The sequence below is a fragment of the Gordonia amarae NBRC 15530 genome (assembly GCF_000241345.1).
In the GTDB taxonomy this organism is placed as follows: Bacteria; Actinomycetota; Actinomycetes; order Mycobacteriales; family Mycobacteriaceae; genus Gordonia; species Gordonia amarae.
This window is the reverse complement of sequence record NZ_BAED01000061.1, coordinates 111,399-204,605: the sequence shown is the minus strand read 5'-3', so window position 1 is coordinate 204,605 and position 93,207 is coordinate 111,399. Positions and strand designations below refer to the sequence as shown.

Annotated in this window: 81 protein-coding genes (1 of these 81 cut by a window edge); 51 read left to right on the top strand and 30 right to left on the bottom strand. The window is 67.1% G+C overall.

Annotated elements, in window-relative coordinates; translation table 11 throughout:
- Positions 1 to 204: 204 nt before the first annotated feature.
- Positions 205 to 2,274 carry an MDR family MFS transporter gene (locus tag GOAMR_RS18230; RefSeq protein ID WP_170319182.1) on the bottom strand — a complete coding sequence of 690 codons (2,070 nt, stop codon included), beginning with the start codon at positions 2,272 to 2,274 and terminating at the stop codon, positions 205 to 207.
- Positions 2,275 to 2,465: 191 nt separating this feature from the next.
- On the opposite strand from GOAMR_RS18230, the gene GOAMR_RS18225 reads away from it, so the two are divergent.
- The 18 genes from GOAMR_RS18225 to GOAMR_RS18140 all read left to right on the top strand — a co-directional run bounded on the left by GOAMR_RS18225 (position 2,466) and on the right by GOAMR_RS18140 (position 26,792).
- Positions 2,466 to 4,040 (top strand): carboxyl transferase domain-containing protein, encoded by a 1,575-nt coding sequence (locus GOAMR_RS18225; protein WP_005191327.1) that lies wholly within the window; start codon positions 2,466 to 2,468, stop codon positions 4,038 to 4,040.
- Between the two features lie 8 nt (positions 4,041 to 4,048).
- Positions 4,049 to 6,151, top strand: a complete 2,103-nt coding sequence (locus GOAMR_RS18220) for an acetyl/propionyl/methylcrotonyl-CoA carboxylase subunit alpha (RefSeq protein ID WP_005191325.1) — start codon at positions 4,049 to 4,051, stop codon at positions 6,149 to 6,151.
- Between the two features lie 116 nt (positions 6,152 to 6,267).
- Entirely contained in the window at positions 6,268 to 7,413 is a 1,146-nt protein-coding gene (locus GOAMR_RS18215; RefSeq protein ID WP_005191323.1) for an acyl-CoA dehydrogenase family protein, read from the top strand.
- A gap of 75 nt (positions 7,414 to 7,488) precedes the next feature.
- Complete coding sequence (locus GOAMR_RS18210; protein ID WP_005191322.1) at positions 7,489 to 7,980, top strand: MaoC family dehydratase; 492 nt, start codon at positions 7,489 to 7,491, stop codon at positions 7,978 to 7,980.
- On the top strand, positions 7,973 to 8,815 hold the full coding sequence (locus GOAMR_RS18205) for an HpcH/HpaI aldolase/citrate lyase family protein (RefSeq protein ID WP_005191319.1): 843 nt from the start codon (positions 7,973 to 7,975) through the stop codon (positions 8,813 to 8,815). The genes GOAMR_RS18210 and GOAMR_RS18205 overlap by 8 nt, the downstream gene beginning before the upstream one ends.
- A 92-nt stretch (positions 8,816 to 8,907) precedes the next feature.
- A complete protein-coding gene (locus tag GOAMR_RS18200) occupies positions 8,908 to 10,854 on the top strand; it encodes an acetoacetate--CoA ligase (RefSeq protein ID WP_005191316.1) in 1,947 nt (648 codons plus the stop codon).
- 198 nt (positions 10,855 to 11,052) lie between these two features.
- The gene (locus GOAMR_RS18195) at positions 11,053 to 12,039 is read left to right on the top strand and encodes a DUF5336 domain-containing protein (RefSeq protein ID WP_005191313.1); all 987 of its coding nucleotides are present in this window, start codon (positions 11,053 to 11,055) and stop codon (positions 12,037 to 12,039) included.
- 157 nt (positions 12,040 to 12,196) lie between these two features.
- The gene (locus GOAMR_RS18190) at positions 12,197 to 13,744 is read left to right on the top strand and encodes a cell division protein PerM (protein ID WP_005191310.1); all 1,548 of its coding nucleotides are present in this window, start codon (positions 12,197 to 12,199) and stop codon (positions 13,742 to 13,744) included.
- Positions 13,745 to 13,858: 114 nt separating this feature from the next.
- Complete coding sequence (purN, locus tag GOAMR_RS18185; RefSeq protein WP_040515780.1) at positions 13,859 to 14,470, top strand: phosphoribosylglycinamide formyltransferase; 612 nt, start codon at positions 13,859 to 13,861, stop codon at positions 14,468 to 14,470.
- Positions 14,467 to 16,044 carry a bifunctional phosphoribosylaminoimidazolecarboxamide formyltransferase/IMP cyclohydrolase gene (gene purH, locus GOAMR_RS18180; RefSeq protein ID WP_005191304.1) on the top strand — a complete coding sequence of 526 codons (1,578 nt, stop codon included), beginning with the start codon at positions 14,467 to 14,469 and terminating at the stop codon, positions 16,042 to 16,044. The genes purN and purH overlap by 4 nt, the downstream gene beginning before the upstream one ends.
- Before the next feature lie 183 nt (positions 16,045 to 16,227).
- A complete protein-coding gene (locus GOAMR_RS18175) occupies positions 16,228 to 16,971 on the top strand; it encodes a sulfite exporter TauE/SafE family protein (RefSeq protein WP_005191301.1) in 744 nt (247 codons plus the stop codon).
- A gap of 281 nt (positions 16,972 to 17,252) precedes the next feature.
- Positions 17,253 to 19,940: a glycine betaine ABC transporter substrate-binding protein gene (locus GOAMR_RS18170; RefSeq protein ID WP_211599640.1), complete on the top strand. Its 2,688-nt coding sequence runs from the start codon at positions 17,253 to 17,255 to the stop codon at positions 19,938 to 19,940.
- Positions 19,941 to 20,049: 109 nt separating this feature from the next.
- Positions 20,050 to 20,418 (top strand): ArsR/SmtB family transcription factor, encoded by a 369-nt coding sequence (locus tag GOAMR_RS18165; RefSeq protein ID WP_005191295.1) that lies wholly within the window; start codon positions 20,050 to 20,052, stop codon positions 20,416 to 20,418.
- A gap of 31 nt (positions 20,419 to 20,449) precedes the next feature.
- Positions 20,450 to 20,941: an SRPBCC domain-containing protein gene (locus GOAMR_RS18160; RefSeq protein WP_005191292.1), complete on the top strand. Its 492-nt coding sequence runs from the start codon at positions 20,450 to 20,452 to the stop codon at positions 20,939 to 20,941.
- On the top strand, positions 20,938 to 21,501 hold the full coding sequence (locus GOAMR_RS18155) for a DinB family protein (protein WP_005191288.1): 564 nt from the start codon (positions 20,938 to 20,940) through the stop codon (positions 21,499 to 21,501). The genes GOAMR_RS18160 and GOAMR_RS18155 overlap by 4 nt, the downstream gene beginning before the upstream one ends.
- 142 nt (positions 21,502 to 21,643) lie before the next feature.
- Positions 21,644 to 23,077 (top strand): sigma 54-interacting transcriptional regulator, encoded by a 1,434-nt coding sequence (locus GOAMR_RS18150; RefSeq protein WP_085949079.1) that lies wholly within the window; start codon positions 21,644 to 21,646, stop codon positions 23,075 to 23,077.
- A gap of 336 nt (positions 23,078 to 23,413) precedes the next feature.
- Complete coding sequence (locus tag GOAMR_RS18145; protein ID WP_005191281.1) at positions 23,414 to 25,432, top strand: vWA domain-containing protein; 2,019 nt, start codon at positions 23,414 to 23,416, stop codon at positions 25,430 to 25,432.
- 190 nt (positions 25,433 to 25,622) lie between these two features.
- Complete coding sequence (locus GOAMR_RS18140; protein ID WP_005191278.1) at positions 25,623 to 26,792, top strand: phosphotransferase; 1,170 nt, start codon at positions 25,623 to 25,625, stop codon at positions 26,790 to 26,792.
- A 134-nt stretch (positions 26,793 to 26,926) separates the two neighbouring features.
- Here the strand turns inward: GOAMR_RS18140 and GOAMR_RS24545 are convergent, their stop codons facing one another.
- Positions 26,927 to 27,589 carry a hypothetical protein gene (locus GOAMR_RS24545; protein WP_005191275.1) on the bottom strand — a complete coding sequence of 221 codons (663 nt, stop codon included), beginning with the start codon at positions 27,587 to 27,589 and terminating at the stop codon, positions 26,927 to 26,929.
- A 149-nt stretch (positions 27,590 to 27,738) separates the two neighbouring features.
- On the opposite strand from GOAMR_RS24545, the gene GOAMR_RS18130 reads away from it, so the two are divergent.
- Complete coding sequence (locus GOAMR_RS18130; protein ID WP_005191271.1) at positions 27,739 to 28,476, top strand: DUF1707 SHOCT-like domain-containing protein; 738 nt, start codon at positions 27,739 to 27,741, stop codon at positions 28,474 to 28,476.
- A gap of 73 nt (positions 28,477 to 28,549) precedes the next feature.
- Here GOAMR_RS18130 and GOAMR_RS18125 read toward each other — a convergent pair whose 3' ends face one another.
- Entirely contained in the window at positions 28,550 to 29,494 is a 945-nt protein-coding gene (locus GOAMR_RS18125; RefSeq protein WP_005191268.1) for an AEC family transporter, read from the bottom strand.
- Between the two features lie 131 nt (positions 29,495 to 29,625).
- Here GOAMR_RS18125 and GOAMR_RS23780 point away from each other — a divergent pair, with 131 nt between their 5' ends.
- The 3 genes from GOAMR_RS23780 (at position 29,626) to GOAMR_RS18110 (ending at position 33,243) form a co-directional block, all read left to right on the top strand.
- A complete protein-coding gene (locus tag GOAMR_RS23780; protein ID WP_005191267.1) occupies positions 29,626 to 30,351 on the top strand; it encodes a DUF4190 domain-containing protein in 726 nt (241 codons plus the stop codon).
- Positions 30,352 to 30,539: 188 nt separating this feature from the next.
- Positions 30,540 to 30,713, top strand: coding sequence for a 50S ribosomal protein L32 (rpmF, locus tag GOAMR_RS18115; protein WP_005191264.1), 174 nt, complete (start codon positions 30,540 to 30,542; stop codon positions 30,711 to 30,713).
- Between the two features lie 190 nt (positions 30,714 to 30,903).
- Entirely contained in the window at positions 30,904 to 33,243 is a 2,340-nt protein-coding gene (locus GOAMR_RS18110) for a CocE/NonD family hydrolase (protein ID WP_138943795.1), read from the top strand.
- 73 nt (positions 33,244 to 33,316) lie between these two features.
- Here the strand turns inward: GOAMR_RS18110 and GOAMR_RS18105 are convergent, their stop codons facing one another.
- Positions 33,317 to 34,090 carry an SDR family oxidoreductase gene (locus GOAMR_RS18105; RefSeq protein WP_005191257.1) on the bottom strand — a complete coding sequence of 258 codons (774 nt, stop codon included), beginning with the start codon at positions 34,088 to 34,090 and terminating at the stop codon, positions 33,317 to 33,319.
- Between the two features lie 307 nt (positions 34,091 to 34,397).
- On the opposite strand from GOAMR_RS18105, the gene GOAMR_RS18100 reads away from it, so the two are divergent.
- From GOAMR_RS18100 to GOAMR_RS18080, 5 genes are all read left to right on the top strand, one after another.
- Positions 34,398 to 35,357, top strand: a complete 960-nt coding sequence (locus GOAMR_RS18100; RefSeq protein ID WP_050942794.1) for an AurF N-oxygenase family protein — start codon at positions 34,398 to 34,400, stop codon at positions 35,355 to 35,357.
- Positions 35,357 to 37,036, top strand: a complete 1,680-nt coding sequence (locus tag GOAMR_RS18095) for a 4Fe-4S binding protein (protein WP_005191253.1) — start codon at positions 35,357 to 35,359, stop codon at positions 37,034 to 37,036. Before GOAMR_RS18100 ends, GOAMR_RS18095 begins: the two co-directional genes overlap by 1 nt.
- A 136-nt stretch (positions 37,037 to 37,172) precedes the next feature.
- On the top strand, positions 37,173 to 37,520 hold the full coding sequence (locus GOAMR_RS18090; RefSeq protein ID WP_005191250.1) for a hypothetical protein: 348 nt from the start codon (positions 37,173 to 37,175) through the stop codon (positions 37,518 to 37,520).
- On the top strand, positions 37,520 to 40,024 hold the full coding sequence (nirB, locus tag GOAMR_RS18085) for a nitrite reductase large subunit NirB (protein ID WP_005191247.1): 2,505 nt from the start codon (positions 37,520 to 37,522) through the stop codon (positions 40,022 to 40,024). Before GOAMR_RS18090 ends, nirB begins: the two co-directional genes overlap by 1 nt.
- Positions 40,021 to 40,356, top strand: coding sequence for a Rieske (2Fe-2S) protein (locus tag GOAMR_RS18080; RefSeq protein WP_005191244.1), 336 nt, complete (start codon positions 40,021 to 40,023; stop codon positions 40,354 to 40,356). The genes nirB and GOAMR_RS18080 overlap by 4 nt, the downstream gene beginning before the upstream one ends.
- Positions 40,357 to 40,379: 23 nt before the next feature.
- Here GOAMR_RS18080 and GOAMR_RS18075 read toward each other — a convergent pair whose 3' ends face one another.
- From GOAMR_RS18075 to GOAMR_RS18060, 4 genes are all read right to left on the bottom strand, one after another.
- Positions 40,380 to 41,333, bottom strand: a complete 954-nt coding sequence (locus GOAMR_RS18075) for a MetQ/NlpA family ABC transporter substrate-binding protein (protein ID WP_005191241.1) — start codon at positions 41,331 to 41,333, stop codon at positions 40,380 to 40,382.
- The gene (locus GOAMR_RS18070) at positions 41,330 to 42,196 is read right to left on the bottom strand and encodes an ABC transporter permease (RefSeq protein WP_005191238.1); all 867 of its coding nucleotides are present in this window, start codon (positions 42,194 to 42,196) and stop codon (positions 41,330 to 41,332) included. The genes GOAMR_RS18075 and GOAMR_RS18070 overlap by 4 nt, the downstream gene beginning before the upstream one ends.
- Positions 42,177 to 43,043: an ABC transporter ATP-binding protein gene (locus tag GOAMR_RS18065; RefSeq protein ID WP_005191236.1), complete on the bottom strand. Its 867-nt coding sequence runs from the start codon at positions 43,041 to 43,043 to the stop codon at positions 42,177 to 42,179. The genes GOAMR_RS18070 and GOAMR_RS18065 overlap by 20 nt, the downstream gene beginning before the upstream one ends.
- A 78-nt stretch (positions 43,044 to 43,121) precedes the next feature.
- Complete coding sequence (locus GOAMR_RS18060) at positions 43,122 to 44,300, bottom strand: ABC transporter substrate-binding protein (protein ID WP_083837004.1); 1,179 nt, start codon at positions 44,298 to 44,300, stop codon at positions 43,122 to 43,124.
- Positions 44,301 to 44,625: 325 nt separating this feature from the next.
- On the opposite strand from GOAMR_RS18060, the gene GOAMR_RS18055 reads away from it, so the two are divergent.
- Both GOAMR_RS18055 and GOAMR_RS18050 read left to right on the top strand, forming a co-directional pair.
- Positions 44,626 to 45,729, top strand: coding sequence for an acyl-CoA dehydrogenase family protein (locus GOAMR_RS18055; protein ID WP_005191221.1), 1,104 nt, complete (start codon positions 44,626 to 44,628; stop codon positions 45,727 to 45,729).
- 148 nt (positions 45,730 to 45,877) lie between these two features.
- Positions 45,878 to 46,807 (top strand): LysR family transcriptional regulator, encoded by a 930-nt coding sequence (locus GOAMR_RS18050; RefSeq protein ID WP_005191219.1) that lies wholly within the window; start codon positions 45,878 to 45,880, stop codon positions 46,805 to 46,807.
- Positions 46,808 to 47,009: 202 nt separating this feature from the next.
- Here GOAMR_RS18050 and GOAMR_RS18045 read toward each other — a convergent pair whose 3' ends face one another.
- Positions 47,010 to 48,218 carry an acyl-CoA dehydrogenase family protein gene (locus GOAMR_RS18045; RefSeq protein ID WP_040515765.1) on the bottom strand — a complete coding sequence of 403 codons (1,209 nt, stop codon included), beginning with the start codon at positions 48,216 to 48,218 and terminating at the stop codon, positions 47,010 to 47,012.
- A 192-nt stretch (positions 48,219 to 48,410) separates the two neighbouring features.
- On the opposite strand from GOAMR_RS18045, the gene GOAMR_RS18040 reads away from it, so the two are divergent.
- The 4 genes from GOAMR_RS18040 to GOAMR_RS18025 all read left to right on the top strand — a co-directional run bounded on the left by GOAMR_RS18040 (position 48,411) and on the right by GOAMR_RS18025 (position 56,329).
- Complete coding sequence (locus GOAMR_RS18040) at positions 48,411 to 49,859, top strand: FAD-dependent oxidoreductase (RefSeq protein WP_083837003.1); 1,449 nt, start codon at positions 48,411 to 48,413, stop codon at positions 49,857 to 49,859.
- Positions 49,860 to 49,903: 44 nt separating this feature from the next.
- Positions 49,904 to 50,752: a YcnI family copper-binding membrane protein gene (locus GOAMR_RS18035; protein WP_005191212.1), complete on the top strand. Its 849-nt coding sequence runs from the start codon at positions 49,904 to 49,906 to the stop codon at positions 50,750 to 50,752.
- Entirely contained in the window at positions 50,749 to 52,347 is a 1,599-nt protein-coding gene (locus GOAMR_RS18030) for a copper resistance CopC/CopD family protein (RefSeq protein ID WP_005191210.1), read from the top strand. Before GOAMR_RS18035 ends, GOAMR_RS18030 begins: the two co-directional genes overlap by 4 nt.
- 241 nt (positions 52,348 to 52,588) lie before the next feature.
- On the top strand, positions 52,589 to 56,329 hold the full coding sequence (locus GOAMR_RS18025; protein WP_005191209.1) for an ABC transporter ATP-binding protein: 3,741 nt from the start codon (positions 52,589 to 52,591) through the stop codon (positions 56,327 to 56,329).
- A 42-nt stretch (positions 56,330 to 56,371) separates the two neighbouring features.
- Here the strand turns inward: GOAMR_RS18025 and GOAMR_RS18020 are convergent, their stop codons facing one another.
- Complete coding sequence (locus GOAMR_RS18020; protein ID WP_005191207.1) at positions 56,372 to 57,637, bottom strand: amidohydrolase family protein; 1,266 nt, start codon at positions 57,635 to 57,637, stop codon at positions 56,372 to 56,374.
- 114 nt (positions 57,638 to 57,751) lie between these two features.
- Here GOAMR_RS18020 and GOAMR_RS18015 point away from each other — a divergent pair, with 114 nt between their 5' ends.
- The gene (locus GOAMR_RS18015; protein WP_005191203.1) at positions 57,752 to 58,708 is read left to right on the top strand and encodes a TIGR03564 family F420-dependent LLM class oxidoreductase; all 957 of its coding nucleotides are present in this window, start codon (positions 57,752 to 57,754) and stop codon (positions 58,706 to 58,708) included.
- A gap of 164 nt (positions 58,709 to 58,872) precedes the next feature.
- On the opposite strand, the gene GOAMR_RS18010 is transcribed toward GOAMR_RS18015, so the two are convergent.
- Both GOAMR_RS18010 and GOAMR_RS18005 read right to left on the bottom strand, forming a co-directional pair.
- Positions 58,873 to 59,196 carry a DUF4286 family protein gene (locus GOAMR_RS18010; RefSeq protein WP_005191197.1) on the bottom strand — a complete coding sequence of 108 codons (324 nt, stop codon included), beginning with the start codon at positions 59,194 to 59,196 and terminating at the stop codon, positions 58,873 to 58,875.
- A 27-nt stretch (positions 59,197 to 59,223) separates the two neighbouring features.
- Positions 59,224 to 60,249, bottom strand: coding sequence for a ferredoxin--NADP reductase (locus GOAMR_RS18005; protein ID WP_005191189.1), 1,026 nt, complete (start codon positions 60,247 to 60,249; stop codon positions 59,224 to 59,226).
- 185 nt (positions 60,250 to 60,434) lie between these two features.
- Here GOAMR_RS18005 and GOAMR_RS18000 point away from each other — a divergent pair, with 185 nt between their 5' ends.
- Genes GOAMR_RS18000 through GOAMR_RS17990 form a run of 3 tightly spaced genes read left to right on the top strand, consistent with a single transcriptional unit; the run spans position 60,435 to position 63,197 of the window.
- Positions 60,435 to 61,355 (top strand): acyl-CoA dehydrogenase family protein, encoded by a 921-nt coding sequence (locus GOAMR_RS18000; protein WP_005191186.1) that lies wholly within the window; start codon positions 60,435 to 60,437, stop codon positions 61,353 to 61,355.
- Positions 61,342 to 62,427: an acyl-CoA dehydrogenase family protein gene (locus tag GOAMR_RS17995; RefSeq protein WP_005191183.1), complete on the top strand. Its 1,086-nt coding sequence runs from the start codon at positions 61,342 to 61,344 to the stop codon at positions 62,425 to 62,427. The genes GOAMR_RS18000 and GOAMR_RS17995 overlap by 14 nt, the downstream gene beginning before the upstream one ends.
- A 2-nt stretch (positions 62,428 to 62,429) precedes the next feature.
- Positions 62,430 to 63,197: an enoyl-CoA hydratase/isomerase family protein gene (locus tag GOAMR_RS17990; RefSeq protein WP_005191180.1), complete on the top strand. Its 768-nt coding sequence runs from the start codon at positions 62,430 to 62,432 to the stop codon at positions 63,195 to 63,197.
- Between the two features lie 139 nt (positions 63,198 to 63,336).
- Here the strand turns inward: GOAMR_RS17990 and GOAMR_RS17985 are convergent, their stop codons facing one another.
- Entirely contained in the window at positions 63,337 to 64,098 is a 762-nt protein-coding gene (locus GOAMR_RS17985) for an SDR family oxidoreductase (RefSeq protein WP_005191177.1), read from the bottom strand.
- A gap of 80 nt (positions 64,099 to 64,178) precedes the next feature.
- Here GOAMR_RS17985 and GOAMR_RS17980 point away from each other — a divergent pair, with 80 nt between their 5' ends.
- The gene (locus tag GOAMR_RS17980; RefSeq protein ID WP_040515724.1) at positions 64,179 to 65,333 is read left to right on the top strand and encodes a thiolase family protein; all 1,155 of its coding nucleotides are present in this window, start codon (positions 64,179 to 64,181) and stop codon (positions 65,331 to 65,333) included.
- Positions 65,334 to 65,552: 219 nt separating this feature from the next.
- On the opposite strand, the gene GOAMR_RS17975 is transcribed toward GOAMR_RS17980, so the two are convergent.
- The 3 genes from GOAMR_RS17975 to GOAMR_RS17965 form a co-directional block, all read right to left on the bottom strand.
- A complete protein-coding gene (locus GOAMR_RS17975) occupies positions 65,553 to 66,731 on the bottom strand; it encodes an EstA family serine hydrolase (protein ID WP_005191173.1) in 1,179 nt (392 codons plus the stop codon).
- Positions 66,732 to 66,922: 191 nt separating this feature from the next.
- A complete protein-coding gene (locus GOAMR_RS17970) occupies positions 66,923 to 67,741 on the bottom strand; it encodes an acyl-CoA thioesterase (protein ID WP_005191170.1) in 819 nt (272 codons plus the stop codon).
- A gap of 58 nt (positions 67,742 to 67,799) precedes the next feature.
- Positions 67,800 to 68,450 (bottom strand): TetR/AcrR family transcriptional regulator, encoded by a 651-nt coding sequence (locus GOAMR_RS17965; RefSeq protein ID WP_005191167.1) that lies wholly within the window; start codon positions 68,448 to 68,450, stop codon positions 67,800 to 67,802.
- 164 nt (positions 68,451 to 68,614) lie between these two features.
- Between GOAMR_RS17965 and GOAMR_RS17960 the strand changes: the two genes are divergently transcribed.
- From GOAMR_RS17960 to GOAMR_RS17950, 3 genes are all read left to right on the top strand, one after another.
- Positions 68,615 to 69,613, top strand: a complete 999-nt coding sequence (locus tag GOAMR_RS17960) for an acyl-CoA dehydrogenase family protein (RefSeq protein WP_005191164.1) — start codon at positions 68,615 to 68,617, stop codon at positions 69,611 to 69,613.
- The gene (locus GOAMR_RS17955) at positions 69,597 to 70,772 is read left to right on the top strand and encodes an acyl-CoA dehydrogenase family protein (RefSeq protein WP_005191159.1); all 1,176 of its coding nucleotides are present in this window, start codon (positions 69,597 to 69,599) and stop codon (positions 70,770 to 70,772) included. Before GOAMR_RS17960 ends, GOAMR_RS17955 begins: the two co-directional genes overlap by 17 nt.
- 211 nt (positions 70,773 to 70,983) lie before the next feature.
- On the top strand, positions 70,984 to 71,517 hold the full coding sequence (locus GOAMR_RS17950; protein WP_005191156.1) for an MTB12 C-terminal domain-containing protein: 534 nt from the start codon (positions 70,984 to 70,986) through the stop codon (positions 71,515 to 71,517).
- Between the two features lie 67 nt (positions 71,518 to 71,584).
- On the opposite strand, the gene GOAMR_RS17945 is transcribed toward GOAMR_RS17950, so the two are convergent.
- The 7 genes from GOAMR_RS17945 to GOAMR_RS17915 all read right to left on the bottom strand — a co-directional run bounded on the left by GOAMR_RS17945 (position 71,585) and on the right by GOAMR_RS17915 (position 77,584).
- Complete coding sequence (locus tag GOAMR_RS17945; RefSeq protein ID WP_005191153.1) at positions 71,585 to 72,406, bottom strand: acyl-CoA dehydrogenase family protein; 822 nt, start codon at positions 72,404 to 72,406, stop codon at positions 71,585 to 71,587.
- Between the two features lie 33 nt (positions 72,407 to 72,439).
- The gene (locus tag GOAMR_RS17940; protein WP_005191152.1) at positions 72,440 to 73,537 is read right to left on the bottom strand and encodes an acyl-CoA dehydrogenase family protein; all 1,098 of its coding nucleotides are present in this window, start codon (positions 73,535 to 73,537) and stop codon (positions 72,440 to 72,442) included.
- A gap of 224 nt (positions 73,538 to 73,761) precedes the next feature.
- Entirely contained in the window at positions 73,762 to 74,211 is a 450-nt protein-coding gene (locus GOAMR_RS17935) for a nuclear transport factor 2 family protein (protein ID WP_005191148.1), read from the bottom strand.
- Complete coding sequence (locus GOAMR_RS17930) at positions 74,198 to 75,421, bottom strand: metal-dependent hydrolase family protein (protein ID WP_005191145.1); 1,224 nt, start codon at positions 75,419 to 75,421, stop codon at positions 74,198 to 74,200. The genes GOAMR_RS17935 and GOAMR_RS17930 overlap by 14 nt, the downstream gene beginning before the upstream one ends.
- Positions 75,422 to 75,451: 30 nt before the next feature.
- Entirely contained in the window at positions 75,452 to 75,778 is a 327-nt protein-coding gene (locus tag GOAMR_RS17925) for a hypothetical protein (RefSeq protein ID WP_005191142.1), read from the bottom strand.
- Complete coding sequence (locus GOAMR_RS17920) at positions 75,759 to 77,030, bottom strand: aromatic ring-hydroxylating oxygenase subunit alpha (RefSeq protein ID WP_005191139.1); 1,272 nt, start codon at positions 77,028 to 77,030, stop codon at positions 75,759 to 75,761. Before GOAMR_RS17920 ends, GOAMR_RS17925 begins: the two co-directional genes overlap by 20 nt.
- A 5-nt stretch (positions 77,031 to 77,035) precedes the next feature.
- On the bottom strand, positions 77,036 to 77,584 hold the full coding sequence (locus GOAMR_RS17915) for a carboxymuconolactone decarboxylase family protein (RefSeq protein ID WP_040515723.1): 549 nt from the start codon (positions 77,582 to 77,584) through the stop codon (positions 77,036 to 77,038).
- Positions 77,585 to 77,967: 383 nt separating this feature from the next.
- Here GOAMR_RS17915 and GOAMR_RS17910 point away from each other — a divergent pair, with 383 nt between their 5' ends.
- The 9 genes from GOAMR_RS17910 (at position 77,968) to GOAMR_RS17870 (ending at position 87,031) form a co-directional block, all read left to right on the top strand.
- The gene (locus tag GOAMR_RS17910; protein WP_005191137.1) at positions 77,968 to 79,401 is read left to right on the top strand and encodes an ABC transporter substrate-binding protein; all 1,434 of its coding nucleotides are present in this window, start codon (positions 77,968 to 77,970) and stop codon (positions 79,399 to 79,401) included.
- Entirely contained in the window at positions 79,402 to 81,570 is a 2,169-nt protein-coding gene (locus GOAMR_RS17905; protein WP_005191136.1) for a branched-chain amino acid ABC transporter permease, read from the top strand.
- Complete coding sequence (locus GOAMR_RS17900; protein WP_005191135.1) at positions 81,548 to 82,264, top strand: ABC transporter ATP-binding protein; 717 nt, start codon at positions 81,548 to 81,550, stop codon at positions 82,262 to 82,264. The genes GOAMR_RS17905 and GOAMR_RS17900 overlap by 23 nt, the downstream gene beginning before the upstream one ends.
- Positions 82,261 to 82,980: an ABC transporter ATP-binding protein gene (locus tag GOAMR_RS17895; protein ID WP_005191134.1), complete on the top strand. Its 720-nt coding sequence runs from the start codon at positions 82,261 to 82,263 to the stop codon at positions 82,978 to 82,980. Before GOAMR_RS17900 ends, GOAMR_RS17895 begins: the two co-directional genes overlap by 4 nt.
- Positions 82,977 to 83,411 carry a hypothetical protein gene (locus GOAMR_RS17890; RefSeq protein ID WP_005191133.1) on the top strand — a complete coding sequence of 145 codons (435 nt, stop codon included), beginning with the start codon at positions 82,977 to 82,979 and terminating at the stop codon, positions 83,409 to 83,411. The genes GOAMR_RS17895 and GOAMR_RS17890 overlap by 4 nt, the downstream gene beginning before the upstream one ends.
- A gap of 9 nt (positions 83,412 to 83,420) precedes the next feature.
- Positions 83,421 to 84,599 (top strand): acyl-CoA dehydrogenase family protein, encoded by a 1,179-nt coding sequence (locus GOAMR_RS17885; RefSeq protein ID WP_005191132.1) that lies wholly within the window; start codon positions 83,421 to 83,423, stop codon positions 84,597 to 84,599.
- Complete coding sequence (locus GOAMR_RS17880; protein ID WP_005191123.1) at positions 84,599 to 85,825, top strand: CaiB/BaiF CoA transferase family protein; 1,227 nt, start codon at positions 84,599 to 84,601, stop codon at positions 85,823 to 85,825. Before GOAMR_RS17885 ends, GOAMR_RS17880 begins: the two co-directional genes overlap by 1 nt.
- Positions 85,826 to 85,925: 100 nt before the next feature.
- A complete protein-coding gene (locus GOAMR_RS17875) occupies positions 85,926 to 86,549 on the top strand; it encodes a TetR/AcrR family transcriptional regulator (protein ID WP_040515757.1) in 624 nt (207 codons plus the stop codon).
- Positions 86,438 to 87,031 carry a hypothetical protein gene (locus GOAMR_RS17870; RefSeq protein WP_005191116.1) on the top strand — a complete coding sequence of 198 codons (594 nt, stop codon included), beginning with the start codon at positions 86,438 to 86,440 and terminating at the stop codon, positions 87,029 to 87,031. Before GOAMR_RS17875 ends, GOAMR_RS17870 begins: the two co-directional genes overlap by 112 nt.
- Before the next feature lie 8 nt (positions 87,032 to 87,039).
- Here GOAMR_RS17870 and GOAMR_RS17865 read toward each other — a convergent pair whose 3' ends face one another.
- The 7 genes from GOAMR_RS17865 to GOAMR_RS17835 form a co-directional block, all read right to left on the bottom strand.
- Positions 87,040 to 87,858, bottom strand: coding sequence for an NAD(P)-dependent oxidoreductase (locus tag GOAMR_RS17865; protein WP_005191114.1), 819 nt, complete (start codon positions 87,856 to 87,858; stop codon positions 87,040 to 87,042).
- On the bottom strand, positions 87,855 to 88,673 hold the full coding sequence (locus tag GOAMR_RS17860) for an NAD(P)-dependent oxidoreductase (RefSeq protein WP_005191110.1): 819 nt from the start codon (positions 88,671 to 88,673) through the stop codon (positions 87,855 to 87,857). The genes GOAMR_RS17865 and GOAMR_RS17860 overlap by 4 nt, the downstream gene beginning before the upstream one ends.
- 178 nt (positions 88,674 to 88,851) lie before the next feature.
- Positions 88,852 to 90,234 carry a cytochrome P450 gene (locus GOAMR_RS17855; protein WP_005191108.1) on the bottom strand — a complete coding sequence of 461 codons (1,383 nt, stop codon included), beginning with the start codon at positions 90,232 to 90,234 and terminating at the stop codon, positions 88,852 to 88,854.
- Positions 90,235 to 90,261: 27 nt separating this feature from the next.
- Positions 90,262 to 90,459 (bottom strand): ferredoxin, encoded by a 198-nt coding sequence (locus GOAMR_RS17850; RefSeq protein ID WP_040515753.1) that lies wholly within the window; start codon positions 90,457 to 90,459, stop codon positions 90,262 to 90,264.
- Positions 90,460 to 90,472: 13 nt separating this feature from the next.
- Positions 90,473 to 91,333 (bottom strand): mycofactocin-coupled SDR family oxidoreductase, encoded by an 861-nt coding sequence (locus GOAMR_RS17845; RefSeq protein ID WP_005191102.1) that lies wholly within the window; start codon positions 91,331 to 91,333, stop codon positions 90,473 to 90,475.
- Between the two features lie 13 nt (positions 91,334 to 91,346).
- The gene (locus GOAMR_RS17840; protein ID WP_005191099.1) at positions 91,347 to 92,054 is read right to left on the bottom strand and encodes an SDR family NAD(P)-dependent oxidoreductase; all 708 of its coding nucleotides are present in this window, start codon (positions 92,052 to 92,054) and stop codon (positions 91,347 to 91,349) included.
- Positions 92,051 to 92,857 (bottom strand): TauD/TfdA dioxygenase family protein, encoded by an 807-nt coding sequence (locus tag GOAMR_RS17835; protein WP_005191095.1) that lies wholly within the window; start codon positions 92,855 to 92,857, stop codon positions 92,051 to 92,053. The genes GOAMR_RS17840 and GOAMR_RS17835 overlap by 4 nt, the downstream gene beginning before the upstream one ends.
- Positions 92,858 to 93,059: 202 nt before the next feature.
- Here GOAMR_RS17835 and GOAMR_RS17830 point away from each other — a divergent pair, with 202 nt between their 5' ends.
- A protein-coding gene (locus GOAMR_RS17830; RefSeq protein ID WP_005191092.1) for an aldehyde dehydrogenase family protein crosses the window boundary here: on the top strand, positions 93,060 to 93,207 show its 5' portion. Its footprint extends 1,358 nt past the window's final position; the window shows 148 of its 1,506 coding nt (coding positions 1-148); its start codon is at positions 93,060 to 93,062; the stop codon falls past the right edge of the window.

The following is a 93,207-nucleotide window of genomic DNA, read 5'->3' as shown; positions in this document are numbered from 1 at the left end:
CCTTCTTGTTCCCTGAGGCCGAAGCGACGAGGGGGTGGTCACCCTTCTTGTTCCCTGAGGCCGAAGCGACGAGGGGGTGGTCACCCTTCTTGATCCCTGAGGCCGAAGCGACGAAGGAGCGAGGGTCACGAAGGGTCCGGCGAGATGACGGCATGGCGCAACCACCACACGCTCCGATCACGCCACAGCCGCACTCGATACTGTTCATGCTAGGACGTAGCCGCCCCCACCGGTCTGGTTGCTCTCCTCCAGCGCGCGCCGGCCGATGCGGTCGAGCGCCGCGGTGACGTCCGCGGCCAGCGTGGCGTCGTCGGCGGCGTCGGCATCCTCGGGCAACCAGTCCCGGACCTGCCCGACCAGCCAGTCCCGCCAGGCACGGGCCAGGGTCTCGACCTCGGAGCGGCCGCCGTCGGTCAGGTTGAGGGTGTCGCCGTCGCGGGTGAGATAACCCTTTTCGACGATGCTGTCGTAGAACGAGCTCAGCACGCCTTCGGGGAGGCCGATGCGCTGTTCGAGCGAGGACTGCGACATGGACACACCGAGGAAGCGAGACCGGATCCCCACGCTGAGCAGACCCCAGGCGGTGGCCACATCGATATCGCGCCCGGAATCGGCGATGACATTGCGCAGGATCGCATCGCGTCCGTGACGTCGCAGGATCCGCCCGACGATGGTCTCCAATTGCACCCGGCTGCTGACCTGTTCGGGCATACCGAACCCTTCGGACGGGCCGGTCGCGCTTTCCTTTGCGGCCTCACGCATCGGTACCTGGGGCATGAAGACGGCGAGCAGCAGCGCGAGGATCGCGACCGGGACCACCCAGAGGAACACGTTGTGCAGCGCGTCGGCGTAGGCGTGGATGATGGGCGCCTTCTGCGCGTCGGGGAGTTTGTGCAGGCTGACGGGACTGGTAGCGGCCGCCGGATCGGTCAGCTTCGCCGACATGATCGCCCCGGGCAGATCCGAACTCAGCTTGTTGGAGTACAGCGTGCCCATCACCGAGGCACCGAACGACATGCCGAGGGTGCGGAAGAAGGTGACCGCCGACGTCGCGGTGCCCAGGTCGGCGTAGCTTGCGGTGTTCTGGACCACCAGGGTCAGCACCTGCATCGTCAGGCCGATGCCCAGACCGATGATGAAGATGTACAACGAGGTCACCAGGATCGAGGTGTTCTCGTCCATCAGGGACAGCAGGAACAGTCCCAGTGCGATCACCGCGGAACCGGCTATCGGGAACATCTTGTACTGTCCGGTCTTTCCCACGTAGCCGCCGGCGAGGATCGAGGTGATCAGCAGGCCGATCACCATCGGCAGCATCCGCAGGCCCGAATCGGTGGCCGAGGTGCCCTGCACGTATTGCAGGAACGTCGGCAGGAAGGTCATCGCACCCATCATCGCGAAGCCGACGATGAAGGACAGTATCGAGCAGATCGTGAACACCCGTTTGGCGAACAGGTGCATCGGCAGGATCGGTTCGGCCGCACGCCGTTCCGCGAACACGAAGATCACGAAGCTGACCGCCGATCCGACGAACAGACCGATGATCTGCACCGAACCCCAGTCGTATTCCGAACCGCCCCATGACAGGCCGAGCGTGACCGCGACCGCACCGAGCGAGACGAAGATGATGCCCAGGTAATCGATCTTGGACTGGATACGTTCGCTGATGCCGGGGATCGTCTTGAGGGCCAACGGGATCACGATCAGAGCGATAGGCACGTTGATGTAGAAGGCCCAGCGCCACGACAGGTGGTCGGTGAACAGTCCGCCGAGCAGCGGGCCGATCACGGTGGTCACGCCGAACACCGCACCGAGCGCACCCTGGTATTTGCCGCGATCGCGCAGGGGGATCACGTCGGCGATCAGCGCCGTGGCGGTCACCGTGATAGCACCGCCGCCGATGCCCTGCACGGCGCGGGCGATGATCAGCCACGCCATGTTGCCCGCCAGACCGCAGAAGAACGACCCGACGATGAACACGACGATCGCGCTGATGAAAATCGCCTTGCGGCCGTATAAGTCGCCGAACTTGCCCGCGAGGACCGTCGACACGGTCTGCGCGAGCAGGTAGGAGGTGACCACCCAGCTCATGTGCCCACCGCCGCCGAGGTCGCCGACGATGGTGGGCAGCGCGGTGGACACGATGGTCGAGTCGAGCGCGGCCAGCAGCATCCCGACGACGATCGTTCCGAAGATCCAGTTGCGCTGGGTGACGGAGACGGTCAGGCCTCCGGAAGACTCCGATGGACCGGCTTCGGCGGTGGTGGATGTCACATGTTCCTCCTCGGAATTGGCGTCATCGTAGGCGCATGAGCGGGCCGCCGGTGTCAGGTTCGCCGCGTTTTCCCTGAACAGGGCTGAGTTGTCCGATTCGTCGGGCACTCGTGAGGGCGCGGGCTTCCCGTGACGGCCGGCACATGGTAGATTCCCATCTCAGTTAATGATGACTAACTGAAAGGCTGACGGTGACCGGCACACTCAGCTACCGCGACACCCACGAGGCGAACGTCGCCGGCCTGCGGGAACGCCTGCGAAAGGTGGCTGAGGGCGGCGGCGAGGCAGCCCGGCAGCGGCACCTGTCCCGCGGCAAGCTCCTGCCCCGTGACCGGGTCGACGGGGTGCTCGACGTCGGCTCGCCGTTCCTGGAGGTCGCCCCGCTCGCCGCCACCGGCATGTACGACGACAAGGCCCCGGCGGCCGGAGTCATCGCGGGCGTCGGGCGCATCCACGGCCGCGAATGCATGATCGTCGCCAACGACGCCACCGTCTCGGGCGGCACCTACTATCCGGTCACCGTCAAGAAGCATCTGCGCGCGCAGGAGATCGCCGCCGCCAATCGGCTGCCGTGTATCTACCTCGTCGACTCGGGTGGCGCGATGCTGCTGCAGCAGGACGAGGTGTTCCCCGACCGTGACCACTTCGGCCGCATCTTCTTCAACCAGGCCACCATGAGTGCCGCCGGCATCCCGCAGATATCCGCGGTCCTCGGCTCGTCGACCGCGGGCGGCGCGTACGTGCCGGCGATGAGCGATGAGACGGTGATCGTGCGCAACCAGGGCACCATCTTCCTGGCCGGTCCGCCACTGGTGAAAGCGGCCACTGGGGAAGATGTCTCGGCCGAGGACCTCGGCGGTGGCCTGATGCACTCATCGGTGTCGGGGGTGACCGATCATCTCGTCGACAACGACGAACAGGCGCTGGCCAAGGTGCGCGAGATCGTCGCGACCCTCGGACCACGCCCGGCGCCGCAGTGGGAGGTCGAGCCGCCGCGCGAGCCGCGTCGCGCGCAGACCGACATCTACGACGTGGTGCCCACCGATCCCCGCATTCCGTATGACGTACGCAAAGTGATCGAGGTGATCGTCGACGGAGGTGAGTACACCGAGTTCAAGGAACTCTACGGCACCACCCTGGTCACCGCGTTCGCCCGCATCCACGGCCACCCCGTCGGCATCATCGCCAACAACGGCGTGCTGTTCAGCGAATCCGCCCTCAAGGGAGCGCATTTCATCGAACTGTGCGACAAACGCAGGATTCCGCTGGTGTTCCTGCAGAACATCACCGGCTTCATGGTGGGTCGCGCCTACGAGGAGGGCGGCATCGCCAAGAACGGCGCCAAGATGGTCAATGCCGTTGCCTGCGCACGGGTTCCCAAGTTCACCGTGATGATCGGCGGATCCTTCGGTGCCGGCAACTACTCGATGTGCGGGCGCGCCTACAGCCCGAGATTCCTGTGGAGCTGGCCCAACGCGCGGATCTCGGTGATGGGTGGTCCGCAGGCCGCCGACACCCTGGCCACTGTGCGCCGCAACCAGATCGAACGTCGTGGTGACTCATGGGCTGCCGATGCAGAGGAAGAGTTCAAGGCGCCCATCCGGGAGCAGTTCGAGCGGCAGTCCGACGCCTACTATTCCACCGCCCGGCTATGGGACGACGGCGTCATCGACCCCGCCGACACCCGCACCGTCCTCGGCCTGGCCCTGGAAACCTGCCGCCACGCACCGCTGTCCGACGTCTCCTACGGCGTCTTCCGAATGTGAGCCGCCTCGTGACCACCGTCAAACCCATTCGCACGGTCCTGATCGCCAACCGCGGCGAGATCGCCTGCCGTGTCATCACCACCCTGCGCCGCATGGGAATCCGCAGTGTCGCGGTGTATTCCGATGCCGACGCGAACGCCCGGCACGTCGCCGAGGCCGACGTCGCCGTGCACATCGGTCCGGCCGCCGCCACGCGGAGCTACCTCGACATCGACACCATCGTCGACGCGGCCCGCGCCACCGGGGCCGACGCCGTCCACCCCGGCTACGGATTCCTTTCCGAGAACCAGAAATTCGCGGCCGCACTGGAGGCGGCGGGCATCATCTTCATCGGTCCGCCCGCGGGTGCGATCGCCACGATGGGCGACAAGATCACCGCCCGCGCCGCCGTCGTCGAACGCGATGTGCCGGTGGTGCCGGGTATCTCGCGTCCGGGCCTGACCGACGACGACCTGATCGCCGCCGCCCCCGGGATCGGATTCCCGGTACTGATCAAGCCGAGTGCGGGTGGCGGCGGCAAGGGCATGCACCGCGTCGAGGATCCGGCCGAACTGCCGGCCGCCCTGCAGCGGGCCCGGCGTGAGGCGGGTTCGGCGTTCGGCGACGACTCGCTGTTCCTGGAACACTTCATCGACACCCCGCGCCACATCGAGGTGCAGGTGCTCGCCGACAATCACGGCAACGTCATCCACCTCGGCGAACGTGAATGCTCGTTGCAGCGCAGGCACCAGAAGGTGATCGAGGAGGCGCCGTCGGCGCTGCTCGATCACGAGACCCGCACCCGCATCGGGCAGGCGGCGTGCGATGCCGCCCGCAGCGTCGGCTACTCCGGCGCGGGCACCGTCGAGTTCATCGTGTCCAGCAAGCGGCCCGGCGACTTCTTCTTCATGGAGATGAACACCCGTCTGCAGGTGGAACATCCGGTCACCGAACTCGTCACCGGCGTCGACCTGGTGGAGCAGCAGATCCGGGTCGCCCGCGGGGAGGTGCTGTCGCTGACCCAGGACGACATCGTGCTCACCGGCCACGCCGTCGAGGCCCGCGTATACGCCGAGGACCCGGCCGCGGGTTTCCTGCCCACCGGCGGCACCATCAGCCACCTCGACGAACCGGGCGGACCGGGGGTGCGGGTGGATTCGGCGATGGCGCCCGGCCTGGTGGTCGGCAGCGACTACGACCCGATGCTGGCCAAGGTCATCGCACACGGCGGCGACCGGGAGGAGGCCATCGAACGGCTCGACGCCGCGCTCGCCCACACCCGGGTGCTGGGCGTGGTCACCAACATCGACTTTTGCCGGTACGTGCTGAACCGGCCCGAGGTCACCGAGGCCCGCCTCGATACCGAACTCCTCGACCGTCTCGTGGTGGATTACGCCGAGCCACAACCGGTTCCCGAGGCACTCGTGTTGGTCGGGTTGTGCCGCACCGGAACCCGCGAGAGCGATGTGTGGCGCAGCGCGGTGGGCTGGCGTATCGGTGGACCGGCGCCGGTGATCACCCGCATCGCCGACGGGGCAGACGCCTACACTGTGTCGATCGTCGTCGACGACGCAGCGGAATCATCGCTGCGGGGCACCGCGACCGTCACCCACGACGACGGACGCGACCCCTGGACGTCGAGCATCGTCTACCACGAAGCCGACCAAGGTATTTCGCGGCTCATCGTCGACGGCGTGAGCCAGTCGTGGTCGGCCGCGCGGGTGGACGATGTGTGGTGGGTGTCCGGCGTCCCCGGCACCTGGCGGTTCACCCTGGCCCGTTCGGTCCTCGACGAGGCCACCGACGCCCACGCCGGCGACCTGGCCAGCCCCATGCCGGGTACCGTCGTCGCGGTCCCCGCCGCCGACGGCGCCACCGTCGCCGCGGGCGAGCCGGTGATCGTGGTGGAGGCGATGAAGATGGAACACACCCTGACCGCGCCCGTCGACGGGGTGGTCACCCTGTCGGCCAAGGCCGGCGACAAGGTTGCCGCAGGCCAGATCCTCGCCACCGTAACCCCCTCGCCGGTTGAGGCCCCTCCGCTGGTTGAGGTGCCCCCTTCGCTGGTTGAGGTGCCCCCTTCGCTGGTTGAGGCGCGAGGAGCGCAAGCGACGAGCCTCGAAACCTCGTGAGCGAACAATGTCATCTCACCGGGTTTCGAGGCTCCTCGCCGAGCGGCGCGTCACACCTCAGCCGGCGAGGGGGACCTCAGCCGGCAGGGTGTACCAACTAACGGAAAGCATCTGACATGGAATTGACACAGGAGTATACCGACCTGATGCACACGGTGCGCGACTTCGCGCAGACCGTTGTCGCACCGGTGTCGGCGAAACACGATGAAGAGCACAGCTTTCCGTACGAGGTCATCGCCAAGATGGGCGAGATGGGCCTGTTCGGGCTGCCCTTCTCCGAAGAGTACGGCGGCATGGGCGGCGACTACTTCGCCCTCGCGCTCGCGTTGGAGGAACTCGGCAAGGTCGACCAGTCGGTGGCCATCACCCTCGAAGCCGGTGTCGGGCTGGGCGCGATGCCCATCTACAAGTACGGCACCGAGGAACACAAGCAGCAGTACCTGCCCGATCTGCTCGCCGGCAAGGCGCTGGCCGGTTTCGGCCTCACCGAACCGGGCGCCGGATCCGACGCCGGCGCGACGGCCACCACCGCCAAGCAGGACGGCCACGAGTGGGTGATCAACGGCGGCAAGCAGTTCATCACCAACTCCGGCACCGATATCACCTCGCTGGTCACCGTCACCGCCGTCACCGGACTGAAAGCCGACGGCCGCAAGGAGATCTCGACCATCATCGTGCCGTCGGAAACACCCGGATTCGTTGCCGGACCGGCCTACAACAAGGTCGGCTGGAACGCCTCGGACACCCACCCGTTGTCCTTCACCGACGCCCGCGTGCCGGTCGGCAACCTGCTGGGCGAGCGGGGCCGTGGCTACGCCAACTTCCTGTCGATCCTGGACGAGGGCCGCATCGCGATCGCCGCGCTGGCGACGGGTGTGGCTCAGGGCTGCGTCGATGAGAGCGTGAAGTACGCCAAGGAGCGGCAGTCGTTCGGCAAGCCGATCGGGCAGTACCAGTCGATCTCGTTCGCGATCGCCCGCATGGAGGCCCGGGCCCACGTGGCCCGCACCGCCTACTACGACGCCGCGGCGAAGATGCTGGCGGGCAAGCCGTTCAAGAAGGAGGCGTCGATCGCCAAGATGATCTCCTCGGAGGCGGCGATGGACAACGCGCGGATGGCCACCCAGATCCACGGTGGCTACGGCTTCATGAACGAGTACCCGGTGGCCCGGCACTACCGGGATTCGAAGATCCTGGAGATCGGCGAGGGCACCACCGAGGTGCAGCTAATGCTGATCGCCCGGGAACTGGGCTTTGCCTGACACCGCGGGTGTGACCCGGCATAACGGACCTCTGATATACCAGATGAGTCACACTCGTCGAAGGATGTGGAAGCAATGAGCGAGCGCATAGTGCAGCGCGGCCTGTGGTTCGAGGAATACGATGTCGGCGCGATCTACGAGCACCGGCCCGGACGCACGGTCACCGAGGCCGACAACGTACTGTTCACGACGCTGACGATGAACACCCAGGCACTGCACCTCGATGCCGCGTGGTCGGCGCAGCAGCCCGGGTTCGGCGGTCAGCGCCTGATCAACTCGATGTTCACGCTGTCGACCATCGTCGGGCTGTCGGTGGCGCAGCTGACGCAGGGCACCCTGGTGGCCAACCTCGGTTTCGGCGAGGTCGCGTTCCCCGCACCGCTGTTCGCCGGCGACACCCTGTACGCCGAAACCGAATGCACCGGCAAACGGGAGTCGAAGTCCCGGCCCGGCGAGGGCATCGTCAACCTGACCCACATCGGGCGCAACCAGAACGGCGACATCGTCGCCAGGGCCACCCGTTCGACCCTTGTCCGCAAACGACCCGTGGAGCGATTCGATGGCTGACCTGCTGACCAACGCCTGGACCCCGCCCGGCCCGGCGATGCTGTTCTGTCCGGCAGACCGGCCAGACCGGTACAAGAAGGCCCTTGAGCGCGCAGATGTGGTGATCCTGGACCTCGAAGACGCCGTGGGACCGGAGAACCGGCCCGCGGCACGGGAGGCCCTCATCGCCAACCCGATCGACCCCGGCCGGGTGGTGGTCCGGATCAACCCCGCGACCACCGGCGACTACCGCCGCGACCTCGCGGCCATCGCCGAGACCGACTACCGCGTGGTGATGCAGGCCAAGGCCGAGACACCCGAATCGGTGATCGAGACCGCGCTGCAGACCATCGCGCTCGTGGAGACTCCGCTCGGCGCGACCCGAGTCAACGAGATCGCCGCCGTCAGCAACTGCATCGGATTGATGTGGGGCGCCGAGGATCTGGTGGCCGGCCTCGGCGGCAAGTCGAGCCGCTTCGGCGCCGATGAGAAGAAGCCGGGCACTTATCGCGATGTCGCGCTGTGGGTGCGGTCGGCCACCCGGCTCGCCGCCGCCGCCTACGGCAAGTTCGCAGTCGACTCGGTCCACCTCGACATCGAGGATGTCGAGGGGCTGGTGGACGAGATCCGCGACGCCGTCGCCCTCGGCTACACCGCGACGGCCTGCATCCATCCGTCGCAGGTGGCCCACATCCAGGCGGGTTACCAGCCCACGGACGACGAGATCGTCTGGGCGAAAAAGGTTGTCGCCGGATCCGAAGATCACCTGGGCGGGGTGTTCTCCATCGACGGGCAGATGGTCGACGGGCCGGTGCTGCGGCAGGCGCAGGCCGTGCTCGCCCGCGCCGGTGCGTGACCACCGGGCATCAGTCATCTCTGGCAAGGTGTGGGTGCGCGGCCGAGGGGATATCGGTGCCGCACGCGCACATGCTGAGGGGAGTTAGGTAAGTGAGCACGAGTCAGATCGAGAAGTTCGCCGAATCGGCCGGCCTGGCCGGCGCCGGATACGACGCGCTGTGGCAATGGTCCGTCGACAATCCCGCCGCGTTCTGGCGCGCCGTCTGGGACTTTTTCGGAGTGTCCGAACGCGCCGCCGATGCCGTGGGAAACCCGTTGGGGCCGAATGACTCCGATGTGCTGGCCGACGCGTCGATGCCGGGTGCGCGCTGGTTCCCGCGGATGCGGCTCAACTACGTCGACCAGGTTCTGGCGCACGATGGCCGTCCGGGCACGGCCATCGTCGGGGTCGCCGAGGACGGCGAGCGCGGTGAACTGTCGTGGTCCGGGCTCGCCGATCAGGTGTCCCGGCTCGCCGGGACCCTGGAGGATCTCGGTGTCGGTGAGGGCGATGTGGTCGCCGCCTACCTCCCGGACGTCCCCGAGACGGTGGTCGCGTTTCTCGCGACGGCCACGCTCGGCGCCCTCTGGTCGGGCTGTGGACAGGACTACGCACCCGAAGGGGCGGCGGCCCGGTTGGGCCAGTTGCGGCCCAAGGTGCTGTTCACCTCCACCGGCTACCGCTTCAACGGCAAACTCGTCGACAAGAACGCCGACAACGCCGAACTCGCCGGCCTGTTGCCCGGACTCGCCGCGCACATCGTGGTCACCCCGGTCGACGGCCCGCCCGCACCCGCCGGTGTACGCGACTTCGCCGGGGCGGTGGCCGGCGACAAGCAGGTCACGCCGCGACCCGTCGCCTTCGACCATCCGCTGTGGGTGCTGTTCAGTTCCGGTACCACCGGCAAACCCAAGGGCATCGTGCACGGTCATGGCGGGGTGGTGCTCGAGCATCTGAAAGCCGCAGGGCTGCACGGAGATCTGGGTGAAGGAGACATCTTCTTCTGGCACACCGCGCTGAGCTGGATGATGTGGAACTTCCAGGTCGCCGGGCTGCTCACGGGTGCCACGATCGTCACCTACAGTGGCTCACCGCTCTATCCGGACGCCGACAGGCTGTGGCAGCTACTCGAATCCGAACACGTCACCTACTTCGGCACCAGCCCCGGACAGTTGCGGGCCTCGCAGAAGGCGGGCCTGGTGCCCGGCCGCGATCATGATCTGTCCTCGCTGCGCACCCTCGGCAGCACCGGATCCACCTTGGCAGCAGACCTTTTCGACTGGGTCGACGCCAATGTGTCTGCCGAACTGCCGATCTCGTCGATCAGTGGTGGTACCGACGTGGTCTCCGCGTTCGCGGGCGGCAGCACGGGTGTGCCGGTGGTGGCCGGTGAGCTGTCGGTGCGCTATCTCGGTGTGGCGCTGGACAGCTGGGCGCCCGACCGGACCCCGCTGGTCGGCGAGGTGGGGGAGATGGTGATCACCGCCCCGATGCCGTCGATGCCGGTGCACTTCTGGGACGACACCGACGGAAAGCGGTACCACGGCGCCTATTTCGATCACGAGTGGGATGCCGCCGGCGACGTGGTGTGGCGGCATGGGGACTGGGTGACCGTCACCGATCGTGGGTCCCTGGTGATCCACGGGCGCAGCGACGCCACCCTCAACCGGCACGGCATCCGGATGGGATCGGCCGATATCTATGAGGTCGTCGAGGGGTTCGACGAGATCACCGAGGCCTTCGTCCTCGGTGTCGACGGACCCGACGGCAAGTACTGGATGCCGCTGTTCGTCACGCTCGCCGAGGGTGCCGTCGCCGACGACGACCTGAGCAAGCGGATCGCGGCCGAGATCCGCACCCGGCTCTCGCCGCGGCACGTCCCCGACGAGGTGATCGCGGTGCCGGGGATCCCCCATACCCGCACCGGAAAGAAACTTGAGGTGCCGGTGACGGCGATTCTCGCCGGCCGGTCCGAGGTGAATCTCGATCCGCGGTCGGTCGACGACTATTCGCTTATCGATTTCTATACCCGGCTCGGGCGCGATCACGCCTGGTGACGCGGCCGAACCGAGCGCGGACGGATATACCGGAATTGCGCTGTATTCCGGTAGCCGCAGTCCTCGGCACGATCCTGGCTTTCATGCGAAGGTAAAGGCGAGGCTTGCGGTTCACCGCATCGCGTGTATTACCGTGGGACGAGGTCCATTGCGCTCACAGCGGGGGGCGACCACAACCGAGCAGGAGTTCAGAGCATTATGTCGTATCAACCAGGTGGTGGCTACGGGCAGCAGCCCGGCGCCTCCGGTCAGCCCTACGGGCAGCAGTATTCCGGTTACGGCCAGCAGTCGGGGGGTCAGCAGGCTCCCCAGTCCTACGGCCAGCCGTCGTACGGGGGAGGCCAGCAGTCCTACGGACAGCAGCCGCAGCAGTCCCAGCAGTCGCCGGGCCGGTACGGATACGGCGCGGCGCCGAGCACCCCGGCCGCGAGCGGTGGCCACGGGCTGCCCGCCAACGTGCAGCTGATCCTCGCCGCGGCAGTCGGAGGCCTCGGTCTCCTGGCGATGTTCTGCGGGTTCCTCGCGGGGGCCAGCGCGGGCGAGCAATCGGTGCCGGTGTTCGGTTCCGGTTCGCAGTTCGGCGCGCCCTACATCGCGATCGTCGTCGCGGCCTTCCTCGCGCTCACCTACTTCCTGCCGGGCGGAAAGACCCCGCCGGTGGCGGTGGTCGCGGCGCTGACCGTGGCGGGCACGGTCGTCACGCTGTTCGCGATGGTCGCGAAGGGCGACTCCGGCTTCGACACCGGCTCGGGTGCCATCATCCTGCTGGTCGCGGGCATCCTGATGTCGATCGCGGCCGTGCTGTGGCTGCTCATCGACGCCGGTCTGGTCAAGACCGCGGGCACCACCACCTCGCCGTCGGCCGGTACTCCCGCAGCATCCGCTGCCCCGACCCCGACCCCGTCCGCCCCGTCGTCGGAGCCGCAGGCCCCGTCGTACGGCAGCTACGGCGCCACCCAGTACGGACCGTCGTACGGGCAGGGACAGTCGTCGCCGGGTGCCGGTCAGCCGGCGGCCGATCCGGGCGCGGCGCCCTCGGGCGGTCCGTCCTATGGCAGCTACGGCAGCGCCCCGGGGTCCGACAGCGCGACCACGGCGTTCAACAACCCGGGGCAGCACGGTGGCGGCCAGCCCGGTGGAGGCCAGCAGAGCAACTTCTCCTCCGGTTCCGGTTACCAGTACTGACCGGTTCAGATACATACGCACAGTGAGGGTCCGCCGTCCGGCGGGCCCTCACTGTTTTCTGTGAACTCACCGCGACACCTGGTGACTGTGTGATTTTTGGGAGTGGTGCGGCGCGTCGGACGGATGTTGCAGACGTGGCGTGTCAGTCTCGAAGGCGATGGCAACACGAACAGCGACCCGGACCGACACTCTCGCGTCGCGCCTGCGACAGGTGCGGCGCAACCATCGCGCACGCCGCGTCGCGGTCGACGGCTCCGCCCGGGAGTTGCTCATCGTCGCGTTCGCGCTGCCGCTGGCCACGCTCGCGGTGCTGTTCGTGGCACTCCTGGCCACGCTGCTGCTCGCGGGTGCCGATCTCGGCGGTCTGATCGGCACACTCGGCGCCACCTGGCTGGCCGTGCATCAGGTGCCGGTCTCGCTGTCGGGTGTCACGATAGGCGCGCTGCCGCTGCTGCCGACGCTGCTCATCGTCGCGGGCACCGCCGCGGTGGTCCGGTCCGCGGGCCGCGACCGCGACGGCGGCGAGCTCGCCGCCATCGTCGCCGCGGCCGTCGGTGGACCCCTGGTACTCACGGCGATGGCCGTCGCCGTCGTCATGGACGGGGCGACGACCTCCCAGATCCAGAGCCCCGACTCGCTGTCGGCGTTCGTGCGCACGCTGCTGGTGCACGCGGTGGCCGCCGCGATCGGTGTCGGCGCGTCCGCGCACGCACCGCTGCGGCGGCACGTCAGCGTCAGTGCCGCGGACAAGGCCGGTCTGCGTTTCGGTACGGCCGCACTGTTCGCGCTGCTCGCTGTCGGCGGGATCCTCGTGACGGTGCGGCTGATCCTCAACTGGGGTCAGGTGACTGCACTGTTCGACGGCGGCTACGACTTCGACGGCTACCTGGGCCTGGGCGTGTTGTCGGTGCTGTACCTGCCCAACCTCATCGTCGGCGCCGCCGCGATCCTGGTGGGCGCCAGGGCGCAGGTCGGCACCGCATCCGTCGATCTGATGTCGGTGACCGGCGGCGACGTCCCGCCCCTGCCCGTGCTCGCCGCGCTGCCCGGCGAGGGCCTCGGCACCGTCGGCGCCGCGGGTTTCGTGGTGCCCGCGGTGATCGCCCTGGTTGTGGCCGTCAAGTGCCGGTCCGCCGATCCGCTGGCCCATTTCCGCGCCGTCGCCGTGGCAGGTGCGGTGGCCGCCGCCCTGGTGACCGTGCTCGCCGAACTGGCCGGCGGGCGGGTCGGGGAACTCGGCGAGGCGGGCGTCACCCCGGTGACCACCGGTGTCTTCACGCTGGGCTGGATCGTGCTCATCGGCGGTCTCGTCGTGCTGGTCAACGCCCTGCTGCCCGCGGCCCGCGCCACCCGGTCCGCCGCCCGCGCCGCACAGAGGCCGGCTCCGGAGCCGGAGGCCGCGGACGACTGGGAGATGGAATCGGACTGGGACGAAGACGTCGACGACCTGGACGGGGACGACGACCTGGATGAGGACGACGACCTGGACGGGGACGACGACCTGGACGGGGCCGACGACCAGGACACCGACGATCCGGACGGCGACCCAACTGCCGACGCCGGGTCCGACGCGGACGCCGCCGATCAGGCCAAGACCCCGCGTAACACCCGCGTCAACGCGCCAGACTTCGACTTCGGCGAGATGGATCTGGACGAGTACGACACCGAGCGGGCCATCAGCCGCAAGCTCAACGACCGGCTGTGATCTGTCTACGGCGACCTGACAGCAGGTCGCAATCGGGTCACCGTTAGGCTGGCACGAGTGAGTGCAGCCCCAGCAGGATCGCCGACGCCCGAGCCGTCGTCGCAGGTTGCACCTATCTCCGGCCGGTTAGCCCGTATCGTCGTGCTCGCCTCCGGTGCCGGTTCGCTGCTCGCCTCGCTGATCGAACGTTCCCGCAGGCCCGGCTCGGTGTTCGAGATCGTGGCCGTCGGCGTCGACAGGGATTGCGCCGCCGTCTCGATCGCACAGGACGCGGGTATCGCGTCGTTCACCTGCCGGGTCGCCGACCACCCCGATCGTGCCGCCTGGGATGACGCGCTGCGCGATCTCACCGATCAGGCCGCACCCGACTGGGTGGTGACGGCGGGCTTCATGAAGATCCTCGGACCGCGGTTCCTGGGCCGCTTCGGCGGGCACATCGTCAATTCACATCCCGCGCTGCTGCCGTCGTTCCCCGGCGCGCACGGGGTCGCCGACGCCCTCGCCCACGGTGTAAAGGTCACCGGGACAACGGTTCACCTCGTCGACGACGGAGTCGACACCGGACCGATCCTCGCACAGCGAGCCGTGCAGATCGCCGACGACGACACCGCGGACACCCTGCACGAACGGATCAAGATCATCGAGCGCGAACTGCTCGCAGACATGGTGACCGCCCTGGTCGCCAAAGGTGTTGTCATCGAAGGACGAAAGGCCCGCATCCCGTGAACGCTCCTCTCTCAGCCGACGGCCGTCGACCCATCCGCCGGGCGCTCGTGAGTGTCTACGACAAGAGCGGACTGCCCGAACTCGCCGCCACCCTGCACGCGGCGGGAGTGGAGATCGTCTCCACCGGCTCCACCGCCAAGACCATCGCCGACACCGGCGTCCCCGTCATCGAGGTGTCCACCCTCACCGGATTCCCGGAATGCCTTGAGGGACGGGTCAAGACGCTGCATCCCAAGGTGCACGCCGGCATCCTCGCCGACACCCGCAAGAACGATCACCTCGCCCAGCTCGCCGACCTCGGCGTCGAGGCGTTCGAACTCGTGGTGGTCAACCTGTACCCGTTCACCCAGACCGTCGCCTCCGGCGCCTCGCAGGACGAGTGCGTCGAGCAGATCGACATCGGCGGACCGTCGATGGTGCGCGGTGCCGCCAAGAATCATCCGTCGGTGGCCGTGGTGGTCAACCCAGGCGACTACGACGACGTGCGTGCGGCCCTCGACGCGGGCGGATTCACCCTCGCACAGCGGCAACTGCTGGCGGCCAAGGCTTTCCGGCACACCGCAGACTACGACGTAGCCGTGGCCTCGTGGATGTACCGCGCTGTGGTGCCCGGTACCGGTGAGGGCGAGTTCCCCGAATGGGCCGGTGAGACCTGGGAACTCAAAGAGGTGCTGCGCTACGGCGAGAACCCGCATCAGCCCGGCGCGCTCTACCAGTCCACGTCCCGGCCCTCCGGCCTGGCCACCGCCGAGCAGTTGCACGGCAAGCAGATGAGCTTCAACAACTTCACCGACGCCGACGCCGCCTGGCGCAGTGCCCACGACTTCGACGGCCCCGCGGTGGCAATCATCAAGCACGCCAACCCGTGTGGCATCGCCGTCGGCGCCGACATCGGTGAGGCGCACCGCAAGGCGCACGCCTGTGACCCGGTCAGCGCGTACGGCGGCGTGATCGCGGCCAACCGCGAGATCACCGTCGAGATGGCCGAGCAGGTCGCCGAGATCTTCACCGAGGTCCTCATCGCCCCCGGTTTCGCCGACGGTGCGCTGTCGGTGCTCACCCGCAAGAAGAACATCCGGGTGCTGCGCGCGGTTCCGCCCAACAAGGGCAGCGTGGAGCGGCGCCCGGTGTCCGGCGGCATGCTGGTGCAGTGGCGCGACGTGATCGACGCCGAGGGCGACAACCCGGCCAACTGGACCCTCGCCGCCGGAGCGGCCGCCGACGCCGACACCCTCGCCGACCTCGAATTCGCCTGGCGCGCATGCCGTGCGGTCAAGTCCAACGCCATCCTGCTGGCCTCCGACGGCGCGTCGGTGGGTGTGGGCATGGGGCAGGTCAATCGCGTCGACTCCGCGCATCTGGCCGTCAACCGGGCGGGCGAGCGCGCCCAGGGCAGTGTCGCCGCCTCCGACGCGTTCTTCCCGTTCCCCGACGGCCTGCAGGTGCTGATCGCCGGTGGCGTGAAAGCCGTTGTGCAGCCCGGCGGGTCGATCCGTGACAACGAGGTCATTGCCGCCGCCGCCGAGGCCGGGGTCACCCTCTACCTCACGGGCGCACGCCATTTCGCGCACTGACCGGCCGCACCGATCTGCCCACCTCGATCGCTTGCTCCTCCTCCGCTGGTTGAGGTGTGACGAGCCGCTGGCCGAGGAGCCTCGAAACATCGTGAGACGACATTGTCCCCTCACCGGGTTTCGAGGCTCGTCGCTTGCGCTCCTCGCACCTCAACCGGCGGACGGAACCATCTGGAACGCACAATGAGTCCGGTTGTCGAATTCGTATTCCTCCTTGCCGCAGGGTTCGGGGCAGGCCTGATCGGGTATGTCACCGGCCTGGCGTCGGTGGTGAGCTATCCGGCGCTGCTGGCCGTGGGCCTGAGCCCGGTGGCGGCGAACGTCACCAACACCATCTCTGTGGTAGCCGTCGGCATCGGCAGCACCACCCAGGCGGGCAAGGCCCTGTTCGACGGCGAGCGGCGCCGCACGATCCTGGGCATCGTGGCGTCGGTGATCGGCGGTGTCATCGGCGCGGCCGCACTGCTGCTCAGCTCCGAGGGTTCGTTCGAGGTGATCGTCCCGTTCCTGGTGGCGCTCGCCGCTCTCGCGCTGCTGTGCCAGCCGGCGCTGCGTAAGCTCGCCACCCACGACGACAAGCCGTGGCTGTTCTTCCTCGGCATGCTGGCGATCTCGGTGTACGGCGGCTACTTCGGCGCCGGCGCCGGGATCATGGTGCTGGCGCTGATGCTGGTGGTCACCAGCGAACCGCTGTGGAAGGCGGCGCTGTCCAAGTCGCTGTTCCTCGGGATCTCCAACACCGTCGCGGCCATCGCCTTCATCATCTGGGGCCCGGTCGACTGGTGGGCCGCGATCGTGATGGGCGTCGGCTGCTTCGCCGGTGGCTGGTGTGGACCGCCGGTCGTCAAACGCCTGCCCGCCGGCCCGCTGCGCATCACCATCGGCATCGGTGGCCTGGCCCTCGCGGTGTGGCTGGGAGTGCGCTGACACCCCCTGCGTTGCGGCCGGGTCGTCGCTCCGGCCGCAACGCGCTGGGCGTGGTGCACCCACCGCAGTGTGACTGAAATCGCCGGGCCATGCGGCCATTTCTTCACCGCGAAGAAAACTCCGCCGCCTGTCGCAGCCGGTATGCCGCGTGTCGCGCACCCGGGACAGTCGTTGTCCGACTTGTACAATGACGCGCGTTCATCGACAGCTACAGGATGTGGGGCGCGGAGTTGGTAACCGACACCGGCACGGGGCGGCAGATTCCGGTCACCGCCATCACGGTGGCAGCGATCACCGCTGTCGCATTCTGGTCGTTGAAGCCGATCTTCATCACCGAGATCGGGGACAGAGGCGACTACGCCGAGGTGTATATCGCCTCGGCGTCGATCTCGGTGGTCACCAGCGCGGTGGTGTCGCTGTTCCTGTGGCGGAAAGTGGTGGCGCTCGCGCGCGGCGGGCGCCGGACACTGTCGGGGATTCTGTCCGCGAGTGCCTCGGGTTTCTTCCTGGCGCTCTGGTATTACGGCTTCTATCGGGCGCTCTACGGTGCGGACAAGGCCGATGCGACAGTGATCGCGTTCACCTGGCCGCTGATCGCCGTGGTGGTCACCCCGCTGATCGCGCGCAACGCGGCCGCGAAACTCCAGGGTTATCAATGGCTTCTGGTGCTGGCATCGTTCGGCGGGGCGGTGGCGATCGGCGTATCGGGCCTCGGACACAACGGCGGTCCGACGGGCGAGTCCGGCGAGATCGTCTGGGCCTTCGTCGCGGCCATCGGCAGCGGGCTCTATCTGCCCTTCGCCATCAACGCGACAAATGCGTTCAACCATTCGGTCCGGTCGCAGCCGATTGCGACATTCTTCGCAATCTCGGTGGCGAATGTGGTGGCCCTTGCCGGAGTGCTGCTCAGCCTGCGGCTCAACCATCACACGTTGCGTTTCTACGCTTTCGACCGGGAAGTGCTCGTCATCTGTGCACTGATCGGCATCGGAACCTATCTCGTCGCCGAGGTGACGTGGACGTGGGCGTTCCGGGAGTACAAATCACTGACCCTCTCGTCGCTGCCCTACTTCTCGCCCGCGGTGTCGGTGGTCTTGCTGCATGTGCTGTTCAATGAGCCGGTCCGTCCCATCGCGGCGCTGGGCCTGGTGATCATTCTCTTCTCCAATCTCACCCTGCACGCCCGGCAGCGATCGGCGAACGCGGTGTCGTTGACCCTGATCGCCAGCGTCTACGTGGCGTTGGGTTCGCAGCTTCTGCCCGACTCCATCGAAGGACCCACCGCGGAGATGGCCGCGGCGATGACCGGGGTGTTCGCGATCCTCGCCGGCTTCATCCTGTCCCGGGTGGCCGGGCGCCGCACCGAGGAACTCGACGCCCGCACCAGGCTGGTCCGGGCGATGATGGCGGCCGACACCTCGGACGATCACGAGGAACCGGACTGGTTTCTGCGCAACCTGCTCGAGCTGGAATTCGAGCGCTCCGCGGACGTCCGGGAGGACCGGGCGCTGGCGATCGTCGACCGCGTGCGCACCGCAGTCGCATCCCCGGACGCACGCCGGGAGGTCCTCGACGCCTTTGCTGAGTGGCGGGCCATTCACATGGATCGGCTGTCGGTCGGCGAATGGGCGGCGCTCTGGATCACCGGCCTCGGCAGTATCCTCACCGTGCTGCTGTTGCGCGGACCGTCGTTCCTCGGCAATGTCGGCGCGGTGGCGTTCGCGGCGGGCGCATTCCTGGTGATGTTCACCATCTACGACTACGACCGCAACAACATTCACGGATTCAAGAACCAATTGTGGCGTCTTGAGCAGGGATTCCGGGAGATCGGCAAGCCATACTACGTGCCTACCGAGGTCCTCAGTTCCGGAGATGTGAACTCGCTCAGGCTACCCGGAACCGTGCGTACTTCGGTGGACGGTGACTACGACGCGACGCGCGAGGTCGAAGTGACACCGACCGCACGCACATTCACGGTGTTCTATCTGTCGACCGCCGCGCTGGCGATCGTGGCGGTGATGTTGCTGCCATTCGCGTCGGCGGGCGGATATGGCGATCGCAACGTCTTCGCACCGCGCCCGGGATCCTCGGCGGAGTCGGAGCTGTTCGTCCGCGACGGAAGCCTGCCGACCATCACGATCGCCGACCCCGGGTGGCCCGCGGCGAGTGTGATCGCGCAGATCCTGCGGCACGTGGTGGAGACGCCGCAGGTGCGGGTCAAGGTCCAGTCGATGGATCAGGTGGGTGCGGTGGCCGCGCTCACCGGAAACAAACCGTCCGTCCAGATCCATCCGGACCTGTGGTTGCAGAACCAGAGCGACAGCTTCCGATCGCAGATCGACACCGGCAAGATCATGCTCAATAACAGCAGCTATCGCGGCGGCCAGGGCATCTACATCCTGGACAAGAAGGGGCAGGCACCGCTGACGTCGGTGACCGATCTCGCGGACAAGGCCACCGCCTCGCGCTTCGACACAGACGGCGACGGTAAGGCCGAGATCTGGGCGGGTCCGCGCGGCTGGGAATCGACGAAGCTGCTCGACAAGTGGATCGGGGCGCAGAAAGATCTGCGGATCGAGGGGGAGTCGTACAGCGAGACCATCTTCCGGGCGTACCTGAAACGGGAGGCCGGAAAACGGCCGCTGCTCTTTTACGCCTACGAACCCGACTGGCTGCACGAGCAGTACTCGCCGCGACTGCTCACCGCCGACCCGTTCAAGCGCACCGGGTGCACCACCGGCTACCAGGACGAGTGCGGGGCCGATGTCGACGTACATGTCGCCTGGACGCGCACCCTGCAGAAGATCTCGCCCATCGCATTCGCGAGGCTCTCCCGCGTCCACTTCGGCATCGACGAGGTCAACGAGTTCGTGTACGCGGTGGACCGGCGAAAGAAGACGCCCGACGAGGTGGCCCGCGACTGGATCGCCACTCACCGATCGGAGTTCCAGGAGTGGCAGCACCCGTGAGCGCCGCGTGACGGTCTGATCCGCCCTCTGCATTCTCAACCAGATGGTTGACAAAGGGCGGACCGGGGTGCAGAGTGGTATTCAACCAACAGGTTGAGGAAGGGTTTCGATGACGGACCAGCTCTCCAAGGTGTTCGCCGCACTCGCGGACCCCACCCGGCGCGACATTGTCGCCCGGCTGACGGAGTCCGACGCGACGGTAGGCGAGATCGCGGAGCCGTATGACGTCAGTCTGCAGGCCGTTTCCAAACATCTGAAGGTGCTCGAGGACGCGGGACTCGTCACGCGGACCCGGGAAGCGCAACGACGGCCGGTGCATTTGGAAGCGGAGGTATTCGACCTCATGACCAAGTGGATCGAGCGATACCGCCGGCGGGCCGAGGAGCGCTATCAACGCCTCGACGCCCTGCTCGACGAGATGAACGGCGTCGAAGACGACGACCTGGACACCACCATCACCGAACGCGACGCGGGCTGACCGGTCGCGACACGCAGTAAGGACTGTCATCATGACCACCTCCACCCGCTACCCGCAGGCAGCCATCGAGGCCGACCCGAAGGTTCCGATCATCCGCATCACCCGCGACTTCCGCGGCACCACAGCACAATTGATGAAGGCGCACACCGATCCCGAACTGTACGCCCGGTGGGTCGGTCCCGACGGCGTCCCGTGCAAGATCATCGACTGGGACGCCCGCAACGGCGGCAGCTGGCGGTACGTCGCCATCGCCGGCGACGACGAGCACGGCTTCCGTGGCTGCTTCCACACCGTCTCCGACGACAAGATCGTGCAGACCTTCACCTGGGAGGGCATGCCCGACCAGGTGTCGCTGGAAACGGTGTGGTTTGAGGACCTCGGCGACGGCACCACCCGGCTGCACGCCCAATCCCTGTGCGACAGTTTCGAATCCCGCGACGGTTGGCTGGCGTCGGGGATGGAGGTGGGCGTCAACGACGGCTACGCCGCCATCGACCGCCTGCTCGAATCCGGGGAACTGTGACAGACCTGACCGGGCTCTCGCCCGCCGACCGGCACCGCGTGGTCGCCGCAGGGTTCGCCGAACAGGTTGCGGCAACCGAGGATTGGTCGGCACCCACCGCCGTCGACGGCTGGGTGGCGCTCGACGTGGTGCGTCACCTGATCGACTGGCTCCCCGGTTTCCTCGCCGCCGGCGGCATCGAACTCGCCCCCACCGGGTCCGTCGATGACGATCCCGCTGCGGCCTGGACTTCGAGAAGCGAAGCGATCCAACGACTTCTGGACGGACCCGACGCGGCGTCGGAGTTCACACACCCGATGGTGGGCACACACGTGCTGACCGATGCGATCGACAGCGTCTACACCGCCGACGTGTTCATGCACACGTGGGACCTCGCCTCGGCGTCGGGCCGGGAGTCCGGCCTCGACCCGGCCTTCGCCGAACAACTCCGCACCGGGATGGCCGGCATCGAAGACATGCTGCGGGCCTCGGGCCAATACGGTGCCGCCGTCGACGTGCCCGCCGATGCCGGCGCCGTCGACAAGCTGATGGGGTTCATCGGCCGCGATCCGAGGAGGTAGCCGAGTCCGAGGTGGTGACGTCATGCAGCGAAGGTCGCCGGACCCTTCGAGACCCTCGCTCGTCCCGAAGGGTCCGGCGAGACGGGGCTCCCAACCCCGCCCACGGTCTGCTCACGCACACGTGTCGGGGGCGCGGAGTAGCGTGGTTGGGGTGCCAGAGGAGACCTTCACTGCAACCACCTCGCAAATCACCGAAACGCGCCATCCGGCAGCCCGCACCGTGGGTGAACTGCGGGCGAGCGGACATGTGCAGCGGTCGATCCGCGACGAGATCCGCAACAACCTGCTGACCGCGCTGCGGGAGGGCCGCGATCCGTGGCCCGGCATCGTCGGCTTCGAGTCGACGGTGATCCCGCAACTCGAACGGGCCCTCATCGCCGGCCATGATGTGGTGATGCTCGGCGAACGCGGCCAGGGCAAGACCCGCGTGCTACGCACCCTCGTCGGTCTGCTCGACGAGTGGACGCCCGTCATCGCCGGCTCCGAACTCGGTGAGCATCCGTACGAGCCGATCACCCCGGCGTCCATCCGCCGCGCCGCCGACCTGCTGGACGAGCTGCCGATCGAGTGGCGGCACCGCAGCGAGCGCTACAGCGAGAAGCTGGCCACCCCCGACACGTCGGTGGCCGACCTCGTCGGCGACATCGACCCGATGAAGGTGGCCGAGGGCCGCAGCCTCGGCGACCCCGAGACCATCCACTTCGGCCTCATCCCGCGCGCCCACCGCGGCATCGTCGCCATCAACGAACTGCCCGACCTGGCCGAACGTATTCAGGTGTCGATGCTGAACGTGATGGAGGAACGCGACATCCAGGTGCGGGGCTACTCGCTGCGCCTGCCGCTGGACGTGCTGGTGATGGCCAGCGCCAACCCGGAGGACTACACCAACCGCGGCCGCATCATCACCCCGCTCAAGGACCGCTTCGGTGCCGAGATCCGCACCCACTACCCGCTCGAACTCGACGACGAGGTGTCGGTCATCGAGCAGGAGGCCGACCTCACCGCGACGGTGCCCGAGGTGATCGAAGAGATCATCGCCCGCTTCACCCGCTACGCCCGCGACCATCCGTCCATCGACCGCCGTTCCGGTGTGTCGGCGCGTTTCTCCATCGCCGCCGCCGAGACTGTGGCCGCCGCCGCCCTGCACCGCGCCACGGTGACGGGCGAGGAGACCGCCGTGGCCCGCATCGTCGACCTCGAATCGGTGGTGGAGGTGCTGCGCGGCAAGATCGAGTTCGAATCCGGCGAAGAGGGCCGCGAACTGGAGATCCTCGAACACCTGATGCGCAAGTCCACCGCCGACGCCGTGCGGGCCCACCTCGGCGGCGTCGACATGGCCGCGCTGGTGACCGCGCTGGAGGAGGGCGAACCCGTCGTCACCGGCGACCGCGTCACCGCCGCCGACTTCCTCGCCTCCATCCCCGACGTCCCGGTCGTCGACGAGATCGCCGCCCGCCTCGGCGCCGACAGCGAGGGCGAGCGTGCCAACGCCGTCGAACTGGCCCTCGAAGGTCTCTACCTGGCCCGCCGAATCGGCAAAGAAGCCGACGAAACCGGCCAGACCGTCTACGGCTGACCTCTCGGGCTGCGCTGATGAACAAGCGACCACCAGTTGTGACTGACGCCGGGGTGACGGTCGCCCGACCACACCTCGCAATCTGTGAGGTCGGTTCGAGGGTTGCGCGACCGCACCTCGCGATCTGTCAGGTCGGTTCGAGGGTTGCACGACCGCACCTCGCGATCTGTGAGGTCGGTTCGAGGGTCGCGCGACCGCACGTCTTGACTGCCGTGTCCGGTGTGGGGGTTGCGCGACCCTACTTCTTGATCCCTGAGGCCGAAGCGACGAAGGAGCGAGGGTCACGAAGGGTCCGGCGACCTTCCGCGCCTGACGTCACCACCTCGAGGAGCGACCATGGCAGATAACCCGACCACCCCGCGCCGTTCCTTCCACCGCGCGCGCTACCAGCGGTACACGGGCGGCCCCGACCCGCTCGCCCCACCCGTCGACCTGCGGGAGGCATTGCGGGAGATCGGTGACGACGTGATGGCCGGGACGTCGCCGCAACATGCCCTGCGCGAGTTCCTGCGCCGCGGGTCGAAGGACATGCGCGGCCTCGACAAACTGCGCGAACAGATCAACCGCCGCCGCCAAGAACTGCTGCGCAGCCGCAACCTCGACGGAACCTTCCAGGAGATCCGTGAACTCCTCGACCGCGCGGTCCTGGAGGAACGCAAACAACTCGCCCGCGACCTCGACGACGACGCCCGCTTCGCCGAGATGCAGATCGGCAACCTGCCGGCGTCGACGGCGCAGGCGGTGGACGAACTGTCCAACTACGAGTGGCGCAGCGCCCAGGCCCGGGAGGACTTCGAGAAGATCAAGGACCTCCTCGGCCGTGAGCTGCTCGATCAACGGTTCGCCGGGATGAAGCAGGCGATGGAGGGCGCCACCGAGGCCGACCGGCAACGCATCACCGACATGCTCACCGACCTCAACAAGCTCCTCGACGCCCACAACCGCGGTGAGGACACGACAGAGCAGTTCCGTGAGTTCATGGACAAGCACGGTGACTTCTTCCCCGAAAACCCGCGCAACACCGAAGAACTCATCGATTCGCTGGCGCAACGGTCGGCGGCGGCACAGCAGTTCTACAACTCGCTCACCCCGGAACAGCGCGCCGAACTCGATCAACTCTCCCAGCAGGCATTCGGGTCCCCCGAGCTGATGAGTCAACTGGCGCAGATGGATTCGGCGTTGCGGCAGGCCCGGCCGGGCCTGGGCTGGGACGAGTCGAGCGAGTTCTCCGGCGGGCAGGGGATGGGCCTGGGGGAGGGGGCGGCCGCCCTGCGCGACATCGGTGAGCTGGACGCTCTCAGCGAGCAACTGTCCCAACAGTATTCGGGTGCCCAACTGGACGACATCGACCTCGACGCCTTGATGCGCCAGCTTGGTGAGGAGGCCGTCGTCGATGCCCGGCGCCTGGCCGAACTCGACAAGGCGCTCCGCGACGAAGGCTTCTTCGATCGCTCGGCCGACGGTGAATTCCGGTTGAGTCCCAAGGCGATGCGCCAGCTCGGGCAGTCGATCTTCAAGGATGTGGCTGAACAGATGTCGGGGCGCGGCGGCGAACGCCAGACCCGCAACAGCGGCCGCCTCGGCGAGCCGACGGGCGCCTCCCGGGAATGGCAATTCGGTGACACCGACCCGTGGGACGTGACCCGCACCGTGTCCAACTCGGTGCTGCGTACCCTGTCCGAGGCCACTGACCCGGCATCGGCGATCCGCGGCATCGCCGAGAGTGGTGTCCGGATCGACGTGCGCGACGTCGAGGTCGCCGACACCGAATCACGCACGCAGGCGGCCGTGGTGCTGCTGGTGGACACCTCGTTCTCGATGGAGATGGAGGGCCGCTGGACGCCGATGAAGCGCACCGCGATCGCGCTCAATCATCTTGTGTCCACCCGGTTCCGGTCCGATGAATTGCACCTGATCGCCTTCGGCCGGCATGCCCGCACCATCGACATCGCCGAACTGACCGGTCTGCAGCCACGCTGGGAGCAGGGCACCAACCTGCACCACGCGCTGCTGCTGGCGCAGCGCCATCTGCGGCGGTTCCCGAACGCGCAGCCGGTGGTGCTGGTGGTGACCGACGGTGAACCCACCGCCCACCTCGACCCGTCGGGGGAGCCGTTCTTCTTCTACCCGCCGCACCCGCAGACCATCGCGCTGACGGTCCGCGAACTCGACCACGTCTCCCGCCTCGGCGCCCAGGTGACATTCTTCCGCCTCGGCGACGACCCGGGCCTGGCGAACTTCATGGACCAGATCGCCCGCCGCATCGGTGGCCGCGTCGTCGCCCCCGACCTCGACGGACTCGGTGCCGCCGTCGTCGGCGACTACCTCAAGTCTCGCTCCCGCCGCCGCGCCTGACCTGGATGCCGCGCCTCGCCTGGCGGCTCGGCTCCTCAGGGATCAAGTAGGTGTTGGCCGGCTCGTCGCGAGCGGTCATCTTGATCCCTGAGGCCGATGCGACGAAGGAGCGAGGGTCTCGAAGGGTCCGGTGAGATGATCGCATGACCGGACCACCCCGTACTGACGCATCAACGGTAAGATATTCGGGATGGTGGAGATGGCGACGATCGCCGAGGTGGCACGCACCCTCAAGAACATCGCGCTCGGGGCATCGCCGTGGGCGCCGGGGCAGGGGAACTACGGGGTCGGCGGATTCACTGCCGACGAACTGACCGCGGCGCTGGCGAGCGGCGTCCCCGGTGCCCGGGTCGAGGCCGTCGACGTCCACGCCGCCGACGCGATGACCACCGACCATGCCCACCTCGCCCTCACCTGGAATGAGACCGGACGGGCCGCGAGCCTGCCGGCCAAACTGTTCACCAAAGGCACACCCGCCGCGGCGTCGACCCGGATCCTCAACTCGGCATTCGGCTTGTGCCAGAACGAGGTCCGCTTCTACAACGAGCTGTACCCGGCCGTCGCCGGCATCACCCTCACCCCGTACGGTGCCCGGCTGCGCAGCGGTGGCAGGTTCGCGATCGCCCTGGCCACCCTCGAACCGCACGAGGCGAGGTTCTTCGAACTCGGCAGTACTGTCCCGCTCGCGCACGCCGAGTCCGTCATCGACGCGCTGGCGAGACTCCACGCCGCGTACTGGGAGTCACCGCGATTCGCCGGTGACCTGAACTGGCTCACCCCGTACTCCCGCCAGCCCGGCTGGCCCATCGGGCAACGCGTGATGCCGCTGGTCAACCGCACCTGGCTGCAACGCCGCGACGACGTTCCGGCGCGGATCAAACAACTCACCACCCGATACCTCAAGAACCAGAACATCTTCGACGCCGAACTCGAATCGCTGCCGCCGACGTTCTGCCACGGAGACACCCACGCCGCCAACACCTTCGCCCGCGCCGACGGCAGCGCCGGCCTGTTCGACTGGCAGCAGGTGCACAAGGCTCCCGGTATGCGCGACGTCACCTACTTCATCGGTTGGTCCCTCGAACCGGAGCTGCGCGCGGCGTCGGAAAGGGATCTCATCGGCCGCTACCTCGACGGTCTGCGCGCCCACGGCATCGCCGACGCGCCATCCCTCGACGGCGCGTACGAACTGCACCGATGGCTGATGATGATCGCCTGGAACGCCGCCTGGGCACCCCTGGCCATGTACGGCGGCGACGACAAGACTCTCTGCACGCGACTTCTGTCCCGCTTCACCGCCGCCCTGCAGGACCTCGATACCGCGGAAGCAGTCAGCGCCGTGCTCGACCGACACGCTTGACCCTACCCCGGGGGCAGACCTCACAGTGGTCGTCAGCGGGAAACTCCCGCATCCGGAAACGGGGAGAGAATGGGTCACCGTCGACAAGCCGTTCCCGATCGACATCGAACTACCGCCCGTCACCTGGGGAAAGCTCACCGGTTCCAGTTACCGGGCGGCTGGTTTCCGGGATATCCGCCGGGGTTCTGCGAATAGTGCTGGTAGCCGCCGGGCTGATAACCGGGGTATCCACCGGGCGGGGGATAGTTCTGGTAGCCGCCCGCCGGCGGGTAGCTGGTCGGGGGTGGTGTCTTGCGGCTCGCGCCGACAATCCACAGGACGCCGCCGACGATCACCAGGACCAGTCCCGCGCCGCCACCGAACACCGCGAGGAGCACACCGCCGACGCCCTGGAAGATGCCCGTCACGGAAAGGTCCGACGTCGCGACCGTGTAGCTGTCGCAGGTGATGGTGTACGTCCCGGACTTGGTGAAACCGACGCCCTGATACGACGTCACAGACTTGCCCTCATAGGTGAAGGTGGTGTCGTAGTGAGACTTGATTGTCCTGGTGGGAGCCGGACCGTCGAACCGGCAGTTCGGGCGTTCGGATTCGTTCCCGACGGTCTGGCCGAAGAGGTAGATCTCGTCGCCTGCGTCGAACCGCTTTGTCATCTCGCCGTCGTCGATGACGAAGGCGTCCTCGGCGAGACCTTTGACCTGGCCGAATCCTGTCGCGGCGAAGAACACACCGACCGCGACGGACGCGAGCATGATCACGAGTCCGAGGATCGTGAACCACTTGCCGACTTTTGCCATGTCCGGATAGTCCCATACCGTGCGGTCGAAGTCAGGGTGTATCTCGGGGATTGTCCGGAGTCCGAATGACCGCGCCCCGCACTAGGCTTGCGCCTATGACCATCTCGCCGGAGCCGTCAGGGGATCACACATCAGGGAGCCGTCCGTCAGTGCCCGACGCATCGACCACCCCGATGCAGCCACCCGCCGCCGACCCGATTGCGCCCGACCCGATAACGCCCGACCCGATCCCGTTGCGCAAGGCGGATATCGGTGCGGCGGCCCGCGCGCAGAACCTCGATCCCCGCGCCCGCCTGCGCGCCTCCGACACTGATCGTGAACTGGTGCAACAGATCCTGTCGGCGGCGCTGTCCAACGGCAGCCTGTCACTGTCGGAGTTCGATGAACGCTCGTCGAAGCTCGTGATGGCCAAGACCTTCGGTGACCTCGACGATCTCACCGACGATCTTCCGGTTGCCCAACTGGGGGTCCCGATCCCGCCGGCGTCCGGGGTGGCGCAGGCAACCCGGATCGGCACCGGCTCGGGGCGTCGCCGCGTGCAGAACGCGATTGCGGTGATGTCGGGCTGGGACATCGGCGGCAACGCGGCTGTCGGCGACAACCTGCAGGCGTTCGCACTGATGGGCGGCATCGACATCGACCTGCGCGAGGTGGAGTTCACCGCCCCCCAGCTCACCATCCGCTGCGCCGCGATCATGGGCGGCATCGACATCACCGTCCCACCGGAGGTAACCGTCGAAGTGAACGGTCTGGCTCTGATGGGCGGCTTCGGCACCAAAGCCGCCGGCCTGGGCGCACCCGGCGCCCCCACCGTCATCGTCACGGGTCTGGCTCTGATGGGCGGCGTCGACGTCAAACGTAAGCCCCACAAGAATCAGGCGACATAGCTGGTCTCGGGGGCATATTGCCCCCGGGGCCAGCTATGTCTCCAGAATCTTGTGCGGGGTTCAGGCCAAGGGGTCAGGCCAGGAGGAGGGCGATCACCGCGATGGTGGGGATGGAGCCGAGGGTGGTGATCAGAGCGGTGTCGCGGGCCAGGATCTGGCCGCGGCGGTAGCGGGTGGCGTATACCAGCACGTTCTGGGCGGTGGGCAGCGCGGCTATCACCACCTGAGCGAACAGCTGATGGCCGGTCTCACCGAACCCGAACCGTGCCACCACGTACACCATCGCCGGCATCACGACGAGTTTGAGCACGCTCGCGAGGGCGATGTCGCGGCGCGGGGCCTCACCCTTCTTGAACACCGCCACACCGGTCAGCGACAGTCCGAACGCCAGCAGCGCCGCCGGTACCGACGCCGAGCCGAGCATGTCGAACGACTTCATGATGGCCTCGGGCGGATGCCAGCCGATCAGCGAGATGATCAGCCCGGCAATACCGCCGAGGACGATCGGATTGGTGACGGGGGTGATCACCGCATCGCGCAGGGTGCTGCGCCATCCGGTTCCGGATTGCCGCCCGAGCGCGGTCAGGTCGAGGGTGGTCAGCGCGATCGGCGAGTAGATGAGGATCTGGAACAACAGCAGCGGCGCGATGAACGAGGCGTCGTCGAGCACGAAGATCGCGATGGGCAGACCCAGATTGACGCTGTTCACATACGACGACGACAACGCGCCGATGGTGAGTTCGGGAATCGGCCTGCGCAGCCACGGGCCCGCGATCAGCAGGTAGACCAGGCCGATGGCCGACGCGCAACCGCCCGCGATGACCAACGTGGAGGAGAACACCACCGACAGATCCGAGGTCACCAGCGAATGCAGCAGCAACGCCGGCGTGCACACGAAGAAAACAAGGCGGGAGAGCACCTCGTGCGCATGCTCGCCGAGGGTGTTCGTGCGTCCGAGCAGATACCCGGCACCGACGACGATGAAGATGACGGTAAAGCCGGAGATCACGCCAGACACTTGAATGATTCTAGAGAGGTCCCCCGGTGTGACCGGCCCCTCGCCTGGGGTACCCCGCTACTCTGGGCGGCACGAGTGCCCGGACCCGGCGATATTCCGGTGGCCGGGACGCCCAGCTATGGAGGCAACAGATGTCCTACCCGAACGGAACTCCCGACCCGAACCAGGGACCGGACCTGACCAAGGGACCGGACCTGACCAAGCATGATGACGCGGGTCCGGCGGGCACAGCGAAGTTCGGCAACACCCCGGAGGGGTGGTCGCAGGTTCCGGCCGAAGGGGAGGGCAACGCCGCACAGTTCGCACCGACCCAGTTCGGTGTCCCGTCGCAGTTCGATGTGCCCACCCAGATCGGTTCGCCGTCGCAACCCGATCTGTCGCAGCCGACACCAACGCCCGACAGCCGGTACGCCGACCCCGGCGCCACCCCCAACCCCTACGGATCGACGCCCGGCACGTTCGGGGCCGACCAGTTCGGGGCAGGTCAGTACGGGGCGGCCCAGTACCCGGCCGGTCAGTACACACCGGGGCAGTACACACCCACCCCGTACGGCGCCTACGGAACCCCCGGATACGGAGTCCCGCCCTACGTGGGGACGCCCACCAACAACGGCAAGGCGATTGGCGCACTCGTCTGCGGCATCGTCGGCCTGCTGGGTCTGAGCTTCTGCCTCGGCGCCCTCATCGCCATCCCCGCGGTGATCCTGGGCCCGCAGGCCAAGCGGGAGATCGCGGCATCGGGTGGCACACAGACCGGTGAGGGGATGGCGACCGCGGGCATCGTGCTCGGTTGGATCACCATCGCCCTGACCGTCGCCGCGATCGTGTTCTGGGGGGTCGTGGTGGCGGCCGGCTGACATACTCCCCTGCCCGGGGCGGGCCGTTTTGGAGCTTTACGGTCATCGGCGGTAGTCTGGTCGGGTTGTGTGTCGCGCCCGGTGGGGTGCTGCGCACAGTTCGGCCGGTCGTCCTACGAGCTTCGATGCGCACCACAGGCGGTCGCGCGAAGACTTGTAGTGCAGACAGTAACAAGAAGGGTTCAACCATGGCTGTTCCGAAGCGCCGGATGTCGCGGGCCAACTCCCGTAGCCGTCGTTCGCAGTGGAAAGCGGACAATCCCGCACTCCAGGAGGTGAAGGTGAACGGCGTTCCGCAGCGTCTGCCGCGTCGCCTCGTCAAGGCTGTGCAGGCCGGGATCCTCGATCTCGACCGACGCTGACGGCCTCGCTGCCGGGTGACCGGCGGTAGCAAGACATAAAGCGATGACCGCCCCGACGGTTCGGGGCGGTCATTGCTGTACCCGGAGTGTGGTGTCACCTGAGTGACGGGTGTCCAGGATAGCCGCCGCGCGGGTGAAAATACTGCCGAACCGGTACCGGTGCCGCGGCCGTCGTTTAGTGTCGCGCACTATGAAGCACCCTGCGGGACTTGTCGATGTCCAGGTGATACGACGGGTGCCGGCGGGTCTGCGGGCACCCGTCGTGCCGACCCCCGCTCTGTTGGCACTCGCTGTGCTGACCGTTGTGCTGGTGGTCGCGGGGCTGGTGGATGCGCCGCGCGCGTCGGCGGCGGTGCGGACGGGAACCGGCAAGGGCAGTGTCACGCAGGCCTATCTGATCGACGCCCAGCCGGGGGCGCAGGTCCGGCTGATCGGCCCCTCGGGTGCGGTCGCCGGCGGCGGGCGCGTCGACAGACTCGGCTCGTTCCTGGTCCGTGAGCTGGCGCCGGGTCCGGGTTACCGGTTCGAGGTGGCCGGCCGGACGGGCAATTCGTTCGCGGTCCGCTCGCAGCGGCCGCCGGACCCGTCCCAGTACCGCAACCAGCGATTCGGCGCGGGCTACCACTACGTCCGGATGCGCGACGGCGTGGAACTGGCGGTGATGGTGCGGCTGCCGGCGGGCAAGACGATGGCCGACGGCCCGTTTCCGACGGTGATCGAGTACTCGGGATACCAGTCGGCATCGCCCGGCGATCTGATCGTGGGCGCGTTGCGCAAACGCCTGAAGAACCCGGACCCGCTCGCACCCGCACCGGGCGTCGTTCTCGGCGCTTCGCTGGGCCCGGCAGCGGGTTTCGCGACGGTTCTGGTGCAGATGCGGGGCAGCGGCTGCTCCGGTGGCGCGTACGACCTGTTCGACTATCCGACGATCTACGACGGCTACGACATCGTTGAGACGGTGGCCGCACAGCCGTGGGTCTCCGGTCACCGGGTGGGTCTGGTGGGGATCTCATACTCGGGGATCTCGCAGTTGTCGGTGGCCGGGACCCGGCCGCCGAGCCTGGCGGCGATCGCCCCGATGTCGATCACCGACGACCTGTACTCGACGGGTTTCCCCGGCGGTATCTTCAACTCCGGTTTCGCCAATTCGTGGATCACCGAACGCCAGAAGGACGCGCTGCCCGCGCCGTCGGGCGGGCAGCCGTACGCCCGCGAGCTGATCCGCCGCGGCGACAAGCGCTGCCTGGCCAATCAGAAGCTGCGGCTGCAGACGCAGAACGTGCGGAAACTGATCGAGCAGAATCCCACGCGCAACCCGTCGTTGCTGGAGCACCGGTCACCGTCCTACTGGGCGTCGAAGATCGATGTGCCGGTGCTGCTGTCGGGAACCGTGCAGGACGAGCAGGTGGGGCCGCAGTGGACGTCGATCATCGGTGAGTTCAAGGGAAACCGCGATGTGTGGGTGAAGATGATCAACGGACCCCACTTCGACAGCACCGCACCGCAATTGCTGAGTTCGTGGTACGAGTTCCTGAATATCTTCGTCGCCCGGCGGGTGCCGGTGCCCAGCCCGGGACTGGCGGCGCTGGCCACCGCGGTATCCGCGGGCAGCACATCGACTCCGGGCACCCTGGTGCGCACCGATCGGCTCACCGGATCCCGCGACGTCGACGACGCGCGGCGCAGGTTCGCCCGCGACTCCAGAATCCAGGTGTGGTTCGACAGCGGTGCTGATCCCGTTGTGCCGGGCAATCTTTCGGGACGGTGGCAGCGTGGTTTCGCCTCGTGGCCACCGGCGTCGGTGGGGGCGGGGACGCGGCTGTCGCTGGGCCGCGCCGGGCGTCTGACCACCCGGACCGGCGCGTCATCGACGGTGTCGTTCCGGCCGGACCCGGCATCGCGGCCGGCGGGAACACTGAACGTGGTGGGCGCCTCTCAGGTGCCGTGGCAGGGTCTGCCGCCGTACCGCTGGCAGCAGGCCCCGGGTCGTTCGGGGCTCGGTTTCGTCTCCGCCGTAAACGATCACGACGTGATGGTGGTGGGTCCGGCGAGTGTGGATCTGCGACTCGCGTCGTCGGTCCGGGACACCGATCTGCAGGCGACCCTCAGTGAGGTGCGTCCGGACGGGAAGGAAACCTACGTCACCACCGGCCACCTGAGGGCATCGTTCCGTTCGGTCACCTCGGCATCGACAACGCTTGAGCCGAAACGTGATTGGCTCGACCCGGAGCCGCTGCGGCCAGGATTCCAGAACGTGCGGATCGCGCTGAACACGGTGGCGCACGTGTTCCGCAAGGGAACCCGGATCCGCCTGACCATCACCGCCCCGGGCGGAGACATGACGTCCTGGCGGTTCGACACCCCCACCACCGGCGGCCGGGTCGTGGACACCCTCAGGCTCGGCGTAGGCGGCTCTTCCCTTGTGCTGCCGGTGGTTCCGGGAGCCCGTGCCGGTGCTCCGCTACCGGCGTGTGACGGCCAGCGCGGCCGCCCGTGCCGTAGCTATCGCCCGGCGTTCAACGGCGGCTGAGTCGTGCTGTCGTGTCCAAACAACAATGTCCGCAACACCTTTCGGTGCTGCGGACATTGTCGGAGGAGTGGACTCAGCTCTGCGCGAGGTACTTGTTGATGGTGCGCGAAACGAAGTTCGGGACGAATTTGGCCGCGTTCGCCAGCACGGTGGTGTGCAGGCCCACGGTGTACGAGGTGCGGTGCAGCAGCTTGTCCTGGGCGCTCGGGTGTACCGACTCCCAGACCTTGTCGGCGACCTGCTCGGGGGTGATCCGCACGCCGAGAGTCTTGGTCGACTTGGCATCGTTCTGTGCCAGTGCGGTTTTCGCCCACAGCGGCCAGATGCCGACGACGCGGATGTCGTCGTTCTCCCATTCGAGTTCGAGCGCCTCGGTGAGTCCGGCGACGAAGAACTTGGTGGCGCTGTACACGGCGATCTCGGGCTGGCCGTAGATGGCAGATGCGGAGGAGATGTTCACCAGGTGGGCGCCGGGGGTGCGCTTGAGGTAGGGGTGGGCGATCTGCGCGCCGAGCGCGACGCCGAGGGCGTCGATCTCGATCTGGCGGCGGACGGCATCGGCGGAGATGTCGGTGATCAGACCGGCGACGAGGATGCCGGCGTTGTTGTCGAGCACGTCGAGGGTGCCGCCGGTGTGCGAGGTGAACTCCTCGAGTGCCTGTGCCCACTGGTTCTCATCACGCACGTCGAGGGTGCCGGTGATCCACTCGGGGTGGTTGGCCTTGACCTTGGCCAGGCCGTCGGCGTCGACGTCGTACACGCCGACGGTCCAGCCTTCGCGCGAGAATCGCTCGGCCGTCGCGAGGCCGATTCCGGCCGCGCCACCGGTGATGAAGATCGAGGGCATTGTCTACTCCTGCCTGAGAAACGCAGGCGTTGACCTGCGGTGAGCGTCCCCTGGGGGATGTCTGCTGATGTGATGTGACCAGCAACTTACCGGCCAGTATAGAACGGTTGTACACCGACCCCAACCCCGGTTTGTGATTCCTGTCACTGTGAGGCGCATAACTGACGAGTCTCTCAGCGGATGGTCGAGCGGGATCCGCGCACGGGGTCTTCACGGGTGAACGTGTTCCTGCTAATTTGACAACGACTATTGATATGACAGCGTTCATTGGTATGATTCAGGTCATACTGCGATGGAGGGACACACGATGACAACCGCGATGGAACGCGACTTCGACAGCGCCGATGCTGCCGGTCTGGGGGCTCTTGACAACGTCGTCAGCATGCGTGACGAGGGCGCCAACGAGGTTTCCAAGCGGCTGTTGGCCTCGGCAGCACGCCTGTCGCGCAACGCGATGACCGAGATCGACTGGTCGGCACCGCTCGACCCCGCCAAATACGGTTGCAGCCCCGAATGGTCGTCGCTCTACGGCACCGCCTACTGGGATGAACTCACCGAGGAACAGCGCATCTCGGTGACCCGGCACGAGTTCTCGTCGATCATGTGCATCGGTATCTGGTTCGAGATGATCCTGCAGGAGATGGTCATCCGCGATCAGTACCTCGGCGCTTATCACAGCCCCGAATTCCAGTTCGCGCTCACCGAGATCGCCGACGAATGCCGACACTCGATCATGTTCTCCAAGGCATCGGAGAAGCTGGTCGGCCGGTCGTACAAGCCGCGCCCGTTCGTCGGGTTCGCCGGCAAATTCTTCAAGGCCACCGCCAAGAACGAGGTCGCCTACGCCGGCATCCTCGTCGCCGAAGAGGTGCTCGACGTGTTCCAGCGCGGCTGCATGCGCGACGATCGGGTGCTGCCGCTCATCCGCACCGTCAACGAGATCCACGTTCTCGAGGAGTCGCGGCACATGAAGTTCGCCCGCGAGGAGGTGCGCGACTCGGTGAAGGGCATCGGTGGTTTCCGCCGCCAATTCAGTGCCCTGTACATCGCGCTCGGTGCCTACTTCATCGTCACCAGCCTTGTGCAGCGGCAGGCCTTCGCCGACGCCGGTCTCGACGCCGACCGCGCGGTGGCCGAGATGAAGTCCAATTCTCACTTCCAGTCGATGATCCGCAGCAGCTGCGCCCACCTGATGGAATTCCTCGATGAGGTCGGCCTGCTCACCAAGCCTGCGATGTACTGGTACCGGAAAGCGAATATGCTCTGATGTTTGTTATCACCCAGTCGTGCTGTAGTGACGCGGCGTGCGTCGCCGTGTGCCCGGTGAACTGTATTCATCCCACCCCGGAGGAACGCGGTTTCGGCACCTCGGACATCCTGCACGTCGACCCGCAGGCGTGCATCGACTGCGGCGCGTGCGCCGACGCCTGCCCGGTCAACGCCATCTACCCGGCCGACAAGCTCGGCGCCCGGGACAAGGTGTTCATCGACATCAACGCCGACTACTACAAGAGCAACCCCGACATCCAGTCCGGGTACGCACCCACCGGTGCCGAACTGCCCGGCATGGCGCCGTTCCCGGACGTGGTGGCCGCCCGTCCGTCGTCCTACACCACCGACGACGACTGGCCCGGCGTCACCTACCCGGAGATCCCGAAACTCCCTGTGGGACTACGGATCGCGCTTGTGGGCACCGGACCGTCGGGCGGCTACGCGCTGCGTACGCTGCTCGACCGGACCGAGGCCGACGTCACCGTCATCGACCGGCTGCCCACTCCCGGTGGCCTGGTGCGCGCCGGTGTGGCCCCCGATCATCCGGGTACCAAGGGCGTGCTGCACAGCTTCGACCTGCTCTACCGCGACCCGCGCGTCAGCATGCTCACCAACGTGGGTGTCGGTGACGGGCCGAACGAGGTCACCCCGGCCGAGCTGGCCGAACATTTCGACGCCGTCTTCTACGCGGTGGGCGCCAGTGAGTCCCGGCGCCTGGGCATTCCGGGTGAGGACCTGCCCGGCTCGACGTCGGCCACCGAGTTGGTGGCCTGGTACAACGCCGCCCCCGGTGCCGACGCCGGCCCGCCGATCCGCCGCGCCGGTGATGATCGGGCCACCGGACGTGCCGTCATCATCGGCACCGGCAACGTCGCCCTCGACGTGGCCCGGATCCTGGTGTCGCCGCCGGAACTGCTGGCCACCACCGACATCGCCGACCGTGCCCTGCAGATCCTGCGGGAGCAGAATGTGCACGAGGTGGTGCTGCTGGGCCGGCGCGGCCAGGACGCCGCCGCCTACACCGCACCCGAATACCGGGCGCTCGCGGCCATCCCCGGCGTCGACATCGAGGTGTTCGACAACGCCGATGGTGAGGTGCCCGACCTGTCGGCACCGGCCGATCCGTCCCGCCGTCGCATCGTGTTCCTGTTCCACTCCGCACCCGAGGAGATCATCGGCGACACCGCCGTCGACGCCGTGGCCATCCGCACCGGCGGCACCAGCCACAAGATCGCCACCGACCTGGTGGTGCGTTCCATCGGCTACCGGTCCACCCCGATTCCCGGACTGGCCTTCGACGACGAGCGTGGCGTGTTCCGCAACGACGACGGCCGGCTACTCGACGAGTCGGGGCAGGTCGTCCCGGGTGGATATGTGGTCGGATGGGCCAAACGCGGCCCGAGCGGCGGTATCGGCGCCAACAAGCTGTGCGCCACCCGGACCGTCGAGGACTTCATCGCCGACGCCGTCGCCGGCAGGCTGGTCCGCTCGGCCAAGGACCCCAAGGCGTTCGGCGCGCTGGTCCGCAAACGCGTCAAGCATGTGATCGGCTACCGGGGCATGCGTGCCATCGACCGCATCGAGCGTCGTCTGGGCGCCGAACAGGGCCGTCCGCGCGTCAAGTTCACCCAGCTTGCCGACATGGTCGGCGCCGCCGGTCGCCGCAAACGCTGACCTTCTGTTCGAGGTGGTCCGGTGACGTGACATTCTCACGTCACCACCTGGGAGCGTCCGGTCCGGTGAGGGACTGACAACGCGGCCGTAACATCGCGGCAAGTCGCATTTGACCGGGTGCGCGGATAGTGGCGGCATGTCCAGTACACCGCACTTCCTGCAGGGCGTCTTCGACTTCGTCGGCAAAGGCCTGGCCGAGCCGGTATCTCCCGATACGGGGCTGCGGTATGTGGTGCCCGGGGGGTTGACCGCACAGCCACTGTATTTCCGCGGCGGCAACTCGTCGTCGGAGCTGATCGTGGTGACGCTGCTCCGGGACGGAAAACCGATGCGGCTGTTCCCGATCGGCGCTCAGGGTTCGGTGAACGTGCCGCTGCGGGTGGTGGAGGACGTCGATGCCGACGTCACTCTCGAACTCGTGGTCGCCGCACCCGACGGGACCTCCGGCCAGGTGGTCATCGACTTCGGGATGGTGGTGTTCTGATGAAACTCGTTGTGGTGGGCAACGGGATGGCCGGAGCCCGGACGGTCGAGGAGATCCTCGCGCGAGACGGTGGCCGGGACTTCGACATCACTATGATCGGCGACGAGCCGTACGGGAACTACAACCGCATCATGCTGTCCCACGTCCTGGCGGGTGAGACCGACGTCGAGGACGACGATCTGATGCTCAACCCGATGGCCTGGTACCGGGAGAACGGCATCACGCTGCATGTGGGTGACAGCGCCGAGTCGATCGACCGCTTCGCCAAGACGGTGACCTGCGCGAGTGGCCGTGTCATCGACTTCGACACCTTGATCATCGCCACCGGTTCCAACACCTTCTTCCCCAATATGGACGGGCTGCGCGAGGCCGACGGCCGGTTGGCGCGTGGGGTTTTCGGGTTCCGCACCATCGCCGACACCAATGGCATGCTGCAGCTGGCGCAGGCCCGTGACAACGTGCGCGCGGTGGTCATCGGTGGCGGTCTGCTGGGGCTGGAGGCCGCATACGGGCTGACCACGCAGGGTGTGGCCGTCGACGTGGTCCATTCACCGGGGCATCTGATGAATCAGCAGCTCGACGAGCACGGCGGAAAAGTGTTGCGCAACAAGATCGAGGCCTTGGGGGTCGGGGTCCACACCGGCAAGCGCACCACCGCCGTTCTGAGGGGTGACGACGGCCGCGTTGCCGGTGTGGGTTTCGCCGACGGCAGCACCATTGACGCCGACATGATCGTGGTGGCCGCCGGCATCCGGCCGAACATCGAACTGGCCCGGAGGGCCGGGCTGGTCACCGAACGCGGCATCGTCGTCGACGACCAGATGCGGTGCGAGGACGAGGGTTCCATCTTCGCCGTCGGCGAGTGCGCGCAGCATCGCAGTGAGGTGTACGGTCTCGTCGCCCCGTTGTGGGAGCAGGCGGTGGTGCTCGCCGATGTGGTCACCGGCGCTGATCCCGATGCGGCGTACCACGGTTCGCGCACCACCACCAAACTGAAGGTGGCCGGTGTGGATGTGGCGGCGATGGGTGTGAAAGGCCCCGAACATCCCGACGACGAGTTCGTGCAGTTCTACGAACCGAAGAAGGGGATCTACAAGAGCGTCGTGGTGCGCGACAACAAGCTGATCGGCGCGATGCTGCTCGGCGACGTGTCCAAGGTAGGCTTCCTGAGCCAGGCCTTCGACGACAAGGTGCCGCTGCCGGACGAACGCATCTCGATGCTGTTCGACATGGGAACCCCGAGTGCCGCAACGGGTGCCGCGGAACTGTCGGACGACGCGGTGGTGTGCAACTGCAACGGGGTCAGCAAGGGCGACATCGTCGCTTGCGTGGCGTCGGGCTGCACCAGCGTCGCCCAGGTGTGCGGCAAGACCCGCGCCGGTAAGGGCTGCGGATCGTGCAAGGGCATGGTCGGGGACATCGTGACCCTCGCCGCCGGTGCCGAGCTGACCGTCGATGCCTCCGCCGATTGGTACGTTCCGTCGATCCCGATGACCAAACCCGCACTGATCGAGGCGATCCGGGCCCGGGGGCTGCGTTCGGTGAGCGAGGTGGTCGCCGCCCTCGCCCCCGATGGGGAGGACGCGTCGGCGAAGATGCCGCTGGCGTCGCTGCTGCGGGTGATCTGGGGTGCGGACTGGAAACGCGAAGAGGGTGCCCTGTTCATCAACGACCGGGTACACGCCAACATTCAGCGCGACGGCACGTTTTCGGTGGTGCCGCAGATGCGCGGCGGGGTCACCTCGCCCGAGCAGTTGCGCAAGATCGCCGACGTCGCCGAGAAATACAGCATTCCGATGATCAAAGCGACCGGCGGGCAGCGCCTGGACCTGCTCGGGGTGCGCAAGGAGGATCTGCCCAAGGTGTGGGCCGACCTGGACATGCCGTCGGGATACGCCTACGGCAAGAGCTTCCGCACCGTGAAAACCTGTGTGGGAACTGACTATTGCCGGTTCGGGCTGGGGGATTCCACATCGCTCGGGATCGCGTTGGAGAACCGCTATCAGGGGCTCGAATCGCCGGCCAAGCTGAAACTGGCGGTCACCGGGTGTCCGCGCAACTGCGCCGAGGCGCTGTGCAAGGACTTCGGCGTAGTCGCCATCGGCGAGGGTAAGTGGGAGATCTACGTCGGAGGCGCCGCCGGAGCGCACATCCGCAAGGGTGATGTGCTGGCCACCGTCGACTCGCCCGAGGAGGTGATCCGGTTGTGCGGCTTGTTCATCCAGTACTACCGCGAGCAGGCCAAATGGCTCGAACGCACCTACGCGTGGGTGCCGCGGGTGGGCATCGAGGAACTGCGTGCGATCCTCGTCGACGACCGCGACGGAAGCGTCGCCGGACTGCAGCAACGCATTGATGAGGCTGTCGCCGGTTACGTGGATCCGTGGCTCGACCGCGCCGAACCGAAGTCGCCCGCCCAGTTCTCCCCGGCACTGCCGTTGCTGCCGCTTCCGGTGGTCCCGGCTCGCGGTGCGGCGCCGTCGCCGACGGTGGTGGCGTCATGACGACAAGAATCTCAACCGGAACCGCCGTCGTTCTCGGTCCGATGTCCGACGTCCAGGCCGGCGAGGGTCGCGCGTATGCGGTGGGAGAGCTGCAGATCGCAGTGTTCCGTCTCTCCGACGGCACCCTGCGCGCCACCGATGCCGCCTGCCCTCATAACGGCGGTCCGCTCGCCGACGGCCAGTCCGACCTCGGTGTGGTGGTGTGTCCGCTGCACCAGTACGCTTTTCGCTTCTCCGACGGCGGATGCACCACCGCCGGTATCGGTTCGGTCCGCACGTACCGGATCTCCGACCAGGACGGGCAGATCGTCGTTGTCATCGACCCTGCGTGAATCCGGGCGACGGTGCCGGGCCGCTAGCGGTGCACCGGGGCGGCCGCGATGTTGGTGCCGCGGTAGGTCCGGGTGAGATGGGTTGCCAGCCGGGGATCTTCGAGGGCCCGGGTGAGTTCGAGGATGCGGGGATCGCCGGCCAGGCGGGACGGGGCGACCAGAACGTGGGCGTATGGGTTGCCGGGGCCGGGTTCGATGGCCAGGGCGTCGTCGGCGGGAACGAGTCCGAGTGACTTCGCCTGGTCGGGGTTGAGAGCGACGGCGTCGTAGCTGTCGTAGGTGGACTTCAGGAACTCGTCGAAGCTCAGGCCGATCACATCGAGGTGCCGGGCCGAGTCGCGGACGTTGGCCGCGGTGATGGTGAGATCCTGGGCGGTGGTGCCGCCGAACCCGCGGTCGAGGGTGACCAGTCCGGCCGATTGCAGCAGGTACAGGCCGCGGGCGAAACCGGTGGGCGTGTTCGGCAGCGCGACGCGGGCGCCGTGCGGGAGGCTCGTCCCGGTGACATTGTCCTCCACGAGACCGGTGTTGACCCAGCTCGATGTCTCGCGCAGGTCCGTCCACTTGTGTGAATACAGCGAGTACGGGACCACATTCACGCGGCCGACGATGCTCAGGTCCTTCAGGCCACGCTCTGTGGTGTCGGACTCGAACGCCGGTGCGTGCTGGAAGAACGCCAGATCACCGTCGCCCGCCGACACTTTCGCGTTGGCGTCGGCACCGGCGTTCCTGACGGTGATCCGGATCTGCTTGTCGAGCAGGTTCTTCGCCGCGTATTCGAGGATGTCGTGGTCGGCACCCTGGCCCGCGTAGACGACGAGTGAGTCGCCGCCGGACCCAGAACTGTAGTCGGACGCCGAACCGTAATCTACCTTCGTCTCCGACCCGCAGCCCGCCGCCACGACGGCCAGAGCCAGCGCGATCAGCGCCGCCAGGAGGGCACGCGGGAACGGGCCGCGGATCGGAGTGGTGGTCATTTGTTGGTGAGTCCTTTCTGCCATGCGGTGGCCTTGTGTTCGACGCCGGTCATCACGGCGTTGACGAGAATGCCGATGAGGCCGAGCGTGATGATGCCCGCGTACATCTCCGGTGTCTGATAGCGCAGGGCGGCGTTGTTGATGTAGATGCCGATACCGTGTGCGCCGCCGACGAGTTCGGCCGCCACCAGGGCGGTGAACGCGTTGGCACTGGCCAACCGGATACCCGGGAAGATGCCGGGGATCGCGGCCGGCAGCACGACGCGGGTGAAGATATAGCCGCGTCCGGCGCCGAGGGTGCGCGCGGCGTTGAGGAGGATCCTCTCCACCCCGTTGACCGCGCCGACGGTGGTGATGAAGATCGGCCAGAAGCACGCCCACACCACGATCGCGATCTTCGATTGTTCACCGATGCCGAAGAACACCACGAACACCGGCAGCAGCGCCAGCAGCGACAGGTTACGGAAGAACAGCAGCACCGGTTCGAGGAACTGCTGCACGATGCGGACGTAGCCGACGGCGATACCCAGTCCGATGCCCGCGATCAGGCCGATGACGAAACCGGTGAGGGCCCGTTGCACGCTCGGCAGGATCTCCTGTGCCAGCGAGCCATCGGCGAGACCATTGATGAGCGCGGTGAACGTGTCCTGCGGTGTCGCCAGGTACAGCTTGTCGACGTATCCGGAGGCCACGACCGCCCACCAGATCACCAGGAATCCGGCCAGGCCGATCGCGCCGTAGAGGTAACGCTCGTACTTGACGAGATAGGGATTGCGCCGTGCCGGGGGCGTGAGATCGTCGAGGCCGTCGTCGGCAGCGGCGAGCCCCGTCGTCGGCCCTGGCTCAGGCAGCGTCGTTGCCAACGTTGACCTCCTCGGCGAGGATCCCGGCCACGCGGGCCCGAATGTGAGCGAACTCCTCAGAGCTACGCAGAGATTGGGTTCGTGGACGGTCCAGCTCGACGTCCAGCAGGGTCTTGACCGCGCCGGGTGCCTTGGTCATCACCGCGATCCGGTCGGACAGGAAGATGGCCTCGTCGATGGAATGGGTGACAAACAGGATGGTCTTCTTCTTCTCGCCCGACTCCCAGATCCGCAGCAGCTCGCCCTGCAGGAATTCGCGGGTCTGGGCGTCGAGGGCGGCGAACGGCTCGTCGAAGACCAGCACCTCAGGGTCGTAGGCGAGGACGCGCGCGATCGCCGCGCGCTGGCGCATACCACCCGAAAGCTGGTGCGGCAGACGATCGGCTGCCGCCGAAAGGCCGACCGTCTTGAGTACCTCGGCGGCCCGTTCGCGGCGTTCGGCCTTGCCCACGCCCCGGATCTTGAGTCCTACCTCGACGTTCTTCTGTGCGGTCAGCCACGGGAACAGGGCATAGCCCTGGAACACGACGCCGACATTCTTGTTGACGCCGGTGACCTGCTCACCGTCGAGGCGGACCGAACCGCCGTTGTAACTGTCCAGTCCGGCAAGGATATTGAGGAATGTCGACTTGCCGCAGCCACTCGGGCCGAGCAGCGACAGAAACTCGCCGTCGTGGATGGTCAGGTCGAATCCGTCGAGGACGGTGGTGAAGTCCTTGCGGGAACCCGGTGTCGGGTAGAGCTTGCTGACCTTGCGGGCCACGATCTTGGGGGTGGCGTGCTTGGGTACCCTGATCGCGCTGCCCGCGGCGGTCGCTCGTTGCTGGACCAGCACTGATCCGCTCATGGCAGTGGCCTTTCTGTGTGGATGTCGGGTGGGGGACGGGTTGTCCGGCGCTATTTCGCTGCGTGTATTTCGCTGTGTCTATTTCTCTGCGGTCGCGATGTCGACGAGCGGGGTCTTGAACACTCCCTTGTTTCGGAAACCGGGCAGAACGGTGGTGTTCTCGTCCTGATGGTCGAGCAGATCGGCGGACGTGGCGTACGGGTTGAACGCGTTGGTGGCGATGTCCTCGGGCTTGAGCTTGTCCGAACCCGGAAGCGGGGTGCCGGTGTCCTTCACCAGATCCCACCACAGCGCCAGGCTCGCCTTGTCCAGCAGAGCGTTCGGCGCGTAGTGCCAGTTGGTGGTCTGTTCCACCGGGTATCCCGTTGTCTTGCCTGCGATCTCGGCGGATTCCTTGGGATGTGCGTTGGCCCAGTTGGCCGTCTTGCCGATGATGCCGACAAACTCGCGCGCCGCGTCGGGGTGCTTCTGTAGCCAGGTGTTGCTGGCCACGAAGGGCGCCTGACCGCCGAGCGGACCCCAGTCGTCGAAGGAGGTGAACACCTGCTTGAACTTGTCTGGCTTGCTCAGCAGCACACCCACCAACGGCGGATGGAACACCCCGAGATCGACCTCGCCGCGTTCGATGGCCGGCGCGATCAGTTCTGGTTTCAGTTCGAGGAACTTGACCTTGTTGAGGTCGACGCCGTTCTTCTTCAGGTACCGCTTGATCACCAGGTCGGTGCAGCTGTTCTTGCCGGGCCCCAGGCCCACCGTCTTGCCCTCGATCGCTTTGAGATTGGTCTTGGTGATGGGGGAGCCGGCCTTGGTGAAGTACGCCATGTGTGGCTGATCGGGCAGGTCGAGCATGCTGGAGGCGATAGCGGTGAACTTGAAACCCTTCACCTTGCCGTCGATGTCATTGCTGAACATACCGGTGGCGATGTCGACCCGGTTCTGGTCGAGCAACTGCACCGCGGGAACGCTGGTCGCGGGACCGACGTATTCGGGTTTGACGCCGGCGTCCTTCCAGTAGCCGAGTTCGTCGGCGATCCGCACCAGCGACAGCGCGGTCGGCGAGTTGGCGAAGCGGAACGTGACGCCGCCGTCGTCGCCACCGATTCCGGTGCAACCGGCCAGGACGGTGGGAGCGGCGATGACGGCGGCGACCACGACGGTCGCCTTGCGTGCGAATCCGGTGGGCCGGAGGCGATCGGGCAGAAAGCCGGTGGTGCGCGATCGTGTGGTGCCCGGGGGTGTCGTCTGTGACGATCTCATCTGCAACCTCGGTGTCGATGTGGGTCTGTGGAAGCGCCTGGGTATTTGGGTGCACGTGTGGAGGTACGAGAGGCCCTGCCGTGCGCTGCAACTGAAAGGTAGGGGGGTCTTGGCGGTGAGCAAATGAAAAAACTCACGGTGGTGCCGAAGGAAAGTGGATCACATCACTGAACAGGCGATATAGGCTGTCCGGCTACGGGATTCGCGTAGTGGAATTGCTTTCCAGAGCTCCTTGGAGAAATCGTTCAGCAATTGTTGGCGATGAGAAATAATTACCCGTAAGCGAATTGGCGTCGCGTGGGATATACGAACGTACGGTGACACCATGACCACTGCAGCCGACATCACCGCACCCTCGGTCCAGACCGATCCGACAGCGCACCCCGTGTACCGGGAGTTCGCCCGATTCACCGAGGAGGTGCTGGCGCCGCGTGCGGTCGAGATCGATCGCACCGAGGTGCCGCGCTCCCACATCGACGGATTGCGGGAGATCGGCTACCACCGGTTGTTCGTCCCGGAGCAGTATGGCGGCGTCAAGCTGCCGCCGCGGGTGGTGAACGCCATCAACAACCTGCTGTTCGGCGCGGACCCGTCGACGGCGACCATCGTCACCCAGCACGGCGCGCCGGTCCTGCCGGCCGTCACCGCCGGCACCGACGACGCGCTGGAACTGCTGCCGAAGCTGGCCTCCGGGGAACTGATCGGCGGCGCCGGCATGGGGCACGTGCGCAGCTGGCCGAAACGCCGCGGCACCATCGCCACCCGGGTTCCCGGCGGCTACCGCATCGACGGTGTGATCGGCTGGCATTCGGGCTGGGGACTCACCGACGTCATCTGGCTCGGCGCCGTCGACGAACAGCGCGAGGAGTTCGTCTTCGGGATCGGCTTTCTCGACGACCCGGCGATCAGCGGCAGGATTCTCCCACTGACAGCCGTGTACGGATCACGCACCGCCGAACTCAGACTCGACGGGTACTTCCTGCCCGATGCCCTGGTGACCGAGGTGGTGGCGGTGCAGGAGTACCGGCGTCGCGACGGCACCCGCGCCCAGGAACTGCAGCGGGCCAAACACCTCAACCCCGACGTCGACGAGGCCGACCTGGCCGCGATCCCCACGGCCGGGCCGTACGGCCTCGCCCGTGCCGCACTCGACGACGCACTCCGCATCAGCGGCGACGACGATCACCTGATCGCGTTGTCCGCGGAACTGGAGACTGCCGCGGCCACACCCCTGCCCGACCCGCATTGGCGGGCCGCCCTCAACGAACTGGCGGTCCGTGCCACCACAGCGGCAGTCGTGGCCGCCGGTGGGGCGGCTCTGCTCGACTCGGACATCGCACAGGTCAGGGCGCGGGCGGCACAGTTCCTGCAGGTGCGTGGTCTGGCGCCGAGTGTGCGGGCGGCGCACTTCGCCGCCTACTCGCGGTAACCACGCGCCCGTAAAGTCTTCCTGTCCGTAAGTTCTCCCGCGCGCCGATGTCGCCGTAGATATCTTCAGGCTGCGTGCAACGCCTCGATCCTGCCGCGAACGGCACCATACTGGGACTCCTGGCCGCGAAACCCGAGGAGGATGTCTCATGCTGGACCTTCGGCGAATGATGTTGCTCTGCGATCTCGCGGAGCTGGGAACCGTCACGGCCGTCGCCGAACGTCGTGCCATCACGAGTTCGGCGGTGTCACAACAGCTGCGGGTGCTGGAGGAGGAGGCCGGGGCCACGCTGTTCCGGCGTGAGGGGCGGACCCTCGGGCTCACCCGCGGCGGCCTGGTGCTCGCCGAACATGCCCGCCGGGTGCTCGGGGCGGTGGACGAGGCGATCAGCGCGGTCGCCGCCACCGCCGACCGGACCTCCGGCCGGCTCATCGTGGCCTCGTTCAATCTGGGTGTCCGGTTGCTGGCCGCCCCGATGACCGCCCGGCTCAGTGCGGTCGATCCCGAGATCGACGTGCAGATCCGGCAGGTCAATCGGGCGGGAGCACTGCGGCAGCTGCGACAGGGGGAGGCGGATCTGGCCATCACCTGCGACTACGACTTCGGCCGCCACGAATCGCTGAGCGGATTGCGGGGGGTGCCGCTGCTGACCGAACCGATGGTGCTGCTCGCCCCGCGACGTCTGCACGCCTCGATCCGCTGCCGCGGCCTGGGGGTGCTCGCCGACGAGGCCTGGGCCACCGGCATCCCCGATTCTGGACTGCACACCGCTCTGCTGCGGGCAGCCGACCGGTCCGGGTTCACCCCGCACATCACCCACCAGCTCTCCGGGTCGGCCAATGTCTGCGAACTCGCCGCCGCCGGGATCGCCGTCGGGCTGGTGCCGGCGCTGGCTGTTTCCGAACAGCTCGCACCGCTCGTCGTCGAAGGGCTCGACCTGGAAAGCCGGCGCATCGAGGTGGTCACCCGATCCGGGCGGTTGGAAGATCCCAATGCGCTTGCCGCCGTACGGGTTCTGCAGGAGGTCGCCGCCGAGGTGGAGGCGTCGATCACTGGATCGTGGGTGTCGGTCGCCTGAGTGGTTGTGTTCGCGATTCCTTTCGCTGGTTGAGGTGCGAGGGTGCCCTTTCGTTGGATTCTATTCGCCGGTTGAGGTGCGAGGAGCGTAAGCGACGAGCCTCGAAACCCGGTGAGCTGACAATGTCGTCACCGGGTTTCGAGGCTCATCGCCTTGCGGCTCTTCGCACCTCAACCAGCACATGCTGCGAAGGCCTGCTGTCTCAGAAGAAGCCGGCCTTGGGGATGGGGGTGTTGTTCACCTCGTGGTCTCCGATCACCCGGGCCTTGTACGGGGTCGGGTTGTGGGAGAACAGGGTTCGCAGGTTGCGCCAGTGCCGGTCGAGATGCGCCGACGAGCGGGTGGCCGAGGCACCGCCCACCGCGAACAGATCGCCCGCGGCCTTGAGCGCCAGATCTTCGATACCCACCTTGGTCTTGGCGGCCAGGAGCGAGGCGCGCTGCTCACGCCGGTCGCACACCGCGCCGTTGGCGATCGCGTACGCGGCGGCGTCGTCCTGGGCGTCGGCGGCGGCGAGAACCGTTGCCTCCGCGACGAATGCGGCCGACGAGAGCCTTCCGACGACCTCCAGCAGCTGGGGGTCCTCGGTGGGCTTCGGCGCCGCCGCGTACACATACGTGCGGTTGCGGGTACGCAGCAGCTCGGCGGCGTCGGCCACCACCGCGCGCAGGATGCCGGCGGCGATCGCGTGCAGGATGAGCTGCGGCTGTGAACCGCGGGGCCGTTTCGGATCCTCCGGGCTGTCGAAGTTGATCAGCTCGTCCGAGGCGACGTACACGTTGTCGAGGATGGTTGTGCCGCTGCCCGTCTGGGCCTGACCGATGCCGTCCCAGTCGTCGGCGTGGATGACGCCCTCCCGGTCGGCGGGGATGAGAGCGGCACGCTGCGTGCCCGCATCGTCACTGGCGGTGACCCGCAGATAGTCCGAGTAGAGGCTGCCGGTGCTGTAGAACTTCTTGCCGTTCAACCGGAACCCGTCACCGTCGACGGTGAGGGTGGTGTCGTAGTTGTAGGTGCCCACCGTCTTGGTGGTCAGCTCCGACGACACGCCGCCGAAGACCACTCCGTCGGCGATGCTCGTCAGCCACTGCCGGTCGCTTTCCTGACCCCGCAGCCGAAGCCGGTCCTCGGTGAAACCCCAATGGATGCGCAGGATATGCGGCACATCGGGGTCGGCCTCGGCGAGCCTGATGATCAGGCTGTACAGGTCCCGCTTGGAATAGCCGGCACCGCCGAGTTCGGCGGGAAGCCGGACCGCGCCGAGCTTGTGCGAGCGGATCAGTTTCAGCGCGTGCTCGGGACGTCCGCCGCCGGATTGCCTGCGCCTCTTGGCATCCTCGGCGATCTCGGCGATGATCTCCCGCAGCTCCGGGGAGTCCGGCGCGGGCGGGGCGGCGCTGGTTCCTGTCACGGGTTGTGCTTGCGCTGATTCTTTTGTGGCAGCGGGTGATTCGATGGTGTCGGTCACAATGATCTCCAGTCGTCAATTGCGGTGGCCCCATCGTGCGTTCGATGCCGTGCCCGGTCAACCTTGCGGCGCTAAAAGATTCACGTAGAAGAAGTTCGGTTGTCCGGCGGTGGACTGTGCTTAGTGTCGGTTGCCATGACTGTTGACAACCCCCCGGAAGATATCCGTTCGAATCCGGGAATCTCCGATGACCAGGCCTCGCGCGATGCGCAGGAATCATTGCGCCTTCTCGGCTATCACGACCTCGCGAATCTGATCGATGAACCCGGCGACAACGGGGGTGCCGACCACGACGTGCTGATCGTCGGCGCCGGGCAGACCGGTGTGACCGCGGCGTTCGGTCTGCGCAGACGTGGCGTGCGCCGGATCAGCGTGATCGACGCCGCCCCCACCACCGCCGGCCTGGCCTGGCGCAGCACGGCGCGCATGCGCACACTGCGGACGCCGAAGACCCTGGCCGGGCCGGAGCTGGGAGTCCCGGCATTGTCGTTCCGCGCCTGGTACGACGCGACGCACGGTGTGGGCGGATTCGACCAACTCGGGCGCATTCCCACCGGCGACTGGGCCGATTACCTGGACTGGTTCCGCGAACAGGTCGGTGTCGACGTGCGCCGTGGCGTGCGGCTGGAATCGATCGAACCCACCGACGACGGCCACATCGCCCTCCACCTGCTGCGGGTGGACGGCTCGCCGGAGGAGGGGACGACCCGACGGTGGGTCGAGACCGCCCGCAAGGTGGTCCTGGCCGCGGGGGTGTCCGGAACCGGTGGCCCGCTGATTCCCGAGGTGGTCGCGGAACTGTCGCCCGCGGTGTTCGCGCACACCGCCGACGCCATCGACTTCGCCGCGCTGACCGGAAAGTCCGTGGCCGTGCTGGGCGCGGCGGCGTCGGCATTCGACGCGGCGGCAACCGCTTTGGAGGTCGGTGCGGGGAGCGTCGACGTCTACACCAGACGCCCCGAACTGGTGATTCCCGACCCGTCCGGACCACCGATCAACCGGCTGGTGCAGGACGCCTTCCCGCATCTGCCGGATGCGGAACGGTGGCGCAGGCGCAAGGCGACCTTGACCGCCGGGGCGAGCGTGCCGTCGGACTCGGTGGAGCGGGCGGCGCTGTTCGGGAATTACCGGCTGCACGTGTCGGCGCCGTGGATCTCGGCGCGCGAGGACGACGGCCGGGTGACGGTGCAGGCCGAGGACGGCACCGCGACCTACGACTTCGTGATCGCCGGTACCGGCTACCAGCAAAACCCGGAGAGCCGCACTGAACTGGCCTCCATCGCACCGCTTATCGCGCTCTGGCGCGATCGCTTCACCCCGCCGGAAGGTCAGGACTCGGAGATCCTCGGTGTCGTCCCCTATCTCGGTCCCGGCTACGAGCTGACCGAGAAGGATTCCGGCCAGGCACCGTGGCTGGCGAACATCCACGTGTTCTCGATCGGCGCCAACGCCAGCTTCGGACTGCCCGTCGGAGACGTGCCGAGTCTGCCCACCGGCGTTCCGCGCCTCGTGGAGGCGATCATCCGGGATCTGGTGATCGCCGACCTCGACCTCGATCGCGCCCGCGCCGTCGCGGCCCGGTAGCCGGCGCCCGGTGTCCCACCACCATCGAAAGGCCAGGAACGGTCATGTCACACAACAAGTCACATAACGAGAACCCGGGACCCCGCCACGGGTTGCGGGCAGCGATCGTGGCGCTGGGGGCGCTCGGTCTGACCGCCTTCGGCGCCGGGGCCGCCTCGGCGCACGTCTCGGCCGACCAGACGGTGCAGCCCGCCCAGGGCGGTTACGGTCAGGTCCGGCTCATCGTCCCCACCGAATCGGACACCGCGCGCACCACGGCGGTGACGGTGACGATCCCCGGCTCCGTCGACCTGGCATCCGCCAGGACACTGCCGATTCCCGGCTGGACGGCCACGGTCATCACGGCGCCCGACGGTCAGACAGAACGGGTCAGCCGTATCGAATGGAAGGCCGACAACCCCGCGAACGGTTTGGGCGCACAGGAATTCGGTGTGTTCACCTTCTCGGCCGGAAAATGGCCGACCGGTGTGGATTCGGTCTCGCTGCCCACCGAACAGCGCTACAGCGACGGCAGTGTCGTGCGGTGGAACGAGGAAGCCCTCGACGAGGCCAGTGAGCCCGAGCATCCCGCACCGACCGTCCTGCTCGGCCAACCGGAAGGCCACGGTGGTGCGCACGGCCAGGGTGCGCACGGCCAGGGCGCTCCCGGCGCTGATCGCGACACCGGTGCCGCGGCGGAATCCGATTCATCGGACCCGGTGGCCAGGATTCTCGGTGTCGTGGCACTGATCGTCGCGCTCGGTGCCGCGGCCGTCGGCGGTGCGTTGTGGCAGCGCGGCCGGCCGGGAGAGCGCCCGGCCGCCGGTGAGGCCGCCGCCGTCCCGGAAAGTGAAGGCGGAGAACGTGATCTCGTGAGCGTGGGCAGCGGGGAGAGCGGTCCGGACCGGTCATGACGGCGGCGCTGCGGGCCGCGGCAGCGCTGCTCGCATCACTGCTGACCGGTGTGATCCTGGTGGCGTCGGCGGCACCGGCCTCGGCGCACGCCACCGTCGTCTCAAGCAACCCCGCCGACGGCGGCCATGTCGACTCCGTCCCGGATGTGCTGACCGTCGAGCTGAGCGAGCCGGTGACGATTGTCGACGGTTCGGCATCGGTGATCACCGCCGAGGGCGAGCGGATGCGGCTGTCGGGGGTGCGGCTGGAGAACGGCAACCGACGGGTGGTGATCGACCCGGCGGACGGGCTGGGCGACAATGCCTACCTGGCCACGGTGCGGACGGTGTCCGCCGATACCCACGTGATCTCGTTGTCGATCCGGTTCACCGTCGGCTCGGTCACCGACCTGAGCGGGATCCCGAAGGCCACCGAGGCGAGCAGCACAGCCCTCCGGTGGGGCTGGGTGGCCAAGACCGCGGTGTATCTCGGTGTCATCCTGACCGCCGGACTGCTCCTGGCCGCACGGATGGTGTGGCCAGAAATGCTGTCCGGCAACAGATTCACCCGCACCCACCAGGCCGGTGCGGTGATCCTGCTGCTCGGATTGCTGGGCCGGTTCATCGTGCTGAGCGCACAGCACGCCGGTGGTCTGAGCGCGGTCACCACCGATGTCGCGGGCGATGTCCTGAGGACCTCCGCGGGCTGGTCGATCGCGCTCGCCGCCGTCCTGAACCTGTCTGTCGCCTGCGGCGTCACCAGGCTGCGCGGTGGACGGTACACCGGCTACCTCGCGGCGGCGGGCGCACTGACCGCGGTCGCGCTGGGCGGGCACGGCGGGTCGGCCGACCGCTGGCCGGTGGCCTTCATCGACACCCTCATCCACGTGTACGCGATGTCGGTGTGGCTCGGTGGGGTGGCGGTGCTCGCACTGCTCGCCCCCGCGCACAGCCGCGTCGCACGATGGCACCGAGTGGCGCTCGGACACGTCGCGCTCGTCATCGTATCCGGGGTGATCCTGGCTGTGCTGCAGGTCGATCCGGTGGCCGCACTCGGCACCACCACCTACGGGATCGTGCTGCTGGTGAAGGCCGGTGCGGTGGCGATCGCCGTCGCGGCGGGATTCTGGGCCTACCGCAGATACGCGCGGACCGATACCGGGCGTGGCGTCGTCATCGGTGAACTCGCGCTCGTGGTGGTGATCGCCGCGGCGACCGCCGTGCTGTCCTCGACGACCCCCGCCCGTGACAGCTACACCACACAGGTGGAGGCCACGCTCGACTTCGGGCAGGCCCGGGTGCTCGACGTCGGTATCGACACGATCCGGCGCGGCGACCAGACGATCACGGTGCGGTACCGGCGTGACGCACGGGCCGGCGGAGCCGCGGTGCGTGAACCCGATCTCGACATCGAACTGTCCTCGGCCGAGGCGAACGTCGCGCGACTTCCGGTGACTGTCCTGCGCGCACCGGACGGCACCGGCTCCGGCCCCGCGGAGACGGTGTGGCGCAGTGATGGCCTCATCGTTCCCGCAGCGGGGAATTGGAAAGTGACCGTCCGCTTCGACGGTGGTGACGGGCCGAAACTCGCGTCCTTCGGGTATCGCGTCCGATGATCAAAGGGAAATCGGTCCGCCCGTCGACGACGGGGTACGGCTTAAAATTCATTGCGATCGAATGAAGAATTGTTTACCAATTACACGGTGGCAGTAGGCAATACGTTTACCGTCGGGGTGGTCCGGTATCGTTTATCAATGCGTCGAAACCCGATCGACCCAGAATCGGACATTGCGTCCGGCATCAGGGGCATCGCGGTCGGCGCTGAAAGTCCGTGGCGCTCGAAGGGATTGATGTCTGGTGAGCTCGAAGGTAAAAGACGGTCGGGGAACGCTCACATTGCTGGCGCCTTTACTCGGCCGGGCCAACCTGCGCAGGATACGCGCCGGGATCGTGCTGTCCGTGCTCGCCCAGATGACCCTTGCCGCCATTCCGCTGATCCAGCAGCGGATCGTCGACGACTGCATCGTCACCGACAAGCAGTCGCTCGGCACCTGGATCACCATCCTGCTCGCGGTGGGTGTGCTGTGCTTCGCGTTGCAGTACCTGCGCCGCTCCGTGGGCTTCCGGGCGGCTGCCCGCGGGCAACGCGACCTGCAGGAACGCGTCCACCGGCAGATGCAGCACCTCGACGCGGGAGCCCGGGGACGGTTCCGAACCGGTGATGTGATGTCGCGGGCCACCAGTGACCTGACCCTGATCCAGATGTTCCTGCAGCAACTGGGCCTGCTCGCCGGCAACCTCACGCTCCTGACCAGCGCGCTCATCGTGATGCTGTACCTGTCACCGCTGCTGTCGCTGGTGATGGTGATAGCCGTCCCGCTGTTCCTGTGGGTGGCGGCCCGGTTCCGGGCGCGCACCTTCCCGGCCAGCTACACCGACGCCGTCTACAAGGGTGCGGTGGCCGGAGTGGTCGAGGAAGCCATCACGGGCGTGCGCGTGGTCAAGGCGTTCGGTCAGGAGGAGCAGGAACAGCGCACCCTGAACTCCGAGGCCCGCACCCTGTTCCAGTCCCGGCTGCGGGCCGCCCGAATCACCGCCCGGTTCTCGGCCTCGCTCGACGCCTTCCCGGGCCTCACCCAGGTCGGGGTACTCGCCCTCGGTGGGCTGCTGGTGATGCACGGCGACATCACCCTGGGCGTGTACCTGGCCTTCTCCAGCTACATCCTGCAACTGGTCACCCCCGTCCGGTTTCTGTCGAGCATCCTCACCACCAGCCAGCAGGCGCGGGCGGGTGTGGCGCGGCTGCTCGACCTGCTGAGCGCGAAGTCCGAGGTCATCGAGCAGCCCGACGCCCCCGACCTGCGGGCCGGGCGCGGGCTGATCGAGATCGACCACGCCGACTTCGCCTACGCGGGCGGCGAGCGGGTGCTCACCGACATCACGCTGCGGGTGGAGCCGGGCGAGCGGCTTGCCATCGTCGGGGCGTCCGGGTCCGGCAAATCGACACTCGCGTTGCTGCTGGCCCGCTTCTACGACCCGGCCTCGGGCCAGATCCGCATCGACGGTCAGGACCTGCGGGACTGTTCGGTCGGATCCATCCGTCGCGCCGTCGGCCTGGTGTTCGAGGAAGGTTTCCTGTTCTCCACCACCATCCGCGACAACATCGCCTTCGGCCGCCCCGACGCCGGCGACGACGAGGTCGAACGCGCCGCCGTCGCCGCCCACGCCCACGGATTCATCTCCGGACTGCCCGGCGGCTACGACACTGTGGTGGGCGAACGCGGTTACACCCTCTCGGGCGGGCAGCGTCAGCGCATCGCCCTGGCCCGGGCAGCCCTGGCCAACCCGCGCATCCTGGTCCTCGACGACGCGACGTCGGCGATCGACGCCCGCACCGAACACGCCATCCATCATTCCTTCGACGAGGTGCTGGCCCAGCGCACCACGGTGCTCATCGCCAAACGCTATTCGACGCTGCAACTGGCCGACCGGGTCATCGTGCTCGACGGCGGACGGATCGTCGATCAGGGCACACCCGACGAACTGCAGGAACGATCGGAGCTGTTCCGGGAACTGATGACGGGACCCGACTCCGACGACATCGGTGCCGCCCCGGCCGGTGAGGTGACCGCGGTCGACGCCGTGGCATGGCCCGCCGACGTGTCCCGCGACGGCGCGGCCAAGGTGAGCAGTTTCGCCGGCGACGCGCTGGCCCGGTCGTCGGCCGGTGGCGGTGGCCCGATCAGCGACAGTTCCCGGCTCGGCAGCCTGGCGACCGAATCGCCCGAACTGCTCGCCGCCGTCGCGGCCCTGCCGCCGCTGGCCGGTGAACCCGAGGTGGACCTGGCCGCGCAGACCGCACCCAACAGCCACTTCACGATGGGGGCCGTATTCCGGCCCTTCGCCCGGCCGCTCGCCCTGGGTGTGCTGCTGGTGGTGATCGACGCCCTCGCGTCGCTGGCCGGGCCCGCCCTCATCCGGTGGGGTGTCGACCACGGGGTCGTCCGCGACTCGGTCACCGTGCTGTACGTGGTGGTGGGGTCGCTGCTGGCGCTGCAACTGCTCATCTGGGTGAATCAGCGGTACATGACGTTTTTCACCCAGTGGACCGCCGAGCGGATGCTGTTCGGCCTTCGTGTGCGGACTTTCGCTCACCTGCAACGGCTTTCGCTGGGCTACTACGAGCAGCACCAGGCCGGCAAGATCATGACCCGGATGACCTCGGACGTCGAGGCCTTCGCGCAGCTCCTGCAGCAGGGACTGGTCACCGCGCTGGTCAGCCTGCTCACCTGCGGCGGTATCGCAGTCGTCCTCGCGGTGTTCAATCCCGCCTTGGCGCTGGCTGTTTCGATCATCTTATTGCCGCTGGTGGTGGCGACCGCGGTGTTCGGGCGCAAGTCGACGCGGTCGTATCTGGTGGCCCGGGAACGGATCTCGGTGCTCTACGCTGACATGCAGGAAAGCCTCAACGGAGTCACCGTCAGCCAGGCGTACAACCGGCAGAGCGCCAACGAACGTCGGTTCGCGGGCCTGGCCGAAAGCTACTGCGCGGCCCGGGAGCGGTCATACGAATTGCAGGCCAGGTTCTTTCCGTTCATCGACTTCCTCAGCGTGATCGCCAAGGCCACCGCGCTCGGGGCGGGGGCGAGCATGTTCGCCGCGGGACACCTCACCGCCGGTGTGCTGGTGGCGTTCCTGCTGTACCTCGACCAGTTCTTCGCGCCGATCCGGCAGCTGTCGTCGGTGTTCGACCAATGGTTGCAGGCCAAGGTCGCGGCCGGTCAGCTCGGGGACCTGCTGCGCACCCCGTCGGCCACACCGGCCGCCGAGGCGCCCGTCGTCCCGGGCCGGCTGCGCGGCGACATCGATCTCGATGACGTCACCTTCGCCTACGAATCCACCGGGCTCGTCGTGATGGACGACGTGTCGCTGCACATTCCATCCGGACAGGTGGTGGCGCTGGTCGGCACCACCGGCGCGGGCAAGTCGACGCTGATGAAACTGGTTGCCCGGTTCTACGATCCGGACAACGGGACGGTCCGCATCGACGGGGTGCCGCTGAAGCAGCTCGACCTGCCGTCGTACCGGCATCAGCTCGGTTTCGTTCCGCAGGAACCGTTCCTGTTCAGCGGCACCATCCGCTCCAATATCGCCTACGGCCGCCCCGGCGCCTCGGACCTCGAGGTGGAGCGGGCCGCACGCGCGGTGGGTGCGCACGAGTTCATCCGTGGCCTGCCCGCCGGATACCTCACACCGGTCAGCGAACAGGGCACCTCGCTGTCGGCGGGGCAGCGGCAGTTGCTCAGCCTGGCACGGGCTCTGCTGGTGGATCCGGCGATCCTGCTGCTCGACGAGGCCACCGCCAATCTCGACCTCGCCACCGAGTCGCGGGTGCAGCGGGCGATGGGACTGGTCGCCAGTGGCCGCACGACCATCGTCATCGCCCATCGCCTGCACACCGCCCGCGCCTCGCACCGGATCCTGGTGGTGGACAACGGCGTGATCGTCGAGGACGGCTCCCATGACGAGCTGGTCACCGCCGGTGGTCACTACGCCGGCCTGTGGGCCGCCGCCTCCGAGCAGGTGGCCGCCTCATGATCGCGCGTCACCGGACCACCTCGAAACCCTCTGAGGCACAAATCAAGTCGCGGCAGCGGCCTGCTTCTCGTGGTAGCGCCGGGCCCATTCGGCGCGGGAGCGGATGGACACGTCGACATCGGCGGCCGCCTGGCGCAGCGCGCCCACCGAGATCTCCTCGCGGGTATGGTGCTTCAGCGGATCCCAGTTGAAGAAGCGGGCCGAGTTCTGCCAGCCGATCTTGTCGATATCCGAATCCGACGCCCCGGCCCGGTTGAGCTCGTCGAGCATGAGCTCGGCGGCGTTGGGCCAGAAGCAGTCCGAATGCGGGTAATCGCACTCCCAGGCGATGATGTCGATGCCGATCTCGTTGCGCAGCAACAGCGCCGTCGGGTCGGTGACGTAGCAGGCCAGTGAGTGCTCGCGGAACACCTCACTCGGCAGTTTGCCGCCGAAGTCGCGGCGCAGCCACTTCTGGTTGGTGTAATGCCGGTCGCAGCGGTCGAGATAGAACGGGATCCAGCCGATGCCGCCCTCGGAGAAGGCGAACTTGAGGTCGGGGTAGGCGCGCATCGCCGGACCCCACAGCAGATCCTGCGCGGCGATCGCGGAGATCTGGGTGGCCAGCACGATCAGGTTGTCGATGGGGGCGTCCTTGGCCATCGAGATGGCTCCGAAACCGGAACCGATGTGCAGGCACATCACCAGCCCGGTGTCCGACAGCGTCTGGAACACCGGACCCCAGTAGTCGATGTCGTGGTAGCTCGGCAGCCCTTCCAGATGCGGGATCTCGGGCATGGTGACCGCGCGGCACCCCTTGGCCGCGACCCGCCGGATCTCGGCGCACATCGCCTCGGGATTCCAGGTGGGCAGCAGTGCGAGCGGGACGAAACGTTCCGGGTAGGCGCCGCACCATTCGTCGATGTGCCAGTCGTTGTACGCCGACACCATGATCAGGGTGACCGGGTCCTGATACTGGTTGAGGTGCCGGGCGGAGAAGCCGGTGAAGGTGGGGAAACACATCGAACCCCAGATGCCGTTGCGGCTCATGTCGCGGACCCGCTCGTGGACGTCATAGGCGCCCGGGCGCATCTCGGCGAAGCCGGCGGGGTCGCGGCCCCACTCCTCGGCGGGCCAGCTGACGACGGCATTGAGGCCGCTCACGCCGGCCTGTTTGCCCTGGTACATCCACTTGTCCACGCCCTTTTCGTCGGTGAAGACGACGGGCGCCTGATCCTTGTACTTCTCGGGAACGTGACGCAGGAACATGTCCGGTGGTTCGACGACGTGATCGTCGATGCTGATGAGCACCAGATCATCGAGATTCATAGGTGGGCCTCCTGACGAGAATCTGACTACCATCCACGATATTGGTATTCTCCCATTCTGCAAGTAGCATATTCAACAGATGCCGGTCTGCCGGCGGCTGGGAGGCGAAACAACATGCGCATGGGCGTGATGGTGGGTCCGGAGGGCGGCGACGCCGCCCGCAAACTGGGCCGGATGATCAGGGACGCGGAGTGGGCGGAGAACGCCGGCTTCGACTCGATCTGGATTCCGCAGGTGCCCAGCGACTTCGACGCGCTCATCGCGGTCGCCGCGGTCGGGGCCAAGACCAGCCGTGTCGAGATCGGCACGGCCGTGGTGCCCCTGCATGCTCAGCATCCGATCGCCCTTGCCCGGCAGGTGCTTTCGGCGCATGCGGTCTCCGGTGGCCGGGTGGTGCTCGGCATCGGGCCGTCGCACCACTGGATCGTCCAGGACATGCTTGGCATCCCGTACTCCAAGCCCGCCGCCTACACTCGCGATGTTCTCGACGTCCTCGACAAGGCACTGCACGGACCGGGCCCTGTCGATGTGGAGAACAACTCGTTCACGGTGCACAATCCGCTCGACCTTGAACCCGTCGCGCCGCTGCCGGTGATGCTGTCAGCGCTCGGGCCGGTGATGCTCAAGATCGCGGGCGAGCGGGCCGACGGCACCATTCTGTGGATGGCTGACGAGAAGGCGATCGGCGACCACATCGCACCCCGCATCAACGCTGCCGCCGAGGCCGCCGGGCGTCCCGCGCCGCGCGTCGTCGCCGGAATCCCCGTATGCCTGTGTGCCCCTTCGGAAGTCGACAAGGCGCGGGAGCGTGCCAACCTGCTGCTCACCGAGTCGGAGTTCTCGCCCAACTATCAGCGGCTGCTCGACCACGGCAATGCCCGAGACGCCGGTGACCTGATCCTCGCCGGCGACGAGGACGAGATCCTGGCCGGATTCCAGCGCTACATCGACGCCGGTGTGACCGACATCTCGATGCGCCTGCTGCCCGTCGGCGACACCCGCGAGGAACTGCGCGCCTCCCGCGACCGCACCCGGGAGGCCGTGGCCTACATGGCCAAAGACCTCCGGTAGACCTGTTGGGAGCGCGGGGTTTTCGGGTGCCGCGCGAGGTTCATCAGGGATCAAGATGGTTGGGCGTGACCAAACATCTTGATCCCTGATGCCGATGCGATGAAGGAGCGAGGGACGCGTTGGGTCCGGTGGCCTTTCGGCTCCTTACCTACGCACCTCGCTGCCTACGGTGCGGACTGTTCGGCGGTCAGTTCGAGGATGCGCATGGCGGGCGGCGGATCGAACTGCATCGAGTCGCTCATATTGAAGCCACCGCTCTTGGCCGCGGCGAACACACCCTTGGCCGCAGCCGTGACATCGTCGGCTTCGATGTCGTACACCGCGACATAGGGTTCACCGGGGCGGACCGGACGGAACCGGCGGGCGGAGACGAAACCGTCGAGGGCGAGCACCTCCGGCATGTGCACGGTCTCGTACCACTCGTTGAACTCGGCGTCGCGCTCGGGCGAACTGGGGTGGCTCTCGACGAGCAGAATGCCTTTGGCCATGGGGGTTTAACCTTTCGTTGTCTTGCGTCAGTCCTCATATGTGACCACAGTCGTGGCGCAGTCGGGTACGGCTTGGCAGGTCAGGGTGTAGCCGTCCTCGATCTCGTCGTCCTCGAGAGCGTCGTTGACGCGCATCGTGGCGGTGCCCTCCTCGAGGTGGGCGATGCAGGTGGCGCAGTTGCCGGCCTCGCAGGAGAACGGCGGGGTGAGACCGCCGCGGCGGGCCGCCTCGAGGATGGTCTCACCGGCCGCACGGTCCACGGTGACCTTCTTGCGTTTGAGCGTGATGGTGACGGTGCCGCTCACCTTGTCGGCGGTGTCCGCTGCGGGGGTGGTCTGAGTCTCGGCACCCTCGGGTAACTGTGCCGCCCCGCCGAAACGCTCGACGAACAGGGTGCCGCGGCCGGTGACGGCCGCCTCGACCACATCCATGAACGGTTCGGGGCCGCAGATGTAGTGGTCGGCGTCGGAGAGGTCGCCGAGAAACGCGGTCACCGCGTCGCGGGTGAGGAAGCCGTTCTCGACGTCGAAGCTGCGCCGGACCGTCAGCCTGCCCGGATAGCGGGCAAGGAGGTCGTCGACGGCGGCGGTGAAGATGGCTGCGTCGGCGTCGCGGTCGGCGCACAGCAGGTAGACGTCGCGGTCGGTGGTGGCCAGGGCCGACTTGGCCAGCGACAGGATCGGTGTGATGCCGCTGCCCCCGCTGTACCCGATGACGGGCTTGTGGCCGTCCTTGAGGCAGAAGGTGCCGAAAGCCCTGGTCATCTCCAGGGTGTCGCCGTCGGCGATGTTGTCGAGCAGCCAGTTGGACACCTTGCCGCCGGGGACTCGTTTGACGGTGGTGCACAGTTCGTCGTCGGTGTCGGGGGAGCTGGACATCGAGTACGAGCGGTACAGCGTCTCGCCGTCGACCTCGACACGGAACGTGCAGTACTGGCCCGCGCGGTAGGTGAGCGGGCCGTCTTCGGGCGCGAGGACGAAGGTCCGCGCATCGGCCGTCTCCTTGATGACGCGGGTGACGGTGGCGCGCTGGAACATCGGGGCTCTCGACACGGCCTCTCTCCTCTGTAGGGCTGCCGTCGCGGCAGGGGCGGCTCCGGGTCCGGGCCTGCGGATCCCGGCTTGCCAACCGCGACGGTATTGCAGTTCTATTGATGTGAGAATCATATTCTCACATTGAGGTAGCATCCTCTCAAGTTCCCCGAATCTCAACCTTCCTGATCCGTGTTAGGAGACCGATGGACGCACGGTTGACCAGCGAGCAGGCGCAACTCCGCGACGCCGCCGCCAAACTTGCCACCGACCTCGGCCCCGAATCGGTGGCCGCACTCGACTCCGCGCAGCGCCGCTCCCGGCTCGACGCCGCCGTCACCGGCTCCGGGTGGCGCACGCTCCGTTCCGACGGCGCCTCGGGCGTCGAGGTCGCGGTGGTGGCCGAAGAACTGGCCCGCGGCCTCGTGGACACGCCGTTCCTCGGGCCGATCCTCGCCGATGATCTGCTCCGGCACGCCTCGGCATCGGAAGCCGGGGGCACAGGCGAGGGCGCCACCGTCGCCATCGGCGACATCGCCATCGACGCACGCGGCAGTGAGCGTGTGGTGAGCCTCGACGGCACCACCGTGTTGCTCGGCACCCCCGGCGATGCCGCGGTCTGCGCCGACCTCACCCGGGAGTCGGCGCGGGTCGGGTCTGCGGGTGAGTCGGTGGGCACCGTCTCCGATGCCGACGCCCGGCGCTGGTACGCCCTCGCGCTCACCACCACCGCCGCCGACCTGCTCGGCGCCGCCCGCGGGGCGCACGCGCTCGCCTGCGACTACGCCAAGATCCGCGAACAGTACGGCAAGACCATCGGCTCGTATCAGGCCGTGGCGCATCTGCTGGCCGAAGGCCTCGCGCTGATCGAGGGCATGGTCAGCATCGTGCGGCACGCCGCCTGGGCCGTCGACGAACTCGACCCCGAGGATGCGGTGCGGGCCGCGCAGATGGCCAAGGTGTACGCGGCGCGTTCGGCACTCACGGTGTGCGAGAACTCGATCCAGGTACACGGCGGCATCGGCAACACCTGGGAATGCCTGGCCCACCTGTACCTGCGCCGGGTCCTCGTGGCTACCGAGACATTCCCCGTCACGTTGAAGGAGATCAGCAGTGGACTATCGTGACTCGCCCGACGAGGCGCAGTTCCGCGCCAGGCTGCGGGCCTGGCTCGCCGACAACGCCAAGGACTTCCCGACCTCCGGCGACGAGTACTGGTCGCGGCAGGGCGAATGGCACCAGGCGCTGTACGGCGCCGGATTCTTCGGGCTGTCGTGGCCCAAGAGATTCGGCGGCCACGACCTGCCGCCCGTCTACGACGTGATCCTCGACGAGGAACTCGCCAAAGCCGGTGCCCCGCCCCGGCCGAGCCTGGGCTACCTGCTGCACGGACTGTGCCGGCACGGCAGCGCCGAACTGCAGGAGCGTTTCCTGCCCGGCATGATCGACGGCACCCAGCGCTGGTGTCAGGGGTTTTCCGAACCGGGCGCCGGTTCGGACCTGGCGTCGCTGCGCACGGCCGCCGTCCGCGAGGGCGACGAGTACGTCATCAACGGGCACAAGATCTGGACCAGCTACTCCGACATCGCCGACTGGTGTCTGCTGCTGGCCCGCACCGACCCGGATGTGCCTCGGCACCGGGGGATCTCGGCGTTCATCGTGCCGATGGACACACCCGGCATCGTGCAGCGGCCGCTGAAGATGATCAGCGGCATCACCACCGAGTTCGGGCAGGTGACCTTCGACGACGTCCGGGTTCCGGCCGGGAACATCGTCGGTGCGCCCGGCGACGGCTGGGCGATGGCCATGACCGTCGTCGGGCATGAACGGGAACCGTCGACGCTGGGGTACGTGGCCCGGTACGCCAAGACGGTGCAGTCGCTGGTATCCCGAGTGGACGAGCCCACCGACGAATTGGCCTTGGCAGCAGTCGAAACCGAGATGCTGCGGCTGCATGTGCGGCGCAGACTGTCCGAACAGCTCGACGGGGTCTCGCACACCTCGGAGGGCTCGCTGGACAAACTGCTGATGACCTGGACCGAGCAGACCGTTGGGCACGCGTCTGTGTCGGTGGCCGGGACCTCCGATCCGGAACTGCTCAGCTCGTACCTGTATTCGCGGGCGCAGAGCGTGATGGGCGGGACGTCGCAGATTCAGAAGAACATCATCGCCTCGCGGCTACTGGGATTGGGAGTGTGAACATGTACGGAATGCCCGACGAGATCGAGGTGACCGCCGAAGGCGCGTTGCGGATCATCACCCTCAACCGTCCCGACGCCCTCAACGCCGTCAACGACAACCTGCACTCGGGGCTGGCATCGTTGTGGGATCAGCTCACCGACGATCCGCAGGTGCGGGCCGCGGTGCTGACTGGCAGGGGCAAGGCCTTCTCCGCCGGTGGCGATTTCACCTACCTCGCCGAACTGGGGCAGGATGCGGCGTTGCGCGCCAAGACGATCCGGCACGGGCGGGAACTGGTGCTCGGGATGGCGCGCTGCCGGATTCCGGTGGTGGCCGCCGTCAACGGTCCGGCCGTCGGATTGGGTTGCAGCCTGGTGGCTTTGAGCGACACCGTGTACATGGCGCCGACGGCGTATCTCGCCGATCCGCACGTGCAGGTAGGTTTGGTCGCGGCCGACGGTGGTCCGCTGACCTGGCCGTTGCAGATCAGCCTGTTGCAGGCCAAGGAGTTCGCGCTCACCGGCACCCGGATCCCCGCCGAGCGGGCGGTGGCGCTGGGACTGGCCAATCACGTCGTGGACGATCCTCTCTCCGAGGCCATCGCGTGCGCCAAGAAGATGATGGAGTTGCCGCAGCAGGCCGTCGAGGCGACCAAGCGGATGCTCAACATCCACCTCGAACGTGCGGTGCTCGCGAGCCTGGACTACGCGAATATGGCAGAGGAACTGTCGTTCCAGACCGATGATTTCCGGGCGACGATCGCTCGGCTGACCGCGCCGAAAGGGTAGCGGGGCATAGGGGTTTCGGGGTGGTCCGGTGAGGATTCTTGTCTCACCGGACCCTTCGTGACCCTCGCTCCTTCGTCGCTTCGGCCTCAGGGGTCAAGATGTGTGGTCGCGTCGGCCCCGGGTCCGGTGACGCTCGGCTCTATCGGGGGCCGAAGCGCAGGGCCCCGTCGAGGCGGATGACCTCGCCGTTGAGGTAATCGTTCTCGACGATCTGGGCTGCGAGGGTGGCGTATTCGGCGGGGCGACCCATGCGCTTGGGCCACGGCACCTGCTTGCCCCAGTACTCCTCGAGCTGGTCGGCGGACTTGCCGTAGGCCGGGGTGTTGATGGTGCCGGGGGCGATGGTGGCCACCCGGATGCCCAGCGGGGACAGGTCGCGTGCGGCCACCAGGGTCATCGCGGCGACGCCGCCTTTGGCTGCGGCGTAGGGGAGTTGGCCGATCTGGCCCTCGTAGGCGGCGATGGACGCCGTGGTGATGATGACGCCGCGGCCCGAGTCGGTGGGTTCGGTGCGCGCCATCGCCGCCGCCGACAGGCGCAGGACATTGAACACCCCGGTGAGGTAGATGTCGATCGTCTTGCGGAAGCCGTCGAGGTCGAGCGGTGAGCCGTCCTTGCCCACCAGCCGCCCGCCCGAGGCCGGCCCGCCGTGGGTGTCGACGACCACGCGCAGCGGCCCGAGTCCCTCGGCTTCGGCGAGGGCGTTGTTGACGTCGTCGGTGCTGGTGGCGTCGGTGCGCACGTAGCTGGTGCCCAGCTCGGCGGCCAGATCCTTGCCCTTGTCGTCGGCGAGGTCGGCGATCACGACGGCGGCGCCGGCGGCGGTGAGCCTACGGACGGTGGCCTCTCCGAGGCCGCCCGCACCTCCGATGACGACGGCGGAACTACCTGCAATATCCACGGTTACCCCTTCTTGCGATTAACGATCTCTGTTTGAGAGAATCATATTCTCATCGGATACGCGAGCAGAAGGGCATCATCGTGCCGGAAGCAGTAATCGTCGCCGCACGGCGCACACCGATCGGCACCGCGGGCAAGGGCAGCCTGCGCGACACCGACGCCTTCGACCTCGCCGAGCGCATCGTGTCGGCAGTCGCGGCCGACGTGGCAGCGCTCGGCAACACCGCGGAGATCGACGACGTGATCCTGGGGGAGGGGCTGTACGGCGGCGGTGTGATCGCGCGGCACGCGGCCATCACCTCCGGCCTGCGCACCGTTCCGGGTCTGGCCAACAACCGGCATTGCGCGGCCGGACTGTCGGCGGTGCAGTCGGCGGCCGGATCGATTCGGGCGGGCATGGATTCGCTGGTCCTGGCCGGTGGCGTGAACTCGGCGTCGACGTCGCCCAAGTCGCGGTTCCGGGTGGGTGCGGACGAGTGGATCGACCCGTGGATGCCGGCCACGCACCCGGACGAGCCCGATGCCCCCAACCGGGACATGTCGATCACCGTCGGCTGGAACTCGGCCAAGGCCGCGGGGATTTCCCGCGAGGAGATGGACGCGTGGGCGTTGCGATCACATCAGCGGGCCATCGCCGCGATCGACGAGGGGCGCTTCGTCGATGAGATCGTGCCGATCAAGACCCCGCACGGGCTGTTCTCGGTCGATGAGCATCCCCGCCGCACCACCACCGCGGAGAAGCTGGCCGCCCTCAACCCGCTGCATCCGGAGATCGACGGATTCTCCATCACGGCCGGAAACGCTTGCGGTGCCAACGATGCCGCCGCACTGCTCGCGATCGCATCGAGCGAGCTGGGGCTGCCCGCGCTCGCCACGGTGCGGTCGTGGGCGAACGTCGGTGTCGAACCGGCGCAGACGGGACTGTCGCCGGTGACGGCGATTCCGAAAGCCCTCGCGCGTGCGGGTCTGTCACTCGACGACGTGGACCTGTTCGAGATCAACGAGGCCTTCGCAGCCAATTGCGTTGCCTGCGTGAAGCTCCTGGAAATCGATCCGGAGAAGGTCAACGTCTCCGGCAGCGGCTGCTCGCTCGGCCATCCCGTCGCCGCCACCGGCGCCCGGATGCTGGTCACCCTCGTCCACGAACTGCGCAGGCGCGGAGGGGGAATCGGGGTGGCGGCCATGTGTGCCGGTGGCGGGATGGGATCGGCAACCGTGATCGAGGTTGCCGGTTAGCAGTGTGCCGGTGGCGGGATGGGATCGGCAACCGTGATCGAGGTTGCCGGTTAGCAGTGTGCCGGTGGCGGGATGGGATCGGCAACCGTGATCGAGGTGGCTCACCAGGCCGGTTGAGGTGCGAGCCTGCGAGCCTCGAAACCTGGTGAGACGACAGTGTTCTCTCACGGGTTTCGAGGCTCGTCGCTGGCGCTCTCGCACCTCAACCAGCGGGGTGGGTCAGCCGGTGATCTCGAAGAAGGTTTTGAGGTAGCCGAGGCTGCGGTCGTTGCCGAAGATGACGGTGCCCATCTTGTTCATCACGTACGAGAAGGTGGTCCGGCGTTCGGTGTCCATGACGATGATGGAGCCGCCCCAGCCGCCCCAGTAGGCGATGCCGTCGCGGGCGGGAGTGCCCTCGGCGCTTTCGGGGGTGAGCAGGCCGTAGCCGAGGCCGCGGCGCACCGGTGTCATCAGCACTTGGTCGACGTCGTCGATCTGCACGGTGAGGGCCTTGTTGATCATCTCCTCAGACAGCAGCCGGACACCGTCGACTGTGCCACCGAGGGTGATGGTGGAGAGGACTTTGTTGACAGAGCGGGCGTTGCCATGTCCGTTGGCGGCGCCGATGATCGTACGGCGCCATTCGGGCCGGTTGGCGTCGGTGCCCGACAGTGGAGGGCCGGCGAGGGTTTTGGTCGCGAGGTGATCGGGGCCGAGGAGACCCACGAGATCGAGGGCGTTGTCGAGCGGGTAGGTCAGGGGAGCGATTCTGTCCCAATCACTTTCGGCCGCACCGATCTGGAAGTCGGCTCCGAGTGGGCCGGCGATCTCCTGGGCGACGAAGTCGCGCAGCGTGATACCGGTGACGCGGCGCAGGACCTCACCGAGCAGGTGCCCCTGGTTGATGGAGTGATAGCCCGACGCGGTGCCCGGCTCCCACCATGGTGCCTGCGTCGCGAGGCGGGCGGTGGCGGAGTCGACGTCGAACAGGTCCTCGACGGTGACCGGCTGATCCCAGCCCGAGACGCCGGAGGTATGCGACATCACCTGTCCCACGGTGATCGCTTCTTTGCCGTTCTGTGCGAACTCGGGCCAGTAGGTGGCGACCGGGGTGTCGAAGTCGATCAGGCCGCGGTCGGCGAGCATCAGCATCGACAGGTAGGTGACGGTCTTGGTGGTGGACCAGACGTTGGCGATGGTGTCGCTTTCCCAGGGACGCGTGCATTCGGTGTCGGCGAAGCCGCCCCACACGTCGACGACATTCTCGCCGTCGACGTTGATGACGAGGGAGGCGCCGCGCTCGTTACCGGAGTCCAGTTGTGCCTGGAGTTCGTCTGTGACAGCGGCGAAGTCGTCGCTGAAGGTGCCCTTGAGGGACTGTGCCCGGTCCTGGGCGACGTCTGACGGTGTGCTCACTGGTGGCCTCCTTGCCTGCGGTCTTATGCCGCTCGGAGGCGAGTCTAGGTGGTGCGGAGGTCTGGTACACCGGACTTGAAGATAAATTCAGGTTGGTGTGGGTGCGTGCCCTGTCGGGGGTGGTGACGTCAGGTGTCGAAAGGTCACCGGACCCTTCCTCGCTTCGGCCTCAGGGAACAAGAGCGGGTTGGCTATCGGAGGCCGCGGACCATGGCTTCCTGGGCGAAGGAGGCGAGGAGGCGGCCGTCGGCGTCGAGGAGATCGCCGCGGCCGAAGCCGCGGCCGGCGGTGAGGACGGGGCTGTGCTGGCGAAGCAGCAACCACTGGTCGGTGCGGATCGGGCGGTGGAACCAGAGGGTGTGCGTGGTGACCGCCGACAGGAACGCGGTGCCGTTGCCGCGCTGGTCGTAGCCCTCGACGGGGCGCAGGGCGGTGCCGATCAGGGTCAGGTCGGTGGCGTAGGCGGCGACGCATTCGGCCTGGCCGTCGGGCACCGGCGGGGTCCGCATCCAGAGTTCGTAGGTGGGCGGGCCCGCGGCGCTGTCGTCGAGGTCGTCGGCGGAGCGCGCCTCCCACGGCAGCAGGTCGATGGTCCGGGAGAACGATTCGTCGAGCAGGTCCGGGGCCGGATCGACGGTCTGGATGTCGGGGCCGTCCTCGGGTACGTGCAGCGATGCGGTGGCCGTGGCGATGAGCCGTTCGCCCTGCACGGCGTCGATCTGGGCGGTGGCGAACGAGCGGCCCTCGTGCCGCACCGACGCCCGGTACGTGACCGGGCTGTCGATCAGGCCTTCCTTCACGAAGACACTGTGCAGTGACTTCACGGATTTGCCGGGGCAGGCGCGCAGGGCGGCGGCGACGAACTGCGCGAGGATCTGACCGCCGAACAGCCGATGGTAGGCGAGTTCCAGGTTCTCGCCCACCAGTGTCACGTTCCCGGCATCGGCATGTGCGGATGACCCGGTGGTGAGGTTGAGGACGGTCAGTAGGCGATCCCACTCGGCAGACATCACACCAGGGTAGCGAATGGTATTATCGAAAGCGAGAACCAGCTTCTCGCTGTCCGACTCAGTGCTTGAGGAAACCCTTCGAGGAGAACTCCCACACCTCATCGGCCTCGATCGGGTGCGAGTCCGTGGTTTCCGGAGCACTCGACTGGGCGATGAACATGACGGTCTGCATCGTCATCGCGGCCAGGCGCCGGACGCCGATCGTGGAGTCGAGACGGCCCGCGTCGGAGGCGTCGGACATCAACTCGGCGAACAACGCGATCAGTGGGGCGTGGGCCACCCGGACCTCGTTGGGGTGGGTGATGAGCAATTGCGGAGCGAAGTCACTGAACAGCGGCCGCTTGGCGGTGGGGTCGGGGCGGGAGAGTTCGAACAGCAAAGTGGTTGCGACGTGCAGCCGTTCGATGGGATCGGTCTCGGATTCGGCGGCGGCCCGGATCTGGGCGGCCGCCTTGTTGAGTGCGTCCTCGAACAGGGCGAGGAGCAATTCATGTTTTCCGTCGAACTGCAGGTAGAAGCTGCGCAACGATTGCCGGGACCGGTCGACGACCTCCTGGACCGTGAATTCGGTGGTTCCCTTTTCGGTGATGATCGCCTGTGCGGCATCGAGGAAACGCTGAACCCGTTGCTCGGCACGGAGTTTGGCCGTCTTGATTGACCGCTCGACCGCTCGCTGCTTCCATGCGGGCTCGTCGTTGGTGTCGGTCATGGTCGCCCTCCTGCTTCTGTGGGGAGCGTCCCGATCAGGCAATGCATAACGGCAGTCTAACCATATGGGGAGCGGCATTAGCGCATTACCGGGGTGATGTCCATCTCGACTTCGATACAGTACTCTCTGATTGAGAGAACATCATTCTCCCGAGAGGTGGAAGCATGCTCCTGGAGTTGGACTCCGATCAGCAGCTGTGGCAGAAGACGGTCGCCGACTTCCTGGCCAAGCAATGTCCGGCGACGTGGGTCAGACAGGTTGCCGAGGGCGAGGCCCAGCCGGACGGCCTGTGGCAAGGCATTGTGACGCAAGGCTGGACCGAACTCGCCGAATCAGGCGAAACGGTCGAATTGGTCATCGCGCTGGAGGAACTCGGGCGCGCGGCCGATCCGACGCCGTATCTCGCGACGATGACGCAGTTCGCACCGCTGGCCGGTCCGGGTGCGGACACGACGGTCGCCGGCGCCGGCGCGTTCGACGGGGTGAGCGCCACCCGCAGCGGTGATCACTGGGTACTCGACGGCGTGGCGCGTTCGGTACTCGACGGGGACAGGGCCGGCCGGATCGCGGTGGTCACCGGCGCGGGCGTGTTCATCGTCGACGCCGATCAGGTGACGGCCAGGCGCGTGCCGGTCTTCGATCCGCTTCTGCACGTGGCGGATCTGAGCTTCGCCGGAGTCCGCGTCGCCGACGACCGCAGGGTGTGCGCCGACGTCGAATCCGCCCGGCACCGGGCACTTGTCGGGCTGGCGGCCACGATAGTGGGTGCCTGTCAACGGATTCTGGATCTGACCCTCGAACACGTGTGCTCGCGTAAGCAATTCGGGGTGGCCATCGGTAGTTTTCAGGCCGTCAAACACAAGGCCGCCGACATGCATGTGGCGATCGAACGGGCGCGGGCGCTGACACACTTCGCCGCGCTGTCGATCGCCGCCGGCTCGCCGGAGGCCCGGTTGGCCGCGTCGATGGCCAAGGCCGCTGCCGGTGAGTGTCAGTCGCTGGTGTTCCGCAACGGGTATCAACTGTTCGGGGCCATGGGCTACACGTGGGAGAACGATCTGCAGTTCGCCCTCAAACGGGCCAAGGCCGCCGACCTGCTGTTCGGCGGCGCCGACCACCATCGCGCACTCATCACGGAGGGGTACCGTGCAACTCACCTTTGACGCCGACATCGAGGAGTTCCGGCAGGAATTCGCCGCATTCCTCGACGCCGAACTGCCGGCCGAGGCCGACGCCGCCGAACGGGCCCGCTCGAGTGCGGACATCCCCGAATGGGCACGCGCCTGGCAGCGAAAGCAATTCGACGCCGGCTGGTTGCTGCCGGGAAATCCGCCCGAATTCGGCGGGCGGAATGCGGGAATCGTCGAACAATTTGTTCATCTGCAGGAGCTGTCCGCTCGTCGCATCTATCACAGCTATAACCCCCAAGGGCTGGGCATCATCGCCGCGTCCCTGCTCACCTTCGGCACACCGGAGCAGAAGCAACGCTGGGCGGTGCCGATCCTGCGCGCCGAGATCACCGCGTCGCTGGGAATGAGCGAGCCCGGAGCGGGCTCGGATCTGGCCGGGCTGCGCACCACGGCCCGTCTCGACGGCGACCATTTCGTGGTCAACGGGCAGAAGGTGTGGACCTCCGGCGCCCACCACGCCGACGTGTTGCTGACCTTCGTCCGCACCGATCCTGAGGCTCCCAAACACAAGGGGATCAGCGTGGTGCTGATACCCACCGACACGCCCGGGGTGACCCGGCGACCCTTCGGATCCATCGCCTCCCGCGACGATCACGACTTCAACGAGGTGTTCTTCGACGAGGTGCGGGTGCCTGCCGAGAACCTCGTGGGCAAGCTCAACGACGGCTGGACCGTGGCCAACGGTTCGCTCGGACACGAACGAACCCTGTTGTGGCTCAGCTTCGCCGACCGTCTCGACGACCTGCTGCGCGACTTCCGGCCGAACACGGTCCTGGACAACGATCGCTACGCGTCGCTGGTGATGGACTCGTACGCGCTGCGGCTGCTGGGGTCCAAAGCGCTGGCCCGGGCTGCTCGGGGCGAGCAGGACACGCCGTCGCTGTCGGTGCTCAAACTGCTCGGTTCCGAGGCGGTACAGCGAGCGACCGAACATGCCTTCAGCGCTGCCGGCGGCGACGGACTGGTGCATCCGGCGACGACGGCGCCGTACTGCCACATGGACCTCGAACAGTTCTACGCGAGCTGGTTCGAGCGGTACGCGCGCAGCTTCGGCTTCACCATCGCCGGCGGTACCTCGGAGATCCAGCGCAATGTGATCGCCGAGCGGGTCCTGGGCATGCCACGCCGATGATCGCCATGGCCGAGAGGCCGCGCCGAAAGTGTCCAGGGACCTCCGCCGAAAATGGTCGGACAGATATGCCGAAAAGGTATCTCAGACGCTTTCGAGATTGTACTCTCAATTGCGAGAACGGCATTTCCGCCGGTGTTGACGACAGCTTTGCGTCGGCACTCTCGAGACTGTCCGACGGCGTGGCCGTCGTCTTTGGAGAAGGGAACGCTTCATGCGTCAAACAAAGTTGAGCCGGGCGCTGACCGCGTGTTGTGCGGCCGCCGTCGTGATCGGCGTCGTGGCGGGTTGTGGCGACGACGACGATTCGTCGGACGCCTCGTCGAGTGCCACCACCTCCGCGGTGGCAGAGAGCACCGCCGCCACCAGCAGCGCTGCCGCATCTGCCGCCGATCCCGCGGTCACCAAGGAGATCACCGACGCCTACACCACGTTCTTCAACGGCAAGACCCCGGCCGCCGACCGCACCGCGCTGATCGAGAACCCCGATGGCTTCAGCCAGGTCCTCGTCGGCATGGCCTCGGACACCCGGGCGCAGGGCACCGGTGTCACCGTCAAGGGTGTGACCCTCACCGACGACACCAACGCCGACGTCTCCTACGACCTGCTGCTCAACGGCACTCCAGTGATGCCCGACCAGACCGGCCAGGCCATCAAGGTCGACGGCAAGTGGAAGGTCGCGAGCTCGACGTTCTGCGCGCTGCTCTCCATCCAGGGCACCGGCGCCCAGATCCCCGCCTGCAGCTGATCTCGCTCCACCCGAAACACAAAGATCCTCCGTCAACTGACGGAGGATCTTTGTGTTTCGGGTGGAACTACAGATGGATGAGGCGTGGGGCGTGGGACTGCTCGCGGATCAGGGTTCCGGCCTCGCGGGTCAGGGTGCGGGAGCTGCCCAGGAGCGCGTCGAGCATGTGGACGCGGCGGATGTGGCGGTGCAGGGAGTGTTCGGCGGTGAAACCGATCCCGCCGTGCACCTGCTGGGCGTGCCGGCTGGTGATCAGGGCGGCCCGGCCGGAGGCGGCCTTGGCGAGTAGCGCACGCAGCAGCGAATCCTCGTGGGGAACAGTCGAGTCGGCCTGTAGGTCGACGGTGGTGGCGGTCAGCGCGGCCTCGGCGCCTTCGATGGCGACCAGGGTTTCGGCGAGGCGATGGCGGACCGCCTGGAACGCGGCGATCGGTTTGCCGAACTGGGTGCGGTCGAGTGCGTGGGTGCGCGCCAGCTCCAGCATGGCCCGGCTCGAACCCACCAGCCACCAGCCCAGCGCTATCCGGCCGCGGATCAGTGCGTCTTTCGGGATCGGTCCCGGATCGGCTTGCGACAGTGGAAGTTCCGGGTCAAGGGAGCTGCTGCGGACGTCGGCGGTGCGATGCCAGCGCAGCCACAGGTCACCGGTCATCGGCAGCGGATAATCGGCCGACGATCCCTGTGGTGCCAGTACGTCGTTGATGATCGAGGCGTGGGCACCGGTCTCACCGAGAAGGCGGAACACCAAAGGTATTGCGACCTCCGGGATCTCGCTGAGCATGTCCTGCCAGCCGAGATCGTCGAGGGCGGCATCGAGGGCCGGTCCGGTGTGCTCGGCCATGGTGCCGCGCAGCGCGTCGGAGAGCAGGGCGATGTCGGCGCCGTCCACTACGAGTCCTTTCCCATCATGATTCGTTACCCGTCACTGTTCTTTACCCAGGCCGAGGAGCCGGCGCGCGATGATGTTGCGCTGGATTTCGGCGGTGCCACCATAGATGGTGGCGGCCTTCGAGTACAGGTACTCCGATCGCAGCACCGGGTCGGTCCATTCGATGGCTCCGGGCACCAGGTCGCGGTAGGTGTCGAACAACTGCTGCTCGGCGGTGGACAGCAGCACCTTGTCGATGGAGGTCTCGGCGCCGACCTTGCCGGTGGCGGCGAGCGTGCGCTGGGTGATGTGCGACCGGCAGCGGGCCGTGTGCACCGCCAGATAGGCCGCGCCCAGGTCGAGATCGTCGGCCTCATCGGCCTTTCCGGCCAGACCGTCGAGAGTGGCCAGCAGGTAGGCGATGCGGTGCCAGAAACAGGTGGATCGCTCGTAGGGGAGCAGGTCCATCGCCAACTTCCAGCCGTCGCCGGGCTGCCCGAGCATCCGGTCTGCGGGGACGACGACGTCGTCGAAGTAGACCTCGGCGAACTCGTCGACGTCATGCATCGTGCGCAACGGGCGGACCGTGATACCTGGGGTGTCCATGTCGACGAAGAACGCGGTGATACCCGCATGGCCGGGGGCCGTGCGGGTGAGGAGGACGCACCGGGATGCGTACTGCGCCAGGCTGGTCCACACCTTCTGGCCATTGATGACCCAGGTGTCGCCGCGCTGCTCGGCGCGGGTCGACAGGGACGCCAGATCGCTGCCCGAGCCGGGTTCGGAGAAGCCCTGGCACCACTGTTCGGTGCCGTCGAGCAGGCGCGGCACCATCTGCGCCGCGAGCTCGGGGCGGGCGTAGGAGATCATCGTCGGTGCGAGCACCTCGATCATCGAGTAGATGCCGGGCTCGGCGAGGAAGCGGGTTGCCACTTCCTCGCCGAGGATTGCCCGCAGTACCGCCGGTCCGCCGAGGCCACCCACCTCGGTCGGCCAGCCGTACCGCATCCAGTCCGCGTCGAACAGGGCTTTTCGAACGCGGGAGAGCTGGGCTACCTGCGCGTCAAACGAGTGATCGTTTCCTGGGCTCAGATCGTGGGTGTCGAGCCAGGAGACGAGTTTGGCGCGGAACTCGTCGGGGGCGAGCTGCATGGTCGTTCCTCGAATCAGGGGTGGTGCGTCAGGTTGTCGTGTCACCGGACCCTTCGTGACCCTCGCTCCTTCGTCGCTTCGGCCTCAGGGATCAAGATGTGTGGTCGCGGGTGGGTGGGTTCTAGATGTGTGGTCGCGGTTGACCTTCTTGATCCCTGAGGGCTGTCGCGCGAGCTTGCGAGCCGACAGCGTCTCGAAGGGTCCGGTGACGTCGGGCTCATGACTCAGGTGGCTGAGCTGAGGTCGACGACGTGGGGGCGGCCGGAGTTGTGTTCGCCGTTGCGGCGGATGAAGGTCATCGCGCGGGTGGCCAGACGCCAGCCGTCGTCGGTGCGGCGGTAGGTGTCGCTGTAGTAGCCGATGCGGATGTCGGTCTGGGTGTGGTCGACGAACTGCAAGGGCTGGGTTCCGGTGGCGTCGTTGATGCTTCCGTCCGCGTCGGGTTCGCCGAACTCGATGAACGGGGCGCCCGTCATGAACAGGCCCTTAGGAGCCACGGTCACGAGGGCGGGGAACTGGTCGAGCGGATACACGTCACCGAAGGCACTGTAGGTGCCGTCGGGAGTGAACACCGAGACCACGCCTTCCACATCGCATTTGGTCATCGTCACGGCGTATTTGGCCAGGAGTTGCCCGATCTCGACGATGTCGTCGGTCCTGTCACTTGTTGACATATGTCTGTCCTCCCTTCATGACGAAACGAACATCCTGGGTGACGGTCATGTCGTCGAGCGGATTGCCGGGAACGGCGATGATGTCGGCCAGCAGCCCCTCGGCGAGCCGGCCGCGGTCGGTGACCTGGATGAGTTCGGCCGCCACGACGGTGGCCGCACGCAGCACGGCCGCATTCGACATCCCGCGTGAGACGAGCGCGACGAGTTCGTCGGCGTTCTTGCCGTGCGGGATCGCCGGTGCGTCGGTGCCGACCGCGATCTTGACCCCGGCGTCGTAGGCCTTCTTCACCGAGATACGGGCCTTGGGGAACATCTCCGCGGCCTTGGCCTGCAGTTCGGGAGCGGCGTGCGAGGTGTCCATCGCGTCGGCCAGCCGGGTGGTGGGCACCAGGAACGTGTCGTTGTCCACCAGCATCTGAATCGCCTCGTCGTCCATGAGGAAGCCGTGCTCGATGCAGTCGATGCCGGCTTTCACGGCCTGTTTGACGGCCTCGGCACCGTGGGTGTGCGAGGCCACCCGCAGCCCGCGGCGATGGGCCTCGTCGACGATGGCGCACAGCTCGTCGAACGAATAGTGCTGGGCGCCAGGTGATCCGGTGAGCGACATGACTCCGCCGGAGACGCACACCTTGATGAGCTGCGCACCGTACTTGATTTGGTAGCGCACCGCCTTGCGGACCTCGTCGACACCGTTGGCGATGCCCTCCTCGAGGGTGAGTTCCATCATCCCCGGTGCGAAGGCGGCGAACATCGTCGGATCGAGGTGACCCCCGGTGGGGGTGATCGCATGCCCGGCGGGCACGATGCGGGGTCCGTCGATCCAGCCCTTGTCGATGGCCTTGCCGAGCGCCACGTCGAGCAGGTAGCCGCCGGTCTTGACGAACAGGCCGAGGTTGCGGACCGTGGTGAATCCGGCGCGCAGGGTGCGCCGGGAATTGCCGACGGCCCGCAGGATGCGGGTGGGCGGATCGTCCTGGACCGACGACATGGGCGGACGCTCACCGCGCCCGCCCATGAGGAGGTTGACCTCCATGTCCATCAGTCCGGGCAGCAGGATGTTGTCCCCGAGGTCGATGACCTCATCGGAATCGCCCGCGGGGACACCGTCGTTGACGCCGACGATGCGATCGCCGTCGACGCGGAGCACCGCTGGGGTGACCAGGGTGCCCGCGTCGACGTCGATCAGGCCGGCGGCCTTGATGATGAGCATCTGTCTGTGTCCTTCTCAGACTGTGGCACTTCAGACGACAGGTTCGTAGACCAATTCGGCCCAGGCCGCACCCGAGTCGGGCACCCGCGGCTGCTTCCACACCTCGACGGGGAAGGACACCATGATCAGTGACTGCATCAGGTGCACGAGCTTGCGCACATCCTCGGGCAGATCCCGCAGGTCGAACTGGTCGCCGTAGTCCATGACGTCGGCCAGGCGCGGGAACGCGGCGTCGTAGAACGCCTGCATCTCCGGCATCGTGGAGGCCAGCCGCTTGGCGTAGCGTTCCTGTTCGGTTTCCAGCGCCCAGTCGGCGAAGGGCTCGAGATCGGCGAATTCAGCCGGCAACACTGGCATTGCGGTACTCCTCAACGTGATCGACGGCCATCTTGTGCAGGTGGCGCAGAAGGATTTCCTGGTCGCAGAGCGGGAACTCGGTGACTGTCCGGGTTTCCAGCATCTTCTGGGTGGCCTCCAGGGTGTTGGCGTCCTGGAGTGCGTACTCCTTGACCGTGACGGCGGCCAGTTCCTGGGCGAGGCGCTCGCGGATGGTCTTGGGCGGCACGAAGTACAGGTTGCACTCGAAGATGTGCTTGTCCACCGCGGTGGGCCAGTAGGTGTAGGTCAGGTACCAGCCCGGCGCCCAGATGAGCAGCGACATATTCGGGAAGAACTCGAATTCATCGACGCCCCAAGGCTTTGCGCCCGCGGGGTTGACGGCCGGGGGCAGCGGGTCCAGGCCCTCGATGTCGGGACGGTCCCACGGTCCGAACAGGCCCGACCGCAGTACGCGCTCGATGGGCTTGACCATGTTCATGTCCTTCGGGGGAGCCATGCCGCCCCACGAGGAGATCATCGAGTGCGGGCTCTGCAGGTCGTAGTGCAGCGCCTCGAAACCGACCTTCATGAGCTTGTCGGCCTCGTCCTTGACCGCCTGCTTCTGGTGCAGGATCGGTGCGTGGTAGAACTCGGCGAAGGCGTCGATGAACAGCTTCCAGTTGCTGCCGATCTCGGCGCGGTAGCTGTAGGTTTCGGTCATCTCGTGGAAGGGGTACCCCTCCAGGCCCTTGCCGTAGCCGCCCAGGTAATCGGTGAGAGAGACCGCGGTGTTGTCGAAGTTGACGAAGATGAAGCCCTCCCACACCTCACAGCGCACCTCTTTGAGGCCGTACAGGCTCTTGTCGAGGTCGAAGAACTCGCTCTCCTGCTGCACGTAGGTGAGCTCGCCGTCGAGCTGGTACCGCCAGGCGTGGTACTTGCAGGTGAACTGCCGGCACGAGCCCGCGGTCTCCTCGTTGGGGAAGTCGTCCCAGACGAGCTTGTTGCCGCGGTGCCGGCACACGTTGTGGAAGGACCGGATGACCTTGTCCTTGCCCTTGACGAAGATGAGCGAGGTGTTGACCACCGGCAGCTCACGGGTGAAGTAGCTGCCGACCTTGGGCAGCTTCTCGACGCGGCCCATGTACAGCCAGGTCTTCTTGAAGATGCCCTCGCGCTCGGCCTCGTAGAACTCCGGGTCGATGGAGTCTGTGTAGTCGACCGGCTCGGTGCCCAGATCGGGATAATGTTCTGTCCAGCTGCCCGCAGCTGGTTTCTGGAAGTGTGCCAACGGATTTACCTTTCGTATTCAGGCTGTAGCTCGCGGTCCGGCTCGATGCCGAACGTGTTGAAGGCCATCGCCAGCGTCATATAGCCGCCGACGGTGAAGACAAGATCCATGAGCTGACGTTCATCGAGATGAGCCGACAGCGCGTGCCAGGTCTGGTCGGAGATCGTCGAGGAGGAGTGCAGTTCGCCGACTGCCCGCAGGATGAGCTGTTCGGCGGGGTCGGCGGCGATGCCGCCGAGTGCGTCGGAGATCTCCTCGTCGGTCATCTTCAGGGCCCGCCCCATGCCGCTGTGATGTTCGACCTCGTAGGGACTGTCGGCCAGGGCTGCGACCCGCAGGATCGCGACCTCGCGATGGCGGGGCGTCAGGGTGGAGCCGAACAGTAAGTGGACGTTGTACGGCAGGAATGCCTTGGTGAGTTCCGGATGCCGGACCATGGTGGCCAGGGCGTTTCCGGCCCCCTGGGGGTTGCGGCGCCTCCTGGGGAGCAGGCTCGCCAGTGCGGCGTCGACGTCGTCGTCCCATCGGTCGGCCGGCAGCGGGGTCAATCTCATGTCACCTCCTGTGAGAATCTGATTCTCATCTACGAGTACTAAGTTTCCATGTCTGGCCGGTTCAGTCAATCCGTTTCGGCAAACGAGGTCTTTCGGCTTCGTGGACAGCCGGCGCCGGCGGGTGGGGGCAGTAGCCTCCGAGCAGCGTTTTCCCTGTTGGTCCTCACCGATCTGTGACCTGAGTCTCTTGATCCGGTTGATTCTTGGTTTGTGAGAAGCTAGTTTTCTGATGTGAGAGTGACGCTATCGCTCGATCGCCGTCGAGGTGACCGAAATAGGTGTCAGCTTCCAGCGACAGCCCGGAAGGCAACGGCCCAGCCTTCCCGAAGTTCGGCTCTCCCATTGGGCCACCCCGGAAGCGCCGGGAGCGAGGAGAGAACCCCATGAAGTCATCGCCCAGTTCAGTGATCCCCAGAGCAGGGGCATCGAAGAAGTCGATGGCGTTCCTGGCCGTGGCCGCGAGCGCACTGCTCGTGGCCGGTTGCGGCGGCCGGGACGGCTCAGGCAGCGAGGAGACCGCCTCCGGCGGAGACAACACCTCGTCGTCGTCCGATGTCTCGAGCTCGTTCGGTGATCTCGGCGAGGTCTGCGGCAAGGGCTCGGCCAAGGGCGCCACCGCGCAGGGTGTCACCGACACCGACATCAAGATCGGCGTGTTCTCCGACGTCGGCTTCACCAAGAAGGCCGAATTCGGCGACGCGGCCAAGGTGTTCACGTCCTGGTGCAACGACAACGGGGGTGTGGCCGGCCGCAAGATCACGGTCAACATCCGCGACACCAAGCTGATGGGCGTGCGCCAGGAGATGGTGAAGGCATGCAAGGAGGACTTCGCCCTCGTCGGCGGCGGCGCCGCGCTCGACGGCCTCGGTGTCAAGGACCGGCTGAACTGCCTGCTGCCGAGCTTCCCGGCACAGACCTCGCAGGTGGCCGCGCTCGATTCGGACCTGCAGATCCAGCCGGCGCCGGCACAGACCTTCGGTTACATGCCGTACTACCAGTTCCGTAAGTGGCTGGTCACCGAGGCGTACCCGGACTCGGCGAAGAAGGTGGGCATCATCAACGGCGACTCGCCGGTGACCAAGGTGCTCGGCGACATGCAGATCGAGTCCACCGAGGCCGCGGGCGGCAAGTTCGTCTACAACAACCTCTACCCGGCCTCCGGAGTCTCGGACTGGACCCCGTACGCGCAGGCCATCAAGGACAAGGGCGTCAAGGGCCTGATCTTCTACGGCCAGTACGAGCAACTGTCCAAGCTGGAGGCCGTGCTGACCGGTATGAATTACAAGCTCGACTGGATCGACGCCAACAACAACTCCTACAGCGCGTCCTTCCCCAAGCTCCTCGGCAAGTCGGCCGACTACCAGAACAACCTCGTCGACCTCAGCGGCATCCTGCCGCTGGAGAGCACCGAGCCGGCGATGGAACAGCTCAAGGCGCTGTACAAGAAGTACGCACCCGGTGCTGAGATCTCCGGTCCGGCGGTGCGCGCGTTCTCCGGCTGGCTGGTGTTCGCCAAGGCGGCCACCGCCTGCGGTGACAAGCTGACCCGGTCGTGCCTGTACGAGAAGATCGGTGCCGAAACCGCATGGACCGCGGGCGGTCTGCAGGCCGCGCAGAACCTCAAGCCCGGTGAGGCACCTTCGGGTTGCTTCAACATCATGAAGGTCACCTCGAAGGGCTGGGAAGCGGCCGACTTCAAGCCGAACCAGGGCGCCTACCGCTGCGATATCGATCCCAAGCCGATGGCGAACAAGAGCCGCTACGGCAAGGGTCTGACACTCGCGGATGTGGGCAAGAGCATGAGCGACGTCAAGTAAATGGACCAGTTTCTCGCCTACGGTGTCGTCGGGCTGAGCACCGCCGCTATCTACGCTGTGATCAGCGGCGGGCTCGTCGTCACCTACACCACCACCGGCGTCTTCAATTTCGCCCACGGGGCCGCCGGCATGTTCTCGGCATTCATGTACTGGCAGCTGTCGGTGGGCTGGGGCTGGCCGGTGTGGCTGTCGCTGCTGGTGATCCTCGGGATCGGGGCGCCGCTGTTCGGGCTCGCCATCGAACTCGCGATGCGGCCCGCACAGGCGCTCGGCGAGGCCGAGAAGCTCGTCATGACGGTCGCGTTGCTCAGCGGCCTGATGGCGATGGCGCGCTGGATCTGGAACCCGACCGAGGCGCGGTCGCTGACCCCGTTCTTCGCCGACAAGGAACCGTTCCACGTCTTCGGGGCCACCGTGACCTGGCATCAGGCGCTGACCATGGTGGTGGCCGTCGCCGTTGCCGTGGGTCTGCGGATCCTGTTGCTGCAGACCAGGACCGGCGCCGAGATGCGGGCCACCGTCGACGATCGGTCGCTGGTGGGCCTGACCGGTGCCGATCCGTTGCGGGCCAACCGCATCGCCTGGATTCTGGGTATCGAGCTGGCCGCGGTCGGTGGCATCCTCATCGCCCCGGCCGTCGCCCTCGACGCGACCTCGTTGTCGCTGCTGATCGTGAGTGCTTATGCCGCAGCCATTTTCGGTCGTCTCAAGAGCCTGCCGCTGACATTCCTCGGTGCCGTCGTCGTCGGCTGCATGGAGAGTTACCTGGCCGGCTATCTGCCGCAGAACGACTACCTGCCGGGCCTGCGGCTGGCCGCACCCGCGATCCTGCTGCTGCTGGCGCTGCTGCTGTTCCCGCACGGGCGGCTGCGCGGGCGTGACCGGCAACTGAGCCCGGTGCCGTTGCCGACGATGCGCGGCACCTGGTTCCTGGCCGCGGTGATCGTGCTGTTCGGCGTCATCCTGGCCACCGTCCTCAGTGACAGCGACATCATGAGTTACGGGCAGATCTTCGCCGTCGGCGTGATCGCGCTCTCGTACGTGCCGCTGGCCGGGTTCGCCGGGCAGATCTCGCTGTGCCAGATCTCCCTGGCCGCGATCGGTGCGATCGTGTGCGCCCGTTTCGGCGACGACGGCCAATGGTGGGCGATCCTGGTCGCCGCACTGGTGGCCGGGGTTGTCGGGGCCGTGATAGCCATTCCGGCGCTGCGGCTTTCGGGTGTGTACCTGGCGCTGGGCACTGCGGCGATCGCGGTGATCTTCGACCGCTGGATCTTCACCCTGCCCTCGTTCGAGGTGGCCGGGGTGCGGATCTCGCTGTTCGATCAGGGCTCGATTGAGGTGCCGGGGCCGTCCCTGTTCGGTGTCGCCGTCGACAGTCCCGCGAAAGTGACGATCTTCGGTGCCATCGTGCTGGCGCTGCTGACCGTCGCGGTGGCGCTGCTACGCCGGGGCAGGCTCGGCAGACGGCTGATCGCGCTGCGCGACAGCGAGGCCGCCTTCGCCACACTCGGCGGAAACCTGCTGGCGGGCAAGCTGCTGGTGTTCGGGCTGAGCGCGGCGATCGCGGGCGCGGGCGGAGCGCTGTACGGAATGTCGCTGCAGTCGGCCACACCGGACCAGTTCAGCTTCATCGCCGGGTTGCCGATCTTCCTGGTCGTGGTGCTCGCCGGACTCGGTTCCGTGGGCGCGGGCCTGTTTGTGGGCGCGGGTCTGTCCGGACCGTTGCACGCGATCGGTGCGCTCTGGCCGTCGATCCGGGAGATGTCGGAGGCACTGCCCGCGATCGGTGCGGTGGCCTTCGGTGCCAAGGCCGTCAAGGAAGGTGCCATCGCCGAGCTGCGCAAGAACTGGAACACCGCCTTCGCCGACACCATCGTGATGGGCGGGCTGGTGGTCTGGACACTGGCCGCTTGGGCGTTGCGCCTGACCGATGTCATCAACGGCTACGTGTTCGCCCTGTTGATGGTGATCGCGGCGCTACTGGTGCCCATGATCGCCACGAGGCGGCTGCCGAAGTCCGATCCCGTTGCCGGGCAACAGGACCCGGCGGTGGGTGCGGCAGAAGAACCCGATGCAGACGTGCCGGTCGAATGGTGGGGAATCGCCAGGGACTGGGCACCGGAAGACAAGGAGGCGCTCGACCGTGCCATCGCTGCTCGAAGTTAAGAACGTCAGTGTCACCTTCGGTGCGCACAAGGCGGTCAACAATGTCGCCCTGCACGCCGATGCCGGCCACATCACCGGACTGATCGGCCCCAACGGTGCCGGCAAGAGCACCCTGTTCGACGTGATCTGCGGCCTGCGCAGGCCGGGTTCGGGGTCGGTGACCCTCGACGGTTCCGACATCACCAAGCTCGGTCCGGCGCAACGGGCCCGGCTCGGCATGGCCCGTACCTTCCAGGGCCTGGAACTGTTCGGCAGGCTCAGCGTGCGCGACAACCTGCTGGTGGCTGCCGAGATGCGGCACCGGGGTACAGCCGCCGCCCGGATCGTCGACGGCATCCTCGACCGCGTCGCCCTCGGCCAGTACGCTGACCGGCTCGCTGACTCGCTGCCCACCGGCGTCGGCCGGCAGGTGGAGGTGGCGCGGGCGCTGACCACCGAACCGCGCATCATCCTGCTCGACGAGCCCGCGGCCGGCCAGGATCCGGAGGAGACCGCACGCTTCGCCGACGTGCTGCGCGATGTGGTGGCCGGCGGAGTCGCCGTGCTGCTCGTCGAACACGACATGGAACTGGTGATGGACGTGTGCGATCAGGTGCACGTGCTCGACCTCGGGTCGATCATCACCTCCGGTACCCCGGAACATGTGCGCAGCCACTCGGCCGTCCTTGAGGCCTATCTGGGGGTGGCCACATGAGCACCGGAATCCCGCCGGTCCTGGAACTGCAGGACATCCGCGCCGGGTACGGCGGCATCACCGCGGTGCACGGGGTCAGCCTGTCGGTACGCGCGGGCGAGGTCGTCGCCCTGCTCGGCCCGAACGGCGCCGGCAAGTCCACCACCCAGAAGGTCGCTTCCGGTATGCATCCGGCCTCGTCGGGCCGGCTGCGGTATGCGGGCAAAGACGTCACCGGCATCAGCGCCCGCGGCGCCGCCCGTGCCGGGGTGTGCCTGATCCCCGAGGGGCGTGGCATCTTTCCCAATCTCTCCGTGCGCGAGAACCTCTGGATGATGACCTTCACCGGCAAGTCCCGGGAAGAGATCGAAACCGATGCGTACGAACGTTTTCCGATCCTGGCGCAGCGTGCCAAGCAGACCGCCGGCACGATGTCCGGTGGCGAGCAGCAGATGCTCGCGCTCAGCCGCGGCCTGGCCTGCGATCCCGCGGTCCTGCTGCTCGACGAACTGTCGATGGGGCTCGCCCCGCTCATCGTGGAACAGCTCTACGGCCAGGTGGCCGAACTCGCCCGGACGGGCGTCGCCGTCCTGGTGGTGGAACAGTTCGCCACCGCGGTACTGGACATGGCCGATCGTGCCGCCGTCCTGGTACGAGGGAAGGTGGTCTACGACGGACCGCCCGGCCGGTCCCTCACCGATGAACTCGCCAACCTCTATCTAGGGAGCTCAACATGAGTCACGCCCAGCCCGACGTCGCGGCGCCCGCCGCCGCGCCCGGCCCGATCCCCGCCGCGTCCGGCGAGCGGGCACAGCGATTCGCCCGCGATCTCGACGCGCTGACCGTTGCCGACCCGGCCGCCAAGCGCTCGCAGCTGTGGATCCGTCTCGGCATCACGGCCATGGTGGTGGGCGTCGCGTTGCCGATCATCGCCTACTTCCTCTCGCACAACACCTCCGACCCGCTGGTGCAGCGTGACGCGATCATCCTCGCGCTCACCGGGATCGCCGTGGCGATCGTGGGTTCGGTGGTGTTCCTGCGCTTCTCGCTGACCAACTTCCTGCGGTTCTGGCTGGCCCGGCAGGCCTTCGACATGGGTGTGCTCTCCGAGCGGCTCGGCGGCCGGGGGCGCGATGTGGAGCAGACCACCGACCTGCCGGTCCGCTGAGGGGTGCGTATGACCGACGGCATGAGTTTCGCGCTGTCCGACGACCAGCAGCTGATCCGTAAATCCGTGGCCGAACTCGCGGCCCGGTTCGACGATCGCTACTGGATGGAAAAGGATCTGGCGCACGAGTTCCCGACCGAGTTCTATCAGGCGATCGCCGACGGCGGCTGGCTCGGGATGACGATCCCCGAGGAGTACGGCGGCCACGGGCTCGGCATCACCGAGGCCACCATCCTGCTGGAGGAGGTGTCTAAATCCGGCGGTGGCATGAACGCCGCCACCGCGATCCACCTGTCGATCTTCGGGATGCAGCCGGTGGTGGTGCACGGCTCCGACGAGCTGAAAGCCCGCACGCTGCCACGCATCGTGAACGGCGACCTGCACGTGTGCTTCGGGGTCACCGAACCCGGTGCGGGACTGGACACCTCGCGGATCACCACCTTCGCCCGGCGCGACGGCGACCACTATGTGGTCAACGGCCGCAAGGTGTGGATCTCCAAGGCGATGGAATCGGAGAAGGTGCTGCTGCTCACGCGCACCACCCCGTACGACGAGGTCACCAAGAAGACCGACGGCATGACGTTGTTCCTCACCGACCTCGACCGCGACAAGGTGGAGATCCGGCCCATCAAGAAGTTGGGCCGCAACGCGGTCACCTCCAACGAACTGTTCATCGACGATCTCATCGTGCCGGTCGAGGACCGGGTCGGTGAGGAGGGCAAGGGTTTTCAGTATCTGCTCGACGGTCTCAACCCCGAGCGGATGCTGATCGCGGCCGAGGCGCTGGGCCTGGGCCGGGTCTCGCTCGACCGGGCCGTGACCTACGCGAAGGAGCGGGAGGTGTTCGACCGGCCGATCGGGATGAACCAGGGTGTCGCGTTCCCGCTCGCCGACTCCCTCGCCCATCTCGACGCGGCCGAACTGGTGCTGCGCAAGGCCACCTGGCTCTACGACAACGGCCTGCCCTGCGGCCGGGAGGCCAACACCGCCAAGTACCTGTGTGCCGACGCCGGGTTCACCGCCGCCGATCGCGCCGTGCAGACGCACGGCGGCATGGGCTACTCCGAGGAATACAGTGTGGGTCGTTACTTCCGTGAGGCGCGTGTCATGCGGATCGCGCCGATCAGTCAGGAGATGATCTTGAACTTCTTGTCCTCGCACACCCTCGGCCTGCCACGCAGCTACTGATGACGGAGTTGCCCCTGGAAGGGGTTACCGTCGTCGCCCTCGAACAGGCGGTGTCGGCTCCGATCTGCACCCGCGTGCTGGCCGATCTCGGCGCCACCGTCATCAAGGTGGAGAACCCGGGCGGGGGCGACTTCGCCCGGCACTACGACGACGTGGTCAAAGGTCAGGCCGCGCATTTCGTGTGGTGCAACAGGGGTAAACAATCCATCACGCTTGACCTGAAAAGCGATGCGGGACTGGAGGTTCTGCACCGGCTTCTCGAATCGGCGGATGTCCTCGTGGCCAACCTGGCGCCCGGGGCGACGGGGCGGATGGGGTTGACCCCGGACGAACTCGCGAAGCGTCATCCGGACCTGATATCGGTGGAGATCGACGGCTACGGGCCGGGCGGACCCCTGTCACACAAGCGGGCCTATGACCTGCTGGCCCAGGCCGAATCCGGGGCCTGCGCGATCACCGGCTCGCCGGGCGCACCCGCGAAACCGGGGCCGCCGATGGCCGACGTGTCGTCGGGACTGTTCTCGGCGATCTCCATCCTGTCGTTGCTGCTGCGCCGCGAACGCGGGTCCGGGTCCGGTGACCTGGCGCCCGGTGGGGCGCAGGTGCAGGTCAGCCTGTTCGACACCATGACCGAGCTGATGGGTTACGCGCTCAACTACACCCTGCACACCGGCATCGACCAGGAGCCGCGGGGGATGGGGTCGCCGGCGGTGGCGCCGTACGGTTCGTACGCCACCGCCGACGGTCAGACCGTGGTGCTGGGCACGACCAACGACCGGGAGTGGCAGCGGCTGTCGCGGGAGATCATCGGCCGCGACGACCTCGCCGACGATCCGCGGTTCGCCTCGAACGCCGGCCGGGTGGCGCACCGGGACATCCTCGACGCGGCCATCGCCGGGTGGTGCGGGCAGCATGATCTGGCGGAGATCCAGAAACGTGCCGACGACGCCGGCATCGGCAACGCCCGTTACAACACGCCCAGCGATGTCATCGCCCACCCGCACCTGCGGGCCCGCGACCGCTGGCGCACCATCGACACCCCGGGCGGACCGGTGCCCGCGCTGCTGCCGCCCGCGGTGATCGCCGGGGTGGAACCGGTGATGGGTGCGGTGCCCGCGCTGGGTGAGCACACCGCGACGATCCTGGCCGCCGTGGGGATGGGGGAGGCCGAGGTGGCGGGGCTCCGTGAGCGCGGGGCCTTTGGCAAGGCAAAGAGTGACTGGTGACTTCTGGAAACCCCAACGAGACGCTTGTCACATTTCCGAAACCTACCTACTATGTGTTCACTAGGTCAGTTTCGGACAGCCCCCCGAAGGTAGGACTGTGGTGACGGGCGTGCGACCGTACGACGCCTTGCTGGTCAAGGGTGAAGAGCGCAAGCGACTCATTCTCGACGTGGCTCAGCGATTGCTGGTCCGCAACGGCTGGCGGAATACGTCCCTCGCACAGATCGCCCGGGAAGCCGGAGTCACATCTGCGGGAATCCTGCATCATTTCGGGTCCAAGGCGCAGTTGTTGCACGCCGTCCTGGAACGACGAGACGCCGACGACAACCAGCACGCGGATCTGGGAGGTGACATTCTTGAGGAACTCGAGCGTGTTGCCCAGCGATTTGAGCGGTCGCCGGAACTCGTCGGCCTGTTCGTCGTACTCCGGGCCGAGAACCTCGAGCCGGATTCCCCGTTGCATGCCAGGTTGTTGCACCGTCACCGTGTCTCCGTCGACATCGTCGCCGAAGGCATCCGGCGGGGCCAGCGGGAGGGGCGTTTCCGAACCGATCTGGACGCGGCCGACAAGGCCGTGGAAGCTATCGCCTTCATCAACGGGATGGAAACCACATGGCTGCTGGACTCGTCAATACCTCTCACCCGCGTGTTCCGGGAGTACGTGAGATCACTCGAACGCGAGCTGACGCGCGGCGTCGGCCCCTCCGCAACCGACTCGCCCTGATCACTCCCGACGCCGAGCAGACGATCGTCCACGCCGGAGGCTGGCTGTTCGACCAGGCGCTCGCAGGCTGGGAGGTCACCGTCCATGTGGTGCAGGACTGCGACGTCCGACCGTTGGAGATCCTCGGCGCCCACCCCCTGGACTTCGACTGCTCCATGAAATCCCATACCGACGACGGTCCCTGGCCGCAGGCGCTCGCGGTGTGCTCGACACTGTTCGAGGCCGACGAGCGCGTCCGCTCCGGCGTGCTGGAAACGCTTGACTCGGTCCGTGCCGACCTGCGCCTGTGGGGTCCGACCCGGCCGCTGGAACTGGCCGGCCGCTGTCGGACCGCCGCATATGAACTCAGCTTTGCCGCACGCGCGTTCAAGCGGCGTGCGTTCGCCGCGGCCGGACTCGCACCCGAGACCATGACCACCACCGAGACCTTCCTCCTCGGCAGCCCGATCACGTCGAACGGCGGCCTGACCGCGGCTATCTGACGTCGTCCCTAGCCGGCGGACTGCCCGGTGGTGCAGCCGTAGGTGATCAGCGGATCGAGAGGTCCGAGGTCGGCGTCCAGCTCGGCGGCCACCGCACGGACCGTGGCGATGTCCTTGCCGACGAACTCGGCGACGCTGCCGATGAACTCCTCCACCGATCCGCGCCGCGCCGCGCCGGCCAGTGCCCGGCTGTCCGAGCTGGCGTGGGGAAGGGCCGACAGCAGCGCCTGCTCCTGCACGCCGAGACGCCCACCGAGCTCGACGGCGGCGCGCACCGCACCGATCTGGGCGGTGAACAGCGCGTTGTTGACCAGCTTCACGCACTGTCCTGCACCTTGAGTACCGGCGTAGATGATCGGGTCGGCATAGGCGCTCAGCACCGGGGACAGGGCGTCGACGATGCCGGCGGGTCCGCCGACGAACAGCGTCAGATCGCCCGCCGCGATGTTGTGCGGTCCGCCGCTCACCGCGGCGTCGACCACGGTGACGCCCCTGGGTTCCAGGGCCGCGGCGATGTCCTGGGTGGTGCGCGGGCTGCCGGTGGTGTGGATAACCAGCGTGGCCCCCTGCCGGATCCGCTCGGGGAGCGGACCGGTCAGGCAGATTTCACGGACCTGCTCGTCGGTCAGGACGACGACCAGGAGCAGATCCGCCGCCGCGTCCGCGACCTCACCGATATCCGCGACGGCCTCGATCCCGGCCGCGGTCAGCCGCTCCCGGGCGTCGTCGGTTCTGGCCAGTGCCGTCACCTCGTGACCGGCGGCGGCCAGGCGCCGGGCGATGGGCAGTCCCATCCGACCGGCGCCGACCAGCCCGATCCGGCTCACTGTTCCAGCCCCATCAGCCGGAGTGTGGCGTGCGCGGTGGCCTGCACCACCTCACTGCGCGCTCCCGCTGTGGCGGCGATGCCGTCGATGAGCGAGACATCCTTGACCAGCACGTTGCCGGCGTGACCGGCGATACGCTCGAGGCCGCCCGCCGACGCGACGCGGCCGAGGGCGAAACTGTTGGCCGAGCCGTTCGTGATCACCTGCGCCAGCCTGTCGGCGTCCACCCCGAGGGACTTCCCGAGTGCGAGGGTGTCGGCGGACGTGGCGAGGTTGGCGGTGAACAGCAGGTTGTTGAGGAGCTTGGTGACCTGGCCGGAGCCGAGCGGCCCGAGATGGACCACCGGGTCGCCGTAGGTACCGAACACCGGACGGCAGGCCGCGACGGTCTCCTCGTCGCCGCCCACCATCACCAGCAAGTTGCCTGCCTCAGCGGCGCGACCGCCGCCGCTGACCGGTGCGTCCACCACCGACACCCCGCGCGCGGCGGCCTCGGCGGCCAGGCGGGTGCAGGTGTCGGGGTGAACGGTGCTGTGCACCACGAGGATCGCACCCTCGCGCATCCCGGACAACACGCCGTCCGGGCCGCCGGCCACCGACAGGACGTCGTCGTCGCCGACCACGCACAGGCAGACGATGTCGCTCGCCGCACCGACCTCGGCCGGTGACCCCGCGGTCTTGGCGGCCGAGTCCGCGAACGGCTCCAGGGTTTCCGGACGCCGTGCCCACAGCACGGTGTCGATGCCGGCGTCGACGATCCGCCGGGCCATCGGCCCGCCCTGACTGCCGAGCCCGATGAAACCGACTGTTGTCATGGAATGTCCTTCGGGTAGTACGGGTTGACGCAAACTCCTCGCTGGTTGCGGTGCGAGCTTGCGAGCCTCGAAACCTGGTGAGCCGACGTTGTCGTCTTGCGGGGTTTCGAGGCTCGTCGCTTGCGCTCCTCACACCTCAACCAGCGGATTGGGCACCTCAACCAGCAAGGGGGCGGGGCTATTCGGTGGCTGCCTCGCGCTTGCGGGCGATCGACAGCGGTTCGGCCAGACGCTCGTCCTCGACCATCTGCTGCAACTCGACGAGGGTGTCGGCGATCGACTTGTGCGTGCGCGGTCCGGGGGTGAAGGTCGCGGGCAGGTGCCGCATACCCTGGATCACGCCGATCGAGTCGTAGTGCACGGTGCCCGCCGGGTCGCACACGAAGTCCGGCATCCGGTCGAACACCGCGATCAGCATCCGCTTGAACACCGTGCGTGCCACATTCGAGCCGATGCAACGGTGCACCCCGAGGCCGAAGCTGAAGTGCCGATTGCCCTTCCGGTCCATGTCGATGGTGTTGGGTTCGGGGAACAGGCTCGGATCCCGGTTGGCCATCGCCCACGAGAGCCACAGGCGTTCGCCTTCATGGAACTCGGTGTCGGCGACTTCGCAGTCCTCGGAGATGGTGCGCCCGTCGCCCGCGGCGGGGGTGAAGTAGCGCAGGAACTCCTCGGTGGCGGCGTTCATCAGGGTGTCGCGTTCGGCGCTGAGCCGGGCCCGTTGGTCTGGGTTCTCCGAAAGCCATTCCAGCGCATGGGCTGTGAGCGCTGTGGTGGTGTCGAAGCCGCCGCCGATCACGAGGCTGAGGATGCCGAGGAGCTCCATGTCGTCGGGGGTGCCGCCGTCCATGGCTGCGTTGGCGACGGCGTTGATGAGTCCTGGGCGCGGATTGGCCCGGATCTCGAAGAGATTGGTGATCAGGTCGATGCCGAGCTGGCGGTGCAGTTCGGCCACGCGCGGGGCGTCCGGCGAGTCCGGTGGGGTGTACACGGCCGCATGCACCGGCTCGTTGTAGATGGTCCACTTCTCCACCGGGATGCCCAGCATCGCCAGGGTCAGCACCGCGGGAACGACGTTGGCGAGTTCGTCGACGAAGTCGATGCGGCCCGATTCGATCTTCTCGTCGATGCAGGCGTGCACGATCTTGTCGATGAACGGCACCCAGCGTTTGACCGCGGCCGGCGACAGGTACGGGTTCAGGATCGACCGGAAGAAGCTGTGCTCGGGCTCGTCCATCTCCAGGATGCCGCCGCGCACACCGGTGGCGCGTTCGGCGGTGGGGACGTTGATCCCCTTGTAGCCCTTGCGTTCTCCACGCACATCATGGTCGTTGGACACGTACGGGCAGCGGGCCAGCTCGAACACGGCGTCGCTGCTCGCGGCCACCCAGTGCCCGTCGTAGGTGTCGCTCCAGGCGACCGGGCATTTCTCCTGCATCTCCGCGGTGGTGTCCAGGAACTTCTCGCGGTAGCCGGGGGCGTGCCGGTCGAAGGAATACCGGTTCTTCTTCCGCGCGTCGTCGGCCGAAATATCCGACGACGCTGTGGTTTCGGTGGTCATGGTGGTGGTCTCCTCATTCTTCCCCCCTCATTTCTCAATGATGGAAATCGCCTGTTCCGGGCACGACCGAACGGCCTCGCGGACCTGCTCGGCGTACTCGGGGGGAACTTCGGCCGACACCGGTGTGGAGTGGCCGTCGATCTCGTCGAGCTCAAAACTGTTGGGCGCGACCATGGCGCAGATCGTGTGTCCCTGGCAGCGGGACCCGTCAACATTCACCTTCATCATGCGAGCGCTCCTAGACGCGGTAGTCGTACCACTTGAGATAGCCGCCGGCATCGACGCGCATCTGCATGCCGGTGACATAGCGCGATTCGTCGGAGGCCAGGAACAGCACCATGTCGCTGATATCGCCGGGCTCGACCCACGGGACCTTCATCGCCTGCTGGACGTAGAAGGCCGGGGTGGCGTCCTCGCGGGTGGGTGCTTCCAGATCGGGCCGGAACGAGCGGTACATCGGCTCGCTCTGCAGCATGTCGGTGTTGCAGTTGGTGGGGTGGATGACGTTGGCGCGGATGCCTTCCGGAGCGATATGCGTGGCCAGCTCGTGAATGTAGTTGGACAGCGTGCGCTTGGAGAACACATAGGCGACGCCGCCGAGATCCTTGCCCGGCTGATCGACCTTGCTGATGTCCATCATCGCCGCGAGCGAACCGGTGGCGATGATCGATGCACCTTCGGACAGGTGCGGCAACGACACCTGGACGGCGTTGATGGTGCCGACAAGGTTGGTGTCGATCACGTCGGACCAGGCCTGCCGCGGCGGATTGCCCTTCATACCGGCCACACCGGCCTGCGCCACCACCACATCGAGCTTGCCCAGCTCGTCGATGCCCCGCTCCACGGCGGCGCGCAACGCGCCGGCGTCCCGGACGTCGGCCTGGGCGGTGACCACCTTCCGGCCTTCCTTCTCGATCAGCCGGGCGGTCTCCTCCAGGTCCTCCGGGGTGGCCATCGGGTAGCCCATGGAGTCGATGTTCTTGCACAGATCGACGGCGATGATGTCGGCGCCTTCTTCGGCCAGCCGGACGGCGTGGCTGCGGCCCTGGCCGCGCGCGGCGCCGGTGACGAAAGCGACCTTGCCTTCTACTCGTCCCATTCGTGTTCCCTTTCTAGGTGTTCCGGCCGCCGTTGACACCGAGGATCTGGCCGGTGATGTAGCCGGCGTCCTCGGAGATGAGGAAGGCGCAGGCGGCGGCGATGTCCTGCGGGCGACCGACCCGGCGGACGGGGGTCCGTTTGATGTGGTCCTCGACGGTGCCGCCGAGATTCTTGTGATTCTCGGCGTTGCGCAGCATCGGGGTGTCGATGAATCCGGGCGGGACCGCGTTGACGGTGATTCCCTTGGGGCCCAACTCCAGTGCCAGCGCCTTGGTCAGGCCGTTGACCGCCGACTTGGCCGCGACGTAGTGCGCCATGTAGGGCTGGCCCGAGTGCGCGCTCGACGACGAGATGTTGACGATCCGGCCCCAGCCTGCTTCGCGCATGTCGGGCAGTACCGCCTGCACGGTGTGGTAGACGCCGTTGAGGTTGACGTCGATCACCTTGCGCCAGGTGTCGAAATCGATGTCGGAGAACTTGCTGAAACCGTCGAGGCCGGCGGCGTTGACCAGAATCGTGATGGGGCCCAACTGTTCCCGGATCGCCGCGAACGCGGCGGCGATCTGGTCGGGGCTGGTCACGTCGGCCGCCTTGGCCAGCGGATCGTCGGCGGGAGGATTCAGGTCGATGATGGCGACGTGGTAGCCCTCGCTGCGCAGGCGCTCGACGATGGCGGCCCCGATGCCGGAGCCGCCGCCCGTCACTACCGCGTTTTTCATCCCCAGGCCTCGTTGCCGGCGATGGTGGTGCGGTGCATGAGCCGTTCCGACGACGGGTCGTAAGGCAGTGCGCGGTGCAGCATTCCGGTGTTGTCCCAGATCACCACGTCGCCCTGCTGCCACTCGTGGGTGTAGGAGAAGCGTTCCTGGGTGGTCCAGGCGAGCAGTTCGTCGAGGATCTCGCGGCTCTCGGACTCGGGGACTCCGACGATGTGATCGGCGGTGGCGCCCAGGACCAGCGAGCGGCGGCCGTCCTTGCGGTCCCACACCAGCGCGGTCTCGTGCGTGGGCAACCTGCGCCAGGCGGCGAGCTGTTCCTCGGTGGGATCCGGATTCACCAGCCGCTGCGAGGCCTCGAAGCTGTGCACCACCCGCAGGCCCTCGTACCGTTTGCGGTCGTGCTCGGGCAGGTTGTCGTAGGCGGCGTAGGTGCTGGCGAATTCGGTTCCGCCACCCACCATCGCGGCGTGCTTGCAGGCGAGCATCGTCGCCTTGGCGGGGATGTCGTTGGTGGTGTCGTCGATGTGCCAGTGGAACGTGCCTTTGAGGTATTCGGCCGACGGCGACTTGGACGGATCGAGGGAGACCGTGAAGATCTCCTTGCCCGCGGGAGCCAATACCGGGCCCAGCTTCTTGCTGAAGGCGACCTGACCGGCCTCGTCGAGATCAAGTCCGCGGATCAGCAGCACGCCGCGCCATTTGAGCGCCTCCAGGCAGGCTGCGATGACAGCGTCGTCGTCGAGGCTGTCGATCCCGTGTACTTGCACGCCCATCGAAGGCGTGAGGGCTGTTGTTTCGATCACAAGAATCTCCCTTCCTATGAGTGAGAACCGTACTCTCGCAAGATGCGAGTCGGCAACCGGTTTCAGCCGATTCGGTTCGTTCGCCCTGCTCGAAATGTCCGAATTTGTCGATCTTGCGAGCCGCTGTTGCCGTCCGCTGCGGGCTGATACAGTGCGAAGCTATGGATGTGCCGTATGCCACAAGTGAGAATGATATTTCCGAATGGAGTCTGTGGTGAGCCAAGAGACCATCGAACGTGACGCCGGCAACCCGGCGGGTTCCGGCCTGCGCAAGCGGTTGCTGATCGGCGGTGAGCTGGTGGATGCGAGCAGCAGCTACGAGTCGATCAACCCGGCCACGGGTGCGGTGC

What these genes read in the sequence shown, in the direction of transcription:
- GOAMR_RS18215 (WP_005191323.1), top strand. Translation starts at nt 6,268, where the DNA reads ATGGAATTGACACAGGAGTATACCGACCTGATGCACACGGTGCGCGAC.
- GOAMR_RS18210 (WP_005191322.1), top strand. Translation starts at nt 7,489, where the DNA reads ATGAGCGAGCGCATAGTGCAGCGCGGCCTGTGGTTCGAGGAATACGAT.
- GOAMR_RS18205 (WP_005191319.1), top strand. Translation starts at nt 7,973, where the DNA reads ATGGCTGACCTGCTGACCAACGCCTGGACCCCGCCCGGCCCGGCGATG.
- GOAMR_RS18195 (WP_005191313.1), top strand. Translation starts at nt 11,053, where the DNA reads ATGTCGTATCAACCAGGTGGTGGCTACGGGCAGCAGCCCGGCGCCTCC.
- GOAMR_RS18190 (WP_005191310.1), top strand. Translation starts at nt 12,197, where the DNA reads ATGGCAACACGAACAGCGACCCGGACCGACACTCTCGCGTCGCGCCTG.
- GOAMR_RS18175 (WP_005191301.1), top strand. Translation starts at nt 16,228, where the DNA reads ATGAGTCCGGTTGTCGAATTCGTATTCCTCCTTGCCGCAGGGTTCGGG.
- GOAMR_RS18165 (WP_005191295.1), top strand. Translation starts at nt 20,050, where the DNA reads ATGACGGACCAGCTCTCCAAGGTGTTCGCCGCACTCGCGGACCCCACC.
- GOAMR_RS18160 (WP_005191292.1), top strand. Translation starts at nt 20,450, where the DNA reads ATGACCACCTCCACCCGCTACCCGCAGGCAGCCATCGAGGCCGACCCG.
- GOAMR_RS18145 (WP_005191281.1), top strand. Translation starts at nt 23,414, where the DNA reads ATGGCAGATAACCCGACCACCCCGCGCCGTTCCTTCCACCGCGCGCGC.
- GOAMR_RS18140 (WP_005191278.1), top strand. Translation starts at nt 25,623, where the DNA reads ATGGTGGAGATGGCGACGATCGCCGAGGTGGCACGCACCCTCAAGAAC.
- GOAMR_RS24545 (WP_005191275.1), bottom strand. Translation starts at nt 27,589, where the DNA reads ATGGCAAAAGTCGGCAAGTGGTTCACGATCCTCGGACTCGTGATCATG.
- GOAMR_RS23780 (WP_005191267.1), top strand. Translation starts at nt 29,626, where the DNA reads ATGTCCTACCCGAACGGAACTCCCGACCCGAACCAGGGACCGGACCTG.
- rpmF (WP_005191264.1), top strand. Translation starts at nt 30,540, where the DNA reads ATGGCTGTTCCGAAGCGCCGGATGTCGCGGGCCAACTCCCGTAGCCGT.
- GOAMR_RS18110 (WP_138943795.1), top strand. Translation starts at nt 30,904, where the DNA reads ATGAAGCACCCTGCGGGACTTGTCGATGTCCAGGTGATACGACGGGTG.
- GOAMR_RS18105 (WP_005191257.1), bottom strand. Translation starts at nt 34,090, where the DNA reads ATGCCCTCGATCTTCATCACCGGTGGCGCGGCCGGAATCGGCCTCGCG.
- GOAMR_RS18100 (WP_050942794.1), top strand. Translation starts at nt 34,398, where the DNA reads ATGACAACCGCGATGGAACGCGACTTCGACAGCGCCGATGCTGCCGGT.
- GOAMR_RS18095 (WP_005191253.1), top strand. Translation starts at nt 35,357, where the DNA reads ATGTTTGTTATCACCCAGTCGTGCTGTAGTGACGCGGCGTGCGTCGCC.
- GOAMR_RS18090 (WP_005191250.1), top strand. Translation starts at nt 37,173, where the DNA reads ATGTCCAGTACACCGCACTTCCTGCAGGGCGTCTTCGACTTCGTCGGC.
- nirB (WP_005191247.1), top strand. Translation starts at nt 37,520, where the DNA reads ATGAAACTCGTTGTGGTGGGCAACGGGATGGCCGGAGCCCGGACGGTC.
- GOAMR_RS18080 (WP_005191244.1), top strand. Translation starts at nt 40,021, where the DNA reads ATGACGACAAGAATCTCAACCGGAACCGCCGTCGTTCTCGGTCCGATG.
- GOAMR_RS18075 (WP_005191241.1), bottom strand. Translation starts at nt 41,333, where the DNA reads ATGACCACCACTCCGATCCGCGGCCCGTTCCCGCGTGCCCTCCTGGCG.
- GOAMR_RS18065 (WP_005191236.1), bottom strand. Translation starts at nt 43,043, where the DNA reads ATGAGCGGATCAGTGCTGGTCCAGCAACGAGCGACCGCCGCGGGCAGC.
- GOAMR_RS18060 (WP_083837004.1), bottom strand. Translation starts at nt 44,300, where the DNA reads ATGAGATCGTCACAGACGACACCCCCGGGCACCACACGATCGCGCACC.
- GOAMR_RS18055 (WP_005191221.1), top strand. Translation starts at nt 44,626, where the DNA reads ATGACCACTGCAGCCGACATCACCGCACCCTCGGTCCAGACCGATCCG.
- GOAMR_RS18050 (WP_005191219.1), top strand. Translation starts at nt 45,878, where the DNA reads ATGCTGGACCTTCGGCGAATGATGTTGCTCTGCGATCTCGCGGAGCTG.
- GOAMR_RS18040 (WP_083837003.1), top strand. Translation starts at nt 48,411, where the DNA reads ATGACTGTTGACAACCCCCCGGAAGATATCCGTTCGAATCCGGGAATC.
- GOAMR_RS18035 (WP_005191212.1), top strand. Translation starts at nt 49,904, where the DNA reads ATGTCACACAACAAGTCACATAACGAGAACCCGGGACCCCGCCACGGG.
- GOAMR_RS18030 (WP_005191210.1), top strand. Translation starts at nt 50,749, where the DNA reads ATGACGGCGGCGCTGCGGGCCGCGGCAGCGCTGCTCGCATCACTGCTG.
- GOAMR_RS18020 (WP_005191207.1), bottom strand. Translation starts at nt 57,637, where the DNA reads ATGAATCTCGATGATCTGGTGCTCATCAGCATCGACGATCACGTCGTC.
- GOAMR_RS18015 (WP_005191203.1), top strand. Translation starts at nt 57,752, where the DNA reads ATGCGCATGGGCGTGATGGTGGGTCCGGAGGGCGGCGACGCCGCCCGC.
- GOAMR_RS18010 (WP_005191197.1), bottom strand. Translation starts at nt 59,196, where the DNA reads ATGGCCAAAGGCATTCTGCTCGTCGAGAGCCACCCCAGTTCGCCCGAG.
- GOAMR_RS18000 (WP_005191186.1), top strand. Translation starts at nt 60,435, where the DNA reads ATGGACGCACGGTTGACCAGCGAGCAGGCGCAACTCCGCGACGCCGCC.
- GOAMR_RS17990 (WP_005191180.1), top strand. Translation starts at nt 62,430, where the DNA reads ATGTACGGAATGCCCGACGAGATCGAGGTGACCGCCGAAGGCGCGTTG.
- GOAMR_RS17970 (WP_005191170.1), bottom strand. Translation starts at nt 67,741, where the DNA reads ATGTCTGCCGAGTGGGATCGCCTACTGACCGTCCTCAACCTCACCACC.
- GOAMR_RS17965 (WP_005191167.1), bottom strand. Translation starts at nt 68,450, where the DNA reads ATGACCGACACCAACGACGAGCCCGCATGGAAGCAGCGAGCGGTCGAG.
- GOAMR_RS17960 (WP_005191164.1), top strand. Translation starts at nt 68,615, where the DNA reads ATGCTCCTGGAGTTGGACTCCGATCAGCAGCTGTGGCAGAAGACGGTC.
- GOAMR_RS17950 (WP_005191156.1), top strand. Translation starts at nt 70,984, where the DNA reads ATGCGTCAAACAAAGTTGAGCCGGGCGCTGACCGCGTGTTGTGCGGCC.
- GOAMR_RS17940 (WP_005191152.1), bottom strand. Translation starts at nt 73,537, where the DNA reads ATGCAGCTCGCCCCCGACGAGTTCCGCGCCAAACTCGTCTCCTGGCTC.
- GOAMR_RS17935 (WP_005191148.1), bottom strand. Translation starts at nt 74,211, where the DNA reads ATGTCAACAAGTGACAGGACCGACGACATCGTCGAGATCGGGCAACTC.
- GOAMR_RS17930 (WP_005191145.1), bottom strand. Translation starts at nt 75,421, where the DNA reads ATGCTCATCATCAAGGCCGCCGGCCTGATCGACGTCGACGCGGGCACC.
- GOAMR_RS17925 (WP_005191142.1), bottom strand. Translation starts at nt 75,778, where the DNA reads ATGCCAGTGTTGCCGGCTGAATTCGCCGATCTCGAGCCCTTCGCCGAC.
- GOAMR_RS17915 (WP_040515723.1), bottom strand. Translation starts at nt 77,584, where the DNA reads ATGAGATTGACCCCGCTGCCGGCCGACCGATGGGACGACGACGTCGAC.
- GOAMR_RS17910 (WP_005191137.1), top strand. Translation starts at nt 77,968, where the DNA reads ATGAAGTCATCGCCCAGTTCAGTGATCCCCAGAGCAGGGGCATCGAAG.
- GOAMR_RS17905 (WP_005191136.1), top strand. Translation starts at nt 79,402, where the DNA reads ATGGACCAGTTTCTCGCCTACGGTGTCGTCGGGCTGAGCACCGCCGCT.
- GOAMR_RS17895 (WP_005191134.1), top strand. Translation starts at nt 82,261, where the DNA reads ATGAGCACCGGAATCCCGCCGGTCCTGGAACTGCAGGACATCCGCGCC.
- GOAMR_RS17890 (WP_005191133.1), top strand. Translation starts at nt 82,977, where the DNA reads ATGAGTCACGCCCAGCCCGACGTCGCGGCGCCCGCCGCCGCGCCCGGC.
- GOAMR_RS17885 (WP_005191132.1), top strand. Translation starts at nt 83,421, where the DNA reads ATGACCGACGGCATGAGTTTCGCGCTGTCCGACGACCAGCAGCTGATC.
- GOAMR_RS17880 (WP_005191123.1), top strand. Translation starts at nt 84,599, where the DNA reads ATGACGGAGTTGCCCCTGGAAGGGGTTACCGTCGTCGCCCTCGAACAG.
- GOAMR_RS17870 (WP_005191116.1), top strand. Translation starts at nt 86,438, where the DNA reads ATGGCTGCTGGACTCGTCAATACCTCTCACCCGCGTGTTCCGGGAGTA.
- GOAMR_RS17860 (WP_005191110.1), bottom strand. Translation starts at nt 88,673, where the DNA reads ATGACAACAGTCGGTTTCATCGGGCTCGGCAGTCAGGGCGGGCCGATG.
- GOAMR_RS17855 (WP_005191108.1), bottom strand. Translation starts at nt 90,234, where the DNA reads ATGACCACCGAAACCACAGCGTCGTCGGATATTTCGGCCGACGACGCG.
- GOAMR_RS17850 (WP_040515753.1), bottom strand. Translation starts at nt 90,459, where the DNA reads ATGAAGGTGAATGTTGACGGGTCCCGCTGCCAGGGACACACGATCTGC.
- GOAMR_RS17845 (WP_005191102.1), bottom strand. Translation starts at nt 91,333, where the DNA reads ATGGGACGAGTAGAAGGCAAGGTCGCTTTCGTCACCGGCGCCGCGCGC.
- GOAMR_RS17840 (WP_005191099.1), bottom strand. Translation starts at nt 92,054, where the DNA reads ATGAAAAACGCGGTAGTGACGGGCGGCGGCTCCGGCATCGGGGCCGCC.